Source organism: Micromonospora sp. NBC_01740, assembly GCF_035920365.1.
In the GTDB taxonomy this organism is placed as follows: domain Bacteria; phylum Actinomycetota; class Actinomycetes; order Mycobacteriales; family Micromonosporaceae; genus Micromonospora; species Micromonospora reichwaldensis.
Map to the genome: position 1 here is coordinate 6,052,169 of NZ_CP109150.1, position 115,343 is coordinate 6,167,511.

At 73.6% G+C, this 115,343-nt stretch carries 75 protein-coding genes and 2 pseudogenes (2 of these 77 running past the window's edge); 33 read left to right on the forward strand and 44 right to left on the reverse strand.

All coding sequences use genetic code 11. From position 1 onward, the window contains the following. The 6 genes in view from OG989_RS26505 to OG989_RS26530 are tightly spaced (at most 22 nt apart) and all read left to right on the forward strand, a layout consistent with a single transcriptional unit that may run on beyond the window. On the forward strand, positions 1 to 3,996 hold the 3' end of the coding sequence (locus OG989_RS26505; protein ID WP_327028825.1) for a non-ribosomal peptide synthetase. The gene continues 9,597 nt to the left of window position 1, outside the view; the window shows 3,996 of its 13,593 coding nt (coding positions 9,598-13,593); the start codon falls outside the window, past its left edge; it ends in the stop codon at positions 3,994 to 3,996. Beyond that, positions 3,993 to 8,051, forward strand: a complete 4,059-nt coding sequence (locus OG989_RS26510; protein WP_327028826.1) for a non-ribosomal peptide synthetase — start codon at positions 3,993 to 3,995, stop codon at positions 8,049 to 8,051. Before OG989_RS26505 ends, OG989_RS26510 begins: the two co-directional genes overlap by 4 nt. Further along, positions 8,051 to 17,557 (forward strand): non-ribosomal peptide synthetase, encoded by a 9,507-nt coding sequence (locus tag OG989_RS26515; RefSeq protein WP_327028827.1) that lies wholly within the window; start codon positions 8,051 to 8,053, stop codon positions 17,555 to 17,557. Before OG989_RS26510 ends, OG989_RS26515 begins: the two co-directional genes overlap by 1 nt. Continuing rightward, the gene (locus OG989_RS26520) at positions 17,554 to 18,609 is read left to right on the forward strand and encodes a GSCFA domain-containing protein (RefSeq protein ID WP_327028828.1); all 1,056 of its coding nucleotides are present in this window, start codon (positions 17,554 to 17,556) and stop codon (positions 18,607 to 18,609) included. Before OG989_RS26515 ends, OG989_RS26520 begins: the two co-directional genes overlap by 4 nt. Positions 18,610 to 18,616: 7 nt before the next feature. Next, complete coding sequence (locus OG989_RS26525) at positions 18,617 to 19,267, forward strand: hypothetical protein (protein ID WP_327028829.1); 651 nt, start codon at positions 18,617 to 18,619, stop codon at positions 19,265 to 19,267. A gap of 22 nt (positions 19,268 to 19,289) precedes the next feature. Continuing rightward, positions 19,290 to 20,165, forward strand: coding sequence for a TauD/TfdA dioxygenase family protein (locus OG989_RS26530; protein WP_151455464.1), 876 nt, complete (start codon positions 19,290 to 19,292; stop codon positions 20,163 to 20,165). Between the two features lie 132 nt (positions 20,166 to 20,297). Here OG989_RS26530 and OG989_RS26535 read toward each other — a convergent pair whose 3' ends face one another. Then, positions 20,298 to 21,353 (reverse strand): FAD-dependent oxidoreductase, encoded by a 1,056-nt coding sequence (locus OG989_RS26535; RefSeq protein ID WP_151455465.1) that lies wholly within the window; start codon positions 21,351 to 21,353, stop codon positions 20,298 to 20,300. Between the two features lie 272 nt (positions 21,354 to 21,625). Here OG989_RS26535 and OG989_RS26540 point away from each other — a divergent pair, with 272 nt between their 5' ends. The 8 genes from OG989_RS26540 (at position 21,626) to OG989_RS26575 (ending at position 30,319) form a co-directional block, all read left to right on the forward strand. After that, the gene (locus tag OG989_RS26540) at positions 21,626 to 22,267 is read left to right on the forward strand and encodes a hypothetical protein (RefSeq protein ID WP_151455466.1); all 642 of its coding nucleotides are present in this window, start codon (positions 21,626 to 21,628) and stop codon (positions 22,265 to 22,267) included. Continuing rightward, complete coding sequence (locus tag OG989_RS26545) at positions 22,264 to 23,283, forward strand: hypothetical protein (protein ID WP_151455467.1); 1,020 nt, start codon at positions 22,264 to 22,266, stop codon at positions 23,281 to 23,283. The genes OG989_RS26540 and OG989_RS26545 overlap by 4 nt, the downstream gene beginning before the upstream one ends. After that, positions 23,280 to 23,552, forward strand: a complete 273-nt coding sequence (locus tag OG989_RS26550) for an acyl carrier protein (RefSeq protein ID WP_132240601.1) — start codon at positions 23,280 to 23,282, stop codon at positions 23,550 to 23,552. Before OG989_RS26545 ends, OG989_RS26550 begins: the two co-directional genes overlap by 4 nt. 2 nt (positions 23,553 to 23,554) lie before the next feature. Beyond that, positions 23,555 to 23,806 (forward strand): acyl carrier protein, encoded by a 252-nt coding sequence (locus OG989_RS26555; protein ID WP_151455468.1) that lies wholly within the window; start codon positions 23,555 to 23,557, stop codon positions 23,804 to 23,806. Next, positions 23,803 to 25,356: a long-chain-fatty-acid--CoA ligase gene (locus OG989_RS26560; RefSeq protein ID WP_151455469.1), complete on the forward strand. Its 1,554-nt coding sequence runs from the start codon at positions 23,803 to 23,805 to the stop codon at positions 25,354 to 25,356. The genes OG989_RS26555 and OG989_RS26560 overlap by 4 nt, the downstream gene beginning before the upstream one ends. 58 nt (positions 25,357 to 25,414) lie before the next feature. Next, positions 25,415 to 26,713 carry an SDR family oxidoreductase gene (locus tag OG989_RS26565; RefSeq protein WP_151455470.1) on the forward strand — a complete coding sequence of 433 codons (1,299 nt, stop codon included), beginning with the start codon at positions 25,415 to 25,417 and terminating at the stop codon, positions 26,711 to 26,713. A 1,043-nt stretch (positions 26,714 to 27,756) separates the two neighbouring features. Continuing rightward, positions 27,757 to 28,908: a SagB/ThcOx family dehydrogenase gene (locus tag OG989_RS26570; RefSeq protein WP_327028830.1), complete on the forward strand. Its 1,152-nt coding sequence runs from the start codon at positions 27,757 to 27,759 to the stop codon at positions 28,906 to 28,908. A 136-nt stretch (positions 28,909 to 29,044) separates the two neighbouring features. After that, entirely contained in the window at positions 29,045 to 30,319 is a 1,275-nt protein-coding gene (locus OG989_RS26575) for an MFS transporter (protein ID WP_192581455.1), read from the forward strand. Between the two features lie 74 nt (positions 30,320 to 30,393). Here OG989_RS26575 and OG989_RS26580 read toward each other — a convergent pair whose 3' ends face one another. The 3 genes from OG989_RS26580 to OG989_RS26590 form a co-directional block, all read right to left on the reverse strand. Further along, positions 30,394 to 32,544, reverse strand: coding sequence for a cellulase family glycosylhydrolase (locus OG989_RS26580; RefSeq protein WP_327028831.1), 2,151 nt, complete (start codon positions 32,542 to 32,544; stop codon positions 30,394 to 30,396). Between the two features lie 179 nt (positions 32,545 to 32,723). Next, positions 32,724 to 33,230, reverse strand: coding sequence for a hypothetical protein (locus OG989_RS26585; RefSeq protein ID WP_151453872.1), 507 nt, complete (start codon positions 33,228 to 33,230; stop codon positions 32,724 to 32,726). Between the two features lie 171 nt (positions 33,231 to 33,401). Continuing rightward, positions 33,402 to 33,824, reverse strand: a complete 423-nt coding sequence (locus OG989_RS26590) for an ATP-binding protein (RefSeq protein ID WP_151453871.1) — start codon at positions 33,822 to 33,824, stop codon at positions 33,402 to 33,404. Between the two features lie 202 nt (positions 33,825 to 34,026). Between OG989_RS26590 and OG989_RS26595 the strand changes: the two genes are divergently transcribed. Further along, positions 34,027 to 34,392 carry an STAS domain-containing protein gene (locus tag OG989_RS26595; RefSeq protein ID WP_151453870.1) on the forward strand — a complete coding sequence of 122 codons (366 nt, stop codon included), beginning with the start codon at positions 34,027 to 34,029 and terminating at the stop codon, positions 34,390 to 34,392. Here OG989_RS26595 and OG989_RS26600 read toward each other — a convergent pair whose 3' ends face one another. The 17 genes from OG989_RS26600 to OG989_RS26680 all read right to left on the reverse strand — a co-directional run bounded on the left by OG989_RS26600 (position 34,393) and on the right by OG989_RS26680 (position 68,105). Next, positions 34,393 to 35,619, reverse strand: a complete 1,227-nt coding sequence (locus OG989_RS26600) for a PP2C family protein-serine/threonine phosphatase (RefSeq protein ID WP_151453869.1) — start codon at positions 35,617 to 35,619, stop codon at positions 34,393 to 34,395. Positions 35,620 to 35,714: 95 nt separating this feature from the next. Further along, positions 35,715 to 36,182 (reverse strand): SRPBCC family protein, encoded by a 468-nt coding sequence (locus OG989_RS26605; protein ID WP_327028832.1) that lies wholly within the window; start codon positions 36,180 to 36,182, stop codon positions 35,715 to 35,717. A gap of 55 nt (positions 36,183 to 36,237) precedes the next feature. Then, positions 36,238 to 37,437, reverse strand: a complete 1,200-nt coding sequence (locus OG989_RS26610; RefSeq protein WP_442791967.1) for a hypothetical protein — start codon at positions 37,435 to 37,437, stop codon at positions 36,238 to 36,240. Positions 37,438 to 37,586: 149 nt separating this feature from the next. Further along, positions 37,587 to 39,863 carry a catalase/peroxidase HPI gene (gene katG, locus OG989_RS26615; protein WP_327028834.1) on the reverse strand — a complete coding sequence of 759 codons (2,277 nt, stop codon included), beginning with the start codon at positions 39,861 to 39,863 and terminating at the stop codon, positions 37,587 to 37,589. Between the two features lie 23 nt (positions 39,864 to 39,886). Next, complete coding sequence (locus tag OG989_RS26620) at positions 39,887 to 40,315, reverse strand: Fur family transcriptional regulator (protein WP_132240588.1); 429 nt, start codon at positions 40,313 to 40,315, stop codon at positions 39,887 to 39,889. A 108-nt stretch (positions 40,316 to 40,423) separates the two neighbouring features. Further along, positions 40,424 to 43,363, reverse strand: a complete 2,940-nt coding sequence (locus OG989_RS26625; RefSeq protein ID WP_327028835.1) for an AAA family ATPase — start codon at positions 43,361 to 43,363, stop codon at positions 40,424 to 40,426. A gap of 98 nt (positions 43,364 to 43,461) precedes the next feature. Continuing rightward, complete coding sequence (locus tag OG989_RS26630; protein WP_132240586.1) at positions 43,462 to 43,668, reverse strand: hypothetical protein; 207 nt, start codon at positions 43,666 to 43,668, stop codon at positions 43,462 to 43,464. Between the two features lie 9 nt (positions 43,669 to 43,677). After that, positions 43,678 to 46,839, reverse strand: a complete 3,162-nt coding sequence (locus OG989_RS26635; protein ID WP_327028836.1) for a type 2 lanthipeptide synthetase LanM family protein — start codon at positions 46,837 to 46,839, stop codon at positions 43,678 to 43,680. 259 nt (positions 46,840 to 47,098) lie between these two features. Beyond that, entirely contained in the window at positions 47,099 to 48,025 is a 927-nt protein-coding gene (locus OG989_RS26640; RefSeq protein WP_151453863.1) for an ornithine carbamoyltransferase, read from the reverse strand. A gap of 38 nt (positions 48,026 to 48,063) precedes the next feature. Continuing rightward, on the reverse strand, positions 48,064 to 49,359 hold the full coding sequence (locus tag OG989_RS26645; RefSeq protein WP_327028837.1) for an aspartate aminotransferase family protein: 1,296 nt from the start codon (positions 49,357 to 49,359) through the stop codon (positions 48,064 to 48,066). Positions 49,360 to 49,469: 110 nt separating this feature from the next. Then, a complete protein-coding gene (locus OG989_RS26650; protein WP_151453861.1) occupies positions 49,470 to 50,255 on the reverse strand; it encodes a 2-keto-4-pentenoate hydratase in 786 nt (261 codons plus the stop codon). After that, positions 50,255 to 51,241 (reverse strand): class I SAM-dependent methyltransferase, encoded by a 987-nt coding sequence (locus OG989_RS26655; protein WP_327028838.1) that lies wholly within the window; start codon positions 51,239 to 51,241, stop codon positions 50,255 to 50,257. The genes OG989_RS26650 and OG989_RS26655 overlap by 1 nt, the downstream gene beginning before the upstream one ends. Before the next feature lie 113 nt (positions 51,242 to 51,354). Continuing rightward, positions 51,355 to 52,374: a 4-hydroxy-2-oxovalerate aldolase gene (gene dmpG, locus OG989_RS26660; RefSeq protein ID WP_132240580.1), complete on the reverse strand. Its 1,020-nt coding sequence runs from the start codon at positions 52,372 to 52,374 to the stop codon at positions 51,355 to 51,357. Next, positions 52,371 to 53,261, reverse strand: a complete 891-nt coding sequence (locus OG989_RS26665; RefSeq protein WP_327028839.1) for an acetaldehyde dehydrogenase (acetylating) — start codon at positions 53,259 to 53,261, stop codon at positions 52,371 to 52,373. Before OG989_RS26665 ends, dmpG begins: the two co-directional genes overlap by 4 nt. A 60-nt stretch (positions 53,262 to 53,321) precedes the next feature. Beyond that, the gene (locus OG989_RS26670) at positions 53,322 to 60,446 is read right to left on the reverse strand and encodes a non-ribosomal peptide synthetase (RefSeq protein WP_327028840.1); all 7,125 of its coding nucleotides are present in this window, start codon (positions 60,444 to 60,446) and stop codon (positions 53,322 to 53,324) included. Then, a complete protein-coding gene (locus OG989_RS26675) occupies positions 60,443 to 66,961 on the reverse strand; it encodes a non-ribosomal peptide synthetase (RefSeq protein ID WP_327031240.1) in 6,519 nt (2,172 codons plus the stop codon). Before OG989_RS26675 ends, OG989_RS26670 begins: the two co-directional genes overlap by 4 nt. A 139-nt stretch (positions 66,962 to 67,100) precedes the next feature. Then, entirely contained in the window at positions 67,101 to 68,105 is a 1,005-nt protein-coding gene (locus tag OG989_RS26680) for a TauD/TfdA family dioxygenase (RefSeq protein ID WP_327028841.1), read from the reverse strand. Positions 68,106 to 68,323: 218 nt separating this feature from the next. Here OG989_RS26680 and OG989_RS26685 point away from each other — a divergent pair, with 218 nt between their 5' ends. From OG989_RS26685 to OG989_RS26725, 9 genes and pseudogenes are all read left to right on the forward strand, one after another. Beyond that, on the forward strand, positions 68,324 to 68,542 hold the full coding sequence (locus OG989_RS26685) for an MbtH family protein (RefSeq protein WP_091630286.1): 219 nt from the start codon (positions 68,324 to 68,326) through the stop codon (positions 68,540 to 68,542). 77 nt (positions 68,543 to 68,619) lie between these two features. Next, positions 68,620 to 70,362, forward strand: a pseudogene (locus OG989_RS26690) (non-ribosomal peptide synthetase); the annotation flags it as partial. A gap of 80 nt (positions 70,363 to 70,442) precedes the next feature. Further along, positions 70,443 to 76,910: a non-ribosomal peptide synthetase gene (locus OG989_RS26695; RefSeq protein ID WP_327028842.1), complete on the forward strand. Its 6,468-nt coding sequence runs from the start codon at positions 70,443 to 70,445 to the stop codon at positions 76,908 to 76,910. Positions 76,911 to 76,956: 46 nt separating this feature from the next. After that, positions 76,957 to 78,234 carry an MFS transporter gene (locus OG989_RS26700; RefSeq protein ID WP_151456349.1) on the forward strand — a complete coding sequence of 426 codons (1,278 nt, stop codon included), beginning with the start codon at positions 76,957 to 76,959 and terminating at the stop codon, positions 78,232 to 78,234. Positions 78,235 to 78,236: 2 nt separating this feature from the next. Then, positions 78,237 to 78,692, forward strand: a complete 456-nt coding sequence (gene panD / locus OG989_RS26705; protein ID WP_327028843.1) for an aspartate 1-decarboxylase — start codon at positions 78,237 to 78,239, stop codon at positions 78,690 to 78,692. After that, positions 78,679 to 79,695, forward strand: coding sequence for a 2,3-diaminopropionate biosynthesis protein SbnA (gene sbnA / locus OG989_RS26710; RefSeq protein WP_151456348.1), 1,017 nt, complete (start codon positions 78,679 to 78,681; stop codon positions 79,693 to 79,695). Before panD ends, sbnA begins: the two co-directional genes overlap by 14 nt. After that, complete coding sequence (gene sbnB / locus OG989_RS26715) at positions 79,689 to 80,690, forward strand: 2,3-diaminopropionate biosynthesis protein SbnB (RefSeq protein WP_327028844.1); 1,002 nt, start codon at positions 79,689 to 79,691, stop codon at positions 80,688 to 80,690. Before sbnA ends, sbnB begins: the two co-directional genes overlap by 7 nt. After that, positions 80,680 to 83,847, forward strand: a complete 3,168-nt coding sequence (locus OG989_RS26720) for an amino acid adenylation domain-containing protein (protein WP_327028845.1) — start codon at positions 80,680 to 80,682, stop codon at positions 83,845 to 83,847. The genes sbnB and OG989_RS26720 overlap by 11 nt, the downstream gene beginning before the upstream one ends. 64 nt (positions 83,848 to 83,911) lie before the next feature. Next, positions 83,912 to 84,121: a response regulator transcription factor gene (locus OG989_RS26725; protein ID WP_121401277.1), complete on the forward strand. Its 210-nt coding sequence runs from the start codon at positions 83,912 to 83,914 to the stop codon at positions 84,119 to 84,121. Positions 84,122 to 84,136: 15 nt separating this feature from the next. On the opposite strand, the gene OG989_RS26730 is transcribed toward OG989_RS26725, so the two are convergent. The 16 genes and pseudogenes from OG989_RS26730 to OG989_RS26805 all read right to left on the reverse strand — a co-directional run bounded on the left by OG989_RS26730 (position 84,137) and on the right by OG989_RS26805 (position 98,380). Then, complete coding sequence (locus OG989_RS26730) at positions 84,137 to 84,733, reverse strand: response regulator transcription factor (RefSeq protein WP_327028846.1); 597 nt, start codon at positions 84,731 to 84,733, stop codon at positions 84,137 to 84,139. Between the two features lie 213 nt (positions 84,734 to 84,946). Next, entirely contained in the window at positions 84,947 to 85,906 is a 960-nt protein-coding gene (locus OG989_RS26735) for an electron transfer flavoprotein subunit alpha/FixB family protein (protein WP_327028847.1), read from the reverse strand. A 12-nt stretch (positions 85,907 to 85,918) separates the two neighbouring features. Then, positions 85,919 to 86,698 (reverse strand): electron transfer flavoprotein subunit beta/FixA family protein, encoded by a 780-nt coding sequence (locus tag OG989_RS26740; protein WP_327028848.1) that lies wholly within the window; start codon positions 86,696 to 86,698, stop codon positions 85,919 to 85,921. Positions 86,699 to 86,701: 3 nt separating this feature from the next. Next, positions 86,702 to 87,568: an enoyl-CoA hydratase gene (locus OG989_RS26745; RefSeq protein ID WP_327028849.1), complete on the reverse strand. Its 867-nt coding sequence runs from the start codon at positions 87,566 to 87,568 to the stop codon at positions 86,702 to 86,704. A 79-nt stretch (positions 87,569 to 87,647) separates the two neighbouring features. Beyond that, positions 87,648 to 88,664, reverse strand: a complete 1,017-nt coding sequence (locus OG989_RS26750; RefSeq protein WP_327028850.1) for an acyl-CoA dehydrogenase — start codon at positions 88,662 to 88,664, stop codon at positions 87,648 to 87,650. A 6-nt stretch (positions 88,665 to 88,670) separates the two neighbouring features. Next, complete coding sequence (locus OG989_RS26755; RefSeq protein ID WP_327028851.1) at positions 88,671 to 89,810, reverse strand: acyl-CoA dehydrogenase family protein; 1,140 nt, start codon at positions 89,808 to 89,810, stop codon at positions 88,671 to 88,673. Position 89,811: 1 nt separating this feature from the next. Beyond that, positions 89,812 to 91,062, reverse strand: a complete 1,251-nt coding sequence (locus tag OG989_RS26760) for an acyl-CoA dehydrogenase family protein (protein ID WP_151454530.1) — start codon at positions 91,060 to 91,062, stop codon at positions 89,812 to 89,814. A 29-nt stretch (positions 91,063 to 91,091) separates the two neighbouring features. After that, positions 91,092 to 92,036: an NADPH:quinone oxidoreductase family protein gene (locus tag OG989_RS26765; RefSeq protein ID WP_327028852.1), complete on the reverse strand. Its 945-nt coding sequence runs from the start codon at positions 92,034 to 92,036 to the stop codon at positions 91,092 to 91,094. Between the two features lie 42 nt (positions 92,037 to 92,078). Beyond that, positions 92,079 to 92,867, reverse strand: a complete 789-nt coding sequence (locus OG989_RS26770; RefSeq protein ID WP_327028853.1) for an enoyl-CoA hydratase family protein — start codon at positions 92,865 to 92,867, stop codon at positions 92,079 to 92,081. Beyond that, a complete protein-coding gene (locus tag OG989_RS26775; protein WP_327028854.1) occupies positions 92,864 to 93,385 on the reverse strand; it encodes a MaoC/PaaZ C-terminal domain-containing protein in 522 nt (173 codons plus the stop codon). Before OG989_RS26775 ends, OG989_RS26770 begins: the two co-directional genes overlap by 4 nt. Beyond that, positions 93,382 to 93,855 carry an FAS1-like dehydratase domain-containing protein gene (locus tag OG989_RS26780; protein ID WP_151454522.1) on the reverse strand — a complete coding sequence of 158 codons (474 nt, stop codon included), beginning with the start codon at positions 93,853 to 93,855 and terminating at the stop codon, positions 93,382 to 93,384. The genes OG989_RS26775 and OG989_RS26780 overlap by 4 nt, the downstream gene beginning before the upstream one ends. A gap of 60 nt (positions 93,856 to 93,915) precedes the next feature. Further along, positions 93,916 to 94,709 (reverse strand): annotated as a pseudogene (locus tag OG989_RS26785) (SDR family oxidoreductase). Then, positions 94,706 to 95,581 (reverse strand): SDR family NAD(P)-dependent oxidoreductase, encoded by an 876-nt coding sequence (locus OG989_RS26790; RefSeq protein WP_151454520.1) that lies wholly within the window; start codon positions 95,579 to 95,581, stop codon positions 94,706 to 94,708. The pseudogene OG989_RS26785 and the gene OG989_RS26790 overlap by 4 nt, the downstream one beginning before the upstream one ends. A gap of 2 nt (positions 95,582 to 95,583) precedes the next feature. After that, the gene (locus tag OG989_RS26795) at positions 95,584 to 96,699 is read right to left on the reverse strand and encodes an NAD(P)H-dependent flavin oxidoreductase (RefSeq protein WP_151454519.1); all 1,116 of its coding nucleotides are present in this window, start codon (positions 96,697 to 96,699) and stop codon (positions 95,584 to 95,586) included. Next, the gene (locus tag OG989_RS26800) at positions 96,696 to 97,523 is read right to left on the reverse strand and encodes a CoA-transferase subunit beta (RefSeq protein ID WP_151454518.1); all 828 of its coding nucleotides are present in this window, start codon (positions 97,521 to 97,523) and stop codon (positions 96,696 to 96,698) included. The genes OG989_RS26795 and OG989_RS26800 overlap by 4 nt, the downstream gene beginning before the upstream one ends. Further along, positions 97,520 to 98,380: a CoA transferase subunit A gene (locus OG989_RS26805; RefSeq protein WP_327028855.1), complete on the reverse strand. Its 861-nt coding sequence runs from the start codon at positions 98,378 to 98,380 to the stop codon at positions 97,520 to 97,522. Before OG989_RS26805 ends, OG989_RS26800 begins: the two co-directional genes overlap by 4 nt. A 174-nt stretch (positions 98,381 to 98,554) precedes the next feature. On the opposite strand from OG989_RS26805, the gene OG989_RS26810 reads away from it, so the two are divergent. Beyond that, positions 98,555 to 99,316: an enoyl-CoA hydratase/isomerase family protein gene (locus OG989_RS26810; RefSeq protein ID WP_151454516.1), complete on the forward strand. Its 762-nt coding sequence runs from the start codon at positions 98,555 to 98,557 to the stop codon at positions 99,314 to 99,316. Positions 99,317 to 99,368: 52 nt separating this feature from the next. On the opposite strand, the gene OG989_RS26815 is transcribed toward OG989_RS26810, so the two are convergent. Beyond that, a complete protein-coding gene (locus OG989_RS26815; protein WP_151454515.1) occupies positions 99,369 to 100,184 on the reverse strand; it encodes a sugar phosphate isomerase/epimerase family protein in 816 nt (271 codons plus the stop codon). 44 nt (positions 100,185 to 100,228) lie between these two features. Next, positions 100,229 to 101,173, reverse strand: coding sequence for an SDR family NAD(P)-dependent oxidoreductase (locus tag OG989_RS26820; RefSeq protein WP_151454514.1), 945 nt, complete (start codon positions 101,171 to 101,173; stop codon positions 100,229 to 100,231). 195 nt (positions 101,174 to 101,368) lie between these two features. On the opposite strand from OG989_RS26820, the gene OG989_RS26825 reads away from it, so the two are divergent. From OG989_RS26825 to OG989_RS26845, 5 genes are all read left to right on the forward strand, one after another. Then, positions 101,369 to 101,956, forward strand: a complete 588-nt coding sequence (locus OG989_RS26825; protein WP_151454513.1) for a TetR/AcrR family transcriptional regulator — start codon at positions 101,369 to 101,371, stop codon at positions 101,954 to 101,956. Positions 101,957 to 101,967: 11 nt separating this feature from the next. Further along, positions 101,968 to 103,044: a phosphotransferase family protein gene (locus OG989_RS26830; protein WP_327028856.1), complete on the forward strand. Its 1,077-nt coding sequence runs from the start codon at positions 101,968 to 101,970 to the stop codon at positions 103,042 to 103,044. Positions 103,045 to 103,362: 318 nt separating this feature from the next. Continuing rightward, positions 103,363 to 104,016 carry a Type 1 glutamine amidotransferase-like domain-containing protein gene (locus OG989_RS26835; protein WP_151454511.1) on the forward strand — a complete coding sequence of 218 codons (654 nt, stop codon included), beginning with the start codon at positions 103,363 to 103,365 and terminating at the stop codon, positions 104,014 to 104,016. A gap of 127 nt (positions 104,017 to 104,143) precedes the next feature. Beyond that, positions 104,144 to 104,710 (forward strand): RNA polymerase sigma factor, encoded by a 567-nt coding sequence (locus tag OG989_RS26840; RefSeq protein WP_311410307.1) that lies wholly within the window; start codon positions 104,144 to 104,146, stop codon positions 104,708 to 104,710. Beyond that, on the forward strand, positions 104,707 to 105,474 hold the full coding sequence (locus OG989_RS26845; protein WP_327028857.1) for a hypothetical protein: 768 nt from the start codon (positions 104,707 to 104,709) through the stop codon (positions 105,472 to 105,474). The genes OG989_RS26840 and OG989_RS26845 overlap by 4 nt, the downstream gene beginning before the upstream one ends. A 678-nt stretch (positions 105,475 to 106,152) precedes the next feature. Here OG989_RS26845 and OG989_RS26850 read toward each other — a convergent pair. Further along, on the reverse strand, positions 106,153 to 107,373 hold the full coding sequence (locus OG989_RS26850; RefSeq protein ID WP_327028858.1) for an acetyl-CoA C-acetyltransferase: 1,221 nt from the start codon (positions 107,371 to 107,373) through the stop codon (positions 106,153 to 106,155). 71 nt (positions 107,374 to 107,444) lie between these two features. After that, entirely contained in the window at positions 107,445 to 109,061 is a 1,617-nt protein-coding gene (locus OG989_RS26855) for a FadD3 family acyl-CoA ligase (protein ID WP_442791886.1), read from the reverse strand. 173 nt (positions 109,062 to 109,234) lie between these two features. On the opposite strand from OG989_RS26855, the gene OG989_RS26860 reads away from it, so the two are divergent. Both OG989_RS26860 and OG989_RS26865 read left to right on the forward strand, forming a co-directional pair. After that, a complete protein-coding gene (locus OG989_RS26860; protein WP_151454507.1) occupies positions 109,235 to 110,389 on the forward strand; it encodes an acetyl-CoA C-acetyltransferase in 1,155 nt (384 codons plus the stop codon). Next, the gene (locus OG989_RS26865; protein ID WP_151454506.1) at positions 110,386 to 111,192 is read left to right on the forward strand and encodes an SDR family oxidoreductase; all 807 of its coding nucleotides are present in this window, start codon (positions 110,386 to 110,388) and stop codon (positions 111,190 to 111,192) included. Before OG989_RS26860 ends, OG989_RS26865 begins: the two co-directional genes overlap by 4 nt. A gap of 78 nt (positions 111,193 to 111,270) precedes the next feature. Here the strand turns inward: OG989_RS26865 and OG989_RS26870 are convergent, their stop codons facing one another. From OG989_RS26870 to OG989_RS26880, 3 genes are read right to left on the reverse strand one after another with little or no spacing between them, the layout of a single operon-like run. Beyond that, on the reverse strand, positions 111,271 to 112,416 hold the full coding sequence (locus tag OG989_RS26870) for an acyl-CoA dehydrogenase family protein (RefSeq protein WP_327028859.1): 1,146 nt from the start codon (positions 112,414 to 112,416) through the stop codon (positions 111,271 to 111,273). 10 nt (positions 112,417 to 112,426) lie between these two features. Continuing rightward, entirely contained in the window at positions 112,427 to 113,575 is a 1,149-nt protein-coding gene (locus tag OG989_RS26875; protein ID WP_225852178.1) for an acyl-CoA dehydrogenase family protein, read from the reverse strand. Between the two features lie 37 nt (positions 113,576 to 113,612). Then, the gene (locus OG989_RS26880; protein ID WP_327028860.1) at positions 113,613 to 114,512 is read right to left on the reverse strand and encodes an SDR family oxidoreductase; all 900 of its coding nucleotides are present in this window, start codon (positions 114,510 to 114,512) and stop codon (positions 113,613 to 113,615) included. Between the two features lie 97 nt (positions 114,513 to 114,609). Here OG989_RS26880 and OG989_RS26885 point away from each other — a divergent pair, with 97 nt between their 5' ends. Then, positions 114,610 to 115,343, forward strand: the 5' portion of a protein-coding gene (locus OG989_RS26885) for an MFS transporter (RefSeq protein WP_327031242.1). 481 nt of this gene lie beyond the right edge of the window; only the first 734 of its 1,215 coding nucleotides appear in the window; its start codon is at positions 114,610 to 114,612; the stop codon falls past the right edge of the window.

The window sequence follows — 115,343 nt, forward strand, 5'->3', positions numbered from 1 at the left end:
TCGGCGCGGCTGTCGCTGCGTACCCTCTTCCGGAAGCCGGTCCTGGCCGACCTGGCGGCCGAGCTGGCGGGGCCCGGCTCCCCCGCCGTCGACGCCCTCCCGTCGCTCGTCGCAGATCCCGCCGGCCGGCACGAGCCGTTCCCGCTCACCGACATCCAGGAGGCCTACTGGGTGGGCCGCGGGTCCACCATCGAACTCGGCGGCGTCGGCGCGCACGGCTACAGCGAGCTGCGGCTGCGCGACTTCGACGAGGAGCGCTTCACCCGGGCGCTGCACCGGCTGGTCGACCGCCACGACATGCTCCGCGCGGTCTTCCACGACGGCGTCCAGCGGGTCCTGCCGAGCGTGCCGCGCTACGCGATGGCCCGGCGGGACCTGCGCGGGCTCGACCCGCAGACCGCCGACCGCCGGCTGGGCGAGACCCGGGAGCGGATGTCCCACCAGGTGTTCGACGCCGGCCGCTGGCCGCTGTTCGAGTTCGCGGTGACGCTGCTCGACGGCGAGGCGCGGCTGCACGTCAGCCTCGACGCGCTGATCCTCGACGCGGCCAGCGGGCAGATCCTGGAACACGAGCTGGCGCTGCTCTACGCCGACCCGGACGTCGACCTGCCGCCGCTCGCGGTGACCTTCCGCGACTACGTCCTGGCCGAACGGGCCCTGCGGCGCACGCCGCGCTACGAGCGGGCCCTCGACTACTGGCGGGAGCGGGTCGGCACGCTGGCCCCCGCGCCGCAGCTCCCGCTGGAACGGCAGCCGGAGAGCGTCGAACGGCCGCGCTTCACCCGCTACGACGAGGTGCTGCCGGCGGAGCGTTGGAGCCGGCTGAAGGCGCTCGCCGGCCGGCACCAGGTGACCCCGTCGGTGCTGCTGGTGACCGCGTTCGCGCAGGTGCTGGCCCGGTGGAGCCGCCAGTCGCGGTTCACGCTGAGCCTGCCGCTGTTCAACCGGCTGCCGCTGCATCCCGGCATCAACGCGGTGATCGGCGACTTCACGTCGCTGGTGCTGCTGGAGGTCGACGTGGCGGCCGGGGTCGACTTCGTGACCCGGGCCCGGGCGGTGCAGGAGCAGCTCTGGCAGGACATCGACCACTCGGCGGTCAGCGGCGTACGGGTCAACCGCGAACTCGCCCGCGCCCGGGGCACCCGCCACGCGGCCCTGCCGGTCGTCTTCAACAGCACGCTCACCGAGGCGGCGCCCGACGTCGGCGACAGCGGCCTCGCGGCGGCGCTCGGCGGTGAGGTGCTGCACGGCATCACCCAGACCCCGCAGGTGTGGATCGACCACACGGTCCTGGAGGCCGGCGGGCGGCTGCACGTCAACTGGGACAGCATCGACGAGCTCTTCCCCGCCGGCCTGGTCGCCGAGATGTTCGCGGCGTACCGGGAGCTGCTCGGGCGGCTGGCGGAGCCGGACGCCTGGCACGGCACGCTGGACGGGCCGCTCGCCCCGCCGGTGGCGGTGGCCCCGCCGGCCAATCGCGGGCTCCTGCACGAGCTGGTCGACCGGCAGGCGCTGGCGACCCCCGCCGCGCCCGCCGTGCTCGCCCCGGACCGGCGGCTGGACCACGCCACCGTACGCGTCGAGGCACGGCGGCTGGCCGGGCGGCTCCAGGACCACGGCGTCGGGCCCGGCCAGCTCGTCGCGGTGCTGCTCGACCGGGGCTGGAAGCAGGTCGTCGCCACCCTCGCGGTCCTGCACGCCGGGGGCGCGTACCTGCCGCTCGACCCCGACTGGCCGGCCGAGCGGGTGGCCCGGGTGCTCCAGCGGGCCGGGGCGGGGCTGGTCCTGACCGGGTCGGACCGGGTGGCCCTGCCCGAGGGCGTCGCGCGCCTGGTGGTGGACGCGGACGCCGTCGGTGCGGGCGGGCCGGCGCTGCGGCCGGTCGACCTGGCGGAGACCGACGTCGCGTACGTGATCTACACGTCCGGATCCACCGGCACGCCGAAGGGCGTGACGATCGACCATCGCGGTGCGGTGAACACGCTCCTCGACGTCAACGCGCGCTTTGCCGTGGGGCCCGCCGACCGGGTCCTGGCCGTCAGCGCGCTCAGCTTCGACCTCTCCGTCTTCGACATCTTCGGCACCCTCGCGGCCGGCGCGGCGGTCGTGACGCTCGACCCGGAACTGGCCCGCGATCCGGCCCACTGGCGGGAGGTGGCCCACGCCCACCGGGTCAGCGTCTGGAACTCGGTGCCGGCGCTGGCCGGCATGCTGCTCGACGACGCCGACGCCGGCCATCCGCTGCCGGCGTCGCTGCGGCTGGCCATGCTCTCCGGGGACTGGATCCCGCTCACCCTCCCCGACCGGCTGCGCAAGGCGCTGCCCGGGATCCGGGTCGAGAGCCTCGGTGGCGCCACCGAGGCGTCGATCTGGTCCATCCACCACCCGGTCGACGAGGTCGATCCGGCCTGGCGCAGCATCCCCTACGGCCGGGCGCTGGCCCACCAGGGGGTCCACGTGCTGGACGAGGCCCTGCGCCCCCGGCCCACCTGGGCCACCGGCGACCTCTGGATCAGCGGCGCCGGGCTGGCGCGGGGCTACTGGCGCGACGAGGCGGCGACGGCGGCCAGCTTCGTCGTCCACCCGGTCAGCGGCGAGCGGCTCTACCGCACCGGCGACCTGGGCCGGCTGCGCCCGGACGGCACGATCGAGTTCCTCGGTCGCGAGGACGGCCAGGTCAAGGTGCACGGCTACCGCATCGAGCTGGGTGAGATCGAGGCGGCGTTGGAGGGCCACCCGGGCGTACGCGCCGCCGCGCTGCGGCTACTCGGTCAGGCGCAGGGCGAGAAGCGGCTGGCCGCGTACGTGGTGCCGGACGGTCCCGCGCCCGAGCCGGTCGCCCTCGTGGCGTACCTGGAGGAGCGGCTGCCGGCGTACATGGTGCCGTCGTCGTTCACCGTCCTCGACGCGCTGCCGCTGTCGGCCAACGGGAAGGTCGACCGGGGCCAACTCCCCGACCCGAAGCCGTCGCCGGAGACCGTCGCCGAGGCGCCGGTGCTCACCGACCCGGCCGAGAACCGGCTGGTGGAGATCGTCACCGAGATCCTCGACCTGCCCGTCGTCGCGCCCGACGCCAACCTGCTGATGCTCGGCGCCACGTCGATCGACGTCGTCCGGATCGCGAACGCACTCTCCGGCGAGTTGGGCTTCCGGCCGAAGCTGGCCCGGCTGATGCGCCAGCCGACCCTGGCCGACCTGCTGCGGATGTTCCGCGAACACACCGCCGAGCGGGCCGTCGTCGCGGCCGCGCAGCGGGCCGCCACGGTGGTCGAGGACCCGGCCGCGCGCGCCGCGTTCACCTCGGACGGGCGGGGCCGTCGCGGTTTCGCGCCCGACACCCCGGCGGTCGCGCTGACCGCGCCGGCCGACCCGGCGTACGACCGGCGTTACACCGGCTACCGCACGGTGCGCCGCTTCGCCGCGGATCCGCTGCCGGCGGGGGCGCTCGGCGGGTTGCTGGCCACCCTCGCTCAGCGGGAGGTCGACGGTCGGGCCAAGTTCCAGTACGGCTCGGCCGGCGGCACCTACGCCGTGCAGACGTACGTCCTGGTCAAGGCGGGACGCATCGACGGGGTGCCGGGCGGGGCGTACTACCACGACCCGGCGGCGCACCGGCTGCTGGCGCTCGGCCGCGACCGCGAGTTGAGCCCGGACTCCTTCGACTACTTCGTCAACCGGCCGGTCTTCGAGGCCGCCGCGTTCGCGCTGTTCCTGGTGGCGCAGCGCGCGGCCATCGAGCCTCTCTATCAGGAGCAGAGTGCGACCTTCACCGCGATCGAGGCGGGCGCCATGGCCCAGCTGCTGACGATGGCCGCCCCCGAGCACGGTCTCGGCCTGTGCGGCGTCGGCGCCCTGGACACGGCGGAGCTGACCGCCCTGTTCGACCTGGAACCCTCGCACCGGCTGGTCTACGCGCTGCTCGGCGGCGGCCGTCCCGGGGCGGAGCCGGCCGGGCCCGACGCCGCCGCCACCGACACGATCACGGTCGAGCTGTGAACGCCTACGAGCTGCTCGACACGCTCAACCGGCACGCGGTCGGGTTGCGGGTCGACGGCGACCGGCTGCGCCTCACGGGATCCCGCGAGGTCCTCACGCCCGACCTGCTGGCCGACCTCAAGCTGCACAAGGAGGAGCTGGTCGCGATCCTGACCGGCGCCGACGCGGACACGATCCCCCGCCGGCCGCGACCGGACGCGCCGGTGCCGGTCGCGTTCGCCCAACGGCAGCTCTGGTTCCTCGACCAGCTCTCCCCCGGCAACCCGTTCTACAACAACCCGGTCGCGTTCGACGTGGTGGGCGCCCTGGACGTGCCGGCGCTGGCCCGCGCCCTGACCGAGGTGGTGCGCCGGCACGAGGCGCTGCGTACCGTCTTCGCGCTGGTCGACGAGGAGCCCTGCCAGGTGGTGCGGCCGGTCGGGCCGGTCGCCCTGCCGGTCGCGGACCTCACCGCGCTCCCCCGCCCGGAGCGCTCCCGCCGGGCCGACGAGGCCGCCGAGGCTGAGGCGCGGGCGCCGTTCGACCTGGCCGCCGGCCCGCTGCTCCGCACCGCCCTGCTGCGGCTGGCCCCCGACGAGCACCGCTGGCTGCTCACCGTGCACCACATGGTGGCCGACGGCTGGTCCGTCGGCATCCTGATCGGCGAGGTCACCGCCCTCTACGCCGCGTACGCGCGGGGCGAGGCCGCTCCGCTGGCCGAGCTGCCCGTGCAGTACCCGGACTACACGCTGTGGCAGCGCCGGCACCTCGGCGGCGGCGAGTTGGAGCGCCAGCTCGGCTACTGGACGCAGACGCTGGCCGGTGCGCCCGCGCTGCTGGCCCTGCCGACCGACCGGCCCCGCCCGGCGGTGCAGCGCTACCGGGGCGAGACCCACGGCACGACTGTGGACGCCGCGGTGCTGCGGGGCCTGCGGGAGGTGGGCCGGGCCGGCGACGCGACGCTCTTCATGACGCTCATGGCCACCCTGTCGGTGCTGATGTGGCGCTACAGCGGGCAGGACGACGTCTGCGTCGGCACCCCGTTCGCCAACCGCAACCACCGGGACGTGGAGGGCCTGATCGGCCACTTCGTGAACACGGTGGTGATCCGCAACCGGCTGGACCCGGAGCAGTCCTTCGCGGCACTGCTGGCCGACGTCCGCCGGCACCTGCTCGACGCGTACGCCCATCCCGACCTGCCGTTCGAGCAGCTCGTGGACGCGCTCAACCCGGAGCGGCACACCAGCTACTCGCCGCTGTTCCAGGTGATGCTGGTGCTGCAGAACATCCCGCGCGGCCGGCTGGAGCTGCCCGGCCTGGTGCTGCGGCCCCTGTCGAGCAGCACCGGCGCGGCGAAGTTCGACCTGTCGGTCGAGGTGCTGGAGCACGCCGACGAGCTGCACGTCATCTTCGAGTACAACACCGACCTCTTCGACGCCGCGACGATCGCCCGGCTGGCCGGGCACTTCGTTCGCCTGCTCGCCCAGGTGGCGGCCGATCCGTCGGCCCCGGTCGGCGCGCTGCGGCTGCTCGGTGCGGACGAGCGGCACCGCCTGCTGGTCGAGTGGAACCGCACCGCGCGACCGTTCACCGACCCGGCGGACGTGGTGCGGCGGATCGCGGCGCAGGCGCGGCGGCACCGCGGCTCACTCGCCGTGGCCGACGACGACGAGCGGCTGGACTACGCCACGCTGGAGCGGCGGGCCAACCGCCTGGCGCACGCGCTGATCGCCCGGGGCGTACGCCGCGACCAGGTGGTGGGCCTGCACGCGCGGCGCTCGGCCGGGCTGATCGTGGCCATCCTGGGCGTACTCAAGGCCGGGGCCGCCTACCTGCCGCTGGACCCGGCCCTGCCGCCGGAGCGGCTCGCCGGCATGGTCGCTGACGCGGCGCCGGCCCTGGTCCTCGGCGAGGACGACCTGGCCGCCGTCGAGGCCGAGGGGCGCCACGACGGTCCGCCCGGCGTCGTCGTGCACCCCGCCAACCTGGCGTACGTGATCTACACGTCGGGCTCGACGGGCCGCCCCAAGGGCGTCGCGGTCGCCCACGGCGGCGTCGTGAACCTGCTCGACCACTGGGTGTCGCGGCTCGGCGCCGCCGAGGGGGAGGCGGCGGCGCTCTGGTCGAGCGTCGGCTTCGACGTCTCGGTGCAGGAGATATTCCTGCCGCTGACCACGGGCGGGGCCCTGCACCTCGTACCGGAGAAGTTGCGCGGCGACCCGGCGGCGCTGATGGGCTGGCTGCGCGAGCACCACGTCGTGCAGGCCTACCTGCCGCCGGCCTTCGTCCGGTGGATCGACGAGGATCCGGCGGCCCGCCTGGCCGGGTCGGCGCTGCGCCAACTGCTGGTCGGGGTCGAACCGCTGCCGGAGCAGGGCCTGCACCGGATGCAGGAGGCCCTGCCCGGGCTGCGGGTCCTCAACGGGTACGGGCCGACGGAGACCACCGTCTACAGCACCGCCTACCTCGACCCGCAGCCGTCCGCCCGGCAGTGCCCGATCGGCCGGCCGATCGCCAACACCCGCGTCCACCTGCTCGACGAGCTGATGGAGCCGGTGCCCGTCGGGGTCACCGGCGAGATCCACATCGGTGGCGCCGGTGTCGCCCGCGGCTACCTGGGCCGGCCGGGGGCGACCGCCGAGCGGTTCGTTCCCGACCCGTTCGTGCCCGGGGAACGGCTCTACCGCACCGGCGACCTGGCCCGGCTGCTGCCCGACGGGAACATCGAGTACCTGGGCCGCCGCGACGGCCAGGTCAAGATCCGGGGCTTCCGCATCGAGCTGGGCGAGATCGAGGCCGCGCTGCGGGACCGGGGGGACGTACGCGAGGCGGCGGTGCTGGTCGACTCGGACGCGGCCGGCGAGCCGAGGCTGGTCGCCGGGGTGGCCCGGGGCGGGGCGGCGCCGTTGCTGGTCAGCGAGTGGCGCGAGGCGCTGTCGCGACGGTTGCCCGGCTACATGATCCCGTCGCTCTTCGTGGAGCTGCCGCGGCTGCCGCTGACCGCCAACGGCAAGCTCGACCGCGACGAGGTGCTGCGGCTGGCCCGTACCAACGCGCCCTGGCAGGTCAACCTGGCCAGCCCGCGCGACCAGATCGAGCTGACCCTCTACCAGATCTGGAAGCGCCTGCTGCTGCACCCGGAGATCGGCATCGGCGACCGGTTCTTCGACGTGGGCGGCACCTCGATCTCGGCGATCAAGCTGGCCCACGCGATCGGCGAGGCGTTCGGCGAACCGCTGCCGGTGCACGAGATCATGCTGCACCCGACGATCGAGGCGCTCGGCGGCCGGCTGCGGCGGGGCGCGTCGGGCCGGCCGCCGAGCAACCTGATCAAGTTCCGGGCGGGCGACGGCGCCGGCCGGGTCATCTGCGTGCACCCGGCCGGCGGCACCGCGTTCTGCTACCTGTCGCTGGCCAAGGCGCTGCCGGAGTCCCTCGGCGTGTACGGGATCCAGTCCCCGGGGGTGAACCCGGGCGAGGAGTTCCTGCCCACTGTGGAGGCGATGGCCGAGGCGTACCTGGGGCAGGTCGCGCACCTGCTGGACGGGCCGGTGGTGCTCACCGGGCTCTCCTACGGCGGGCTGGTCGCGTACGAGATGGGACGCCGGCTGGCGCTCGCCGGGCATCCCGGGCTGAGCGTGGTCCTGCTGGACACCCTGGGCACCGACGACCCGGCCCACCGGGGCGCGATCGAGCCGGTGGACATGGCCGAGTTCCGCGACAAGCTCATCAAGTTCAACGGGATGTACCCGGGCATCGACGACGAGCAGATCGACCAGTACCACCGCGTCTACAACCACAACCGGTCCACCATGCGCGACTATCCGACCCCCGCGTCGCCGGCCCGGCTGGTGCTGTTGCAGGCCACCGCCGGGCGCGACGAGGCCTTCCTGCACGAGGTACGCGCCTTCTGGCGGCGGCGCGGCAACGCCGACTTCCTGCTGGAGCGGGTGCACTGCGACCACTGGGACATCCTGGAGAGCGCGGTGGTGCTGCGGGTCGCCGCGCTGCTGCGCGGCGAGGTGGACCGGCTCTCCGACGCCCGTCCGACGACGCCGGCCGTACGGGAGGCGTGATGGTCCAGGATCCCGGTCTCGCCCACGCCGTGCTCGCCCAGGCCAGCCGTACCCCCGAGGCGGTCGCGGTGGCCGACGGCGACCGGCGCCTCAGCTACGCCGACCTGGACGCCGCCAGCGCCGCAGTCGCCCGGTCCCTGCGCCGGGCCGGGACCCGCCCGGGTCAGGCGGTCGCGGTGCACCTGCCGCGCGGCTGGCGGCTGGTCTGCGTCATGCTCGGCATCCTGCGGCTCGGCGCGACCGTGGTGCCGCTGGACCGGCAGAGCCCGCCCGCCCGGCGGGACCACATGCTGCGCGACTCGGGCGCCGTGGCGGTGGTCCACGGCCCGGAGGCGCCCGGCGACCTGCCCGACGGGGTGCGGCCGCTGCCGGCGGAGGCCCTGCTCGCGGTGGACGCCCCGCCGGCCGGGGACGCGGAGCCGGAGGCCGCGCCCGCGCCGGTCGCGTTCGTCTTCTACACCTCGGGCACCACCGGCCGCCCCAAGGGCGTGGAGGTGCGCGACGCGGGCGTCCTGCGGCTGGCCCGCCCCGGCTACGTCGCGCTGACCCCGGCGGCCCGCTACGCGAGCCTCGCCAACCCGGCGTTCGACGCGATCAGCTTCGAGGTCTGGGTGCCGCTGCTGACCGGCGGCTGCTGCGTCGTGCTCGACGACGAGACGGTGGCGACGCCGCACCTGCTCGACGCCGCGCTGCGCCGGGAGCGGATAGACACGCTCTTCATCACCGTGGCGCTGTTCAACGCGGTGGTCGACGAACGGCCGCACTGCTTCGCCGACGCCGGCCAGGTGCTCGTCGGCGGCGAGCAACTCAACGCCCGGCTGATCCGCCGCTGGTACCGCGACAACCCCGCCAGCCGCACCCGGCTGCACAACGTCTACGGGCCCACCGAGGCGACCACGTTCGCCCTGTGCCATCCGATCCCGCGCGACTTCGACGCCGAGGTGGTCCCGATCGGCCGGGTGCTGCCGGGCACCGACGCGCACCTGGTGGTCGACGGCGAGCGTGTCGCCGCGCCGGGCGAGGTCGCCGAGCTGTACCTGGGCGGCGCGGCGCTGGCGGCCGGCTACCGCAACCTGCCCGAGGAGACCACCGCGCGCTTCGTCCGGCTGCCCTGGCTGGACGGCTCCGCCGGCCGCCACTACCGCACCGGCGACCTGGTGCGCGCCGACGCCGCCGGCCGCGTCGAGTACGTCGGCCGGGTCGACCGGCAGGTCAAGGTCCGGGGCTTCCGGGTCGAGCCCGGCGAGGTGGAGCGGCAGGTCCTCGCCCACCCGGGGGTCCGGCAGGCGTACGTCTGCACCCGGCGCGACCCGGTGCACGGCACGAACGAGCTGCTGGCGTACCTGGTGACGGCTGGCGACCTGTCGTACGCGGAGTTCGACCGGCACCTGACCGCGACCCTGCCGCCGTACCTGCGCCCGCACCGGGTCCACCGGGTCGGGGCGCTGCCGCTGACGGCGAACGGCAAGGTGGACGCCGACGCGCTGCTGCGGCGCGACGACCCGCCCTGGCGCGCTGGCCGCGACGACCCGCCTGGGTGTGGTGGGCGCGACGACCCGCCTAGGCGTGGTGGGCGCGACGACCCGCACCCACACGACGGGCGCGAGGAACGCCACGACCCGCACCCACACGACGGGCGCGACGGCGAGCCCGCCGAGGTGGCCGGCACGGCGTGGCAGCGGGCGGTGCTCGGGCTGGCCGGCGAGGTGCTGGGCGTGCCCGACCTGCGACCGGACGACCGGTGGATCGCCAGCGGCGGGGATTCGCTGAAGGCGCTGCGGCTGCGCTTCGAGATCCAGCGGCGCTGGGGCGCCGAGGTGCCGCAGGCGGTGGTGCTGGGCGGCGACCTCGCCGAGCTGGCCACGGCGGTCGCGACGGCCCGCACCGCGACCGGCTCGCCGTACCCGGTGCCGGCTCCCCCGTCCGGCGCCCGGTCCGCGCCGGCCACCTCGGAGCAGCAGCGGCTCTGGCTGTTGCAGCAACGGTCCCCGGCGTCCACCGCCTACCACGTGGGGCTCGCCTTCGAGCTGCGCGGCCGGGTCGACGTCGACGCGCTGCGGCACGCGCTGCGCCGGGTGGTGGCACGTCATCCGGCGCTACGGACCGCCTTCCGGGCCACGCCGGAGGGGCTGCGCCAGGAGGTCGGCGACCCCTACGACCCGTGGCGCGAGCCAACTCCCACTCCCGCGTCCGCTTCCGACGCTGACGGAGCCGGGGCCGGGGCCAGGGCTGACGACTGGGCTGGGGCCGGCGACAGGGCCGGCGACGGCGACTGGGCTGGGGCCGGTGACGGGGCTGGCGGCGGGGTTGGCGACGGCGACTGGGCCGGGTGGCGCGAGCGCGCCCGCGCCCTCTTCGCCGCCTCCTTCGACCTCGGGCAGCCGCGCATGCTGCGGGCGTACTGGCTGGCCCGCGACGGCGGCGGGGTGCTCCTGCTGCACCTGCACCACATCGCGGTCGACGGCTGGTCGCTCGACGTCCTGTTCCGCGGGCTGTCGGCCGCGTACGCGGCGGCGCTGGCCGGCACGACCGAGGACGAGGACGAGCCCGCCCCGACGCCGCTGGACTACGCCCGGTGGCAGGCCGAGTGGTTCGCCCGGCCGGCCTACCGGGCACAACGCGACGCCCTGCGCGGCCACTACGCCGACGTGACGGAGGTCGCCGCGCCGCTGCGGCCGATCCGGAAGCACGGCGGCACCGGGGACCACCTGCTCCACACCACGATCGGCCCGGAACGCCGTGCCGCCCTCGACCGGCTCGGCGCCGAGCTGGGACTGACCCGCTTCCCGCTGCTGCTGACGCTCTTCGGCTGGGCCGTGCACGGGGTGACCGGCCGCACCCATCCGCGCGTCGCCAGCCCGGTGGCGAACCGGCCCGTACGCGACTTCGAGGCGAGTGTCGGCATGTTCGCCAACACGGTGCTGCTGCCCCTGGCGCTGGCACCCGCCGAGGAACTGCGGGCGCAGCTGCGCCGACAGGCCGACGCCGTACGCGCGGTGCTCGACGCGCAGGACGTGGCGCTCGCGCACGCCGTCGCCGACCACGACTTCGGCGCCGACGCGCCGCTGTTCGACTTCCTCTTCGTCCTCGACAACACGGACTTCTCCGCGCTGGCGCTGCCCGGCTGCGCGTCCCGGCCGGTCTGGCTGGCCCCGACCGAGGCCAAGTGCCCGCTCACCCTCTCGGTCGTCGCGCACGAGTCCGGCTTCGACTGCCTCTGGGAGTACGCCGACGAGCACTTCGACGCCGCCGACGTGGCCGCGGCGGCCGAGTTGTTCCGGCGCGGCCTGGACGCGTTGACCGGCACCGACCCGAGCACGCTGGCCGAGCTGGTGCGCCCCTACCGCCGCGGCCTGCCCGAGCCCGGCCGGGGTTCGCGTACCCCGTCGGCCTTCCCCACCGTGGCCGAGGCCTTCGCCCGGCGGGTGCGGGCGGAGCCGACCGCAACCGCGCTGGTGGCCGGCGACCGTCGCCTCAGCTACGCCGACCTCGACGCGTACGCCTCGGCGCTCGCCGCCGAACTGCTGCGGGACCATCCGGTCTCCACCGACGACCGGCATTGCGTCGCCCTGTTCTTCGAGCCGTCGGTGGAACACGTGGTGGCGCTGCTCTCGGCGGCCCGGCTCAACCTGACCGTCGTGCCGCTCGACCGGGCCTACCCGCCGGCGCTGCTGCGCCAGGTGCTGGGCCAGGTCGACCCGCTCTGCGTGCTGCTGGCGCCCGGCGACGAGCCCGCCCTCGACGTGATCGACGAGGGCGCTCATCCCCGGCACCCGGTGGTGCTGTCCCGGTCGGCCACGCCTGTCGCGCCGTCGTACGCCGGCCGCCCGCTCTACACGCTCTTCACCTCGGGCTCGACCGGCACGCCCAAGGGGGTGCAGGTCGGCGACGCCCTGCTGGTCAACCTCCTGCGCTGGCAGAGCGAGGCCGGCGGCCTGGCGGGCGCGGCGGCGACCCTGCAGTTCTCCATGCTCTCCTTCGACGTGTCCTTCCAGGAGATCTTCGGCACGCTCTGCGGCGGCGGCACCCTGCACCTTCCCCGCCCCGGGCTCAGGCAGGACATGCCGGCCCTGCTGGCGCACCTCGACGCCGCCGGCATCGAGCGGATCTTCCTGCCGTACGTCGCCCTGCAACTCCTCGCCGAGCACGGGGTCCGCCTCGGCCGGTACCCGTCCCGGCTGCGGGAGGTCGTCACCGCCGGCGAGCAGCTGATCTGCACCGACAGCATCCGCCGCTGGTTCGCCGGCCTGCCCGGTGCGCGCCTGTTCAACCATTACGGCCCGACCGAGACCCACGTGGTCAGCAGCCTCTGCCTCGACGGCGACCCGGCCACCTGGCCGACCCGCCCCGCCATCGGCCGCCCGGTCGCCAACACGTGGCTGCGGGTGGTGGACTCCGCCGACGAGGTGGTGCCGCCGGACTGCCCCGGGCAGCTGCTGATCGGCGGGGAACTGGTGGCGCCCTGCTACCTGGACGATCCGGCGCTCGACCGGGCCCGCTTCGTCGAGCTGCCCGGTGACGGCTGGTTCTTCCGCAGCGGCGACCAGGCCCGGTTCGACCGCGACGGTCTGCTGCACTACCTGGGCCGCGACGACCAGCAGGTGAAGGTGAGCGGGCACCGGCTGGAGCTGGGCCAGGTGGAGGCGGCCCTGCTGGCGCACCCGGCGGTCGTCAACGCCGTGGTGGTCCGCGACGATCCGCACCTGGTCGCCTGTCTGGAGCTGCGGGCGGATCCACCGTCGCCGGAGGAGCTGACCGGTCACCTGGCGGGGCTCCTGCCCGGGTACGTGCGGGTGGACCGGTTCCGGCGGCTGCCGGAGCTGCCGCGTACCGCCAGCGGGAAGCTGGACCGCCGCCGCGCGTTGACGGCACCGGGCGAGGAGCTGCGGCCGGGCGCCGCCGCGCCGGCGCCGGTCATGTCGGTCCTGGAGTCTCGGCTGGCCAAGCTCTTCGAGGAGGTCGTCGGGACGCCGATCGCACCCGACCGGCGCTTCTTCGACCAGGGCGCGGGCAGCCTCGACCTGATGCGCTTCCACCTGCGCTGCGCCGCCGAGGGGCTGCCGCTGAGCATCCCCGACCTCTTCGAGCACGTCACCATCCGCCGCCTCGCCCGGTTCCTCACCGAGCAACGGGCCACGGAGGCGGCGGTGGGCGCGCGGGACGGGGCCGTCGCTGGCCCGGCGGACGAGCCGGTCGCCGTGGTCGGGATGGCCGTCCGGCTGCCCGGCGCGGCCGACCTGGCCGCCTTCTGGGCGATGGTGGAGGCCGGCGACCGGGGCATCGAGCACTTCGACGCCGCCGACGGCCTGGTCGGCGCCCGCAGCCAGCTGGCCGGGGTGCTCGGCTTCGACCCGGGGCACTTCGGCATCAGCCGCCAGGAGGCGCGGCTGATGGATCCGCAGCAGCGGCACCTGCTGATGAGCTGCGTCGAGGCGTTGGCGCACGCCGGCATCGCCGATCCCGCCGGGCAGCGGGTCGGCCTGCTCGCCAGCTGCGGCGAGAACACGTACTTCCAGACGATGCTGCGCGAAGCCGATCCGGCGCGGCTGCCGGACTCCTTCCAGTTGGCGCTGCACCACGAGAAGGACTTCCTGGCCACGAAGGTCGCCTACCACCTGCGGCTGACCGGTCCGGCCTTCACCGTGCAGGCGGCCTGCGCCAGCTCGCTGGTGGCGGTCCACGTCGCGGCCGGGCTGCTGCGCCAGGGCGACAGCGACGTGATGCTGGTCGGCGGCGTGCTGGTGGACCCGCTGCTGACGGCCGGCTACCGCTACCAGCCGCAGCACATCTTCTCCCCGGACGGGCACTGCCGGCCGTTCAGCGACGACGCCGGCGGCACCGTCGGCGCCAGCGGGGTGGGCGTGGTCGTGCTCAAGCCCCTGCGGCTGGCCCGGCGCGACGGCGACACCGTCTACGCCGTGATCACCGGGTCGGCCGTCAACAACGACGGCGCGGAGAAGATCGGCTACGCCGCGCCGTCGGTCGCCGGCCAGCGTGAGGTGATCCGTACCGCGCTGCGCCGCAGCGGGCGTACCAGCGGCGACGTGGGCTACGTGGAGGCGCACGGCACCGGCACGGAGCTGGGCGATCCGGTGGAGGTGGCGGCGCTACGCCAGGCGTTCGACCTGGCCGGGTCCGGTCGCGTCGCGCTGGCCTCGGTGAAGAGCCAGATCGGTCATCTCGGCGCGGCGGCCGGGGTGGTCGGTCTGGTCCGCGCCGTGCTGGCCGTGCACCACGGGCTGATCCCGCCGAACGTCGACTTCCGTCGCCTCAATCCACGGCTGGGCCCCGACCCGGCCCCGTTCCACGTCCCCACGAAGGCCCGGCCCTGGCCCGTCGACCGGCCACGCGTGGCGGCGGTGAGCAGCTTCGGCATCGGCGGCACCAACGCCCACCTGGTCTGCGAGGCGGTCGCGCAGGTCGGCGCCGGCCCGGAGACTCCGCCGGTCCCCGGCGTACCGGTGGTGCTGCTCGCCAGCGGCAGCGCGGCCGGCCTGCGCGCCGACGCCGACCGCATCGCCGACTACCTGGCGGCCCGGCCCGAGGCCTACCACCGGGTGCTGCGCCACCTCCAGGCGGGCCGCACGCCGGGCAGGTGGCGGGCGGCGGCCGTCTGCGCCGACGCGGCCGCCGCCGTGGCCTGGCTGCGCACCGCGACCGCCGTCGAGGTCACCCCCGTCGAGGCGGCGCCCGTCGCGGTCACCGGCCCGGCCGGTACGCCACCGGCGGCCGACCTCGTCGCCGCCTGGCTGGCCGGTCGGCCGGTCCGGTGGCCGGCCGGTCCAGCGCAGCCGCCCTGGGACTTCCCCCCGCCGGCGTTCGTTCTCGTCGACCACGAGTTCGCCCGCGCCGCCCCGCCGGCCGGGTCGGCACCGCCGGCCGGGATGGCACCGCCCGCCGGGGCGGCGTCAGCCGGGGTGGCGTCGCCCGGGGCGGCGTCGCCCGGGGTGCCGGCGGCTGCCGGGGCGGCGCCGGCCGATCAGCCGTGGCCGGCGCGGCTGTCCGAGGCCGAGTGGTTGCACCAGCCGCACTGGGTGCGCTGGCGGCACGCGGGGGCCGACCCCGGTGCCCGCCGCCCGGAGACGCTCGTGGTCATGGCCGCGGAACCACCGCCGCCGGCCGCGCTCCGCGCCTTCGCGGCGTCCCACGCCCGGGTGGTCGCCGTCACCGCCGCGGACGGCTTCGCCCGGCTCGGACCGGACAGCTACCAGGCCGACCCGGCCGATCCCGAGTCGCTGGGCCGGCTGCTCGACGCGCTGACCGGTGCCGACGCCGGCTCGCCGGCCGCGCCCGGGCACGGCGGTGTCGACTGGCTCCACGCGCTGCCGCTGGCCGTCGACGGGCCGGTCGGCGCGGACGCGCTCGCCCACGCGTACCGGGCCTGCGTCGACACCCCGGCGGCGCTGCTGGCAGCCGTCGCCGCGCTGCCCCGCCGGCCCCGGCTGCGGGCCTGGTGGCTGTCGCAGCAGGCGCAACCCGTGCACGACGACGTACGCCGGCCGGAGCTGGGCCTGCTCGCCGGGGTCTGCGAGGTCGCACCCCAGGAGGGCGACGTCGCGAGCCACTGGGTGGACCTGCCGGGCCCCGATCCGGCCGACTGGGCGCCGGCGCTCGCGGCGCTGCTGGCGGAGGAGACACCACCCCGCCGACTCGCGCTGCGCGGGAGTTACTGGTGGGAGCAGGCGCTGCTGCCGGTCCGCCCGCCGGCCGCGCCGGCCACGCATCCGCTGCCGGCGGTGCCCGCCACGCGCGCGCTGCCGGCCGGACCGGCCGTGTACGTGGTCCTCGGCGGCACCGGCGGCATCGGGCGGAGCATCGCCGCCTGGCTGCTGGAGCAGGGCGACTGCCGGGTGGTCCTGCTGGCGCGGCGCGGGCCGCTGCCGGCCGGGTTGGCGCGCTGGGCCGACCGCGTCGACCTCGTCGAGGGCGACCTGGCCGAGGCCGGACCCGACGAACTGCTGGCCCGGCTCGACGCCCGGACCCGACGGGTCGACGGGGTGGTCCACGCCGCGGGGATCGCGGCCGGCGGGCTGATCGGCCGGCGGGACGCGGCCGCGATGCGGCGGGCCACGGCCGGCAGGGCGTACGGCGCGCTGCTCGTGGAGCGGTTGGTCGCGCGCCACCGGCCGTCGTTCGTCGTCTACTGCTCGTCGATGTCGGCGCAGCTCGGCGGCGTCGGCCAGCTCGACTACGCCGCCACCAACGGACTGCTCGACGGCTTCGCCCGGCACCGGGCGGACGGGGCCGACACCACGCTGCGGATCTCCGTGGGCTGGGACGTCTGGAGCGAGGTGGGCCTGGCCCGGGACGCCCTGCCCACCGACGCCCGGCACCGGGCGCACCTGGCGGTCGGCCTCTCCGTGGACGAGGGGCGCCGGCTCTTCGCGCAGGCCCTGCGGCTGCGGCTGCCGCAGCTGCTCGTCTGCACCACCGCGCTGGACCGGGCGCGGGAGTTCTACGCGCCACTGGCCGGCCCGGCGGACGCGACACCCGCCGTACTGCCCCGGTCGGCCGCCGAGCAGGTCGGCGAGTGGCTCTGCGACTGGCTGGGCGTCGACGCGCTCGACCCGGCCGCGTCCCTCTACGACCTGGGGGCCGACTCGCTGCTGCTGCTGGACCTGATCGACCGGGTCAAGGAGCGCTTCGGCGTCAGCCTCGGCCTGTCCCAGCTGAGCCACCGGGTGAGCCTGGCCGAGGTGCTGGGGCTCCTCGGCGAGCCGGTCCGCGCCGCCGACCCCGCCGACCCCGCCGTGGCGGTGGAGGTCTGGCAGGCGGGCCGGGGGCGTGCGGTGCTCTGCCTGGTCCATCCGGTCGGCGGCGACGTCCAGGCGTACCGGCCGCTGGTGTCGGCGCTCGATCCGGAGCTCACGGTCTGCGTCATCGCCGATCCTGCGCTGGTGAGCCCCGGGCAGCCGGCCTGGTCGCTGGCGGAGCGGGCCGCGCGCTACCACGCCGCGCTACGGGACCGCTTCCCCCGCGACGAGTGGCGCTGGCGGCTCGCCGGGTGGTCGTTCGGCGCCTGGGTGGCGCTCGGGATGGCGGCGGAGGCCGAGGCGGCCGGCCAGCCGGCGGACGAGCTGTACCTGCTCGACCCGCCGCCGCCGGACGCCGCGCCGGCCTTCGAGGCGTACGACGAGGAGCGGCTCGCCGCGCTCTTCGCCCACGAGCTGGGGGCGGCGACCGGCGCGAACACCGCGGCGACGGCGTACGCGAACGCGCTGGCGCGCTGCTGCCGGGCCAACCTGGCGAGCATGGCCCAGCACACCCTGCCCCGGCTGGCGGGGACGCCCGGGCGGCTCTGGCTCGCGGGCCGCCCGACGGCCGGGCTGCCGGCGCTCGGCGCGCCGCAGGAGCAGGCCCGCACGTGGCGGGGGCACCTGACCGGGCTCGCCTGGCACCTCGTCGACACCACCCACTACGGCATCGTCGAGGCGCCGCACGTGGACATGGTGGCCGGGGCCATCAACGAGGCGGAGTTGGCCACCGACCCGAGGGCGGCGCGATGAATCCGTACCAGTCGTTGCCGTCGCGGTCGTTCTGGCGCACCGCCGTGGCCGAGCCGGAGATGCGGGACATCGGCGAGGTGTGGACGCCGAAGTTCGGCCTCGACCCGGACGATCCGGTCCTCACCGCCGGTTCCTGCTTCGCCCGCCACCTCGGTCCCGCCCTGCGCGACGAGGGGATGAACTGGCGTGAGGTCGAGCTGCCCCCGCCGGGGCTGACCGAGGCCGAGCGCCGGGCCCGCCACTACGGCGCGTTCTCCTTCCGCACCGGCACCATCTACACCGCCGCCACCCTGCGGCAGTGGCTGACCTGGGCGCTGACGGACGACCCCGGGCCCGACGAGGTCTGGTGCGAGGGCGACCGGTTCTTCGACCCGTACCGCCCGTCGGTCGAACCCGACGGGTACGACTCGGCGGAGGCGACCCTGGCCGCCCGCCGGTCCACCCTGGCGGCGATGCGGGGGGCGGTCGCCGAGGCGGGCTGTCTCATCTTCACCCTCGGCCTGACCGAGGCCTGGCGCGACGTGCCGACCGGCACCGTCCACCCGGTCTGCCCCGGCACCGTCCGGGGCACCTTCGACGCCGGGCGGCACGTCTTCCACAACTTCACCGTGGCCGAGGTGCACCGGGACCTCGCCGCCGTCGTCGCGCTGCTGCGCGCCGCCAACCCCCGGCTGACCGTCCTGCTGACCGTGTCGCCGGTGCCGCTCACCGCGACGGCGACCGGGGCGCACGCGTTGACCGCCACCACGTACTCCAAGTCGGTGCTGCGGGCCGCGGCGGGCCAGCTGGCCCAGGAGCACGAGCACGTCGACTACTTCCCCTCGTACGAGCTGATCACCAGTTTCCCGTTCCGGGGGGTCTTCTTCGCGCCGAACCTGCGCGCCGTGACGCCGACGGGGGTCGCCTTCGTCATGCGCCACTTCTTCGACGCCCTCGAACGCGACAGGTCGGCGGGTCCGACCGCCACGGCGTCCGACGCTCGCGCCGACGCCGCCGACGGAGGTGACCTCTACTGTGACGACGCCGTCCTCGACCACTACCGCGCCGGCTAGGTTCCTGTTGCTGGGCGACTCGCACGCCGGGCCGATCGCCCGCGCGGCCACGGCGGCCGGGGTGCCCTTCGTCGGCGGGCCGGTCGGCTCGGGGCGCGACTTCAACGTCGGCTTCTTCGACGTCCGCGACGACGGCCTGGTGTTCCGGGACGCCGCCGTGCAGGAACGCCACCGCGGCTTCCTGGCCGAGCTGGGCGTGGCCGACGTCGGGCAGCTCGCCGTCCCGCTGGTCTCGACGTTCGGGCTCAGCGCCCACTTCTTCGCCACCACCGAGAACTGGCGGATCTACCGGGCGGGCGACGGCGCCTTCCCGGCGGGCTTCCTCGCCGGCGGGCTCTTCGACGACATCGTGCGCGCCATGGCCCGCGACGCGCTGGCCTTCTACCGCCACGCCCTCGACCTGGGGCTGCGCGTCCTCGCGGTGCTGCCGCCACAGCGGGTGCCGGGAATGTCCGACCCGCTGGTGTTCATGGCGGCCCAGGAGACGGTCCGCCGCGCGCTCGTCGCGCTCGGCGTGGAGATCGTGGACCTGCGGGCCCGGGTCACCGACGGCGCGGGCCGGCAGCGGGCCGCGTTCTGCGAGCCGGACGACCCGATCCACGGCAACCTCGCCTTCGGCCGGCTGATCGTGGCCGACCTGCTGGCCCGGGGGCTGTGACACCGAACCCAGGAGGGAACGAATGGAAGAGCACGTCCTTGCCGCCGTCGAGCGGGCGACGACCCGCCCGCCGGAGCGCTACGACACCATCACCGTCCGACCGATCTCTCCGGTCATCGGCGCGGAGGTCTCCGGCCTCGACCTCGCCACCGAGCTGTCGGACGGGCAACTGGCCGAGGTCAGGCGCGCCTTCCTCGCCCACCATGTGCTGGTCTTCCGCGACCAGGTGCTCTCCGCCGAGGACCACAAGCGCTTCGCCGGCCTGTTCGGCGAGTTGCGCCGGCAGCCCCTCGCCGACCTCGACGGCGGCGACCCCGCCGTCCTCGAGATCAGCGCCGGCCGGGACTCGCGGTTCGTGGCCGGCGAGGACTGGCACACCGACGGCACCGCCGAGGCCGAGCCGTCGCTGGGCTCGATGCTCTACGTCACCAGGACGCCGGAGATCGGCGTCGGCGGCGACACCCTCTGGGCGAACATGCACCTGGCGTACGAGATGCTCTCCCCGCCGATGCGGGCCTTCCTCGACGGGCTGACCGCGATCCACGACGGCCTGATCCCGTGGCAGGGCCACACCCCGCCGCCGGAGTACGTCGTGCCGAAGAGCGAGCACCCGGTCGTCGTACGCCACCCGGAGACCGGCCGCAAGCTGCTCTTCGTCAACGCCGGCTTCACCTCGCACATCGTGCAGCTCTCCCGCCACGAGAGCCGGGCGCTGCTGGACATGCTCTTCGGCTGGGTCGCTCAGCAGCCGATCCTGAACTGCCGGGTGCGCTGGACGCCGAACACGCTGGTGTTCTGGGACAACCGCTGCACCCAGCACCACGCCGTCTGGGACTACTACCCGCACTCCCGCTACGGCCAGCGGGTGACCATCAACGGCAGCCGGCCGGTGGCGTAGCCGGTCGGGCCGACCCCGCGCTGACTCGGCGGCGGATCCGCTCGCCGGCCGGTGGAGGGCGCGTCGACCGGTGGAGGGCGTCGGCCGGTGGCGGCGCGGCCGGTGGTGGGCGTGGGCCGGTGGTGGCGTCGGTCAGCCGCGCACGATCTGCTCCGTGTAGTCCCAGTCGTCGTCGAGGGCGGCGTCGCGTTCGCCGGTCAGGCCGGTCAGGTCCGCGCCCGCGACGCGGCCGGCGCCCGCGACGCGGTCCCGCAGGATCCGGGCCGTGACCACGGCGGCCCGGGTGCCCTGGGCGGTGACCGGGTCCAGGTGGTAGCCGGCGTCGCCGACCAGGCACCAGCCGGGCCCGCTCATCGGCCGGCGCAGCATGCGCATCCGCCCGGCGCCGCCGATCGAGGTGGTGCGGCGCCCGACGGCGACGGCCGGGCCGAGATACGGGTCGTCGCGCACCATCCGCTCGTACGAGCGCGCCGGGTGCCGGCCGGTCTCGTCGATCAGGCTCTGGTGCAGGTCCACCGCGACGCACCACTGCTTGTCGCCGCAGGGCGTCGAGATGAGGACGCTGCGGTCCTGCAACGAGAAGTAGGAGCGGTCGGTGGGCAGCGGCAGGTTCTCGTAGTAGGCCAGCAGCGCGAACCACGGTGACTCGACCACCCGGTAGGCGTCCGCCCCCACGCGCTCCGCGTTGCGCGACAGCCGGCCGTCCGCCAGCACCAGCAGGTCGCAGGTGACCTCGCTGTCGACGGCACCGTGCCGGACGGTCACGCCGCGCACCCTGCCCGCGTCGACTGTGAGGTCCCGCACCCGGGCCGGGCGCCGCACGGTGACGTTGCCCCGGCCGCGCGCCGCGGCCAGCAGCGCCGGGTCCAGCACCTCGCGGGGCACGCTCATCCGGAACGAGTGGGCGTCCTCGCGCGGGTAGACCCGCTCGACCACGTCCTCGCCGATGCGCTGGGTGTCGCCGTAAGTGCGCGGGGCGCCGCAGGCCAGGACCGTCTCCAGTAGACCGAGCTCGGCCCAGGCGAGGTTGCCGGAGCGGTCCCAGGTGGACTGCTGCGGCCAGAACGCGGTGGGCCGCGAGGCGTCGAGGACGAGGACCCGCTCCGCGTACGGCGCGAGGGCCCAGGCGGTGCACGCTCCGGCGATCCGGCCGCCGACCACGACGACCTCCCAGTGGCCGCTGATCACGCCGGCACCGGCTCGGCGCGGTGGTGCTCCGGCGGGCTCCCGAGGTCGTCACGCGACACGACTCAGTCTCGCATCCGGACCCGACCCGGGGAAGGGAGCAGCCCGGCGAGGCGCGCGGTCCTCGTGGGCGACGAGGCCGGCGTCGCGCGACGGCCCCCGAGGTCGCCGCAACGGCGCACACCGTCGGAGGGATCTTGTTATTACTGGCCGATTACCCAAGACCATTAAATTCACCCAGGTCAGCGGGCTCCCGTCTGGACGTGGGGTGAAATGTGAACAGTCGAACAATCGCGCGCCCGGAGCCCAGGCTCGAGGTCCGGGACCTCGGGTGGCGACAGCTGTGGGCGGGCTCCCGGCTGCTCGCCCAGGCGTACGAGAACGGCGCCATCTGGGCCGCCGCCGGCTCGCTCCCCCGGTGGCAGCGCATGTCCGCGCTGACCGCGCTGTACCTGGCCGAGCTGGTGATCGCCCAGCTGATGAGCTCGGGCATCACCCTCGCCGCGTACCGGGCCGACCGGCTCGACGGGATCCTCGTCCTCTACGGCGACGAGCGCACGACGCCGTGGTGGGGGTGGGCGCTGCGCTCGGTGGCGTGCCTGCTGGCCGGGCCGCGGGCCGTGATGGAGGCGGTGCGGATCTCCAACGCGCTCGACCGGATGCGCCCCAGCAGCCCGCACGTGTGGTTCGCGGTGCTCGGCCGGCGGGTCGACTCCGTCGGCGTCGGCTACGTCCTGATGCGCGCCGGCCAGGCGCGGGCCGAGGCCCTCGGCCTGCCGGGCTACCTGGAGACCTCGGCCGGCCCGGAGCAGGTGCAGATCAACGAGATGCTCGGCTGGACGTCCGTGGACGAGTACGTGCTGAGCACCGGAAGCGTCATCAAGACGATGTGGCGCGACAACCCGGGGCGGTCATGACGGCCCCCGGACTGGCCCGGGGGCTGGACACGCTCTTCGCGGTCCCGCCGGAGCACCGGCTCGGCGACGTCGACCGCGCCTCGGCGAGACAGGTCCTCGGCTGCGACGACCACACGCTCTCCACGTTGCTCGACCGCGGGCTGCCCGCCAGTGGTGACCCGGGCGAGGAGCGTTTCGACTCGCGCGACCTGTTCAACCTGGCGCTGTACTCGGGCACCGGCACGACCGTGCCGGAGCAGGCCTTCGCCTACTCGCTGCGGTGGATGCGCTCGTCGACCGAGGAGCTGCTCGCGCCCCGCGCCTCCCGGTTCGCGCTGCGGATCGCGTGTGCCGCCGACGCGTGCGGCCCGCAGCCGACCAGCACGCTGGCGTTGCCGCGCCCCGAACGCTGCGGCGGCGCGGTGCACGACCTGACGGTCGAACCCGCCGACGGCGGCGCCGGACCGAGCGCCGAGCGCGGCGACACCGTCACCCGTACGGCGTCGCAGCTCGCCGTCACCGCCACCGTCCACACGACGGGCGAGCGGGCCGAGCTGCGCTCCCCGGAGCTGCGGGCGATCGCCGCCGAGTTCGCCGCCATGGACCTGCGCTGGGTCAAGCTGCCCGAGGCCCTGCAGAACGACGTGGACCTGGTGACCACGCACGGCGTGGCGAGCTGCGACTCGGCGAGCCGGTACCTGGCCCAGCTCTGCCACCGGGCCGGCATCCCGGCGGTCACCCGGATCGGCTGGGTCGTCGGCATGCTCGACCTGGTCCACGCCTGGGTCGAGGTCGAGGACGCCGACGGGGCGACCAAGGTCATCGACCCGGTCTTCGCGCTGTTCTCCGCCACCGTGCGCGACACCAACCCGCTGCTGCGCGATCCGGCCGTCGCGCTGCGCACCAACCGGCTCATCCCGACGGGCCTCTCCACGGGACGGGCCGTGGCCGAACACCGGTGCGCCGACGAACCGTCGGCTGCCCGGCTCACCACGAAGATCCTCCCCGCACCGACACGCCCCCAGGAGGGGTCATGAGTACGACCGAGACCGTTCCGGAGTTCCTCACCACGTTCCTGCGCGCCAGATGTCCGGACATCGACTCGGTCGGGCTCGACGACGACCTCGTGGACACGGGCGTCCTGAACTCGATGCACTTCGTCGAGCTGCTCTACCTGATCGAGGCGGAGCTGGGCACGGAGATCTCCCTCGACGAGGTGAGCACGGACGACTTCCGCACCATCTCCCGGATCACGCGACGTTTCTTCACCCCGGGGCAGGGCCCCGGCGCGACACCCAAGGAGTAGCAATGTTGGAGACCCGCGTCCGCGAGGTCGTCGGCTCGGTGTTCGGTGTCGCACCGGACGAGCTGCCCGAGCGCCTGGACCCGGACACCGTCCCGGGCTGGACCTCGCTGCGCCAGATCCAGCTCATGATGGCGCTCGAGAACGCGTTCGGCATCGAGATCGACCCGAACCTGCTGCCGGCCCTCGCGTCCGGCCCGGCGATCGTGCAGTACCTCGAGGAGACGCTGGCGGTCCCGGACGGGACGGCCCGATGACGGCGTACCACCCGCAGTTGCGCACGGTGCACGACGTCGTCGCCTTCCACGCCGGGCAGCGGCCCGACCATCCGGCGGTGCACTGCGAGGACCGTACGGTCAGCTACGCGCAGCTGCACCGGTCGAGCAACCGGACGGCGCACGCCCTGCGGCGCGCCGGGGTCACGGCCGGGCACCGCGTCGCCTACCTGGGCAAGGAGTCCGAGCACTACTACGACGTCCTGTTCGCCTGTGCCAAGACCGGCACCGTGCTGGTCCCCATCAACTGGCGGCTGCGCGCCGGCGAGATCCGGCACATCATGCGCGACTCCGGCAGCACGGTCCTCTTCTGCGACGAGGATCTCCTGGACACCGTCGACGCGCTGCGGCCGGACCTGCCCGAGCTGCGCGAGGTCGTGTCGCTGGCCGGCTTCACCGGTTGGCAGGCCGACGAGGACGCCGACCTGGACCCGTCCTGGACCGAGGAGCAACCCCTGGCCCAGGTGTACACCAGCGGCACGACCGGCAACCCCAAGGGTGTCGTGCTGGCCCACCGCAGCTTCTTCGCGGTGCGGGACGCGCTCGCCTCCGAGGGCCTGGACTGGATCGACTGGCGGCCGGACGACGTGAGCCTGATCGGCATCCCGGGGTTTCACATCGGTGGACTCTGGTGGTCGATCCAGGGGTTCAGCGCCGGCATCACCAACGTGTCGGTCCGGGTGTTCGCCGGGCACGAGGCGGTCCGCCTCATCCGCCGCCACGGCGTCACCACGGCGTGTGTCGTGCCGGCCCAGTTGCAGATGATGCTCGCGCCGCCCCGGCCGAAGCGGGAGGACTTCGTCTCGCTGCGGAAGATCGTCTACGGCGGGTCGCCGATCTCCGAGGCGTTGCTCGGCCGCAGCATCGAGATGTTCGACTGCGAGTTCGCGCAGATCTACGGCCTGTCCGAGAGCGGCAACACCGCCGTCTGCCTGCCGCCGTCGGAGCACGTCGTCGGCGGGCCGCGCATGCAGGCGGCCGGCCGGCCGTACCCGGGCTTCGCCGTGAAGATCATCGATGGTACGGGCCGCGTGCTGCCGCCGTTCGAGGTCGGCGAGATCTGCCTGTCGACCCCGGCGCGGATGATCGAGTACCGGGGCCTGCCCGAAGCCACCGCCGCGACCCTGGTCGACGGCTGGCTGCACACCGGCGACGCTGGCTACCTCGACGACGAGGGCTTCCTCTTCGTACGCGACCGGATCAAGGACACGATCATCGTGGCCGGCGAGAACGTCTACCCGGCGGAGATCGAGAACGCGGTCTGCGCGTACCCGGGGGTGGTCGAGGCCGCCGCCGTCGCCGTGCCGCACGAGCACTGGGGCGAGGTCGTGCACTGCTTCGTGGTGACCCACCCCGACCAGCCCGCGACCGCCCGCGATCTCACCCCGTTCCTGCGGGGGCGGATCGCCGACTTCAAGATCCCGGCGAGCTTCGAGTTCGTCGACCAGTTGCCCCGCAACCCCAGCGGAAAACTCCTCCGGCGGGAGCTGCGCGAGAGGTTCTGGCAGCACCTCGACCGGCGCGTGGCCTGACAGCCGACGCGGTCCCCGTCCGGCCCCCAACACCCACCCTTCGTGCAAAGGCGGATCGATGCACATTTTCCTGCGCCACAACAGCGACCGGATCGCGCTGTCGACAGGCAGCCCCAACCGGATCTCGCTCGGCTACTCGGAGGACCCGCGAGCGGTAGCGGGCCGTCTTCCCCGACGCGGCGCCGACGAGCCGAAGAACGTGCTCCTGCTGGGCGCGAACGGATACGTCGGCATGCACATGCTGCGTGAGCTCCTCGGCGACGCCCGGGTGGCGACGGTCTACGCCCTGGTGCGCCGCAAGGGCGACAAGTCCGGCGAGGACCGCATCGCCCGGCAGCTGCGCAAGTACAAGATGGAGCTGCCCGACACCGGGAAGCTGTCGGTCCTGGAGGGCAGCTACCTGGAGCCGGCGATGGGGCTCGACCCCGCCGCCCACCACGAGCTGCTCACCGAGGTCGACGTGGTCATCGACGCCGCGGGGGCGACGACCCACGACTACCCCTACGCCCGGTACCGCGAGGAGAAGGTCCTGCCGACGCTCCGGCTCGCGGAGTTCTGCCTGCAGGAGCGGTTCAAGACGCTGCACGTCATCGGCTCGGTCGGCAGCGAGGTCTACCAGCAGCGGCGCGACTTCTACCGCAACAGCTTCTTCTACACCGGCTACAGCAGGATGAAGTGGGTCGTCAAGCACCTCAGCCTGCGGGCGAACCGTGACGGCGTGCCCATCCACATCTACCAGGCGCCGTTCGCGTTGGGCGGCGCGCCCACCGGGTTCAAGGACCCCGGCATGGAGTACTCGTTCTGGAACATGATCTCGCACATGCTCCAGCTGGGCCTGATCTGGGACTCGGAGGTCACCAGCCCGATCGTCGCCGGCGACGTGCTGGCCCGGTCGGTCGTGGACAACGCGTTGTCGGAAACGCCGCGGCCGATCAGCTACCCGGTGACTCCGGCGACCACCCGCGAGATCGCCGAGCGGTTCGACCTGAAGCTGGTGTCGTGGCAGGAGTTCCGGCGCGAACTGATGCGGCAGCACCGGTTCCGGCCCAGTCAGATCGACTGGTCGAAGCCGATCACCAGCATCAAGCGCGGCCGGCAGCAGTCCAAGTTCGTACGCTCGCTGTTCCCGCGGTCGTTCCACACGCTGCTGAGCAACATCCACCACGCCGCCGCCAACCCGACGGCCGTACGGCTCGACACCGACCTGCCGCCGATCGACGTCCTGGTCAACAACGCCAGGCGGATCCGCAAGCTCGGCAGGTACCTGCCCGAGGAGGCGGTGGCTCCCGTCGCCGTTGCCGCGCCGGTTCCCCCTCCGGCCCCCGCCGCCGAGCCGGTGGCCGTCGGGGCCGTCTGACCCTCCTCTCCTCGCGCGACAGCGACGCCGGCCGACCTGGTACCCGTGCCAGGTCGGCCGGCGTCGGCGCGTCGGCGGGCTGGCGGGCCGGCTAATCGGCCGCCCCTGAGGCTTTGACGCATCCGAATGCGTTGACCGGCCGCAGAGTCGCGGGCAGGAATGCCTGGAGACCAATGGCCAAGGCCCGCCGAGGCGATACACCAGCACGCGCACGAATTCCCCACCCGCGACCCATCGGGAGGGAATTCCTCACCGCCCGACGACATTGCCTGTCCGGGGACACCCGATTAGCCCCAACGCCGCTGAGGAGCACCGGACCACCCGTCTGCGCGGTGGCGCGCCGAACCCGGCCAAGGGCCGGCCACCACCACCCGGGACGCCCGGCGAGCGCTCGCCAGCGGGTGCGGGGTCGGCCGATACAAGGGCTCCACCTGCGCGAACGCCCGCGCCGAGCCGCTGGCCGGCACGCCAGCTCCCGGCACCCTGACCGCCGACTCAGCCGCCCCGTCGTGGCGGCGACCAGGCACCCGGCGCCCCGGCCGTCGCCGGCCCTGGCGGTCGCCTCGCATCTCCATTGACTCTCGCTGTAAGACGGCCCGAGAAAGACCGCCGACCCCTTGGCAGGGGGTCGACGCATTCGCTACCTTCTCTATTGCCGCAAGCGGGAACGGATGAGGGGAGTTGTCATGACGGCGTACCGCTCGGGAAATGTCTCCGAATTTCTCTTTCGGGGTCCCGAACGCTCGCCGCAGTCGACTTTCCCGCCTCGTCCGCCCGACCGATCCGCATCCTGACTGCGTATCCGCGGCACCCAGGTTCCCCCGAACGCCCGTCCCGGATGCAGCGGGGACGGTCCCGTCCAGGGGTGCACCGAGCCCATCGCGCCGGAGAGGAGGTACAAGCCATGGCCTTCGACATCGTGATCGTCGAGACGAACGAAGTTGTGCTGAACCACGGCGCCGTCTGACGCGCCCGGTGCCGGACCCGCGTGCGGGTCCGGCACCACTCCGTCCGTCGTGCTTCGTCGTGGAAAGGGCACCGGAATGCGGGTACGTCGCCGCGACCAGCTCGTCTGCCGCTGGGACAGCGATGCGCTGATGGTCGCCCTGCCCGGTCAACGCCGGTGGTTGCGGGTCACCCCCGACCTGCTGAGCCTGTTGCAGCGGCTCGACGACTTCACCGACGTCGACGAGGTCGCCGCCCAGTTCGGGGGCGAGGCCGCCGACGCCGCCGTCCAGGCGGTCCACAAGCTCCGCGAGGCCGGCATCCTCGTCGCCGACACCGACGACGCCTGCACCCCGCCCGTCTGGCAGCACTGGGGGCCGATCGCGTCGCGCATGCACACCGAGGCCCGCGACGCCAACTACCTCGTGGATTCGCCGCAACGCGACGCCACCGCCGCGCAGATCGCCGCCGACGGCGCACCTCCGGCGCCGTTCAAGCGGTACCCGGACGCCCCGGCCGTGCACCTTCCCCGACGCGCCCTGCCGCTGCGTACGCCCGTGGAGGAGGTCTTCGCCGCCCGGCGCACCCACCGCGCGTTCGCCGGCACCCCGGTCGGCATCGACGCGCTCGCCACCGTCCTGTCCTGCACGTTCGCGCCCCAGCGATTCCTCGACGGCGGCGCGTTCGGCCCGCAGCAGGGACGCATCAGCGCCTCCGCCGGTGGCCGGCACGAGGTCGAGTGCTACGTGGCCGTTTACGACGTCACCGGCGTCCCGGCCGGCCTCTACCACTACGCGCCCGAGGTGCACCGCCTCGAACTCCTCGACGCCACCGTCGACCGCGAGCGCATCGCCGCCCTGGCGTACGAGCAGGAACCCTCCTACCAGGGGGCCTTCACCTGCCTCACCACCACCGTCGCCGCCCGCCTGTCCTGGAAGTACCGCCACCCCCGGGCCTACCGGCTGTGGATGTTCGACGCCGGCCACTACGGTCAGACCTTCGCGCTGACCTGCACGGCGCTCGGCCTGGCGCCGTTCCAGACCGTGGCGTTCCACGACAGCGGCGTCGAGGCGATGCTCGGCGTGGATGCCGACCACGAGTTCGCCACCTACCTGCTCTCCGCCGGCAATCCCGCACCCGACGACGGCACCGGTCCCACCGGGCCGGGGTATCCACCGCCGTTCCGCCTGGCCGCCAGCTCCCACCGGTCACCGGCCGACCCCGCCGCCGGCCCGGAGCAGCTCGGATGAGCCCGACCGGCCGCACCGGCGTCCCCATCGTGGCGCCCGGCACCGGCAGCCGCGGGGCCCCGCCCGGCCACGCAGCCGGCCCGGCGTCCGTCGTCGGCGTGCCGGCCACCGGCCACCGCCGGGCGCGCCGCACGCCATGAGCGCGCCCACCAGCCCCGCCACCGCCGCCGCGCAGAAGCTGAGTCAGCACCCGCGGTTCCTGCGGGTATGGGCCAGCCAGTCCGCCGGGGCCGTCGCCGACCAGATCCTGCCGGTCGCGTTCGCGCTGTACGCCGTACAGCGCGGGGCCGGTGCCGGCACCATCGCCGTCATCCTCGCCGGCCGGGCGATCGCCCTGGTGGTCTGCCTGCTCGCCGGGGGTATCCTCGCCGACCGCGTCTCCCGGCCCCGGATCCTGTTCACCGCCGATCTGATGCGCACCGCCATCGTCCTCGGCACGCTGCTCGCCCTCGACGACCTGCCCCTGGCCGCGCTCGGCATCGTCACCGCGCTCTCCGGCGTGGCCGAGTCCCTGTCCCGGCCGGCCATGCGGTCGTTGATCCCGGCGCTGCTCCCCGCCGGCCTGCTGGAGCGCGGCAACGCCCTGATGTCCGCCGTGCAGCGCTCCGCGACCCTCCTCGGGGCGCTCGCCGGCGCCGCGATCGTGACCGCCATCGGCATCCACGCCGCGCTGGGCCTGGCGGCCCTGCTGTTCGCGACCGGCGCCCTCGCGGTGCTGGGCGTACGCGACGTCGCCGCCGGTGACCGGCCCCGGACCAGCGTCCTTGCCGACGCCGCGGCCGGCATCGCCACCGTCCGGCGCCGTCCCTGGGTCGCCGCCGTCATGGCTGCCGTCGCGGTCCAACTCTTCGCCGGCACCGCGCCCAGCCTGACGCTGCTCCCGCTGATCGCCGCGGACCGCCTCGGCGGCGAACTCGCCTACGGGCTCGTCCTCGCCGCTGCCGCCGCCGGCGCTCTCCCGGCCATCGCGCTGGCCGGCCGGTGGCGGCCCCGGCGGCCCGGCACGGTCAGCATGCTCGCCCTCACCACCTACGCCGCCCTGCCCGCCAGCCTCGCCTTCGCCCTGCCGCTACCGGTCACGGCGCTCTGCTTCGCCCTCGGCGGATTCGTCGTGGAGATCTACTTCATCTCCTGGCTCTCCGCCCTGCAACGCGAGATCCCCGCCGAGGTACTGGGCAAGACCCTTGCCCTGGATCAGCTCAGCGCGTTCGCCCTGCTGCCGGTCGGGTACGCCCTCACCGGGCCGGCGGTCGCGGCGTTCGGGATCCAGCCCACCCTCGTCGCGGCGGCCGCCCTGACCGCCGCGGCCAGCGCCGTCACGCTGCTGGTCCCCGGCGTCAGCACCTTCAGCGACCCCGCCCGGGCCCACGCCGCCGGTGCGCCGGCGGGCGGCGCGGACCGCAGCGGATGATCCCTTCGGGTACGCGGAACGGGCCGTGACCGCCTGGCGGCCACGGCCCGCTGCGCGTGGAGACCGCTGCCGGGTCAGCCCACCCGGGCCGCGGCGGCGGTGACGCCCGTGACGCCGCTGCCCGACTTCGTGACGTGGTAGGTGACGGTCGTGCCGCTCCAGAAGTGGAACGTCAGGGTCACCCGGGCGCCGTCGTTGACCTCCGCGAAGAAGGCCTCGGTCAGCGTGATGCGGTTGCCGGCGTAGTCGGGGGCGAAGGCCACGTCGAACTCCTTGAACGGCGTCCAGTTGTGCGGGCCGGCGTTGCTGCCGTCGGCGTACTTCGCCTCCATGGTGGCGAGCTGGTCACCCCGGAACTGGGTCGGCACGGCGAACGAGGTGGTGCTCCCGGTCGCGTTCGACAGCACCGGCGGGTCGTACGTGATCACGTTGATCCGCCACGGGACCCCGGCGGAGAACCGCGCGTGCAGGGTGGCGTTCACGCCGTACGCCCGGCTGCCGACCAGCCTGGTCAGCGCGCTCGCGGTGAGCGTGAGCTGGCTGCCCGACACGGTGTAGTCGGTGCCCTGCGCCAGGGCGGTGCTGCCCTGGTACAGCCCCTGGAAGGTGGTGCCGTTCAGGTTCAGCGCGAGCGTTTTGGCAGTGATCGAGCCGGTACGCGGCACGTACACCTGGTCGGCGTAGGCCGTGCCGGAGCGGGTGGTCCAGCTCGACTTGATCTGCGCGAACAGCTCCGCGTCCTTCCACTGGAACGTGAGCCGGTTGAAGTGCTGCCCGTTGTCCCAGAGCTGGGTGGTGATCTTCCTGGTCTTCGCGTACCAGCCGAGGAACTCGAAGAACTTCAGCTTCTCGCCCTGCTGGATGGTGCCGGTGTGCCGGTCGAAGCCGAGCAGGCCGTACTCGCCGATCACCACCGGGATGCCCTTGGCGACGAAGGCGTTGTGCACCCGGTCGAAGGCGTCGGTCAGGTCCTTCTGGGTGGTGGCGTCGAACCGGGTGCCCCCGGCGACGTTCACGCTGAACGGCCAGTAGCCGTAGAAGTGCACGGTGGCGATCAGGTTGCGGTCGCCCAGCTGGGTGAAGGTGCTGGTCAGCTCGTCGATGCGGGCCTGGTCCGACGAGGTGTGCAGGGTGGGCAGGACGAGCATCCGGGTGGCGTTGTTGCCGCCGGAGGCCCGCACGATCCGGTGGAAGGACGTGTTCAGCTCGTGCAGCAGCTGGGCGTTCTGGGGGTCGCCGGAGCTGTTGGCGAACTGCGGCTCGTTGACGCTCTCGAAGTGCAGCTTCGGCGAGGCGTCCCGGAACGCGGCCGCGATCTGGGTCCACAGCGCGTTGTAGCGGTTGAGGACGGTGGTCCGGTCGGTCGGCATCGCGTTGATCCACTGCCACGAGTCGTGGTGGATGTTGATCATTACGTAGAAGCCGTCATCCAGGGCCCAGCCGACGACCTCCTTGATCCGGTTGAGCCACGCCGCGTCGATCGTGTACGCCGGCGCGGCCCCGTGGTGGTTGCTCCAGGTGACCGGGATCCGGATGCTGTTGAAGCCCTGCGCCCGGACGGCGTCCAGCTGCGCCTGGGTGACCCGCGGGTTGCCCCAGGCCGTCTCGTCGCTGCCGACCGCGTCGAAGGTGTTGCCGAGGTTCCAGCCGGGCTGCATCGCGGCCACGTAGGCCATCGGGTCACCGGTCGGCGGCGGGGTGGTGGGTGGCGGGGTGGTGGGTGGCGGGGTCGTCGGCGGGGCGGTGGTCGGCGGGGCGGAGGTGGGGCCGACGCCGCCGGTGCAGGTGACGCCGTTGAGGGCGAACGACGTGGGGGCGGTGTTCGCGCCCGACCAGGAGCCGTTGAAGCCGAAGGACACCGTGGCGTTGGTGCCGATGGCGGCGTTGTAGCCGACGTCGGTGGCGGTGACGTTGGCGCCGGCGGCGGTGACGTTGGCGCCGGCGGCGGTGACGTTGGCGTTCCACGCCGAGGTCACCTGCTGCCCGGAGGGGAACGTCCAGGTCAACCGCCAACCGTTGATCGGGTCACCGAGGTTGGTCACGGCCACGTTCGCGGTGAAGCCGCCGGGCCACTGGTTGGCCGAGTACGCCACCCGGCAGCCGGCCGCCGCGTGCGCGCTCACCGCGAACGTCAGGCCGAGGCTCACCAACAGCAGGGTGAGGGCGCCGGTGAACAGGCTCAGCCGCCATCGGGTTCTTCTCGTCGTGCCTCGCATCTCGGCCATGACGCTCCTCGCCTGGGGTGCCGCTGGGACGGGCTCGCGGCAGGCGCCACCACGAACGCGGCCGCACCCGATCGCGAACCGCAGATTAAGTTTGGATTCCAAACTTTGTCAATCGGCGTACCTCTATCTGGGCAAGGAGGCGCGGGACGGCCGGAGGTCCGACCGCCCCGCGCCGCGCCTCACTGGTTGCGGCGGTACACCTCGATGTACGCCGCGGAGCGGTACTGCTGCTTCACGTCCTCGGCCAACACACCGATCCACAGCGGGCCGGTGCCGGTCTTCGAGCTGACCCTGGTGTGCGCCGGGTCCAGGGCGCCGGTGGGCAGGAACGCCGGCTGCTCCACCACCGCGGAGTGGTACGCGTCCGTGCCCCCCAGCCACCAGACCAGCACGTCCCTGGCCGCGACGTTGCGCGCGTTGTCGATCCGCCCGAGTGTCTGGTACTCGTCGGCCAGCACCTGCGGCAGGAAGTCGCCCCAGACGGTGTACCTGTGCGTCCCGAAGGTGCCCAGCGAGTAGCCGTGGCAGAAGAACCTCTGGTCACCGGTGACGGTGGGCGCCGCCCGCCACGCCTCCACGCGGGTGCCGAGATCGGTGCGTACGGAGAGGTTCATCCCGCTGACGTTGTTCGCCAGCGCGGGCTGGAGGAGGATCTGGTCGCCACTGGTCAGGTCGAACGGCTGCATGGGACTCCTCGGCACATGTGCGACGGATGTGAGCAGGGTTCGACCCTCGACCATCCGGTCACGCACGGCAAGCATGAGGTCACCAACCCGACCGGGGACGGGACGATCCGCGCGTGCCGGTCGGCGATGTCCCGGACGATCCGGCGGGCCGTGGCCGGCCGTCGACGGCGGTCAGGCGACCGGCGACGTCCGTACGCCGGTGAGGTGTTTGGTGACGCGTAGCAGCACCTGGTCCGATGGCCCGGCGACGAAGGCGGCCGTGTCGGCCAGCGCGGTGATCAGGGGCAGTCCGCGACCGCCGACGGTGAGCGGGGCGGGCAGTGCGGCGTCGAGCCCGGCGCCGTCGGGGATGCTGCCGCGGTTGCCGACCTCGAGCAGGCAGACGTCGTCGTCGATCACGATGGTGATGTCGACGCTGCTGTCGGCGTCCGCGTGCAGCACCGCGTTGGTGCACGCCTCGGTGATCAGCACGGCGAGGTGACCACGGGAGTCCTCGGCGGTGTCGGTGAGGCTCAGCAGGGTGGCGAGTACGTGCCGGGCGCGGGTCACCGAGGACGGTCGACGCGGGAGTGAGAACGTCGTGGTTACGCGCATCGCGCCGTTCCTCCTCCCCGCTGGGTGACCGCGCCGGACTACTGTGCCACAACTCGGGGCGGGACGCTTCCGCGGTGATCAGCACTACCCGGAGTTGCCGCGGTCAAACGGCCGGGCGTGTCGGCGCGACGCACGCCGGCCGGCGGCGGTCCGCACCCGGCAGCATAGGGTGAGCGGGGATCATCGGCGTGGGGAGGCTGTCATGGCACTGCTGTTGTCGGTCCGGCCGGGCCGTGGTTGCACCGTGCTCGAGGTGCGCGGCGAGCTGGACCTGGCGACGTCCCCGCAGTTGCGTGAGGGTCTGCAACGGTTGGTCGACGCCGGTGACCGCCAGGTGGTGGTGGACCTGGCCGAGGTGGGGTTCATGGACTCCAGCGGGCTGGGCGCGCTGGTGGTGATGTTCAAGGCGTTGCGTGACGCCGGCGGTCGGCTCTGCCTCGCCGCGGTGCAGCCCGCCGTGCGGAGCGTCCTGACGGTCACGTCGGTGGACCGCGTGATCGACATCTACGACAGCGTGCAGGCGGCCGAGGCCGATCTGCCGTCCGGGCACGACGCGACGGGCCGGTAGTCAGTCGGGCAGCGCGCCGCTGGCACGTGCCTGGTCGGCGCCGGCGCTGGTGCTCCGGTCCTCGCTGTGCCCGCCGTGCCAGTCGAGGATGAACAGCGTGGCATCGTCGGCCAGAGTCGGCCCGCTGACCTCGAGCACGGCATCCGCCAACGCCCGGGCGGCCTCGCGCGGATGCAGCCCGGCGATCGACCGCAAGTGGGCCGGAAGGTCCAGGCTGGCGGCGTTGCGCTCCCGCATCCCGTCGGTGATCACCACCAGACGGTCGCCCGGTCGCAGCGTGACCTCGCCTGCGCCGTAACTGGCTTCGGCGAACATGCCGAGGGGGAAGTTGGCCGGTAGCGACAGCGCCCGGGTGTCCCCGTCGCGCACCAGCAGCGGCGGCACGTGCCCGGCGTTGAGCAGCGCGCACACCCCCGCGCGCAGGTCCAGACGGCCGAGGACCGCCGTGACGTAACTGCCGGGCACGCTGGCGTGAGCGGCCACGTCGGCGTTCGCAGCGTCGGCCTGCTCCACCAGGCCAGCCCCGCGGCGGCGGCTGTTGCGCAGGCTGCCCACGCCCAGCGTGGCCGTCAGCGCACTGGCCACCCCGTGGCCCATCGCGTCGGTGACGCTGAAGTGCAGCACGTCGCGGGCGAGGCTGTAGTCGAAGGTGTCCCCGCCGATGCTGGCGGCGGGTTCGAGCCAGCCGGACAGGGTGAACGCGCTGGCCTCACACGTGAACGAGGCGGGCAGCAGGCGGCGCTGGATCTCCCCGGAGAGAGTGAACGGGGTCGTCCGTTGCCCCCACTCGAACAGGTCGGTGTACCGCCGGTTGGCGATCACCACGAACGCCAACACGTGCGCCGTGCGGGCGATCTCCTCCAGTGTTCGCGCATCGGGCTCGTCCGGCAGGACCATCTCGAGCAGGCCCATCGCCTCGCCGCGCTCGGTCACGGGCGCCAACACCGTCCACCCGTCCGGCTGCGCGAGAACCTGCACCGCCTGGGTGCGCAGCGCCTGCTCGGCGGGGCCACCGTCGAACGGCATCACCGTGGCGGCCTCGTCGCCGTCCCGGCGTCCCGCACCGGCGCCGTCGAGCGGCACGTGGGCCAACCGGACCAGCGCCCGGCCGCTGAGGTCCGCGATGAGGAACGCGATCGTACGTGCCCCCAGCGCCGCGCCGAGCCCTCGCGTGACCGCCTCCACCGCCTCGACCGGCGAGGCGTTCTCCGCAGCATCCAACAACATCTGAACCACGATCCGCCCTCGACTGCTCTCCACTGTCGGAGCCTACCGACCCGGCCGGTGAGCACCGAGTACGGCGATCCTCCCCCGCGACGACCTCAGTCAGCCGCTTCCACGTACGACGCCAGGTTGGCCAGCGAGGAGGCGATCCCGGCCTCGTGGTCCGCCTGGTCGATACCGTGTGGTACGTCCGTGGCGGTGACGGTCACCTCGGTCCCCGCGCCGGTGGCCGCGAGGTGCCAGGTCATCGTCATGGTGCCCGCGTACGCCGGGTCGTCGGCCTCGAACACCGCCCGCTGCACCACGCGCTCGGGTGGCACCAGGGCGGCGAACCCGACGTCGACGACATCCGTCGCATCCGACGTCTTGCCGGGGCTGTCGGCGGCGTCGAGGTAGGTCAGGACCATCCGGAACCCGCCTCCGGGCCGGGGATCCCACCGCTCGATCCGCCCGCGCATGCCGTCGGGCGGCAGCCACGCCTCGAGCGCCTCCCGGTCGAGCAGGGCGCCGTAGACGGTCGCCGGTGGTGCCGCGATCACCCGGCTGGCGCGGTCGGTCCGTCCCATGACCCGATCCTAGGACCAGGCTCGCGCCGTGCCCATCCGCGTCGACCGCCCTGGGTCAGCTCAGCCTGGAACCGGTCAGCGTCGGGTTGCGGGCGCCGAGGAAGAAGATGCCGGGGTAGCCGCGCGTCTCGAAGCCGTTGCTCGGGTTGCGGCGCAGGGTCGAGTTCTCGATCCGCATGGTGCCGGTGCGGTCGTTGCTGACGAAGAAGACGGCCCCGCCACCCTCGTTCGCCTCGTTGCCCTCGATGATGGTGCCGGCGATCCGGACGGTGAACTCGTTGCCGTCGCAGTAGATCGCCCCGCCGCTGCCGCCGCCCGGTGTGCCGGGCCTGGCCGGGTTGGCCCCGGTGCCGACCGCCCGGTTGCCGCGCAGGACGCTGTTCAGCACCGCCCAGGTGACGCCGATGCTGCTCAGGGCGCCGCCGTTGGCGCAGACGCCGCCGTCGAACGTGCTGCCGACCACGTACACGGGCTTGTTCTCGTGCTGGCTGAGTACCCGGATGGCCGCGCCGCCCAGGTCGGGGCCGGTCCGGTCGCAGCGGTTGCGGACGAAGCGCGAGTTGACCACCTTGAACCGGCCGCCCCGGACGAAGATCGCCCCACCGCCGCCGCCCTCGGTGCGCTCGCCGATGGAGTTGCCGTCGGCGAAGGTCAGGTTCTGCACGGTGAGCTGGGGGTGGTCCTGGTTCTGGCAGTGCGAGGTGGTCCAGCCCTGCGCGCTGTCGCAGGTGTTCATGTAGAGGATCCGCCGCTGCCCCTGGCCGCTGAGGGTGACCTTGCCGCCGCCGTCCAGCACCACCCTGGGACCGTTGGCGTTGCGGACCTTGGCGGTGGCCGTCATCTTGATCGTCACCGGTTGCGGCCCGCAGTCGAACGTGATGACGCCGCCGGCCGCGACCGCCTTCACCACCGCGGCCGAGGTGCAACTGGCGGCGGTGCCACTGCCGATCGTCCGGGTCGGCCTCGACGTGTCGACGGCGCGCGCCTCCGCCGGCACGGCCGCGCCGCCGTCCGGGTTGCCGGCCTTCAGGGTCCCCGCCTTCGTCGCGCGCCCCGGGCTGGCGCTCGCGGAAGGTCCGCCGAGTCCGGAACGGGCCGTCGGGGCGGCCCCGGGGCTGCTCGCCTCGGCCCCACCGGCCGGCGTCGCCGCGGCCGGCGGGGCCGGCGGCGGGTCGCCGTCGGCGGCGGAGTTGCCGCAGGCGGGCAGGCCCGCCCCGGCGACGGACAGGACGAGTAGGGCGGCAAGCGACTTCACACGCACCCCGTGATGCTAGGGGCCGCCCGGCCTCCGCCGTCGACGGGACAGGGACCAGCGGTGTCGCCCGCCCGGTCACCGGACCCGACGGCGGACGAGCCCCGGTCGATCCACCAGCGATCGACCGGGGCTCGTCGTCCGGAGCCGGGTCAGACGAGGTCGAACCGGTCGAGTTCCATGACCTTGGTCCAGGCCGCGACGAAGTCGGCGACGAACTTGTCGCGCGCGTCCTGACTGGCGTAGACCTCGGCGAGGGCCCGCAGCTGGGAGTTGGAGCCGAAGATCAGGTCGACCGCGGTGGCGGTCCACTTCACCTCGTCGCTGGCCAGGTCCCGGATCTCGTAGACGTGCTCGGCGGACTCCGACGCCTTCCACCGGGTGCCCGGGGAGAGCAGGTTGGCGAAGAAGTCGTTGGTGAGCAGGCCGGGCCGGTCGGTGAGGACGCCGTGCCGAGTGCCGCCGGCGTTCGCCCCGAGGGAGCGCAGGCCGCCGACGAGGACGGTCATCTCGGGCGCGGTCAGGTTGAGCATGTAGGCGCGGTCGAGGAGCAGCACCTCCGGCTGGGTCTTCTCGCCGGCACGCAGGTAGTTGCGGAACCCGTCGGCGCGCGGCTCCAGCACCCGGAAGGACTCGACGTCGGTCTGCTCCTGGGTGGCGTCGGTGCGGCCCGGCCGGAACGGCACGGTCACCTCGACGCCGGCGTCGCGCGCCGCCTTCTCGACGGCCGCCGAGCCGGCCAGCACGATCAGGTCCGCGAGCGAGATCTTCGCGCCGCCGGCGGAGTTGAACTCCTGCCGGATGCCCTCGAGGGCCTCCAGGACCGTCGCGAGCTGCTCGGGCTGGTTGACCTCCCAGCCGCGCTGCGGCTCGAGACGGATCCGCGCGCCGTTGGCGCCGCCGCGCTTGTCGGTGGACCGGAAACTGGCGGCCGAGGCCCAGGCGGTGGAGACCAGCTGCGCGGTCGTCAGACCGGACTCGAGGACCTTCGCCTTGAGCGCGGCGACGTCGGCGTCGCCCACGAGCTCGTGGTCGACGGCCGGCACCGGGTCCTGCCACAGCTGGGCTTCCGGGACCCACGGCCCGAGGAAGCGCTCGACCGGCCCCATGTCGCGGTGCAGCAGCTTGTACCAGGCCTTGGCGAACGCCAGCGCGAACTCGTCGGGGTTCTCCAGGAAACGGCGCGAGATCTTCTCGTACGCCGGGTCGACGCGCAGCGACAGGTCGGTCGTGAGCATCGTCGGCTTGTGCTTCTTCGACGGGTCGTGGGCGTCCGGGATGATCGCCTCGGCGTCCTTGGCGACCCACTGCTTCGCGCCGCCGGGGCTCGTGGTCAGCTCCCACTCGTAGCCGAAGAGGATCTCGAAGAACCGGTTGCTCCACTGCGTCGGCACGTCGGTCCACGTCACCTCCAGGCCGCTGGTGATCGTGTCACCGCCCTTGCCGCTGCCGTAGGTGCTCAGCCAGCCCAGGCCCTGCGACTCCAGCGGGGCGCCCTCGGGCTCGGGGCCCACGTGGTCGTCGGCGACGCCGGCGCCGTGGGTCTTGCCGAAGGTGTGGCCGCCGGCGATGAGGGCGACGGTCTCCTCGTCGTTCATCGCCATCCGGGCGAAGGTCTCGCGGATGAAGTGCGCCGCGGCGAGCGGGTCCGCGTTGCCGCGGGGGCCCTCCGGGTTGACGTAGATGAGCCCCATCTCGGTGGCCCCGACGCCGGTCACCATCTCCTTCTCGGAGGCGTAGCGCTCGTCACCGAGCCAGGTGTCCTCCGGGCCCCAGAAGATCTCCTCGGGCTCCCAGACGTCCTCCCGGCCGAAGGCGAAGCCGAAGGTCTTGAAGCCCATCGACTCCAGGGCGACGTTGCCGGCGAGCACGAGCAGGTCGGCCCACGAGATCTTCTGGCCGTACTTCTGCTTCACCGGCCACAGCAGCCGGCGGGCCTTGTCGAGGTTGGCGTTGTCCGGCCAGCTGTTGAGCGGGGCGAACCGCTGGCCACCGTCGCCGGCGCCGCCGCGGCCGTCCTCGATGCGGTAGGTGCCCGCGGCGTGCCAGCTCATCCGGATCATCAGGCCGCCGTAGTGGCCGAAGTCGGCCGGCCACCAGTCCTGCGAGGTGGTGAGGACCTTGACGATGTCCTGCTTGAGGGCCTCGACGTCGAGCTTGGCGAACTCCCTGGCGTAGCTGAAGTCCTCCCCCAGCGGGTTGCCCTTCGCCGAGTGGGCGTGCAGCACCGAGAGGTCGAGCTGGTTGGGCCACCAGTCCCGGTTGGTGCGCGGACGGCCTCCGGTCTTCGGCGTCGGCGAGTCGATCGCCGGGTTCTCGCTCTCGCTGCCGTGCGCGGTCACGGAGTCGTGCGCGACCGGGCAACCGGCCGCCTCCTTCTTGTCCACGCCCTGCGCGCTGACGGGGCCATTGTCCTGGGTGTCGCTCATCTGCTTCCTTCCGGACTGGCGGTTCACTGAACGGTGCGTTCGGTCGCGCAGTCGGGGCAGGTGCCCCAGTAGACGACCTCCGCCTCGTCGACCACGAAGCCGCGGTCGTCGGAGGCGGTGAGACAGGGTGCATGGCCGACGGCGCACTCGACGTCGGCGATCGCGCCGCAGGAGCGGCACACGACATGGTGGTGGTTGTCGCCCACCCGGGACTCGTAGCGGGCGGTCGCCCCGGCGGGCTGGATGCGCCGCACCAGACCGGCGTCGGTGAGCGCGCGCAGCACGTCGTAGACCGCCTGGTGGGAGACCGTGGGCTGGTCCGCCCGCACCAGGGCGATCACCGTGTCGGTGTCGACGTGCGGGTGGTCACGCAGCGCTCTGAGCACCGCCAACCGGGGCCGCGTCACGCGCAACGAGACCGCCCGCAGCTGGGTCTCGAAGTCGGGCGTCACGTGTCGAACATAGTCCAGTATTTTGGAACGGATCAAGTTTTTCTGAGGTTCAACCCGCGCACCTCCGACCGACGCGGTCCCGGCCGCCCGGCGGGCGGTCGGGGCCGTTCACCGACTGCTCCCGGAGCGGCTGTCGGGCCGCAGCAGCTCGTCCACGCTGTCGCGCAGCGTCCTGCGGTTCGCGTGCCCGGTCTTGAGCAGCAGGCTGGCGACGTGCTTCTCGACCGTACGTGGCGAGAGGTGCAGCAGCGAGGCCAGATCCTGGTTGTCGTGGCCCTTCGCGAGCAGCACGAGCACCTCGTGCTCGCGGACGGTCACCCCGACGGCGCGCAGCCGGGCCGGGATGCGGTCGTGACCGGAGCGCCGCTGCCCGAGCGACGCGCCGGCCTGACGGAGCAGGCCCCGGCAGGCCCCGGCGATCACCGGCGCGTCGACGTTGTGGAAGTGGTCCTCCGCCGCCCTCAGCCAGGCGACGGGCTCGCCCCACCCGTCGGCGAGCGCGGCCTCGGCGACCAGACGCAACCCCAGGTGGTACGACATGCGGTACGGCGCCGCGGCCTCCAGGGCCAACGCGACCTCCGTGGCGGCCCGCTCGCGCTGCCCCGCGCGCCCGTACACCACCGCCTTCGCCAGGTGCAGGAACTGCCGGTTCCAGCGCAGGGTCGCGCCCGGGGCCAGCGCCACCGCCTCCATGCCGGTGCGGTCCAGCGACCCGGCCAGCGCGTCGAGCAGCGGTCGCAGTCCGAAGCGGCCCGTCATGTAGTAGGTGTTCGGGTGGCCGTCCTCCCACGCGCGGGCCAGGTCGAGGGCCCGGATCGCCGCCGGCCGGTCCTCCTCCAGCAGTGCGCAGACGGCCTCGCAGAAGCCGTAGGCGAGGGGAACGTGCCCGGACTCTCCCCCACCGACCGCCCGGAACTCCTCCAGCCGCTGCTCCATCAGTCGCCGTCGTCCCCGGTGGGCGGCGGAGGCGGCGGCCGTCACCAGCGCGAACTGCTGGTCGTCGATGTTGCGCAGCCGGGCGGTCGCCGCGGCGCACCGGGCGGCGAGCTCGTCCCCCGTCGGGTAGTCGCCCTGCATCACGGCCCGGATCGCGTACACGCCCTCGATGCTCTGCCCGATCATGATGGCGCCGGACAGCTGCGCGGCCTGCTCCGCCTGGCGCAGCAGGGTCTGCTCGCCGGTGCGCATGCTCTGGTTGACCCCGAGCCGGAACAGCGCGTTGATGCGCCACAGGGGCAGGCGGTGTTCCTCGGCCATCGCCAGCATCCTGGTCAGGTAGGACTCCGCCTCGTCGAAGCTCCGGCTCCGGGCGATCATGGCCAGGAGTTGCAGCGCCTGGCACGCCGTCTCCGCCATCGGCACCCGTTCGGCCACCGCCAGGGCCTGGAGCACGAGCTGCTCGGCCTGCGTGGTCCGGCCGCAGCCGTCACCGTCGCCGAAGATCAGGTGCGCCTCGACCACGTCCACCCGGGCCGCCGGCCCCGGCGGCGGGTTGCTGCCGAGGACCGCCCGGGCGATGCGCACCTGGGACGCGCCGTCGGCCCACCGCCCGGTCGTGACCGCGACCCAGGCGAGCCGGGTCCGGATGCTGACGTGCTGCTCGACGCCGAGGGTCACGGCGTTCACCCAGGTCGCGTCGTCGACCAGGGCGAACGCCCGGTTCGCGTGGCCGGCTTCGGCCAGGGCGTTGAGCAGCGACTCGAGAATGCCGGCGCGCGCCTCGGGGTCGGGCGGGGCGGACATCAGCTGGTACGCGCGGTCGAGCAGGGTGACGGCCGACGTGGTGGCGCCGTCGCCGAGTGCCCGCCGGCCCGCCTCCGCGAACAACAGGCCCGCGGCGTGGTTGTCCCCGGCGGTCTGCCTGAGTTCGGCCGCGAGCTGGCACCAGTGTCCGGGCAGCCCGGCGTACGCCGACTCCAGCGCGTCGGCGGCGCGTTTGGCCAGCGCGGACCGTTCGGCGGGGGTGAGCGTGGCCAGGATCGCGTCGGCGGTCAGCGCGTGGCGGAAGGAGTACCAGTCGGGCGTCGACCGGTCGGGCATGACGACCTCGACGTCCACGCCGGAGCGCAGATGGCTCAGCATGGCCCGCTCCTCGAGACCGGTCGCCGCCCGCAGCGCGGCCACGGGGAAGCGCCGGCCCAGCACCGCGGCGGTGTGCAGCAGTGTCCGCGCCTGCGGATCGAGGCCGGCCAGCCGGCGGGTCACGCTGAGCGTGACGGTGTTCGGCAACGCGATGGCGGGGTCGTCGGTGAACCGCCAGCCGTCGCCGTCGCGGACCAGTGCGCGCGCGCCGATCATGCTGTTCAGCAGTTCCTCGGCGACGAACGGGTTGCCCTCGCTGTCGCGTACCAGCCGGTCGGTCAGCTCGGCGGGCAGGGCGTCGGTGTTGAGGCAGGCGGCGGCGAGCTCGTGGACCTCCTGGTCGGACAGGGGGTGGAGTTCGACGACGGCCGCGGAGCGACGCACAGCCGCGGCCCAGGCCAGCTCGGTCGCGGGGCCGCTGCCCGGCCGCATGGTGGCCACCATCAGGATGGGCAGGTCGGCGAGGTTGTCGACCAGGTACTCCACGACGGCGTGGGTCTCGGCGTCGGCGTCGTGGATGTCCTCGAGGATGAGGACGCAGCCCCGGCCCCCGGCCACGGCGGTGACGAGCCGCAGGACCGCCTCGGCCAGTTCGACGATCGAGGCCACCCGTTCCGGCACCGCGGGGTCCCGCCACTCGGGGACGAGTCGGGCGAGGGCCGGGCGGTAGGGCGCCAGCTCGGTGTTGTCCGGCAGCCGGCCCGTGCGCGACAGCGCGAAGATCGCCTCGGTCAGCGGGCGGAACGGGACGATGGGGCCGGTGGAGCTGCTACGGCCCCGTAGCAGCTCCATACCGGCCTCCGCCGCCGCGTGCGCGCAGTGTTCCGCGAGCCGGGTCTTGCCGATCCCCGCCTCGCCGATCAGGAAGATCGTGCCGCCGGACGAGGACCGCGTGGCCGTCAGTCGAGCGTTGACGGCGCGGATTTCGGCATCACGTCCGATCACCACCGGCGAGGAGAAGCGCATGCCCGCAGGCTAACGTGAGCGGCACCCGCGTTACCGCGTCGAACACGGGCGCCCGCTGTCGATGAAACGACACGGGAAGGTGCCGCTCCCGGTCGGACTCACTCCGACGAGTGACCACCAGTGCCACCGGTGTCGATGATGGCCGCGATGGCGGGCGCGGCGATCATCAGGCCGGTCAGGATGCCCGACCGCCTCCCGACGTGCCACAGGAAGCTGAACTTGATGTCGCCCGCCGGGTGAGTGTCGGCCGGCTCGGGTTCCTCGGCCGCCCCCGCCGGTCGAGGAACAGTCAGGTCGTTCCGCATATCTTCCCCCTATCTGGTTCTCGACACCGCGTCGGATGTCGTCGGCTCGGCATGCAGCAGCAGTGCCGAGGGCACTCGATCGGCGAAGCCGATACGGAGCAGTCCGTGGCCGATCCCGGCCAGGCCGTCCAGCAGGCCGGGGACGCTCACGCCGCCGGCGGCACCGCATCTCGGGCCGGCCTGGTCCAGCGCGGCGACCAGTTGTCCGGCCTGGTCGGAGCGGACGCTGGCGGCGGCCCGGCGACCGCGCGCGGCGGCGACCGACAGCATCTCCTGCCTGCCCAGCTCCCCGTGGCAGAGGCTGTGGTCGTCGACCAGCCCCGATCTCGACACGGCGGTCGCCGCGCGGTCCACGAAGGCGGCCAGCGCCGGGTCTGCCAGCAGCCGGCCCTGGTCGGCGATGGCGACCGCGATTCCGGGCACGCCGTGGCACCACGAGTGCGCCGACGGGTCCGGGACCGGGCCGGTGGCGGCACGGGCCAGCATCGCGCTGCCGGCCTCGGCGTACCGCTCGTCGCCCTCCGCCTGCGCGAACCGCAGCAGGGCCCAGCCGATCCCGGCCGTACCGGTGGCGAAGCCGGGCTGCGCGGGCAGCGTGGGGACTGCCGCCAGCAGCCGCTTGGCGCAGTCGCGGGCCGTCTCAGCGGCGAGCGGCAGGCCGGTCAGCTCGTTGACGGCGAGCATCGCGGCGAGGCAGCCGGCCAGCCCGTCGAGCACGCCCGGGTTGGGGTCCGTCGCGGCGGCGATCGCCGCGAGGCGTACCGCCGGTTCGACGGAGTCGCCGAGCGCGTCGTCCCGGAGCAGGTCGGCGAGCCGGGCCGCCGCGTAGGCGATCCCCCCGAGGCCGGTGAACCCGCCGCTGCCGACCGTGTCCGCCAGGTGCGGCCGGGCCTGCATCGCGGTGAGCAGCACGGGAAGTTGGCGCACCGCCCTGCGGGCGGCCTCGGCGTAGCGGTCGACGTCCGTCAGCCGGGCCAGTTCGGCCAGGAAGAGGGCGGTGCCCGGGTATCCGTTTCCCAGCCCCGCGCCCAGCGGCATGATCGTGCTGTGCCCGCCGTCCACCGGTTCGAGGCCGAGCCAGTTGGCGAACACGCCGTCGTCGTAGGCGTCCGAGATGATCTTGTCGGCGATGCCGCAGGCGACCGTGAGCAGCCTGCCCGGGTCCGGTGCCGTGGCCTCCCACCGGACGGGGACCGGCTCCGCGCACTCGTGGCGTGCCCCGCCGAGCCGGCCGGCGAGCGCGGCCCGGACGATCCACTCCTGGTCGCGTTGGTCGACCGCGCCCATGGCGGCGATCCTGCGCAGCGCGGTCGTCAGCACCGGCTCGTCGAGCACGTCGACGAATCCGACGCCGTCGCCCCCGGCCAGGTCGCGGTCGTCCGGGCGGCAGGTGAACAGGGGGACGTCGCCGTCCCAGAGCTGTTCGATCTCGCGGGACACCAGTCGGTTGCGTACCGGGTCGTCCACCGAGGCCGCCCAGAGCAGGTCGAAGATCTGGTCTCGGTCGAGCGCGTCGCGCAGCACGTCGGGATGGGTGGACTCGCTCAGCAGCACGGTGTAGGTCCGCGTCGACCGGGCGATGACCCGCAGCTCGTCGGCGGTGAACCGCCGGAGCAGGCCGTCCGGGCCGGTCAGGTCGCCGGCCCGCCGGGCGATGGCGCGGTACCCGGCGCGGAAGCCGGCGAGCAGCTCGCCCGTGTACCCGGCGGCGTCGGCCGGGACGCCGTCCAGCGTCGGGCGGTTCTCGGCCGCCCGCACGGGCGCGGCACCACGTACCAGGTGCATCGTGTCGGTGCCGGCAGCGGCCCACTCGACGACCTCCCGGAGCTGCTGCGCGCCGGGGTCGCCGCCCAGGCCGGAGATGTCCAGCAGGCCGCGTTCGCCGATGAGCGGCTGCGGCAGCAGGGCGGTGCGGTACACCGACGTCCGCAGCGCCCGGGCGGCGGGATCGGGCGCGGCGGTCGGCACGGGCAGGTCGGGGTGCAGCAGCGTCTCGACATCGACGAGGACGGGCTGGTCGGCGCAGGCGATCAGGTTCTCGTGGTGGATGTCCGTCATGCCCAGCAGGTACAGCAGCGCGAGCAGCACCCCCTGCCGGCGGTAGAACGCGCCCACCTGGGCGGCGTCGGAGCAGGCGGCACGATCGACGACCTCGATCCACCCGTAGCCACCGCGGGCGAGCACGGTCAACCTGCGCAGCTCCAGCTCCGGCAGCAACCCGTTGAGCCAGTCCAGGACCTCGTTGAAGTGCACGTGGACGGCGACCGAGCGCGGCCGGTAGACCACCCGGGCGCCGGAGGCGAAGCGCAGGAGCGCCACCGCCCGCCCGTGCCCGTGCGAGTCTCCCGCCACGTCGGCTCCGACCAGCGGGCCCGGATCGTGGCCGTCGAACAACCGCCGGAGGATCTCCGCCCGGTCCGCGACGAACCGGTCGAGCAGCTCGGCCGCCGCCTCGACGGCGTGCCGACAGGCGGTCGCCAGGATCCGCGCCAGCACGGGATAGTCCGTCATCACCCGCGTCAGCCGCTCGCGCTGGGCGAGGTCGGCCACGAAGGCGGCGAACCGGTGCTCGGGCGTGGGACCCGCCAGCCGGCCGGCGGCGCGGGCGACGTTGAGTTCCAGGACGAAGGTACGCGACGCCATCGAGACCAGCCGGGCGCGGAGCGCGTCGGCGAACCCGGCGTACACGGCGGCGAGGTCCACCACCGCGGGCGTACCGGGAGCCCGTACCCGCTGCCGCAGGTCGGCGCAGGCGGCCGCGACGAACGGCGCCAGCACGCCGGCGAACGCGTCGGACCACGGGGTGCCCGGGGTCGGCTGGGAGGCGCCGTCGGGGGCGAGGCCGAGCGCCCGCTCGGTGTACTCGGCCCAGCCCGGCGCCGCCGACCCGGCCGCCAGCGCCGCCGGCGGTCGGTCGAGGAGAGCCAGGAACTGCCCCTCGGTGATCCTCAGGGCCGCCAGGCGGTGCGCGAACTGCCCCGTCGTCCCCAGCTCGTACGCCGAACGCCAGTCCTGCAACCGCCGCACGGCGTGCTCGGACCCGGGGCCGGCGACGACGGACCCGCCGTCGTCGGCTGCCCGTACCCGTTCGGCCAGCGTGAGGCCGGGCGCCCACCAGGCGTCGCCCGCACCGCCCACCGCCGCCGCAATTCGCGTCCCCGATCTCTCCACGCCGATATCGTGCCGGCGGCCCGCAGGGGGTCACATGGGTAACCGGTACCCATATTTCGGCGGCGCCGACGCACCGCCGGTGACCTGGGACGATCCACCACGCGGCACCCTCGGCCATGCCGCCGACGGTCCAGCCGCGCCGCACCCGGCTGTCCAGGTGGCCCACCAGCACCCCGTCCCGAGGGCGACCGGCTCGCCGGGGCTCCCGCCGCCGTCGTCGGGGGCCGTGGTGCGGGTCGGGCGGGTGCCGCGGCCGGGCTCACCCGGCGCACCACTCCAACGCGGCCTGGGCGCTGGACATCTTGTGCCTCGCCTGAGCGAAGGCGATGCTGCGGGGACCGTCCAGCACGCCGGCGGTGACCTCCTCGCCCCGGTGCGCCGGCAGGTCGTGCATGAACACCGCCTCCGGGCTCGCCGCCAGCAGCGCCCCGTCGACCCGGAACGGCGCGAAGACGCGCCGCCAGTCCGGGTCCGGCTTGGTGGTGCCGGTGGTCTGCCAGCGGGTGGTGTAGACGACGTCGACCTCCGGCAGGTCCGCCATGTGGTGCGCCTCGGCGACCGCCGAACCGGTCCGCGCGGCGGCCGCCCGGGCGGCGGCGAGGACGTCCGGGTCCAGCCCGTACCCGGGCGGCGTGCGCAGGTGCAGCCGCGTTCCGGTGAACCGGCTGAGGGCCAGCGCGAGCGCGGCGGCGGTGTTGTTGCCCTCCCCCACGTAGAGCACCCGCAGCCCGTCGACCCGGCCGAACCGCTCGGTCATGGTGCTCAGGTCGGCCAGCGCCTGCGTGGGGTGCTCCTCGGCGCTCATCGCGTTGATCACCCCCATCCGGTCCTGCCCGGCGAACGCCCGCAGCTCGGCGACCGGGTCGGCGGTCCGGGCGACGAACAGGTCGACCATCTCGGACAGCACCCGGGTGGTGTCCTCGACCGTCTCGCCGGTGTTCAGTTGCAGGTCCCCGGGGCCGTAGCTGATCAGCTGGGAGCCGAGCCGCAGGGCTCCGCTGGAGAAGGCGGTACGGGTCCGGGTCGAGGTGCGGCGGAAGTAGACAGCGGTGACCAGTCCGCGCAACTGGTCGGCAGGCCCGACCCGACCGGCGGCGTGGTCGGCGCTGCGGGCCACGAGGTGCCGCAGGTCGGCGTCGCTGAGGTCCTTGATGGACAGCAGGTGACGGCGGGGACGACGGTCCATCGGGATCCTCCAGGAACGGTCGCGGTGGCGGGCGGCGGTCAGCTGGCCCGGATGGCCCGGTGCAGGACGGCGAGGCCCCGCTCCAGCCGGGCGAGGTCGATGGTGAGCGGCGGCATCACCTTGATCACCTCGTCGTCGCGCCCGCAGAGTTCGACGATCAGCCCGGTCTCGAAGCAGCGCCGCTGGATCCGGTCGGCCCGCTCCGCGCCGCCAGCCGCCCGCAGGTCGACGCCGAGGACCATGCCCAGGCCCCGTACGGCGAGCGCCGGTTCGCTGTCGCGCAGGTCGGCGCCGAAGCGCTCCAGTCGCCGGGCGCCGACCGCGGCGGTGGTCCGGAATCCGTCCTGGCCCCAGAGTTCGCAGGCGGCGGCGCCGGCGACGAAGGCGAGCTGGTTGCCCCGGAAGGTGCCCGTGTGTTCCCCCGGCGACCAGACGTCGAGTTCCGGCCGGAACAGCACCAGCGACAGCGGCAGCCCGTACCCGCCGATCGCCTTGGAGACAGTGATGATGTCCGGCACCACGCCGGCGTGTTCGAAGCAGAAGAACGTGCCGGTCCGTCCGCAGCCGGACTGGATCTCGTCGAAGATGAGCAGGACGCCGTACCGGGTGGTCAGGTCGCGCAGCCGGCGCAGCCAGTCGGCCGAGGCCGGGTACACCCCGCCCTCCATCTGCAACGGTTCGACGATCACCGCGGCCGGGAGGTCCAGCCCCGACGACGGGTCGGACAGCATCCGCTCCAGGTAGCCGATCGAGTCGAACGGCCCCGCCGGACCGTCCTCGTACGGCACGAACGTCACGTCCGCCGTGCCCACCTGACCGGCGGCGCGGGCCCGGCGGCCACCGCTGACCGCAAGCGACCCGCGGGACATGCCGTGGTACGCCCCGCTGAAGGAGACCACGCCACGGCGTCCCGTGGCCCGGCGGGCCACCTTCAGCGCCGCCTCCACCGCGTCGGTGCCGGTCGGCCCGCAGAACTGCACCTTGTGGTCCAGCCCTCGCGGGGCCAGCACCTGCTCGCGGAGCCGGCTCAGGAAGGTCCGCTTCGCCACGGTGTACATGTCCAGGCCGTGCATCACGCCGTCCCTGGCGAGGTACTCCGTGATGCGACGCTTCAGGTGGGGATGGTTGTGGCCGTAGTTCAGGGTGCCGGCGCCGCAGAAGAAGTCGGTGAACATCCGACCGTCCTCGGCGTAGAGCTCGGCGCCCCGGGCCCGGTCGAACACCACCGGAAACTTACGGCAGTAGTAACGCACCTCCGACTCCATCGCCTCGAAGAGGGAGAAGTCGTAGGCCGCCTTGTGCGGCGGTACCGTCTCGTCCACCAGCATGGTCATCGGTCCGGGGTCTCCTCGGTCATAGTCGTCTCGTCGTCGAAACAGGTCGGTCGGGTGCGTGCTCCCCGACCGGCGGGCGGTGCCGGGGCCCGGCGGGGCCCCGGAGCACGTCAACCGCGGGTGGTCAGCGCGACCTGACCCAGGGCGCCGAAGGAGGCCCGCACGGTGTCCCCCGGCACGAGGTCCACCGCCGCCGCCCAGGATCCGGAGAGCACGAGCTGCCCGGCCCTGATGCCGGTGCCGAACCCGGACAGGATGCGCACCAGACAGGCCACGGACTCGGCCGGATGGCCCATCACGGCCGAGCCCCGCCCCGCCTGCACGCCGTGGCGGCTACGCAGCTCCATGCGCGCGCCGGCCAGGTCCGTCGTGCCGGGCGGCACGCCGGCGCCGAGGACGGCCAGCGCCGACGAGGCGTTGTCGGCGACGGTGTCCACGAGGCCGATCCGCCAGTCCCGGATCCGGCTGTCGAGCACCTCCAGCGCCGGCAGGACCTCCGCGGTGGCCGCCAGCACGTCGTGCGCGGTCACGGTCGGGCCGGTGACGTCCTGCGCGAACCGGAACGCGATCTCGCCCTCGACCTTCGGCGCGATGAACCGGCCCAGGTCGAGGTCGGCGCCGTCGTCGAGCACCATCCGGTCGGTCAGGTAGCCGAAGTCGGGATGGTCGATGCCGAACATCGACTGGATCGCCTCGCTCGTCGCACCGATCTTGAGCCCGGCCAGGACCGCGCCCTCGGCCAGTTCCATCTCGCGCAGCTCGCTCTGGATGGCGTAGGCGTCCGCCAGGTCGAGCTGCGGATGCCGGGCCGAGATCGGCGGTACGGCGCGAAGGGTCCGCGCCGCCGTCCTGAGTTCCCCCGCGAGCGCGCGGTGCAGCGACAGCGTGGTGGCCACTACCTGGCCGCCACGAAGAGCCGACCGCCGGGCACGCCGAGCAGTACGCACGCGGTCTCGGAGAAGCCGGCGGACCGGAACGTGTCCAGCCACTGCCGCTCGGTCGGCAGGGTCACCCGCATGAAGCTGGCGTGCAGGTAGGTGAAGAGCGCGCTGAACCTCCGCTCCGCGGGGTCGGGCGCATAGGAGACCGCGTCGGCGACCGCCATGAACCCGCCCGGCGCCAGCGCGTCGCGACAGGCGCCCAGCACGTCCTTGGCCACCGACTCGTCCGCCACGATGTCGTGCATGACGAAGCACGCCAGCACGGCGTCCGCGCCCTCGACCGGTCCGGGATCGTCCGCGAGGGACTGGACCGTACGCTCGACGACCCGGAGCCGGTCGGCCACCCCCGCCGCGGCCGCGGCCTCCCGCGCGGCTTCACACGCGGCGCCGCTGCTGTCGAGCGCCACGCCGGTACGCCCCGGGTCCCGCCCCAGGAGCTCGATGAGCAGCCCGCCGGCGCCGGCGCCGAGGTCGGCCACGTGCGAGGCGCCGGCCGAGGCGACCCGGTCGACGATCGGCGGATAGAACGCCCGCTCGCCGATCCACCTCGAACTGACCGCCACCCGGCGTCCGTTCCGCCGGTGGACCCGGGCCGCCGCGTCGCGGTCGGTCAGGAACTCCCGGGCGTTGGCGAGGAACGGCCCGTTGGCGCTCATGGCCCAGGACACGTAACCGGCCGCGTACCGCCGGTCCGGGTAGTCCTCGGCCGCCCGGAAGCGGTCCGGGACGTCCGTGCCGACCACCAGCCCGGCGGCGACCAGCGCGGCGAGGTAGTCCTCCACGCCGGCCTGCGGAAGGTCGGCGGTCCTGGCCAGCTCGGCGGCGTCGAACGTGCCGCCCGAATCCAGCAGCCGGTCCACCCCGATCTCCGCGCCGATCTGCAGCAGCGCGGCGACACCGGCCAGGTCGGCCGCCTCGTCGAGCGAGGAATGGCGTTGCATTGGTCCTCCTACGTCAGGTGATGCGAGCCCTTGGTGAGGTGGTGCCAGCCCTTGGTGAGGTGGTGCCAGCCCTGCGTCGGGTGATGCGGGCCCGGAGGGCCGCGCGTACCGGCTCAATGGCTCTGCTCGGCGGCCAGCGACATGGCGACCTCGATGATGGTGTCCTCCTGACCCGCCACCACCCGGCGGTTGCCCAGCTCCAGCAGGATCCTGCGGGGGTCGACGCCGAAGCGGGCGCTCGCGCGCCGCACCGGCGCGGCGAACCCGGAGAACACGCCGGCGATCCCGCTGGCGATGGTGACGCTGTCGTTGGTGGGCACGTGCTTGACGAACCGCTCCTGTGCCACGTCGGCCGCGTCCAGCGCGCCGAAGAGCTGGATGTCGGTCTCGACCTGCCCGACGTGCAGGTTGGCCGCGACGAGCTCGATCGGTGCGTTGCCCGCGCCCGCGCCGAAGCCGCGCGCCGTGACGTCGACGATGGTGGCGCCTGCCTCGATCGCCGTCATGCTGTTGACGACCGACATGCCGAGGTTGTTGTGCGCGTGGAAACCGACCGCGATGTCGAGGTGCTCGACGAGTTCGCCGACCTTCTCGCGGACCTTCTCCGGCGTGTACGCGCCGGCGGAATCCATCAGGATGACCGCCTCGGCGCCGTAGCCCTGCATGAGCCGGGCCTGTTCCAGCAGCTTCGCCGCGGAGGCCATGTGGCTCATCAACAGCATCCCCTTGACGGCGACGCCCATCGCCCGCAGCATCGTGACCTGCTGCCGGGTGACGTCCGCCTCGGTGCAGTGCGCGCCGACCCGGACCTCGTCCACGCCGTGGTCCAGCGCCGGCTTGAGGTCGCGCTCGACGCTGGCGAACCCGGGGATGGACAGCACGCCGAGGCGGGCGGTACGCAGCTCGGCCTTGGCGGCCCGCAGCATCTCGGCGTCGCTGAGCGCGGCCATGCCGACCTGGATGGAGGAGGCGCCGAGGCCGTTGCCGTGGCCGACCTCGACGACGTCCACCCCGGCGGCCTCGGCCGCCCGCGCGTAGGCGCTGATGTCCGCGCGACCGAGTTGGTGGCCGACCGCGTGGTTGCCGTCGCGCAGGGTCGTGTCGCAGATGCTGAGTTTCGGTGCGCCGCTCATGACCGCCGCCGTTCCGCCCGGGCCTCCGCGACCGCGAGGGCGGCGCAGGTGATGATGTCGAGGTTGCCGGCGTAGCGCGGGAACCAGTCGCCCCGGCCCTCGACCTCCACCGTGATCGTGATCCGGTCCCCGACGGCCACCGGCGGGACGACGACGCGGTAGCCGGGGACGTACGACCTGATCTGCTTCTCCATCATGGCGACGGACGCGCGCAGGGCGTCCATGTCGATCCGTTCGGCGGTCGTCACCGCGATCGAGTTGCGCATGACGATGCCGGGCTCGGCGGGGTTGATGACCAGCACGGTCTTGGTGCGTCGCACGCCGCAGAACTCGATGGTCGCCTGCTCGGTGGTGTGCACGTACTCGTCCAGGTTGGCCCGGGACGCGGGGCCGACGGTGGCCGAGGCGCTGGCCGAGACGATCTCCAGGTAGTCGATGCCCTCCGCGGCCTCCGCCATGCAGTGGGCCATCGGGACCGCCGCCTGTCCCCCGCAGGTGACCATGCTGAGGTACTGCTCGTCGAGGCAGTCGTCCAGGTTGAGCGCCGGTACGCAGAACTTCCCGAGGTGCGCCGGCGTGAGGTCGACGAACGGCAGCCCGGTGGGCGCGACGACCGACCAGTGGCGGGTGGCGTCGTCGGCCGAGGTCGCGTCGCAGACCAGGTCGATGTGCTCGGCCCGGGCGGTGACCGCGTCGATGCCGGCCACGCTGGTCGGCACCCCGTGCCGCTCGGCCAGCTCGATCCCGGGTGATCCGGCGCGGCGCCCGGCGAACAGGACGCACTCCAACAGGGGGGACGCCTCGACCTTCAACAGCAGGTCCGTGCCGATGTTGCCCGTGCCCACGATGGCCACCCGTAGGGGTGGCGGGCTCGTGTGGGTACTCATCCAGTTCTTCCTCTCGTCCGGCCGCGCACGGCGGGCGCGGCCGGCATCCGTGACAGACGGTCAGCCCTCACCCAGCACGTCGGCGATGACGCGGGCGAGCGTGGTGACGTGCGGCGGCTTGATGACGCTGAAGTGGTCACCCGGCACCCGGTGCACCCGCACGCCGCCGGTGCAGAGCTCCTCCCAGCGCGCCAGGTAGTCCGGGTAGCTCTGGCCGGAGGTGACCTCGTGCTGGCCGTCGGCGAGTTCGTCGCTGACGATCAGTTCCAGCCGACCCGGCCAGGGCCGGTGCCGGTACTCGACGTCCACCTCCATGACCTCGCGCCAGATCCGTACCTGCCGCGGCCACGAGTCCCCCACGCCGCGCTCGGGCAGCGCGATGCCGGTCTCCTCGTCGATGTCGTCGACGAGGTGTTCGAGCAGGTCGAGGATCTCCCGGCGGCGTTCCGGCGTGTCGGCCTCGTCGCCACCGGTGCCCACCTCGTGCAGCAGCGACTCCAGGCGGCGGATCAGGGCGAGTTCGTTCCAGGCGTCGGCGCGGGTGTGGATGTCCAGGCCCGGATCGAGCAGGATCAGCGTCACCTCGTGCCCGTCCTCGACCAGCCGGTGGGCCATCTCGCTGGCGATGCCGCTGCCGCCGCACCAGCTGAACAGCCGGTACGGCCCGTGCGGTTGGGCCCGGCGGAGTTCGTCGCCGTAGCGTTCGGCCATCTGCGCCGTGGTGGGCGTGCCCCCCGGGTGCGGGCCCGGCCATTCGAACGCCGCGACCGGCTGGTCCGGGGGCAGGTGCGGGGCGAGGCGCAGGTACCAGTGGGCGCTGCCGCCACCGGGGTGCACGCAGAACAGCGGGGGCCGGCCGTCGCCACCGCGCCGCAGCCACATCATCGCGCCGGCCGTCGCCGCCGGGTCCTGGAGTGTCGCGGCCAGCCCGGCGACGGTGCGGTGTTCGACGAACGAGCCGAACGTCAGCTCGTAGCCATGCCGGCTGCGCAGCGTCGCGGTCAGTCGCATCATCGCCAGCGAGTGGCCGCCGAGGGCGAAGAAGTCGTCGTGCACGCCGATCCGCTCGATGCCGAGCGCCTCGCTCCAGGCGGTGGCGATGTGCCTCTCGACGTCCGAGCGCGGCGCGACGTACTCGACGTCCGTCACCGGCCGCGAGCCGTCCGGCGCCGGGAGGGCGGCCCGGTCGACCTTGCCGTTGCGGGTGTACGGGAAGTCGTCCACGGCCAGGTAGTGGTGCGGGACGAGGTGCTGCGGCAACCGCTCCCGCAGGTGGTCGCGCAGCTCGGCCGGGGACGCCGCGGTCGCGTCCGCGGGGCGGGTGTAGGCGACGAGCGAGGCGTCCGGGGTGCCGGCCCGGTGGACGGCGACCACGGCTGCGGCGACCGCCGGGTGGGCGGCGAGGGCGTGCTCGATCTCGCCGAGCTCGATCCGGAACCCGCGGACCTTGACCTGGTGGTCCCGGCGCCCGTGGAAGTGCAGGGTGCCGTCGGGGTCCCGGGAGACCACGTCGCCGGTGCGGTACATGCGCTCGCCCGGTCGCGACGCGTACGGGTCCGGCACGAACCGCTCGGCGGTGAGCGCCGGCCGGTTGAGGTACCCGCGCACCACTCCCGCCCCGCCGAGGAGCAGTTCCCCGCGTACGCCGGGAGGCAGCAGGCGCATTTCGTCGTCGACGACGTAGGCGCGCACGTTGTCCAGCGGGAGCCCGATCGGCGGCGGTGCTGTGTCCGTGGCCCGCAGCTCGGCGATGGTGGCGACGACGGTGGTCTCGGTGGGCCCGTACGCGTGCAGCACGCGGACCCGGTCGGCCCACCGCGCCGCCTGCTCGGCCGTGCACGCCTCGCCACCGGTGACCAGCACCCGCAGGCGCGGGAAGTCGGCCGGGTCGAGGCGGTCCAGCAGCGGCGGCGGCAGGGTCATGTGGGTGAGTTCGGCCGCGTGGCGGCGGAGGTCGCCGGGGTCGGCGTCCGGCGGGGGCAGCACCAGCGCCGCGCCGTTGGCGAGGGCCAGCAGGATCTCCCAGACCGAGGCGTCGAAGCTGGGCGAGGCGAACTGGAGCACCTCGTCGCCGGGCCGCGCTTGCAGGACCCGCCGCTGGGCGTGGCAGAAGTTGAGCACGGCGCGGTGGGTGACCGCGACGCCCTTGGGCCGCCCGGTGGAGCCCGACGTGTAGATGACGTAGGCGAGGTTGTCCCCGCTGAGCCGTGCCGTCGGCGGGTAGGCCGCCAAGGGCCGGCCGTTCGCGAGGTCGGCGACCAGCACCGTCGCGGTCGTGCACGGCAGGCGCGGGGCCAGGTCGCCGTCGGTCAGCACGACCACGGGCGCCGCGTCGCGGACCATGTCGCCGACCCGCTCGGCGGGATAGGCGGGATCGAGCGGCAGGTACGCCCCGCCGGCCTTGAGGACCGCCAGCATCGCGACGACGAGGTCGATCCCGCGGGGCAGGTGGATGCCGACGACCGTGTCGGCCCGGACGCCCAGCTCTCCCAGGCGCGCGGCGAGCCGGTCGGACCGGTCGTCGAGCTGCCCGTAGGTGAGCGTGGCGTCGCCGTGCCGTACCGCCACCGCGGCGGGCGCGGCGGCCGCGCGCCGGGCGACGAGGTCGTGGACGAACGGGGTCGCCGGGAACGGCTCGACGGGCTGGTGCGCCTCGACCGCCCAGGCCCGGTCGGCGGCGCTCAGGCCGACGTCCGTGTCGCCGTCGGGGTCGGCGGCCATCGCCTCCAGCACGTGCCGGTAGGTCCGGGCCAGCAGTTCGAGGTACGGCCGGTCGATGTCGGCGGGCCGGGCGCCCAGCCGCAGGACCCCCGGGAAGGTCCACACGTCCAGCCCGACGCTGCTCGGGCTGAAGTCGTCGACCATCCCGACCGACTCGGCGGAACCGTCGAGCACGTGGAAGTCCAGGTACGAGAAGCCGACCCGCAGCAGTGGCGAGCCGTTGCCCCACTGGCGTTGCATGGCCGGCAGCGGGTAGCGGCGGTGCGGCCAGAGGCGCGCCTCGCCGGCGAAGACGGCCTGCACCAGGGCCCGCCAGGTGCGGGCGGAGGTATCGGCGGCGAACGGCACGGTGTTGAGGTACATGCCAAAGACCTCGTCGCCGCGCAGCCGCTCGGGCCGGCCGTTGCACAGCAGGCCGGTGAAGAAGCGCTGCCGGCCGGTGACGACGCTCAGCACCTTGAGGTGCGCGGCGTGCAGCACGCTCTTCAGGGAGGTGCCGGCGGCGGCGGAGAGCCGGCGCAGTGCGGGCCGCAGGTCGGCCCACGGCACCTCGACGACGTTCGCCGGGGCGTCCGACCCGGTGCCCCACTCCGGCGGGAGTTCGAGCCGGTCCGACCCGGCCACGGTCGCCGCCCAGAAGCCACGGTCCGTCGCCGAGGCGAGGGACGCGCGTTCGCGGGCGACGAGGTCGGCGAAGCGCACCGCCGGCGGTGGCGGCAGGGCGGGCCGCTCGCCCCGGCGCAGCGTCCGGTACAGCGAGATCAGCATCGCCACCGTGGAGGTGTGGCTCCAGCCGTCGAGGATCGCGTGGCTCTCCGAGTGGGTCAGCCGCCATTCGCAGTCGCCGAGCTGGTGCACGTGGTAGCGCAGCAGCGGCGCCGTGGTGATGTCGAACGGTCGGACGCGCTCGGCCCGCAGGTGTGCGCGTACCGCCTCCTCCTGCTCGTCGGGCCGCAGCCCGCGCAGGTCGTCGTAGCCGATGGGCAGGTCGACCGACGCGTGGACGAGCTGCATCAGCTCGGAGTAGTGGGACAGGTCGAACGACGTACGCAGGATCTCGTGCCGGTCCGTGAGCAGCCGGCCGGCCTCCCGCAGCGCGTCCAGGGAGAAGGGCTGCTGGTCGGTGATCCCGTAGCAGGAGACGTTGCGGTAGACCGGCCGGTCGCCGCCGGAGAGCATCTCGAACAGCATGCCCGCCTGGTTCTGGGTGATCGGATAGGCGTCGACGAGCCCGTCCGGCAGCCGGCTGCGGTCCGCGTCGCCCACCAGCGCGAACCGGCCGACGGTCGACTCGGTCTCCTCGTCCGGCCCGGTCCGCACGGCCACGCCCGCCAGCTCGGCCACGCTCTGGTGCGTGAACAGGTCCTGGACCGACACGGTGAGGCCGGCCGCGCGCAGCAGCCCCACCATCCGGATCGCCCGCATCGAGTCGCCGCCGAGCAGGAAGAAGCTCTCCGTCACGCCGACCGTGTCGAGGCCGAGCGCCACGGCGAACGCGTCGGCGATCCGCTTCTCGGTCTCGTCGCGCGGGGCGACGTGGCCGCCGCCCGCCGCGCCCGACGCCGCCTCGGGTGCAGGCAGGGCGCGGCGGTCCACCTTGCCGTTGGCGGTCAGCGGCAGGGCGGGCAGGATCGTCCAGCGCGCCGGGACCATCGCGTCCGGCAGGCGGTCGACCAGGTACGCGCGCACCCGCTCGACGGTCTCCGGCCCGACGAGGTAGCCGACGAGCTGCTCGTCGTGGACGGCCACCGCCGCCACGGTGACGCCGGGGGCCTCGTACAGCAGGGCCTCGACCTCGCCGAACTCGACGCGCTGGCCGCGGATCTTCACCTGGTGGTCGATCCGGCCCAGGTACTCGATGCTGCCGTCGGGACGGTAGCGGGCCAGGTCACCGGTGCGGTACAGGCGCCGCCCCGGCGCGGCGGCGAACGGGTCGGGGACGAACCGTTCGGCGGTCAGCGCGGCCCGGCCCAGGTAGCCCCGGGCGAGCTGCACGCCACCGATCAGCAGCTCGCCGGGCACGCCGACCGGCACGGGCTGCCCGGCGGCGTCGACGATGTGGGCGGTGGTGTTGGCGATCGGGCGGCCGATGGTGACCGGCTCGCCGGGCTCGCACCGCGCCGCGGTGACGTCGACCGCGGTCTCCGTGGGGCCGTACAGGTTGTGCAGCTCGCAGCCGATCCGCTCGTGCACCCGCTCGGCCAGGTCGGGCGGCAGCGCCTCGCCACTGCAGATCAGCCGCCGCAGGGACGGCAGCGCCCCGACGGGCTCGACCAGGAAGGCCCGCAGCATCGACGGTACGAAGTGGACGGTGGTGATCCCCTCCGTGCGGATCACGTCGGCCAGGTACGCGGGATCGCGGTGCCCGCCGGGGCGGGCGAGGACCAGCGTCGCGCCGGTGATCAACGGCCAGAAGAGCTCCCACACCGACACGTCGAACCCGACCGGCGTCTTCTGCAGCACCCGGTCCGAGGCGTCGAGGCGGTAGGCGTCCTGCATCCACCGCAGGCGGTTGACGATCGCGCCGTGCTCGATCAGGGCGCCCTTGGGCCGGCCGGTCGACCCGGAGGTGTAGATGAGGTAGGCGGCGTGCCCGGGCGTGATCTCCGCCGACGGTTGCGGGTCGCCGTCGGCGGAGTTGTCCTCCTCGGCGGCGGCCAGGAAGTCCTCGTCGACCACGAGCTGGGCGCCCGAGTCGCGCACCATGAAGGCGCGCCGCCGCGCCGGCAGGTCCGGGTCCAGCGGCAGGTAGGCGGCGCCGGCCTTCAGGACCGCCACCAGCGCCCGCATCAGGTCCAGGCCGCGCGGCAGGCAGACGGCCACGACGGACTCCGGCCCGACCCCGGCGTCGCGCAGACGCCGCGCGAGGACGGCGGCCTCGGCGTGCAGCCGGCCGTACGACAGTTCCGCGCCGTCGAAGCGCAGCGCGACCGCGTCGGGCGTACGGGCCGCCTGCGTGTCCAGCAGCCCGGTCAGGGTGTGCCGGGGGTGGTCGACGGCGGTGTCGTTCCACGCCGCGAGTTGGGCGGTCTCGGCGTCGGTGAGCAGGGGCAGCCGGGTGACCGGGGCGTCCGGGTCGGCGACGACGGCGCTCAGCAACCGCTGGTAGTGCCCGGCCAGCCGCCGCACGGTCGCGTCGTCGAACAGCGCCGTCGGGAAGTCCACCCCGCCGGAGAGGGAGCCGTCCGCCTCCTCGGTCAGCCCGAGCGTCAGGTCGAACTTCGCCGTGGTCGGGCCGGCGTCAAGCTCCTCCCCCACCAGGCCACCCGCGTCGAAGCCGGCCGACCCGCCCTCCTGGAAGAGGAACATGGTCTGGAACAGCGGGTTGCGCGACAGGTCGCGTTCCGGGGACAGCGCGTCCACGATCCGCTCGAACGGCACGTCCTGGTGGGACTGCGCGTCCAGCACCGCCTCGCGGACCCGGGCCAGCACCTCGACGAAGGTCGGCTCGCCGGACAGGTCCGTCCGCAGCACCAGCGTGTTGAGGAAGAGCCCGACCAGGCCGTGCGTCTCCAGGCGGTCCCGGCCGGCGGCCGGGGTGCCCACCGCGACGTCGGTCTGCCCGGTGTGGCGGGCCAGCAGGAGCTGGAACGCGGCCAGCAGCACCATGAACGGGGTGGCGTTCGACGCCCGGCCCAGGTCACGCAGCCGGCCGGCGAGGGCGGCCGGCACCGTGAACGTGACCAGCCCGCCGTCCGGGTTCCACACCGCTGGCCGGGGCCGGTCGGTCGGCAGTTCCAACGGCGTCAGCCCGGCCAGCCGGTCCCGCCAGTGGTCGAGCTGCCGGTCCAGCCGGTCCCCGGCGGAGCGGGTCCGCTGCCAGACCGCGAAGTCCGCGTACTGGATGGGCAGCGGGGTCAGCGGGGAGGGCCGGCCGGCGACGAACGCGTCGTACAGGGCGGCCAGTTCGCGCAGGATGATCCCCTCGGACCAGCCGTCGGAGGAGATGTGGTGCATGGTGAGCGCCAGGGCGTGCTCGTCCCCGGCGAGGCGGACCAGCCGGGCCCGCAGCGCCGGGCCGGCGGCCAGGTCGACCGGGTCCGGCGTGCCGAGCAGCGCGGTGAGGCGCTGCCGGGCCGTCTCCCGGTCGGTGTGGCCGAGGTCGGTCGTCGTCAACTCGACCGGGGCGGGCGGGTCGACGACCTGTGCCGGCTCGCCGTCGACGACGACGTACCGGGTCCGCAGGATCTCGTGCCGGGCGACCAGTTCGGTCAACGCCCGGCGCAGCGCGTCGGCGCGCGGCGTCCCGCGCAGCCGCAGGCCGACGGACATCAGGTAACCGGTGCCGCCGGGCTGCAACTGGTCGAGCACCCAGAGCCGGTGCTGCCCGAAGGAGAGCGGCAGCGGGCCGGTGCGGGGCGCCGGGGCGATGGTGTCGGCCCGGCGGGCCCGACCGGCACCACGCAGGCGCCGCTGGAGCAGTTCCTGTCGCGGGGACGCGCTCGGGGTGTGGCTGGCGGTCACAGGTTGCCCTCCTTCAGCAGTTCCGCCACCTCGGCGTCGGAAAGCCGTGAGATCTCGTTTTCGATGGCCGTGTGCACCGCGTCGGCGAGGTCGGCCACGGTGGTCTGCTCGAACAGCAGGCGCAGCGGCAGGTCGAGGTCGAAGCTCTGCCGCAGGTGCGCGAGCACCCGGGTGGCGAGCAGCGAGTGACCGCCGAGGTCGAAGAAGTCGTCGTGGACGCCGACCCGGTCGACCTCCAGCACGGTGGCCCAGATGTCGGCCACGGCCTCCTCCAACGGGGTACGGGGTGCCTCGTACGCCCGGCCGAGGTCGGCGCGCACGGGTGTCGGGGCGGGCAGTGCCCGGCGGTCGACCTTCTTGCTGGTGGTCAACGGCAGTGCGTCCAGCACCATCCACTGGGCCGGCACCATGTAGTCCGGCAGCCGGTCGCGCAGGTGGGCCCGGAGTTCGCCGACCGCCGGCGGGGCGCCGTCCCGGCAGACCAGGTAGGCGACCAGGCCCTTCTCCCCCGGCTGGGTCTCGCGGGCCACCACCGCGACCGCGCGGACCGCCGGGTGCTCGGCCAGGGCCGACTCGATCTCGCCGAGCTCCATCCGGAAACCCCGGATCTTGACCTGCTGGTCGATCCGGCCGAGGAACTCGATCGTCCCGTCCGGCCGGTACCGGACCAGGTCGCCGCTGCGGTAGAGCCGGCCGCCGGGGGCGGCGCCGAACGGGTCGGGCACGAACCTGTCGGCGGTCAGTGCGGGCCGGCCCAGGTAGCCCCGGGCCAGCCGTACCCCGCCGAGCAGCAGCTCACCGGGCACCCCGACCGGGACGGGGTCCAGGTGTTCGTCGACCACGTAGGTCCGGGTGCCGGGGACCGGGCGGCCGATCGGCAGTGCCTCGTTCCGCTCGCCGGGCGGGTCGCCCGCGACCGGGTGCAGCAGGCAGGTGACGGTGGCCTCGGTCGGGCCGTAGTTGACCAGGAACCGGCCGGGCAGTCCGGTGGCCGCCCAGCGCCGGGCGTCGGCGACGGTGACCACGTCGCTGCCGACGTTCATCAGCTTCAGGTGCCGCAGCCGTTCGTCGCCGGCCGGCAGGGCGTCCATCACCTCCCGGTAGTAGGCGGGGGTGATCTCCATGTGGGTGATCCGGTGCCGGGCGAGCCGGTCCGGCAGCTCAGCCGGGCTCCAGAAGACCGGGTCGCTGACCACCAGGGTCGCCCCGGCCAGCAGGGTGGCCATCATGCCGTCCATCGCCACGTCGAAGGTGAGCGCGGAGAGCAGCACCACCCGATCGCCGGGTGCGATGTCGTACGCGCGGGCGATGACCTCGCAGTGGTGGGCGTACGCGCCGTGCGGGATCATCACGCCCTTGGGCCGCCCGGTGGAGCCCGAGGTGTAGATGACGTAGGCGAGGTCGTCCGCTCCGGTCGACGGGTCCGGCGCGGTGCCGTCCCGACCGGCGATCACCGCCCGGTCGGCGTCCACGGCGACCACGGTCACCCCGTCGGCGGCGACCCGGTCGGCGAGGCTTTGCTCGGTGACCACCACCGCGGCCCTCGCGTCGGCGAGCATGAAGCGCAGCCGCTCGGTGGGGTGGTCCGGGTCGACCGGGAGGTACACCCCGCCCGCCTTGAGCACCGCGAGCAGCGTGACCACCACCTCCAGGCCGCGTTCCAGGCAGACCGCGACCGGGACCTCCGGGCGCACCCCGAGCCCGCGCAGGTGGTGGGCGAGCCGGTTGGCCCGGGTGTCCAGCTCGGCGAAGGTCAGCCGCCGGCCGTCGAACTCCACCGCCACGACGTCCGGGTGCTGCCGGACCCGCCGGCCGAACAGCTCCACCACGCCGGCGCCGGCGGCCTCGGCGGCGCGCAACGGCCCGGCGGGCGCGACCGGCTCGCCGGCCAACGGCCCGAGGAGGTGCGCCCGCTCCGCGCCGGTGGGCAGGGTCAGGTCACGCAGGGCGGTTCCCGGCGCGGACGCCACCTGGGCGAGCAGGTGCAGGTAGTGCCCGGCCATCCGCTCGATGCCGGGGCGGTCCCAGAGCGCGGTGGCGTACTCGAACCAGCAGCGCAGCCGGCCGTCCGGGTGCTGCTCCACGGAGAGGGTGAGGTCGAACTTGGCCACCGGGAAGGAGCTGTCGACGTGCTCGATGGTGGTCGGGCCGAGGGTCGCGGTCATCCGCTCCAGGTGTTGCAGTTCGAACATCACCTGGAACAGCGGATTGCGGGACAGGTCCCGGTCCGGCCGCAGCGCGTCGACCAGCCGCTCGAAGGCGACGTCCTGGTTGCGGAACGCGTCCGTCACGGTGCGGCGCACCTGGTCGAGCAGGACCGGGAAGGGCTGGTCGTCGACCAGCTCGGCGCGCATCACCAGGTTGTTGACGAAGAAGCCGAGCAGGTCCTCCGTCTCCTGCCGGGTCCGGCCGGCGACCGGGGTGCCGACGGCCACGTCGTGCTGCCGGGCGTACCGGCCGAGCAGGACCTGGAAGGCCGCCAGCAGCACCATGAACAGGGTGGCGCCCTCCCGGTTGCCCAGCTCGGCCAGCGCCCGCCCGACGTCGGTCGGCACGTCGACGACGACGTTGTCACCGGCCGGGTCGCGCAGCGCCGGGCGGGGCCGGTCGGTGGGCAGCTCCAGCGGGGTCGACCCGGCCAGTTGCCGGGACCAGTAGGCGAGCTGCGCGTCCAGTTCGGGGCTGTCCTGGCGGGCCGTCTCCCAGGCCGCGAAGTCCGCGTACTGCACGGGCAGGTCGGGCAGTGCGGTGGCCCCGCCGCCCCGCGCGTATCTGCGGTAGAGGGTGTCGAGTTCGCGCAGGAGAATGTCCATCGACCAGACGTCGAACGCGATGTGGTGCATGGTCAGCGCGACCAGGTGCTCGTCGCCCGCGACCCGGATCACCTGGGCCCGGATCGGGCGTTCGGTGGCCAGGTTGAAGGGCCGGCCGGCCGCGACCCGCAGCAGCACCTCGGCACCGTCGACGACGTCCGGTGCGCCGCTGAGGTCGACCAGCTCCCACCCGACCGGTCCCGGCGGGTCGACCACCTGCACCGGCTCGCCGTCGACCGAGTGGTAGCGGGTACGCAGGATCTCGTGCCGGTTGACCACCGCGTCCAGCGCCCGCCGGAACACCGCCACGTCCAACGGGCCGGTCAGCCGCATCGAGATCGGGATCAGGTATTCGAGGCTGCCCGGTTCGAGCTGGTCCAGGAACCACAGCCGGCGCTGGCCGAGGGAGAGCGGCAGCTTCCCGTCCCGCGTCACCGGCCGGATCGCCGCGTCGGCCGGCTCGTCGGTGGACCCGGCGCCTGGGCGGGCCTCGTCGACCAGGGCGGCGAGTTGGGCGACGGTGGGGGCGGTGAAGAGCTGCCCGACGGTCAGCTCCACGTCGAGTGCCCGGCGCACCCGGAGCACGCCCCGGATGGCGAGCAGGGAGTGGCCGCCGAGGGTGAAGAAGTTGTCGTCCCGGCCGACCCGCTCGACGCCGAGCAGCTCGGCCCAGATCCCGGCGACGGTCCGCTCGGTGTCGGTGGCCGGCGGCAGGTACCTCCGGTCGGCGCCGGGGCGGGGGCCGTCGGGCGCCGGCAGGGCCGCGCGGTCCAGCTTGCCGTTCGCGGTCAGCGGGAGGGCGTCCAGGCTGATCACGGTGGAGGGGACCAGCGCGGCGGGCAGCCGGTCGGCGAGCGCGTCGCGCAGCCCGTCCGGATCGATCCGGGCACCGGCGGCGGGGACCACGTACGCGACCAGCTCCGCGTCGCCCGACGACGGCCGGTGCAGGGTCACCACCGCCGCGTCGACGGTGGGGTGCCGCCGCAGGGCCGCCTCGACCTCGCCCGGCTCGATGCGTACCCCGTGCAGCTTGACCTGGTGGTCGAGGCGGCCCAGGTACTCCAGGCTGCCGTCGTCGCGCCACCGGGCCAGGTCCCCGGTCCGGTACAGGCGCTCCCCCGGCGTGCGGCCGTACGGGTTGGGGGTGAACTTCTCCCCGGTCAGGGCGGGCCGGCCCAGGTAGCCTCGCGCCAGGCCGACCCCGCCGAGGCAGAGCTGACCGGCCACCCCGACCGGCACCGGCCGGTCGTCGGCGTCGAGGAGCAGGACGCCGCAGCCGGGCAGCGGCCGGCCGATCGGCACGGTCCCGGTCCCCTCGTCACCGCGGTAACGCCAGGCGGTCGCGTCGATGGCGCACTCGGTGGGGCCGTAGGTGTTCCAGACCTCCACGGGCAGCAGGGCTTGAAGCTGCTCGCAGAGCGCCGCCGGCAGCGGCTCCCCCGCGGAGCAGACCAGCCGCAGCGCGGCACAGCCGGACAGGTCGGTCTCGTGCAGCAGCACCCGCAGCACGGACGGCACCAGTTGCAGCACCGTGACGCCGTGGGCCCGCATCGCCCGCAGCATCGCGCCCGGGTCGCGGTGGGCGTCCGGGGCGGCCAGGACGACCGCGCCGCCGCTGACCAGTGGCGCCAGGAACTCCCACATGGAGGCGTCGAAGCCGAGGGCGGTCTTCTGGAGCACCCGGTCGGCGGCGGTGAGCCGGTACTGCTCGACCGACCACAGCACCCGGTTGCGGATGCCGGCGTGGGTGACCACGACGCCCTTGGGCCGGCCGGTCGATCCGGAGGTGTACATGACGTAGGCGGCGGCGTCGGGGTCGGTGGCCGGCAGCGACACCGTCGCGGTGCCGTCGCCGCGACCGGCCCCGGCCCCGGTGTCCGGGCCGGGGCCGGTCCCGGTGTCGCCCTCGGCGTCGGTCCCGGTGTTGTCAGCGGCGTCGACGAGCACCACCGGGGCGTCATTGGCCGACAGCAGGCCCCGCAGGGCCGACTCGGTGACCAGCGCCGACACCCCGGCGTCGGCCGCCATGAACTCCAGCCGGTCGACCGGCTGGTCGGGGGCGAGGGGCACGTAGACGCCGCCGGCGAGCAGCACCCCGAGCAGCGCGGTCACCAGGTCCGGCCCGCGGTGCACCGCGACCCCGACCGGGGCGCCCACGCGAACGCCGACGGCGTGCAGGTGCGCGGCGAGCTTCCGGGCGCGGCCGGCCAGCTCGGCGTAGCCGACCTCGGTGCCGTCGTCGGCGACCAGCGCGGTCGCGTCGGGGGTCGCCGCCGCCTGGGCGAGGAAGAGTTCCGGCAGCCCCGGGCCCGCGGGCCGGTCGGCGCCCCGGCCCCACTCGCCGAGCACCTCGCGGCGCTCCCGGGGGGCCAGCAGGTCCAGCTCGTCCAGGGGGGCCTGGCCGGCGGCGACGACGGCGGCCAGCAGGTGCAGGTAGTTGGCGACCATGCGGTGCACCCGGGGGCCGTCGAACAGCGCGGTGGGGAAGACCACCTCCCCGTGGTACGAGCCGTCCGGTCGCCCGACCAGTTGCAGGGAGAGGTCGAACGCGGCCGAGGTCCACGAGGTGGGCTGCTCGGTGACGGTCAGGCCGGGCAGGGCGAAGGCGGCCCGGTCGGCGTTGTGCAGCCCGAACCCCACCTGGAACAGCGGGTTGCGGGACAGGTCCCGTTCCGGGGACAGCTCGGCGACGATCCGGTCGAACGGCACCTGCTGGTTGTCGTAGGCGTCCAAAGTGGTGCTGCGGACCTGCTCGAGCAGGTCGAGGAAGCACGCTGGGGCGGCCAGGTCGGCCCGGAGCACGACGGTGTTGACGAAGAGGCCGATCAGGTCCTCCAGCTCGACCTCGTGCCGCCCGGCCACGGACACCCCGACCGCCACGTCGGTCTGACCGGCGTACCGGCCGAGCAGGAGCTGGAAGGCGGCGAGGAAGACCATGAAGGGGGTGGCGCCCCGGTCCGCGCCGAGCCGGGTCAGGGCGGTCGCCAGGTCCGCCGGCACGGTGAAGGTGAGGCCGTCGCCGGCGGCCCGCCAGTGCGCGGGCCGGGGCCGGTCGGTCGGCAGGTCGAGCGGGCCGAGCCCGGACAGCCGCTCCCGCCAGTAGCCGACCTGGGCGTCGACGTGCGGCCCCGACAGCCAGTTCTCGCGCTGCCAGGCGGCGAAGTCCGCGTACTGCACGGGCAGCGGCGGCAGCGGGCTGGGCCGGCCGGCGACGAACGCCCCGTAGAGGGTGTGCAGTTCCCTGGCGAGCACGCCCCAGGACCAGCCGTCGAAGGCGATGTGGTGCACCACCAACAGCAGGACGTGGTCGTCGCTCGCGCAGCGGATCAGCCGGGCCCGCAGCGGTGCGTCCTTCCGCAGGTCGAAGGGGGTGTCGAGGGTGGCCTCCAGCACCTCGTCGAGGCGGCCGTCCCGGTCGCCGGCCGGCGAGTCGCCCAGGTCGACGAGGTCGACGTCGACCGGGCCGGGCGGGTCGATCACCTGCACGGCACGTCCGTCCACCGTGTCGTACCGGGTCCGCAGGATCTCGTGTCGCGCGCTGATCCCGCTCAGCGCGGCCCGCAGCGCCGTGGCGTCGAGCGGGCCGCGCACCCGTACCGCCTGGTGCAGGAGATACTCGCTGGCACCGGAGCGTAGCTGGTCGACGAACCAGAGCTGCTCCTGCGCCGACGACACGGCGTGGCCGCCCTCGTGATCGGACAGCACCGCCCCGCCGGTGCCGACGTACCGGCTGTCGCCGTCTGCCATGGGTCTTTCGCCTCCGTGTCCGGGCCGGGCATCGCTGCGATGCCGTGGGGAGTTGGTTCGGTGTGCGCGAGGGTCCCGGGCACACCGCCGACGGTCACCCCGGGGCCGCGCCGGCCGCCGCGAGCGCCGCGCGGTACGGCTCGGCCATCGCCACGGCGATCCTGCGGTCGCCGGTGAACGGTTCCCGGGCGTGCGCGGCGAGCATGTTGTCCACCACCAGGACGTCGTCGCGCTGCCAGTCGAAGCGTCGTTGGGCCGCCCGGTAGCAGTCCCGCAGGTGGGCCACCACGTCGTCGGGGATGCGCCCGCCGTCGCCGTAGTAGGTGTTCGTGGGCAGCTCGGTCTCGTCGAACAGTTCCCGCAGCCCGGCGCAGACCTCCTCGGCCAGCGTGGTCACGTGGAAGAAGGTCACGTGGTTGAACCAGAGCAGCTCACCGGTGCCGGGGTGCCGGTGCACGGCGTCGCGTCGGGCGCGGGTACGCAGCCCCGAGCCGGTCCACTCCACCTCGATGCCGCTGCGGGCGCAGTAGCGCGACACCTCGTCCCGGTCGTCGGTGTTGAACGCCCGCTGCCAGGGCACGCCGAAGCCCTCGTGGAAGTTGCGCACCACCAGCCAGCCCCGGGCGACGAACTCGGCACACACCGCCGGGTCGATGCGCTGGCGCACCAGGCGGGTGTCGGCGAGCGGGGTGGCGCCCAGGGTGGCCGGCGTACGCAGGCAGTAGAAGTACAGCGCCATGGGCCAGTCGGCCTGGTAGGAGTTCTCGTTGTGCAGGAAGATCTCCTCGGCTGGCGGGAAGTCCGTCGAGGTGTAGACCCGCCCCTGGATGGTGCTGCGGGGCGACGAGCGCTCGGCGTAGTCCAGCGGCTCACCGGAGAGCGCCCGGACCACCCCCTCGAAGCCGGCCACCCCGCCGACGTCGAACCCGCGCAGCAGGACGGCCCCGTGCTCACGCAGCCGGGCCCGGATCGCGGCCCGGTCGGCGGTCAGCCGCCCGTCGATCGGCTCCCCCGGCGCACCGGCGGTCAGGACGAACGGAAGCGGTTTCTCGGCCGGCCCGCGCGGCAGCGGCGGCACCGTCATCCGGGGCGTACTCATCGCTTCTCCTGTCGGCCTCTGGGCTGCCGGTCACGCGGCACGGCTCAGCCTCTCCGCTGAGGCACGGGTCAGAAAGAGAATCCCCGGCAAGGCTCGTACGCGTTTTTCTGCCAGTTCTTCTCTACGTACGGCGATCGGCGTCCCGGCAGGGTGTGACCGGCAGTGGGATCAGTGTCGTGTCGTACGACACGGCTGCCCTTTCCCGAGGAGGAGCCGGCATGTCCGACGAGAACACCGATGAGCGCGCGTACCGGGTCGTGGTGAACGACGAGGAGCAGTACTCGATCTGGCTGGGCGATCGGGAGCTGCCGCTGGGGTGGCGCGCGGAGGGCACCGAGGGCACCCGCGAGGAGTGCCTGAAGCGGATCGACGAGGTGTGGACCGACATGCGCCCGCTCAGCCTGCGCCGGCGCATGGAGCAGGCGGCGGGCCGGTAGTCGTGACCGCCATGGCGAAGCTGACCGCGGCCGACGGGCACCGGGTCCCGACAGGGTGGAACGACACCGAGGTCGCGTACCCGACCGACCCGTGCCTGCACGAGCTGTTCGAGGAGCAGGTACGGCGTACCCCGGACGCGATCGCCGTGGTGTCCGACGAGCGGACCGTCCGCTACGCGGAGCTGGACCGCGAGGCCGGCCGGCTCGCGCGCCGGCTGCGGGCGGCCGGGGTGCGCGCGGAGTCGGTGGTGGGGGTGTGTCTGCACCGGGGGGTCGACCTGGTGGTGGCGCTGCTGGGGGTGCTCAAGGCGGGCGGCGCCTACCTCCCGGTGGAACCGGACCAGCCGGCCGACCGGATCCGCTACCTGCTGACCGACTCGAAGGCGACGACCGTCGTCACCGGCCCGGGCGTCGACCACGAGCCGCTGGCCGCCGCCACCGGCGCCCCGATCCGGGTCGACGACGACCACCGGGGGCTGCCGGACGGCGCCCCGGAGCCGGTCGTGGGTCCGGCCAACGCCGCCTACGTCATCTACACCTCCGGCTCCACCGGCCGCCCGAAGGGCGTGGTCGTGGAGCACCGCGCGATCGTCAACCGGGTGCGCTGGATGCCGGACGCCCTCGGCGCCGACGGCGGCGTGGTGCTCCAGAAGACGCCGTACGGCTTCGACGTCTCGGTGTGTGAGCTCTTCTCCCCGCTGACCACCGGGGCGACGCTGGTGACGGCCCGGCCCGGCGGGCACCGCGATCCGGCGTACCTGGCCCGGGTGGTGGCCGAACGGCAGGTCACCTCGATCAGGTTCGTGCCGTCGATGCTGCGCGCGTTCCTGGACGTGCTGCCCGCCGGCCGGACCAGCCTGCCGTCGATCCGGCGGGTGCTGTGCAGCGGCGAGGCGCTCCCCGCCGACCTGGTGGCCGCGGCGCACGACCGGCTCGACTGCGAGGTGGTCAACCTCTACGGGCCGACCGAGGCGGCGGTCGAGGTGACCAGCACCCGCTGCCTGCCCGGCGAGGCGGTGACCATCGGCCGGCCGGTGGCCAACACCCGCACGTACATCGTGGACGACGAGCTGCGGCCGGTGCCGGTCGGTGAGCCCGGGGAGCTGGTGCTCGCCGGGATCCAGCTCGCCCGGGGCTATCTCGGCCGGCCGGGACTGACCGCCGCCTGCTTCGTCCCCGACCCGTTCGCCGACCGGCCCGGACAGCGCATGTACCGCACCGGCGACCGGGCCCGGTACCTGCCGGACGGCAGCATCGAGTACCTGGGCCGGCGGGACCACCAGGTGAAGATCAGGGGCTTCCGGATCGAGCTGGGCGAGATCGAGGCGGTGCTCGGCCAGCATCCCGCCGTCCGCGCCGCCGTGGTGGACGTGCACCACGGCGCGGTCGGCGGCCCGCAGCTCGTCGCGTACCTGCTGCCGGCCGGAGCCGGGCCGGCCGACCACCGGGCGGTTCGCGCGTACCTGGCCGAGCGGGTGCCGGAGCACATGGTCCCGCAGAGCTGGGTGACGCTCGACGAACTGCCCCTGACCGGCAGCGGGAAGGTCGACCGTCGGCGGCTGCCGGAGCCCGCCCCGCCCGGCCCGGTCACCGACGGACCGGCGGTGGCGCCGCGTACCCCCACGGAACGGGCGGTCGCCGAGGTGTGGGCCGAGGTGCTGGGCGTCGACCGCTGCGGGATTCACGACGACTTCTTCGACCTCGGCGGTCACTCCCTGCTGGCCACCCAGGTCGTCGCGCTGCTGCACGAACGGTTCCCGGTCGACCTGCCGGTCAGCGCGGTCTTCGAGGCACCGACCGTGGCGGAGCTGGCGACGGTGCTCCAGCGGGCCGTCGAGGAACGGGTGGCGGGGATGTCCGAGTCCGAATTGGAGACGATGTTGGCGCAGGTGGGCAAGGAATGACGACTCCCGAGGACCCGTCCCCGACCTCGACCGACGCCCGTCGTCGGGCGCTGGTGGAGGCGCTGCTGGCCGGGCGGGCCCCGGACCGGTCGCCGGCCACCCCGAGTTCACCGCGGCGGCCGACCGGCCCGCTGCCGCTGTCCTACCCGCAGCAGGGGGTGTGGCTGCTCGACCAGATCCGGCCCGGCGGCGCGGAGTACGTCGTGCCGTTCAGCTGGCGGTTGACCGGCCCGCTGGACCCGGTGGCCCTCCGCGACGCCTGGTGGGAGGTCGTCCGGCGGCACGAGGTGCTGCGGACCCGCTACCGGGTCGTGGACGGCCGGCCGAGCCAGGTGGTCGGCCCGCCCGAGCCGGTCGAGCTGCCGGTGGTCGACCTGACCGGCTGCGCCCCGGCGCAGCGGCGCGAGCGGCTGGATTCGCTGATCCGGAACGAGGCGAACACCCCGTTCGACCTGGGTCGGGACGCGCCGCTGCGGGTCCGGCTGGTCCGGCTCGCCGAGGACGAGCACGTCATGGTGCTGGTCGCCCACCACATCGCGTTCGACGGCTGGTCGGTCGGCGTGCTGGCCCGGGAACTCGGCGCGCTCTACCCCGCGCTCGTCGCCGGCGAGCCGTCCCCGCTCGCCCCGCCGCCAATCCAGTACGCGGACTTCGCGGTGCGGCAGCGGGACCGGGCGGCCGGCCTGACCGGGCAGCTCGACCACTGGCGCGACCGGCTGGCCGGCCTCGTGCCGCTGGAGCTGCCGACCGACCGGCCGCGCCCGGCCGTGCAGGACCCCCGGGGCGCGACGCTGCCGTTCACCGTGCCGGCCGACCTCGGTCGCACCCTCGCCTCGATCGGGCGGCGGCACCGGGCGACCCCGTTCATGGTGCTGCTGGCGGCGTTCCAGGTGCTGCTGGCCCGCTACACCGGGCAGACCGACGTCGCGGTGGGCACCCCGGTCGCCGGGCGTACCCGCCCCGAGGTCCAGGACCTGATCGGGTACTTCGTCAACACGCTGGTGCTGCGGACCGACCTGTCCGGCGAGCCGACCTTCGTCGAGGTGCTGGCCCGGGTCCGGGAGACGGTGCTGGACGCGCAGTCGCACCAGGACGTGCCGTTCGAGCGGATCGTGGACGCGCTGTCCCCGGAACGGGACCTGTCGCGCAACCCGCTGTTCCAGACCATGTTCGTGATGCAGAACGCCACGGCGGCCGACTTCGCCGGGGCGGGGCTGCGCGCGCGGCAGGTGCCGACGCTCTGGCACACCGCCAAGTTCGACCTGACCGTGCAGGTGACCGAGGAGGCGGACGGCTCCTTCTCCGCCGTCGTCGAGTACGCGACGGCGTTGTTCGACGACGCGACCGCGCGGCGGCTGGCCGGGCACTACCAGCGGTTGCTGAGCGCCGTCGCCACCGACCCGGACGCCCCGGTCACCCGGCTGCCCCTGCTCACCGACCCCGAGACCGCCCAGCTCGCGGCCTGGAACGACACCGCCGTCGAGCACCCCCGCCACACGCTGCTGCACCGGCTGATCGAGGCGCAGGCCGACGCCACCCCGGACGCGGTCGCCGTGCTCGACGACGACGAGGAGCTGACGTACGCCCAGCTCGACGCCCGCGCCAACCAGCTCGCCCACCGGCTGATCGCCCTCGGCGCCGGACCCGAACGGATCGTCGCCGTCAGCGCGCGACGCCGCGTCGCCCTCGCCGTGGCCCTCGTCGCCGTGCTCAAGACCGGCGCCGCCTACCTCCCGCTCGACCCCGGCCACCCCGTCGAGCGGCTGCGCTGGATGCTCGCCGACGCCGGCGACCCCGTCACCCTGGTCGACGTCCCGGACCAGCACGACTGGTCCCCCGGCCCACGGGTCCACCTCGACGACCCGACGCTCGCCGACGAACCCGCCGGACGACCCGGCGTCACCACCGACGACCGCAGCCCCGCCTACCTGATCTACACTTCGGGCTCCACCGGCCGCCCCAAGGGCGTCCTCGTCGACCACCGCGCCATCGTCAACCGGCTCCGCTGGATGCAGGACACCTACCGGCTCGACCACACCGACCGGATCCTGCAGAAGACCCCGCACACCTTCGACGTCAGCGTGTGGGAGTTCTTCTGGCCCCTGACCACCGGCGCCGCCCTCGTCATGGCCCGCCCCGACGGGCACCGCGACCCCGCCTACCTCGCCGAGACCATCGTCCGGCGGCGCATCACCACCGTCCACTTCGTGCCCTCGATGCTGCGCGCCTTCACCGGCCACCTCGCCGCCACCCGCACCGCCCTGCCCCACCTGCGCCGCGTCGTCTGCTCCGGCGAGGCGCTGCCCGACGACCTCGCCGCCGCCGTGCACGCCCACCTCGACGTGGAGCTGCACAACCTCTACGGACCCACCGAGGCCGCCGTCGACGTGACGGCCGCCCGCGTCCACCCCGGGCAGACCGTCACCATCGGCAGCCCCATCGCCAACACGGGCGCCCACATCCACGACCCCTGGGGCAACCCGGTCCCCGTCGGCGTACCCGGAGAGCTCCTGCTCACCGGCGTGCAGCTGGCCCGCGGCTACCACCGCCGGCCGGCGCTCACCGCCGCACGCTTCATCCCCGCCGACGACGGGGCACGCGCCTACCGCACCGGCGACCAGGCCCGCTGGCGCCCGGACGGCACGATCGAGTACCTCGGCCGCCTCGACCACCAGGTCAAGATCCGGGGCAACCGCATCGAACTCGGCGAGATCGAAACCGCCCTCGCCGACCACCCCGGCGTCCGCACCGCCGTCGTGCACCCGCACGGCCCCGGCGACGACCGGCAGCTCGTCGCCTACCTCGTCGCCGCCGACGGCCACCCCGTCGACGCCGACACCCTGCGCGCCCACCTGCGCGCGCGGCTGCCGGAGTACATGGTCCCCACCCACTGGGTCACGCTCACCGTACTCCCCCTGACCAGCAGCGGGAAGATCGACCGCAACGCGCTCCCCCCGCCCGGCACGCACGCCGCGCGCAGCGGCGGGCACACCCCACCGGGCACCCCCACCCAGCACCTGATCGTGGCCGCCTACGCCCGGGCCCTCGCCGGGAACGGCGGACCGATCGGCATCCACGACCGCTTCTTCGACATCGGCGGCGACAGCATCCGCGCCATCCGGGTCGTCGGGAACCTCCGCGACCAGGGGCTCGATCTCACCGTCACGGACCTCTTCCGGTACCGGACGGTCGCCGAGCTCGCCGCGGCCGTCGACGCCCGGGAGGGCGGGCTGCCGGCCGAGGCCACCCGCCTGGTGGACCGGTTCGCGCTCATCGGCGAGGAGGACCGGGCCCGACTGCCCGAGGGCGTCGTCGACGCGTACCCGCTGTCGATGGCGCAGGCCGGCATGGCGTACGAGATGCTCGCCGACCCGACCGGCGAGCTGTACCTGAACAGCCTCTGCTACCCGGTCGAGGGCGACGCGCTCTCGCTGCCCGCCCTGCGCGCCGCCGCCCAACTGCTCGCCGCCCGGCACGAGATCCTGCGGGCCTCGATCGACCTGACCTCCTACCGCGAACCGCTCCAGCTCATCCACCCGAACGCGGAGATCCGGGTCGGCCACACCGACCTGCGGGACCTGCCGGCCGCCGAGGTGGAGGGCACGGTGGCCCGGCTGGTCGCCGAGGAGCGCCGGGACCGCTTCGACCTGGGCACGCCGTCGCTGCTGCGGCTGCACGCCTACCAGCTGGCCGACGACCGGTGGCGGCTGCTGGTCAGCTACAGCCACGCCATCCTGGACGGCTGGAGCCAGAACTCGCTGGTCCCGGAGCTGCTGGCGTACCACCGGCGGATCCGCGACGGGCAGGATCCCCGGCCCGCCCCGGTGCCGGCCGTCCGGTTCGCCGACGCGGTGGCGCTGGAGCGCCGCGCGGTGGCCGCCGGGGTGGACCGCGAGTTCTGGGCGTCGCGGGTACGGACCCACGAGCGGCTCAGCGTCCCGGCGGCGTGGGCGGGTGCGGGTGCCCGGTACCGGGCGGTGCGGCTGCCCTTCGCCGACCTGATGCCGGGGCTGCGGGAGCTGGCCCGCACGGCTGACGTACCCCTGAAGAGCCTGTTGTTCACCGCGCACCTGGCCGTGCTGGGCGTCGTGACCGGGCAGCGGCGCTTCCACAGCGGGCTGGTCTGCAACGGGCGGCCCGAGCTGACCGACGGCGACCAGGTGCGGGGCATGTTCCTCAACACCGTGCCGTTCACGGTGGAGCTGACCGCGTCGACCTGGGCCGAGCAGGCCCGCCGGGTCTTCGCCGGGGAGGTCGCGCTCTGGCCGCACCGGCACTACCCGCTGCCGGCGATGCAACGCGAGTGGGGCGAGCAGAAGCCGCTGGTGGACGTCTTCTTCAACTACACCGACATGCACGTGCTCGACCTCGACGGCATCGACCGGTCGGCGATCACCGACACCACCCCGAACGAGTTCGGCCTCTCGGTGTCCAGCGAGCCCGGTCAGCTGATCATCGAGGCCGGCACCGACCGGATCTCCGACGGCCACCTGGACCTGCTCACCCGGACCTACCGCCGGGTGCTGGAGGCGATGGTCGCCGACCCGGCGGGCGATCCGCGCCGGTGCGGGCTGCCGGAGCCCGACCGGCGCGCCCTGCTCGGCCTCGGCGCCGGCGGACCACGGCCGGTCCCGGACGGGACGCTGCCCGAGTGGGTCGCCCGGCAGGCGGCGGCCACCCCGGACGCGGACGCGGTGGTCTTCGGCGCCGACGTGCTCAGCTACGCCGAGCTGGACCGCCGGACCAACCGCCTCGCCCACCACCTGCGGGAGCTGGGCGTCGGGCCGGGGACGCTGGTCGGGGTGCACCTGAACCGCAGCGCGGACCTGGTGGTGGCGTTCCTCGCGGTGCTGGCCGCCGGTAGCGCATACCTGCCGCTGGACCCGGACTACCCGGCGCAGCGGACCGCCTTCATGCTGGCCGACGCCGGCGCGCAGGTGATGGTGACCGAGACCGCGCTGGCCGGGCGGCTGGACACCGCCGGAATCCGGACGGTGCTGCTGGACGCGGAGCGGGCGGCCATCGCCGCCCGTCCCGAGCGCCGGCTGCCCGACCGGCCGGCCGCCGACGACCTGGCGTACGTCATCTACACCTCCGGTTCGACCGGCACCCCGAAGGGGGTGATGATCAGCCACCGGGGGCTGGGCAACTTCCTCGCCGCGATGCGGCACCGGCCGGGGCTGCCGGCGGGGGCCACCGTGGTCGGCCTGACCACCGTGTCGTTCGACCCCTCGGTGCTGGAGCTGTACCTGCCGCTGCTGGTCGGCGGCCGGGTGGTGATCGCCGACGCGGAGCAGACCCGGGACCCGCAGCGGATGGCCGAGCTGATCGACAGCGCCGAGCCGGCGGTGCTCCAGGCCACCCCGGTGACGTACCGGATGCTGCTGGACTCCGGCTGGTCCGCACCGCCGGGTGCGACCGTGCTCTGCGGCGGCGAGAAGCTGCCGACCGGGCTGGCGGTCCGGCTCGCCTCGACCGGGGCCACCGTGTGGGACATCTACGGGCCGACCGAGACCACGGTCTGGTCGACCACGACCCGGCTGGCCCCCGACGGCCGACCCGTCAACTTCGGCATGGCCCCGAACGCCGGGCTCCACATCCTGGACGAGCGGCTGGAGCCGGTACCGGTCGGCGTCCCCGGTGAGATCCACATCGGCGGGGACGGGGTGGCCTGGGGCTACCGGGGCCGGCCCGCCCTCACGGCGGAGAAGTTCGTTCCCGACCCGCACTCCACGGCGCCGGGCGCGCGCATGTACCGCACCGGCGACCTGGCCCGCTGGCACGCCGACGGGCACCTGGAGATCCTCGGCCGCGTCGACCATCAGGTGAAGATCCGGGGACACCGGATCGAACCGGCCGAGGTCGAGGCGGCGCTGCTGGCCCACGAGCACGTCCGAGCCGCCGTGGTGCACCCGCAGCGGTACGGCGGGGAGCAGGAGCTGGTCGCGTACCTGGTCGGCGGGGGGCGGCACCCGGTACCGACCGGCGAGCAGCTGCGCGAGTTCCTGCTCCGTACGCTGCCGGACTATCTGTGCCCGGCCGCCTACGTGGCGCTGGACGCCTTCCCGCTCACCCCGACCGGCAAGGTCGACCGCAACGCCCTGCCGGTGCCGCGACCCGGTGCCGGCGGGCGGAGGGAACCCGTGCGGGTCGCGCCGCGTACCGCCGACGAGCGGACGGTCGCGCAGGTGTGGGGCGAGGTGCTCGGCACCGGCGAGGTGAGCGTGCACGAGAACTTCTTCCAGGTCGGCGGGCATTCGCTGCTGGCCACCCGGGTCGCGGTCCGGCTGCGGGACCTGCTCCGCGTCGACGTGCCGGTCCGGGCCCTGTTCGACCACCCGACCGTCGCCCGGCTGGTCGGGGCGCTGCCCGGCTATCCGAAGCTGGGCGACCGGCCGGCGGTGCCCAGGCTGACCGCCCGGAGCCGGCTGGCCGACGTGGCCGCCCGCCGGGGTGCCCGGTGACCGCGCGCGGGGGCACCGCTGGTCGCCGCCGGATCGGTGGCGACCGGTGAGCCGGGTCGACGCTCCGGTCGTCGGGGAGCGGATCCCGCCGCTGCACCGCAACCGGGACTTCCTGCTGCTGTGGAGCGGGTCGGCGGTCTCCATGCTCGGCTCGACCGCGTCGCTGGTGGCGTACCCGCTGCTGGTGCTGGCGCTGACCGGCTCGCCGGGGGCCGCCGGGCTGGCCGGTTTCGTGGCGCTGCTGCCGACGCTGCTGTTCCAGCTGCCGGCCGGGGCGCTGGTGGACCGGTGGGACCGCAGGCGGGTGATGATCTGGTGCGACGTGCTGCGGGCCCTGGGGGTGGGCAGCATCGTGGCGGCGATCGCCGTCGACGAGCTGCACCTGTGGCACGTGCTGGCCGTCGGTTTCGTCGAGGGGACGCTGTCGGTCGGGTACGAGCTGGCGGCCGGCGCGGCGATCCCGAACGTGGTGCACCCGAGCCAGGTGACCACGGCGCTGTCGCGCAACGAGGCCCGGGAGCGGGCCGCGGTGATGGCCGGCACCCCGCTCGGCGGGGCGCTGTTCGGGCTGGGGCGGATCTGGCCGTTCGTACTGGACACCGTCTCCTACCTGGTCTCCCTGCTGACGCTGCTGTTCATCCGCCGCGACTTCCAGGCCGCGCCGGCCGACGCTACCGCCCCCGACACCCGTCCCGGGAAGCTGGCCGCCGAACTCACGCACGGGCTGCGGTGGTTGTGGGGGCAGCCGTTCCTGCGCACGGCCACCCTGCTGGTCGCCGGCAGCAACCTGCTGTTCCGCGTCCTGTTTCTGATCATCATCGTGGCGTTCGAGGCCGCCGGTGCGGCCCCGGCCGCCATCGGCCTGCTGCTCGGTGTGGCCGGCACCAGCGGGGTGCTCGGCTCACTGGTGGCGACGTGGTGCGCCGGGCGGTTCCCGATGCGCGCGATCGTCATCGCCGCGAACTGGGTGTGGGCGCTGATGACCTGCGTCATCGCCCTCACCGACGACCGCTACCTGATCGGCGCCGCGTACGCCCTGATGTGGTTCGTGGGGCCGATCTGGAACGTGGCGGTCGCCGGGTACCAGATGGCCATCACCCCCGACCGCATCCAGGGCCGGGTGCTCAGCGCGGTCAGCCTGCTGGCCAACGGCGCGGTCGCGCTCGGTTCCCTGGTCGGCGGCTTCCTGCTGGAGTCGCTCGGGCCGGCACCCGCCGCGTGGTCGATGGCCGTCTGGATGGTCCTGCTCGCCGCCCTGGCGACGCTCAGCCGCTCGATACGTCGAGCGGGCTTTCTGCCGATCGAGCCCTCAAGGAGGAGCTGAAGGTGTTGCGCACCATACTCAAGTCGAAGATCCACCGCGCGGTGGTCACCCAGGCCGACCTGCACTACGTCGGCTCGCTGACCATCGACGAGGATCTGATGGACGCCGCCGACCTGCTCGCCGGCGAGCAGGTGCACGTGGTGGACATCAACAACGGCGCCCGCCTGGAGACGTACGTCATCGCCGGCAGGCGCGGCAGCGGGGTCATCGGGATCAACGGGGCCGCCGCCCGGCTGATCCACCCCGGCGACCTGGTCATCATCATCAGCTACGCGGCGATGGCCGACCCGGACGCCAAGGGGTACTCGCCCCGGGTGGTGATGGTGGACGAGGCCAACCGGATGCTCGGCACCACCGACGACCCGGCCGAGGCGATCCCCGGCACCGCGACCGTTTCCGGTAACACCCTGCGGGCCGCTACGGATCCCCGTAGCGGGAGTGAACATGCGGGCCGATGAGACCGACGTCGGCGGGGTGCTGACCACGATCGGCGGCTCCCCACTGGTCCGGCTCGACAAGCTCATGCCGGACGCCGCGTTCACCCTGTGGGCGAAGCTGGAGGCGCACAACCCGGGCGGCAGCATCAAGGACCGCTCGGCCTTGGGCATGCTCATCGACCGGCTGCGGACCGGGCAGCTGCAACCCGGCCGGTCGGTGGTGGTCGAGTCCAGTTCGGGCAATCTCGGCATCGGGCTGGCCCAGGTGTGCCGCTACTTCGGCATCCGGTTCATCTGCGTGGTGGACCCCCGCACGAACGCGCAGAACATCGCGGTCATGCGCGCGTTCGACGCCGAGGTGGAGGTGGTGACCCGCACCGACCCGGCCACGGGCGAGTACCTGCCGCAGCGCATCCGCCGGGTCCAGGAGCTGGTCGCGACCATCCCGAACGCCTGGTGGCCGGACCAGTACGGCAACCCGTTGAACCCCCGCGCCCACGAGACCACCATGCGGGAGATCGTCGAGGGGGTGCCCGCCCCGCTGGACTTCCTGTTCTGCGCGACCAGTTCCTGCGGCACACTGCGCGGCTGCGCCGACTACGCGCGCCGGCACGAGCTGGCGCTGACCATCGTCGCGGTGGACGCCGCGGGCAGCGCGATCTTCGGTGACCACCCCCCACGCAAGCGGCTCATCCCCGGCCACGGCGCGGGGGTCCGACCGAAGCTCTACCGGGACGGGCTGGCCGACAAGGTGATGCACGTCGACGACCTGGACTGTGTGGTCGGCTGCCGCCGGCTGGCCCGCCGGGAGGCCATCCTCGCCGGTGGCTCGTCCGGGGCGGTGGTGGCCGCCCTGGAGCAGTTGCGCGACCTGATCCCGGCCGGCGCGACCTGCGCGCTGATCTTTCCCGACCGGGGTGAGCGCTACCTGAACACGATCTACGACGACGACTGGGTGACCGGGCACTTCGGCGACGTCACCCACCTGTGGAGGGACCAAACCATGGACGTGCCGTCATGCTGATCGTGTCCGCCGGCGAGGTCCGGCAGATCCTGGCCGACCGGGAGGACGCCGTCCTGGACGCGGTCCGCCGCGCCTACGTCCTGCACGCGCGGGGGCGTACGGTGCTGCCGCACTCGGTGTTCCTGCGGTTCCCGGAGGACGCCCGCAACCGGATCATCGGGCTGCCCGCGTACCTGGGCGATGATTCCCCGGTCGCCGGCATGAAGTGGATCTCGTCGTTCCCCGGCAACGTCGACCGGGGGCTGGCCCGCGCCTCCGCCGCGATCGTCGTGAACTCGATGACCGACGGCCACCCGGTCGCGCTGATCGAGGGCTCCACGATCTCCGCCCGGCGGACGGCCGCCAGCGCCGCCCTGGCCGCCGGCGCCCTCGCCCCGCCCGCCGGCGGCGTCTCCCTGATCGGCTGCGGCGTGATCAACTTCGAGGTGCTGCGGTTCCTCCGCGCGGCGCTGCCCGGCCTGACGGAGGTGACCGTCTTCGACCTGGACGCCGGGCGGGCCGCCGCGTTCGCCCGGCGCTGCGCGCGGTGGGACCTGAAGGTGCGCGTCGCGGGCGGCGTCGAGGAGGCGCTCGGCGCCCACCCGCTGGTCTGCCTGGCCACGACGGCGGGCGTTCCGCACCTGGGGCTGGCGCACTGCCGGCCCGGGACACTCGTGCTGCACCTGTCGCTGCGGGACATCTTCCCGGCGGACGTCCGCCGCGCGGTCAACGTCGTCGACGACGCCGACCACGTCTGCCGGGCGGCCACCTCGCTGCACCTGGCGGAGCAGGAGACCGGCAACCGCGACTTCATCGCCGCCGGCATCGGCGAGATCCTGGACCGGGCCGGCTGGCGGCACGACCCGGAACGGGTCACCGTCTACTCGCCGTTCGGCCTGGGCGTGCTCGACCTCGCCGTGGCCGAGCTGGTGCGGCGGGCCGCGGAACGCGACGGCGTCGGCACCCGCCTGCCCGACTTCCTGACCATCGCGCCGGAGGACCCGGATGCCGACTGAGCCGGGCGTCGCACCGTGGAACGACACGGCCAGGAGCTACCCGGGACAGCCGGCCCTGCACGAGCTGGTGCACGGGCAGGCGGCGCACACCCCGGCCGCCGTCGCGGTGGTCACCGAACGGGAGCAGCTCAGCTACGCCGAACTGGTGCGGCGGGCCGACCAGCTCGCCGACCTGCTGGTCTCGCGGGGCGTCGGCCCCGAGTCCCGGGTCGGGGTGTGCCTGCACCGGAGCGGCGACCTGGTGGTGGCCCTGCTCGGCGTCCTCACCGCCGGAGCCGCCTACGTGCCGCTGGACCCGGAGCACCCGGCCCGGCGGATCTCCCTGCTGGTGGCCGACGCCGGGCTGGACACCGTGGTGACCGACCCGGGCCTGCCGGCCCTCGCCGAGGCGGGCCGGAGCGTCGCCACCGTGTCGGTGGGCCGGGAGACCCCCGGTCGGCCGGCCCGGGCGCCGCGGGTCACCGTCGACGCGGATCATCCGGCGTACGTCATCTACACCTCCGGGTCCACCGGCCGGCCCAAGGGCGTGGTGATCCCGCACCGGGCCATCGTCAACCGGGTCCGCTGGGGGCTGGACGCGCATCCGCTGGGCCCCGACGACCGGGTGCTCCAGAAGACCCCGTACGGCTTCGACGTCTCGGTGCCGGAGATCTTCGGCACCCTGGCCGCCGGCGCGCGGCTGGTGATGGCCCGCCCCGGCGGACACCGCGACCCGGCCTACCTGATCGACACGATCCGCCGGTACGGGATAACCGCGGTCCACTTCGTACCGTCGATGCTGCGGGCGTTCCTCGCCGAGGTCCGCGACGCCGGCGCCCGCCTGCCCACCCTGCGCCGGATCGTCTGCAGCGGTGAGGAGCTCACCGGTGACCTAGTCACCGAGGCCGACGAGCTGATCGGCTGCGAGCTGCTCAACCTCTACGGCCCGACCGAGGCGGCGGTGGAGGTGACCGCTTCGCGCTGCCGGGCGGGTGAGCCGGTCAGCATCGGCCACGCGGTGGCGAACACCCGCACCCACATCCTCGACGAGCGCGGCGAAGCGGCGGAGGTCGGCGAGCTCTGCCTGGCCGGGGTCCAGCTCGCCCGGGGCTACCTGGGCCGGCCCGGGCTGACCGCCGAGAGGTTCGTCCCCGACCCGTTCGGCCCGCCCGGCTCCCGGCTGTACCGCACCGGGGACCTGGCCCGGCGGCTGCCCGACGGGGCGGTGGACTACCTGGGCCGGATCGACCACCAGGTCAAGATCCGGGGCCACCGGGTCGAGCTGGGTGAGATCGACGCGGCGCTGCGTACCGTGCCGGGGGTACGGGCCGCCGCCACGGCCGTGCACGCCGGGCAGCTCGTCGGGTACGTGGTGGCCGGCGCCGTCCCCGGCGTCCGGGTGCTCCGGGCCCACCTCGCCGAGCGGCTGCCCGGGCACATGGTGCCGTCGGCGTTCGTGGCCGTGCCGGCGTTGCCGGTCGGGCCGAGCGGCAAACTGGACCGGGCGGCCCTGCCGGCGCCCGACGGGCACCGGCTCGCCGACGGCGAGCGGGTCGACCCGCGTACCGACGACGAGCGCCGGCTCGCCGGTATCTGGGCCGAGGTGCTCGGCGCCGGGCCGGTCGGGGTGCACGACACCTTCGTGGAGCTGGGCGGCGACTCGCTGGCGGCCACCCGGGTCTGCTCCCGCCTGCGCCACCTGTGGGGCCGGTCGCTCTCCCCCGCCGACGTGCTCACCGCCACCGTGGCCGACCTCGTCGGGGCCGGCCGGGCGGCGGCCGGCACCGGTGCCGCAACCGGCGCGACCGTGCCGCCGGGCGCACCGGACGTCGACGCCGACCGGTCGGCCACCGGGGCCCTCAGCGCCGCCCAGCACCGGATCTGGTTCGCCGACCAGCTCGATCCGGGATCGACCACCTACACGATCACCGAGTCCTACCGGCTGCGCGGACCGGTCGACGTCGACGCGCTGCGCGCCGCCCTGGCGGACACGGTGCGCCGGCATCCGGCCCTGCGGACCACCTTCCGGTCCCGGCGCGGCGTGCCGTACGCGGAGATCGGGCCGGACGCCCGGGTGCCGGTCGAGGTGCGCACCGTCGCCGACCTCACCGAGGCGCGGGCGGCCGTCGATCGGCTCGCCGCCGTGCCGTTCGCGCTCGCCGAGGGGCCGCTGCTGCGGGTCACCCTGCTGCGGCTGGCCCCCGAGGAGCACGTCCTGGCCGCCACCGTCCACCACGTCGTCGCCGACGACTGGTCGATGGACGTGCTGTGGCGCGACCTCTGCCAGGCGTACGCGCGCCGCCGCCGGGGCGACACGGCGGCCGTCGACCCGCTGCCGCCGGCCCCACTGCCGGCGACCGACCCGGCCGACCTCGACTACTGGCGCCGGCACCTCGCCGGCGCGCCGCCCACCCTGGACCTCCCGACCGACCTGCCCCGACCGGCGCGACTGCGGCAGAGCGGGGCCACCGTCCGGTTCGGCCTGTCGGCGGAGACCACCGCCGCGGTGCGGACGCTGGCCCGGGCCACCGGCTCGACCCCGTTCATGGTGCTGCTCACCGCGTTCACCGTGCTGATCGGACAGCTCGCCGGCCGCGACGACCTGGTGGTCGGCACGTTCGCCGCGAACCGCGACACGGAGGCGGCCGAGAACGGGATCGGGATGTTCGCCAACACCCTCGCCCTGCGGGTGCCCTGCCCGCCCGAGGCGGCCTTCACCGACCTGCTGCTGCGGGTACGTGACGTGGCGCTGGCCGGGTACCGGCACCAGGGCTTCCCCTTCGACCGGCTGGTGACGGCGCTGCGTCCGAAGCGCGACCTGGGCCACAACCCGCTGGTCCAGGTCGCCTTCCAGACCCTCGGCGACCTGACCGGTCGGCTCCGGCTGCCCGGGGTGACCGCCGAGCCGTTCCGGCACGGTCAGGACGGTTCCCCCTTCGACCTGCTGCTCACCGTACGAGGGGAAGGAACGCGGCTGACCGGGTGCCTGCAGTACCACGACGACCTGTTCACCGCCGACCGGGCCGCTTCGTTCGCCGCCGGCTTCAGCGGGATCCTCGCCGCGGCGGTGCGCCGTCCGGAGGAGGCGGTCGGGCGGTTGGCCCGGCAGTGGGTCGTGGGCACCGGTGCGGAAAATGCGGGGGCGGCGGCCGGCAATCTGGGTGCGGCGGCCCGATGAGCGAGCGACGAGCCGTTCCTAGCCTGGGTCGGTAGGTCACCACCACACGGCCCAGGAGACGATCATGAGGAACGCGTCGAAGCCCGTACTCACCGCCCAGCAGCTCCGGGTGCTCGAACTCGTCGCCGAGGGGTACGACAACGCGGGGATCGCGCGGGAACTGCGCTGCTCACCACACAGCGTGAAGAACATGATCTACGACCTCATGGCCCGGTTGCAGGTCTCCAACCGGGTCCACGCGACCGCGTACGCCATCCGGCACGGGCTGATCTGACCCGGCGCGTCCGGCTCAGATGAGCCCCTCGCGCAGGGCGCACGCCACGGCGTGCGCCCTGTTGCGCACCTGCCACCGGTGGGTGATCGTGTGCACGATGCCCGTCACGGTGCGGACCGAGTAGGCCAGCGAGCGGGCGATCTCCTCGGTCTCGTGCCCGTCGGCGAGCATGAGCAGCACCGCCCGCTCCCGCTTGGTGAGCTGCCGGGCCGCCGGCCGTTCCGGGGCCCGCTCGTCGGCCCGGGTCAGCAGGTCCCCCAGCAGGTCCGACGGCACGGTGAAGCTGCCTCCGGCCGTCGCCCGGATCGCCGGACGCAGCCGGTCCGGGCGGACCTCACAACGGCGCAGCAGCCCGCCGGCACCCGCCGCCACGGCCTCGACCACGTCCGACTCCCGCAACGTGTCGGCCACCAGCAGCACCCGCCGGCCGGCGCGGGACAGCGAGCGCAGCAGGACCAGCACCGCGTCGCCGACCTCGTCGGTCACCACCAGCACCACGTCCGGCCGGTCGACCACCACGGTCAGCTCCGGGCACACCCGCACCATCTCGTCGACACCGACCCGTACCGCCGGGTCGGCGGCGATGACCTGCACCCGTACCTGCTCGTCCATGCGCACCACTCCAGGAAACTCGTCGCTGACGGACGGCAACGAGAATGTCACCGCGCCTGCGGCGACCGGTACGGGGAACGGCCCCCATATTCTCGGCATCCCCGGACAGCTTCCGCACCCGGCCGCGCGCTACGTCGCGATCAGGCTCTTTCCCGATGCCCTATGACGAGCAGGTGGGAGGGATCCGCCGTAGGCATCATCGACACTGCCGTGTCACGTGCGCTTGCGGATCTCGTCCGCGGCCTGCGGGACGATCTTGAACAGGTCGCCCACCACACCGAAGTCGGCCAGCTCGAAGATCGGCGCCTCGCCGTCCTTGTTGACCGCGACGATCGTCTTCGAGGTCTGCATACCCGCCCGGTGCTGAATCGCACCCGAGATACCGAGCGCCACGTAGAGCTGCGGGGACACCGTCTTGCCGGTCTGACCCACCTGGAACTGGTGCGGGTAGTAACCGGAGTCCACAGCCGCGCGCGACGCCCCCACGGCGCCGCCGAGCAGGTCGGCCAACTCCTCGACCAGCTTGAAGTTGTCGGCGTTACCCACACCACGACCACCGGAGACCACCACACCGGCCTCGGTCAGCTCCGGACGCGAACCCTTCTGCTCGGCCACCCGCTCGACGACCCTGGCCAGCTTGTCGGTGTCCGTCACCGCGACGGTGAGCTGCTCGACGGCCGGGGTGGCCGCCGCCGGGACCGGGTTCACCGAGTTCGGCCGGACCGTCACCAGCGGCAGACCACGGGTCACCTTCGACTTCACGATCGTGGAACCGGCGAACGCCACCTGCGTCGCGGTGCCGTCCGCGGCCAGGGCGACCACGTCGGTCAGGATGCCGTTGCCCAACTTCACCGCCAGCCGGGCAGCGATCTCCTTGCCCTCCTGCGACGACGCCAACAGCACCGCCGCCGGCTGCACGCGCGAGACCAGCTCGGCCACCACGGTCGCCTTCGGGGCCACCAGGTAGCCGTCGATCTCCTCGCTCTCGGCCGCGTAGATCTTCTCCGCGCCGTACTCACCCAACTTGGCGCTCAACGCCTCAGCAGCACCGGGGCCACCGAGCACGACCGCGCTCGCCGTGCCCAACTCGCGGGCCAGGGTGAGCATCTCCAGGGTGACCTTCTTGACGCCGAACTCCCGAGTGGCTTCGACGACGACCAGAACCTCAGACATGACCCCAACCCCTCACACGAACTTCTCGGTGGCGAGGAACTCGACCAGCTTCACGCCGCCGTCGCCCTCGTCGGTGACCTTCGCCCCACCGGAACGCGGCGGACGCTTCGAATGCTCCAACACCGCGCTGGTCGCACCCTCGAAACCCACCTCCGCCGCAGCCACCCCGAGATCGGCCAGGGAGAGCGTCTGCACCGGCTTCTTCTTCGCCGCCATGATGCCCTTGAAGGACGGGTAGCGCGGCTCGTTGATGGTGTCCCACACGGACACCACGGCGGGCGCGGTGGCGGTGACCACCTCGTAGCCCTCCTCGGTCTGCCGCTCCACCGTCAACGTCGCACCGTCCACGGTGAGCTTGCGGGCGCCGGTCAACGCCGCGATGCCCAACCGCTCGGCGAGCATGTGCGGCAGGACCTGCACCCGGCCGTCGGTCGACTCGCTGCCACACAACACCAGATCGGCGTTCAACTGACCGAGCGCGGCAGCGAGGACCTTCGACGTCGCCACGGCGCAGGACCCGTGCAGGGCGTCGTCCACCACGTGCACCGCCTTGTCCGGACCCATGGACAGCGCCTTACGGATCGACTCGGTCGCCCGGTCCGGACCCATCGTCAGAACCGTCACCTCGCCCCCGTGCGCCTCCTTGATCTTCAACGCCTCCTCGATGGCGTACTCGTCCATCTCGTTGATCACGTTGTTCGCCGAACCGCGGTCGACGGTGTTGTCGTCAGCACGCAGGCTGCGGTCCGCGCCCGAATCGGGCACCTGCTTGACGAGTACGACGATGTTCATCGCTCACCCTTCCCTTCTCGCGGCGTCACGCATGCTCCGGGCGTCCTGGCCGCCGAGGGAGTCGGTGCCCACCTCGGCGTTGTGCGCGTGGGCCGCGTGGTGCAGCCCGAACACCGCATCCATCCCGTCCCGCAGGCCCATGAGGTCCTCGGCCTGGTTGACCGCCTTCTTGGTCAGCGCGAGACCCAGCCGCGGCATCTGTGCGATCCGCGCGGCGAGCCCCATGACCTCCGCCTCGAGGTCGTCCCTGGCGACGACCCGGTTGACCATGCCGAGCTCGGCCGCGCGCGCCGCCGGCATCCGGTCGCCGGTGAAGAGGAACTCCTTGGCGAACCGCGGACCCAGCACCCACGGGTGGGCGAAGTACTCGACCCCGGGGATCCCCATGCGCACGACCGGATCGGCGAAGAACGCGTCGTCCGACGCGACGATCAGGTCGCACGCCCAGGCGAGCATGAGGCCACCGGCGACACACGCTCCCTGCACCATGGCGATCGTCGGCTTGGGCAGCTCACGCCAGCGGCGGCACATCCCGAGGTACACCTCGGACTCGCGGGCGAGCCGGCTGTCCACCCCGGCCTTTCCGACGTGGTCCCACCACAGGCCCGCCCGCCGGTCGAACGACGAGTCGACGTCCCGACCCGGCGTGCCGATGTCGTGGCCGGCCGAGAAGTGCTTCCCCGCACCCGCCAGGACGATGACCTTCACCTCGTCGTCGGCGGCCGCGCGGTAGAACGCGTCGTCGAGGGCATAGGTCATCGCGGAGTTCTGCGCGTTGCGGTACTCCGGTCGGTTCATCGTCACGACGGCCACCGGCCCCCGCGTCTCGTACCGGACGACCTCCACCGCCGCGTCGCTGGTCTCGCTCATCTGGATCTCCTTCTCGCCCCGGGGTCGGATGTACGTCGTGAGGGTCGGGGCCGCCGGTGAGTGCCTACGGGGCCAGCGGTCAGGACGCGGGGCGCGCGCCGGTCAGGCCGACACCGAGGTCCTCCAGCAGCGCCGCCCGATGCCAGGAGGCGCTGCCCCACGACGCCTCCAGAGCCCACGACCGTTTGAGGAACAGCTGCAGGTCGTACTCGGTCGTGTAACCGATCGCGCCGTGGCACTGCAGGGCAGCCCGGCCCACGACGTGCGCCGCCTCGGACGCCAACGCCTTGGCCGTCGCCAGTGAGCGCAGCCGGCCCGGGACGCCCGCGGCCAGCTCGAACCCGGCCGTCGCCACCACCGGCGCGGCGAACTCCAGTTGCAGCAGCGCCGTGGCGAGGTGGTGCTTGACCGCCTGGAAGCTGCCGATCGGCACCCCGAACTGCTCCCTGGCGCGCACGTGCTCGACTGTGAGTTCGAGCATCCGTCGGGACAGCCCGACAAGCTCGGCCGAGGCCGCCAGCACTCCCCGCTCCCAGGCCAGCCGCACCACCCGCGGGTCGTCCACGGTCGCCACGAGCCGCGCGCCCGCGTACCCGGTCAGGTCCAGCGCGAAGTCCACCGACGGCGACGCCGAGGCCGCCGCCTCGGACACGTCGAGAACCTCGATGCGCCCGGTCCCGCCGAAGCCGCCGCTCAGCACCAGGTCGACACCGGAACCTAACGCGACCCGCCCGGTCGCCGCAGGGTCGGCACCGACCGTGAGCGACCCCTCGACGAGGCTCGCCAGCAGGTCCGGGGCGCCCGAGGCGAGCACCGCCGGAGCGACCGCGAGGGTCGCCGCGAGCGGCAGCGGGGCGGCGGAGTATCCGATCTGCGCGAAGACCGACACGAGGTGGTTCTCGTCCAGACCCAGCCCGCCGTCGTCCTCGGCCACGAGCAGCCCCGCCACGCCGAGGCCGGCCAGGCTCTCGGCCAGCGAGGCCACCTGCGCCGACCCGGCTCCGGCGCGCACCGTCGCCGGCGGGCACCGTTCGGTGAGCACCTGACGGACGACCGCCTCAAGGTCACGCTGCTCGTCACTCGGAGCGAACCGCACGCCTGGTCACCTCCTCGGCAGACCGAGCAGGCGCTCGGCGATGATGTTGCGCTGGATCTCGTTGGTGCCCGCGTAGATCGGACCCGACAGCGAGAACTGGTAGCCGCGGGTCCAGGGGCCGTCAACGAGCGCGTCCGGACCGAGCAGTTCCAGCGCCGTCTCGTGCAACGCGATGTCCAGCTCGGACCAGAAGACCTTGTTGAGGCTCGACCGCGCACCGGCCGGGCGACCCTCGACGATGTCGGTGACCTGCGCGAGCGTGAACTGCTGGTAGGCGTGCGCCTGCATCCACGAGCGCGCCACCCGGTCGCGGAGCAGATCGGTCGCCGCCTCGGCCCGCTCGCCCGCGAGCGCCACGAGCGCGTCGGCCGCCTTGCGGAAACGCCCCGGTGAGCGCAGCGTCAGGCCCCGCTCCGACCCGGTCGTCGACATCGCGACCGACCAGCCCTGGTCGACGCCGCCGAGAACCGCCGAGTCCGGTACGAACGCGTCCTCGAAGAACACGTCGGCGAAGCCCTCGTCACCGTCGAGCCGGTCGAACCCGCGCACCGTCACGCCCGGGGTGTCCAGCGGCACGAGGAAGTACGTCAGTCCCCGATGCCGCTGGGCCTGCGGGTCGGTGCGGAACAAACCGAACAGGTGGGTGCAGAACGCGCCCCGGGTCGACCACGTCTTCTGCCCGCTCAGGCGCCACCCGCCGGCCTGCTCGTCCCGTACCGCCCGGGACCGGATCCCCGCCAGGTCGCTGCCCGCGTTCGGCTCCGACCAGCCCTGGGCCCACAGGTCCCGCGCCGCCGCCATCCGCGGCAGCAACTCGTCCTGCTGCTCCTTCGTGCCGAACTCGAAGATCGTCGGGGCCAGCAGGAAGATGCCGTTCTGCGTCACCCGCTGCGGCGCACCGGCCCGGTAGTACTCCTCCTCGAAGATGAGCCACTGCCAGATCGAGGCATCGCGGCCGCCGTACTCCCTGGGCCACGACACGACCGACCACCGGTCGGCGTGCAGCGTCCGCTCCCACCCCAGGTGCGCGGCGAAGCCCTCCGCGGTGTCCCCGGAGGGCAGCGGCTGCCGCGGCACGTTCGCCGCGAGCCAGTCGCGGGCCTCCGCCCGGAACTGCTCGTCCTGCGCCGACCAGGTCAGGTCCATCTCAGCCCCTCCTCGTCTCGGCGGCGCCCGTCGGCGCCGCGTCCCGGTAGCGGCGCAGTTGCGTGCGCGCCACCGTGCGCAGGTGCACCTCGTCCGGGCCGTCGGCGATGCCGAGGATCCGGGCGCTGGCCCACATCCGGGCCATCGGGAAGTCGTCGGTGACCCCACCACCGCCGTGCGCCTGGATCGAACGGTCCAGCACGTTGCGGGCGACCCGCGGCGCGACGACCTTGATCGCGGCGATCTCGGTCGCCGCACCCTCGGGCCCGACCCGGTCGATGAGCCAGGCCGTCTTGAGCACGAGCAGGCGGGCCTGCTCGATCTCCAGGCGGGACTCGGCGATCCAGGTGCGCACCACGCCCTGCTCGGAGAGCGGGCCGCCGAACGCCTCGCGGGCCATCGTCCGGCGCACCAAGAGTTCGAGGCCGCGCTCGGCCATGCCGATGCAGCGCATCGCGTGATGGATGCGGCCCGGGCCGAGGCGGGCCTGGGCGATCGCGAAACCGTCGCCCTCGGCGCCGAGCAGGTTCGTCACCGGCACGCGTACGTCGTCGAACCGGATCTCGCAGTGGCCGTGCTGGTCGTGGTAGCCGAAGATCGGCAGCGAGCGCACGATCGTCACCCCGGGGGTGTCGACCGGCACGAGGACCATGGACTGCTGCCGGTAGACGGCCGCCTCCGGGTCCGTCTTGCCCATCAGCACGAGGATGTCGCAGCGCGGGTCCGCCGCGCCGGTCGTCCACCACTTGCGGCCGTTGACGACGTACGCGTCGCCGTCGCGCACGATCGAGGTGGCGATGTTGCGCGCGTCGGAGGAGGCGACGTCCGGCTCGGTCATCGCGAAGCCGGAACGCATGGTGCCCTCGAGCAACGGGGTGAGCCACTGTCGCTTCTGCTCGCGCGTGCCGAACAGGTGCAGCAGCTCCATGTTGCCCGTGTCCGGCGCGGCACAGTTGAGCGCCTCGGGAGCGAGGTAGGGCGAGCGTCCGGTCTCCTCGGCCAGGTAGGCGTACTCGAGGTTGGTGAGGCCCGACAGGTCAGGCAGGAAGAGGTTCCACAGACCCAGCTCGCGCGCCGTGACCTTCAGCTCTTCGACGACCGGCGGCAGGACGTGGGACACTCCCCCGTTCTCGCGGGCCGCGGCGCCGAGCTCGGCGGCGTACACCTTCTCGGCGGGGTAGACGTGCTCGGCCATGAACGTGCGCAACGTCGCGAGCAGTTCCCGCGAGCGCGGGCCGGGGCCGAGGTCCATCTGGGTCAGCTCGGTCGGGTCAGCCACCTTCATTCCTTGCCTGCTTTCATCCGGAGGGCGATCTTGCCGCGGGCGCCACGGTTCAGCACGGTGCCGAGCGCGCGGGCGGCCTCCTCCAGCGGGAAGACCTCGCTGACGTGTGGCCTCAGCCGGCCGGCGGCGATCCACCCGAGCAGCGTCGTCATGTTCGCGGCGTTGGCCTCCGGGTTGCGCTTGGCCCAGGCGCCCCAGAGGACCCCCAGCACCGCGCCCTCGGTGAGCAGCAGCCGGTTGAGCTTGACCTGCGGGATCTCGCCCGTCGCGTAGCCGACGGTGAGGAACCGCCCGGCCCACGCGAGGGTACGCAGCGCCGCGGTGGCGGCGTCGCCGCCGACGGGGTCGTAGACGACGTCGGCACCGGCGCCGCCGGTCAGCTCGTGCACCGTCGCCGTCAGGTCGTCGTAGCCGATGGCGTGGTCGGCCCCGTGCGCCAGGCACAGCTCGCGCTTGTCCTCGCTCGAGGCGGCCGCGATCACGGTCGCGCCGAGGGCCCTGCCGATCTGCACGGCGGTGAGGCCGACGCCACCGGAGGCGCCGAGCACGAGCAGCGTCTCGCCGGCGGCGAGACCGGCCCGGTCGACGAGCCCGTGGTACGACGTGCCGTAGACGACGGGAATCGTGCTGGCCTCGACGAGGTCGATGCCCTCGGGCAACGGGTGGACCAGGCGGGCGTCGACGAGCACCTGGGTGGCGTAGCCGCCGATGCCGCAGAAGCCGATGACGCGGGTGCCGACGGGCGGGCCGGTCACCCCGTCGCCGTGCGCCGCGACCGTGCCGGCGACCTCGCAGCCGGGCACGAACGGCAGCTCCGGCCTGGTCTGGTAGGTGCCGGCGACGATGAGGCCGTCGGGAAAGTTCACCCCGGCGCCGACGACGTCGACGAGCACCTGCCCGGGGCCGGGCTGCGGCTGCGGCCCGTCCGTGAGCGTGAGCACCTCGGGACCCCCGAGCTCACGGACCACCATCGCACGCACGGCTCAGCCCTCGCTGCCCGGGCGCGCCGCCTTGTCGGTGCCGGCGAACTCGTCGCGGATCCGGTCGGCGACCCCGGTGAGGTTGAGCTCGAAGGTGAAGCCCTGCTCGAAGCGGTAGCTGCGGTTGACGTCCCACAGGTCGATGCCGTTGAGGGAGGCCTTCGCGGCCCGGATGACGATGGGGTCCTTCGCGGCGATCTGCGTCGCGACGGCGAACGCCGCCTCGCGCAGCCGCTCGCGGGGTACGACGCTGTGGACCGAGCCGTACGCGTGCAGCTCCTGGGCGGTGGCCGTGGCCGAGGTGTAGACCATGGCGCGCATCCGGTGCTGGGGCACCATCCGGGACAGGTGGGTCGCGGCACCGAGGGCGCCGCGGTCGACCTCGGGCAGGCCGAAGGTGGCGTCGTCGGAGGCGACGATGACGTCGGAGTTGCCGACCAGGCCGATGCCGCCCCCGAGGCAGAAGCCGTTGACGGCGGTGACGACCGGGACGGGGCACTCGTAGACGGCCTTGAACGCGGCGTAGCAGCCGCGGTTGGCGCCGAGCAGCGCGGTGAAGCCGTCGGTGTGCTGCATCTCCTTGATGTCGACGCCGGCGTTGAAGCCGCGGCCCTCGGCGCGCAGCACGACGACCCGCACCGACTCGTCGGCGCCGGCGGCGTCGAGGGCGGAGGCGAGGGCGAACCAGCCGGCCACGGGCAGCGCGTTGACCGGCGGGTTGTCCACGACGACCTCGGCGATCCCGTCGGGGTGCACGGTCGTCGTCACGGATGCGTGGGTCGTGGGGCTCATCCCTGCTCCTCGGTGGTCTCGGGCCGCTCGCCGGTCCCGGGTGTCGCGGCGTCGAGGGCCGCCTCGGGCAGCACGAACGTCGCCCAGGCGGTGACGGCCGTGTCGCCGGTCTGACGCCGGCAGGTCAGCTCGACGTCGACGCGGCCCTCACGTCCGTCCGCACCCTCGATCACGTAGGTGCGCAGCGGAACGCCCTCGAGCGTGAGGGTGTCGCCCGGCCACACCTGGGCCAGGAACCGGATGCGGAAGTCACGCACGTTCCGGCCGCCGAGCCAGTCGGTGGCGTACGTGCCGAGCAGGCTGGCCTGCCACATGCCCACCGAGAAGGGGCTCGGGAACCCGGCGGCCCTGGCGAAGACCTCGTCGTGGTGGATCGGGTTCATGTCACCCGAGGCGCCCTGGTAGCGGACGAAGTCGGTGCGGGTCACCGGGCCGTGGACACGCGCCGGCGGGGCCGCCGGTACGGGCAGGCCGACCTCGGTCGTGCCGGGCCGGGTGGTGACGGTCGTGTCGCTCATGCGGAGGCTCCGTCCTGCGTCGCGGCCCCGGTGTCCGGCGGCCGGGCCGTCTCGACCCCGGTGAGCTTGGCCTGGGCGACGAGACGCCCGGTCTCGTCGCGGAAGTCGGTGTACATCACCGCGAAGGTCATCTCACCGCCGCGGCGCCCCACCTTGGTGTAGATCTCGCCGATGCGCGACTGGCAGGTGAGCCTGGTCCCGGCGCGCGGCGGCTCGCCGAAGAAGGTGTACTGCTGCTCGGCGTGCAGGCCGCGCTGCTGGTCGAGCTCGACCGCCGGCCACGGGTTGGCGTCCTCGCCCTGCCAGAAGAAGGTCGTCGTGAGGAACGTCGGCTGTACGACCGGGTCTTCCTCCCGCAGGTAGGCCGCGTCGGCCGCTCCGGTGGCCAGCGCGAACTCGCGGATCTTGCCGCGCTCGACGTCGAGCCGGAAGGGGGCGCCGGTGACGCCCTGCGCGTCGGGGTTGGCCACGACGAGCTCCTTTCGTTCATCGGTACGCGCCGGCGCGGGTCGCCGGCACGCACCGGACGGTCACGGGTGCTGGCTCGAGACGGACACGACCTCGCCGGTCATGTACGACGAGTAGTCGCTGGCGAGGAAGACGATGACGTTGGCGATCTCCCACGGCGTCGCGGCCCGGCCGAAGGCCTCCTGGGCCGAGAGCTGGGCGAGCAGCTCGTCACTTGTCACCTTGGCCAGGTGGGCGTGCACCGCGATGCTCGGGGACACCGCGTTGACCCGGACGCCGTGCTCGGCGACGTCGAGGGCCGCGCACCGGGTCAGCGCCATGACGCCGGCCTTGGCCGCGGCGTAGTGCGCCTGCCCCTTCTGCGCGCGCCAGCCGATGACGGAGGCGTTGTTGACGATGACCCCCTTACCGGCCGGGATCATGTGCCGCAGCACCGACCGGGTCGCCTTGAACGTCGAGGTCAGGGTCACCGACAGGACGGAGTCCCACTGGTCGTCGGTCATGTCCTGCACGGCCGCGGTGCCGCCGAGGCCTGCGTTGTTCACGAGCACGTCGATGCCGCCGAGTTCGGCGGCGACGGTGTCCATGAGGTGGTCGAGCTGGGCCTGGTCGGTGACGTCGCAGGGCACCCCGAGGGGCCGGGTCCCGGTGAGCCGCTCGATTTCGTCGACCGACTCGGCGAGGCGGCGCTCGTGCCGGTCGCTGATGGCGACACGCGCGCCTTCCTCGGCGGCGCGGCGCGCCGTCGCGAAGCCGATGCCGGTGCCGGCCGCGGCGGTGACGAGCACCGAGCGCCCGGAGAGCAGCCCGTGGGCGGGGCCGGCCCAGTCGGCGGCGTTGGTGTGACCGGTGTCAGGCACGGGCGGCCATCTCCTTCGCGATCTCCCCGACGCTCCAGCGGGCGCCCTTGTCGATGGTCCAGTCGTAGCTCCACGGCGCGAAGCGACGGATCTCGCCACCCTTGGCGTAGTACACCTCGCCGGTCACCGGCGCGTCGGCGGTGAGCAGCCAGGCGACGAGCGGGGAGACGTTGCCCGGGTGGTAGACGTCGAACGCGGCGGGGTCGGCCGGGGCGGCGACCAGTTCGCCGATGCCGGGCAGGTCCTGGGTCATCCGGGTGCGCGCGACCGGGACGATCGCGTTGACGCGTACGCCGTAGCGGCCGATCTCCTGGGCGAGGATGACGGTGAGGGCCGCGATGGCGGCCTTGCCCGCGCCGTAGTTCGTCTGCCCGACGGCGCCGATGAGGCCTGAGGTGGAGGAGACGTTGACGATCGAGGCGACCGGCTGGTTGCCGGCCTTGGACTCGGTGCGCCAGTGGTCGGCGAACACCCGGCACGGCGCGAACGTCGCGCGCAGCTGGCCGCGGATGACCGCGTCCCAGTCGTCCTCGCTCATGTTCACGAACATCCGGTCCCGCAGGATGCCGGCGTTGTTGACGAGGCCGTCAACGCGCCCGTAGGTGTCGCGGGCGAGCGCGAGCAGCTCGCGGGCGCCCTCGGTGGTGGCGGCGTCCGCGGTGCTGGCCACGGCCTGCCCGCCGGCGGTAGTGATCTCGGCGGCGACGGCCTCGACGACCGAGGGGTCGCTGCCGGTGCCGTCGGCGGCGGCGCCGGTGTCGGCGACGACGACCGAGGCGCCTTCGGCGGCGGCGAGCAGCGCGTGCTCTCGGCCGAGGCCGCGGCCGGCGCCGGTGACGACGACGACCCGTCCCTGCAGTGCTCCCATGACTAGTCCTCCTCGGGCAGGGCCGGGGCCGACGCGACCGGCGCGGGCACGCCGAGCCGGTCGAGGGTCCGGGTGGCCTCGTCGATGATGCGGTCGATGAGCTCGGCGACGCTCGGAACGTCGTCGATGAGTCCGACGACCTGGCCGGTGGCCATGACGCCGACGTCGGTCCTGCCCTCGATCAGGGCCGACCGGTAGAGCATCGGGGCGTTGGCCGCCATGACGACCTGGCTCCACGTCAGGTCGTGTGCCTTGCGCATGGCCAGGCCCTCGCGGACCATGTCGCCCCACGGCGTGCGGGACAGCTTCTGGAAGGCGACGGCGTTGCGCACGGCCCGCAGCAGTCGGCCGGGGGCGGAGGTGCGCTCCAGCTCCTCGATCGTGCCGGCGCGCAGCACGCGCTGCGGGACGCCGTCGACCTGGAGGGTCAGGACGGTGTCGTTGACCGTCTTGGCCAGGTAGACGTCCTTGACCGACGACTCGACGGGCGAGTCGCTGGTGAGCAGGAAGCGGGTGCCCATGGCGATGCCCTCGGCACCGTAGGCGAGCGCGGCGACGAGGCCGCGGCCGTCGAAGAAGCCACCGGCGCCGATGACCGGGATGTCGACGGCGTCGACGACCTGGGGCAGCAGCAGGCTGGTGGGCACCCCGCCGGTGTGGCCGCCGCCCTCGCCGCCCTGCACGATGACGGCGTCGGCGCCCCACGCGGCGACCTTCTCGGCGTGGCGGCGCGCGCCGATCGACGGGACGACGACGAGGCCGGCGTCCTTGCACCTGGCGATGAGCTCCTGCTTGGGGGCCAGGGCGAAGGAGGCGACCTTGACGCCGGCCGAGATGAGCAGGTCGATGCGCTTGACGACGTCGGGCTGGTCGGCGCGGATGTTGACGCCGAACGGCGCGTCGGTGCCGGCCTGGATCTGCTCGACGGCCACGACGAGTTCGTCGTAGGAGAGCAGGCCGGCCGCGAGGATGCCCAGCCCGCCGGCGTTGGCCGTCGCGGTGGTCAGGCGCACGTCGGAGACGTAGCCCATGCCGGTCTGGACGATCGGGTACCGCACCCCGAACAGGTCGGTCGCCCGGGTGCGCAGCGTCGGGTGCGGCTCCTGGGCCCGGCTCATGCGGGGATCTCGCGGTCGCGCAGCGAGCGGGGGTCGATGACCTCGCGGATGAGGCGCAGCTCCTCGGCGGTCGGCTCGCGGGTGGCCGGGACCTCGCCCTCGACGTGCAGGTCGCAGCCGGTGGCCGCGCGGACCTCCTCGAGCGTGACGCCGGGGTGCAGGCTGAGCAGGCGCAGCGCGCCGTCGGGACCGCCGAAGTCGAGGACCGCGAGGTTGGTGACGACCCGGCGCAGATCGTGGTACGCGATCGCGGCCGGCCCGGCGGCGCGGGCGCTGTCGGTGCCGACGCCGGAGATCATGTCGACGGTACGGACGAAGCTGCGCGTGGAGTGGTTGGGCACCCAGTAGCTGGTCGGGTGGTAGACGCTGTTGCCGGGGGCGCCGCGCACGCCGAGCAGTTGGACCTTCGGCTGGGCGTAGTCGCCGATGGCCGAGATGTTGGTGTTGCCGTGCCCGTCGATCTGGACCGGGATCATCATGACGTGCCGCTTGCCGTGCCAGACGAGGTCGAAGATCGTGCGAAACGGGCTCCAGCCCTCGACGACGACGCCCTCGGTGGCGTGCGGGTCCGCGCCGATCGGCCAGGTGCCGGAGACGAAGTGGGCCTCGCCGTCGGTGAGCAGCAGGTCGGGGGCGACGGTGAGCCGGGCGAGGCGGACGCCGATGGCCGGGATCGTGCCGAAGGCGCTGGCGATGGACTCGCCGTCGCCGGCGAACGCGTCCGCCACGGCGACCGCGCAGTACTCGGCGCGGGTCACCGGCGCGTCGGCAGTACTGGCGCTGCCCGTGGGCTGGTCCGCGGACTCGGTGACGGCGCTGCTCATGCGACCTCCTCGGCTCGGGCGGCGACGGCCGCCTGGTAGTCATCTTCCGTACCGGACAGGTACCGCTTCTCGAACTTGGCCCAGGCCTGCGGGTCGCCGGCGGCCTTGACGTACTCGCGCTGGAAGGCCTCGTCGCGCTCGTAGTCGGGGGCGCAGGAGGTGAAGTGCGCGCCGTTCGGGGTCTCGACGACGCCCGCGACGAGCTGACGGTTGATCTTGATCGTCGCCGAGTGCCCGGCGGCGCTGAGCTCGGCCGTGGGCACGATCCGCTCGCAGGACATGAAGGCCTGGTCGGCGGCGAGGCAGTAGAGGTCGTCGAAGTACGGGTCGGGCCCGAGGAACTGGCCGTTGCCCTGGGCGTCGGCGCGGTTCATGTGCACGAGGGCCGCGTCGAGGCGCAGCGGCGGCATGGCCACGAGCTGCTCGGTGCCGTACGGGTCCTGGACGAGCTTGAGGTCGGGATTGTGCTTCAGGACGTCCGACCCGAGCCCGGCGCGGGTCGGCAGGAAGGGCAGGCGGATGCCGGCGGCGTACAGCCCCCACTGGAGCATGCCCTCGTCGTACTCGGCGACCTCGACGGCGCCCCTCTGCCGCGCGGCACGGAAGTGCGGGTCGAGGGCGATGCTGTCGAGCGAGACGAAACCGAAGACGACCTTCCTGACCTTGCCCGCGGCACAGAGCAGGCCGACGTCCGGCCCGCCGTAGCTGACGACGGTCAGGTCCCTGAGGTCGGAGCGCAGGATCTCGCGTACGAGGGCCATGGGCTTGCGCCGTGAGCCCCATCCCCCGATGCCGATGGTCATTCCGGATCGGAGCCGCGACACGACGTCGCGCGTTGTCAGAGTCTTGTCGGCCATGTGTCCCTCATCGTTTCGTCTCGGGGCACTGCTCCAGCGCGGTGGCGAGCGGTGCGGAAAGGCGAGTCGCGTGCCGGGCATCCGTGGCCGGGCCACCATGTAGCAAGCGCTTGGTTGGTAGACTAACAGCCATCGGGAGTGGGTCAAGACCCTGATGCGAAGGAGGGCGGGACGATGGGCACAGTGGTGTGCGAGCGCGTCGGCGCGGTGGGCGTCGTCAGGATCAACCGCCCTCAGGTGCGTAACGCCCTCGACCCCGACACCCTCCTGGCGATGACCGACGCCCTGCTCGGGTACGACGCGGACCCGGGCGTGCGCGCGGTCGTGCTGACCGGCACCGGCGAGTTGTCCTTCAGCGCCGGGATGGACCTGCGCGCCGCGGCCGAGGGACGCCTGGTCGACGTGGCCCGCAGCCCTCTCACGCTACTGCGCGGCGGCTACCGCAAGCCGGTCATCGCCGCGGTCAACGGGCCCGCCGTCGGCGGCGGCTTCGAGCTCGCCCTCGCCTGCGACCTCGTGGTCGCGGCCGAGCACGCCTACTTCGCACTGCCCGAGGTGGGGCGCGGCATCGCCGCCTCCGAGGGCGGCACCGACCTGCCCCGTCGCCTGCCGATCGCCGTCGCCCTCGAGCTCGGGCTGACGGCCGAGCCACTTCCGGCGGCCCGGGCCCACGAGCTGGGCCTGGTCAACGCCGTGGTACCCGCCGACGAGGTCCTCCCGCGCGCGCTCGCGCTCGGCGCCCGGATCGCGACCCACTCTCCGGCGGCGGTGCTGGCGACCAAGCGGCTCATGCACCTGAGCCTCGACCCCCGCGAACGCGACCTCGCCGCGGCCAACCGGCTCGCGACCCTCGAACTGCTGGCTGGGCCCGATGCCGCCGAGGGCGCGGCCGCGTTCGTCGCCAGGCGCGCGCCGCGGTGGGCGGACGTGCCCTGAAGCTCAGGGGCGCGCTGTTGTGATCTGCTCACGGCGGACGTGCCCTGAGCGCTCAGGGACGCACCGCCGCGATCTGCTCGCGCAGCCAGGTGATCGAGCGGGTCACCGCCGACTCGGCCCCCTCAGCCTCGATGGCCGGGCCGAGCAGCTCGACGTCGACGATGCCGGTGTAGCCGGCCCGCAGCACGCTCCCCAGCAGGCCGGCCATCGGCAGGTCGGCGTCCCCGGGCACCCACCGGTTCGGGAAGGTCGAGGTGCCGACCCGGAAGTCGGACACCTGCAGGATCTCGATCCGCGCGACCCGCTCGCGGACCAGGTCGGTCAGTCCCCGCTCCTGCCAGCAGCAGTAGAGGTCGAGGCAGATGCCGATGCCGCAGAGGTCGGCCAGGGCGAGGGCGTCCCGCGCGGTGTGCGTGAAGCTCAGGTCGCACCTGACCGGCAGGGTGTTCTCCACGCCGAGGCGCACCCCGTGCTCACGGGCGGTGGCCACGACCGGGGCGATCCGCTCGGCGAACCGGTCGGCCGCCGCCTCCCACGTCAGGTGCGCCGAGGGGCCCGACGTGAGATAGACGAGGTCGGCTCCGAGCGTACGGGCGTCGACGACGCCGGTCCGCAGCGCCGCGACCTGCTGCGCCCAGCCCGACTCGTCGTCCGGATGGGCGGTGAAGCCGTGCACGAGGTAGCCGAGCCGTACGTCGTGCTCGGCGAGCAGGTCGCCGAGGGCCGGCACGCCGAAGGCGGCGACCTTGCCGCACTGCAGGCCGACGAGGTCGGTGCCGGTACGCCGGTACATCGCGATCTCCTCGGGCAGGGCCCAGGACATCGCGGCCATGCCGCTGACGCAGAGCGGGTTGATCGTGGCGGACATCGGGCCCCTGTCGGGTTCGGGGTCGTCCGGGTGTCGGACGTCGGTCAGTCGAGGTATTCGACGCGCACCCGGCGCACCCCGAGGGGCGCCAGGTGCGGCCGCAGCCGCGCCGTGACGGCCTCGGCGATCCGCTCCGGGGTCCACGCGGCGTGCCGCAGCACGGGGTCGGCGAGCGCCGGGTGGGTCGTCAGCATGAGCTCGGGACCGTTGGCGCGCAGCACCTGGCCGGTGAGCTCGGCGCTGAGGTCCGAGAGCAGGTAGATCAGCAGCGGCACGTTGGCCTCGGGGGCGATCCCCGCGTTCTGCCCGCTCGGGGCACCCCGGAACTGCGCGAGCACCTCGGCCATCCGGGTCTGCGCGTTCGGGGAGATGGCGTTGACGCGGATCCCGGCCTCGGCGAGCTCGGCTGCCCACGCGTAGGTGAGCGTGGCGATCGCGGCCTTCGTCGCCCCGTACACGGCCGTCTCGGCGCGGCCCATCTGCTCGCCCGAGGTGACGTTGACCAGGACCCCGTGGCCCTGGGCGCGCATCGCCGCGATCGCGGCGTCGCCCCAGGCGATGGTGCCGAGCACGTTGACCTCGAGCATCCGGCGCACCGTGGCCTCGGACTCGGTGCCGGCGTGGGCCATGGCGAAGACGCCGGCGTTGTTGACGAGGCCGTCGAGCTGGCCGTGCTCGGCGAGGCAGTCACGCACGAGGTCGTGCGCGGTCGCCCAGTCCGCGACGTCGGCGACCCTGATCGAGCCACGGCCACCGGCCGCGGCGAGCTGCCCGCCGAGCCGATCGAGGCCCTGCTCGTCGACGTCGACGGCGACCACGTGGGCCCCGGCCGCGGCGATGCCGCGCGCGTACGCCGCCCCCAACCCGTTGGCGGCGCCGGTGACGATGACGACGCGGCCGGCGAGCAGGCCGGCCCCCTCGTCCGGGCTGGCGGCGGGTGGACGACCGGGCCCGTTGCCGGGCGGCACGGTGGGGATCGGGTCGGGCATGCGGGCAGCCCCTCTCGGCGATCGAAGCCGGAGCGCGAACCTCCGCACAACCTAACGAGCGCTTGGTTGGTTGTACGCTAGGCGACGCGATCTCCCCGGTCAAGGAAGATCCTTGCCTCCACGCGCACAGGGGGTGTCGAGTGGTATAAACAAGCGCTTGACCGACAACGTTCGAGGAAACCGGGAGCATCCCAGATGTCGACGACCCAGGACCGCCGCTCGGTCATCCTCGACAACGCCGCGCACCTGTTCGCCGCCAAGGGGATCGGCGCCACGACCGTCCGCGAGATCGCCGACTCGGTCGGCATCCTCTCGGGCAGCCTCTACCACCACTTCAAGTCCAAGGACGAGATGGTCGACGCGATCATCTCGGACTACCTGACCGACCTGACCGACCGCTACGCCAAGGTACTGGCGTCCGAGGAAAGGCCGGCGACCCAGCTACGCGAGCTCGTGACGAGCTCGCTGGCCAACATCGAGGCACACCCGCACGCGACCGAGATCTACCAGAACTCGAGCACCTACCTGCCCACGATCGAGGGCTACGAGCACATCCGCGAGTCGGCCGCCTCGATCCAGCGGGCCTGGATCCAGGTGCTCGAGGCCGGCATCGCCAGCGGCGACTTCCGCAACGACATCCCGGTACGTGTGCTGCACGGCATGCTGCGTGACTCGCTGTGGCTCTCGGTCCGCTGGTTCAAGCCGACCCCGTCGTACTCCATGGCGACCTTCGCCGACGACCTCGTCTCGGTGTACCTCGACGGGATTCTCGCCCGCGACTGAGGAGGCGCTCCATGACGGCAGCGGGTCATGCCCGGACCGGTCCGGCCCCGAGCGGCACCACCCGACACCCCGGGCTCCCGGCGGGGGTCGACGCCTGGCTCGGCCGCGCCGTGCCCGAGCTGCGGGGGAACCTGCGACACGAGCTCATCGCCGGGGGACGCTCCAACCTCACCTACCGGACCACCGACGCGGCCGGCCACGTCGTCGTGCTGCGACGTCCACCGCTCGGGGACCACCCCGCCACCGCGCACGACGTGCTGCGCGAGGCGCGGATCCTGCGTGGGCTGCACGGCCACCTCCCGGCGCCGCGAGTGCTCGCCGTCGAGGAGACGGGCGAGGTGGCCGGCGCCCCTCTCGTCGTGCTCGAGCACCTCGACGGCACGATCCTGCGCAGCCCCGCCGACGTTGAGCGGCTCACCACCGAGGCCGACCGCGCGCTCATCGGCCCCACGATCGTCGACGCCCTCGTGGCCCTGCACGGGCTCGGGCCGGAGCTCATCGGGCTCGGGGGTCTGGCCCACCGCCGCGACTACATCACCCGCCAGCTCGGGCGCTGGCACGACAACTGGCACCGGACCAGGATCCGTGACCTGCCCGATCTGCAGACCGCGCACGAGCATCTCGTGGCCGCGGCTCCCGAGCAGTCCCGCTCGGGGATCGTGCACGGGGACTTCCGCCTCGACAACTGCATGCTCGACTCCCGGTGGCGGGTGCAGGGCGTGCTCGACTGGGAGCTGACCACGGTCGGCGACCCCCTGGCCGACGTCGGCCAACTGCTCGTCTACTGGGCGCAGGCCGACGACGAGGCCCGTGCGCTGCACGATCCGGCCACGGTCCTGCCCGGCTTCTCGACCCGGGACGAACTGCTCGCCAGGTACTGCCTCGCCACCGGCACCGACACGGCCCGGATCGACTACTTCGTCGCGTACAACTGGTGGAAGACCGCGTGCATCGTCGAGGGCGTGCACACCAGGGTCGCGCAGGGCGCGATGAGCGGTGGCGACCGCACCGCGGCCTCGTTCGCCGAGCAGTCGGCCGCCGTCGCGGGCCGGGCCGCGACCCTCGCGGCGGCGCTGCGCCGGCACTGACCCCGGCCCGGCCGCAGACCCACGCACCCCGACACCTCCGACCCGGCACAGGAACCCCGGTCGCGTTCGCACCGGGCCCCTACCGAGGGTCAGCAGCAGGCTGACCGCCGAGTCGCCGCCAGCACACAGAAATCATCGACTATCCACAGTGACATTTGCCAAGCCCCGGTGGTGTGCGGAACTGCCGATGTGCGTGCGGGAGGCTTGAGGGGTCGCAACGGCGATGAGTTTCGTTATGGTGTCCAGTCTGTACTCCCATGCAACCGATCTCCCGACTCTCGGGGAGAGCGTCATGACCGCTACGTACAGGAGGCAAGCGTGAAACTCCTTCTCACGTCCGCGGGCGTCATGAACCCGAGCATCCGCGATGCGCTGGTCGACCTGCTGGGCAAGCCGATCGCCGACTCCAGCGCCCTCTGCATCCCTACGGCGGTCCACCCCATGGGCGGGCCAGCCTCGGCCTGGCGCTTCATCACCGGGCAGACGCCGCTACCCATGTGCGACCTGGGCTGGAAGTCGCTGGGCGTCCTCGAGCTGACAGCGCTGCCCAGCATCGGCGAGGAGCGGTGGGTCCCCTGGGTCCGGGAGGCTGACGTCATGCTCGTGGCCGGCGGCGATGCGACGTACCTGTGCCACTGGATGCGGCAGTCCGGGCTGGCGGATCTCCTGCCGTCGCTGCGGGACACCGTCTGGGTGGGGTTGAGTGCTGGGAGCATGGTGCTGACCCCCCGGATCGGTGCGGACTTCGTCGAGTGGCAGTCCGCGCCCGACGACCGCACACTGGGGGTCGTCGACTTCTCGATCTTCCCGCACCTGGGTCTCGAGCCGGACAACACCATGGCTGGTGCCGAGAGGTGGGCGGCCGAGATCGCCGGTCCGGCGTACGCAATCGACGACCAGACGGCCATCAAGGTGACCGACGGCACCGTCGAGGTCGTTTCCGAGGGGCACTGGAGGCTGTTCCCCTCGTAGCCGCGAACAGCGCTGGGGTCGCCGAGGCGCGAAGGGCGCATGACCACCGTCCCGGGGTGAACTGCACCTGCTCACTCTCTGGCAGCTGTCGCCGTAAGTTCCGAAGTGTGGCCGGACACTACGTGGTGTGAGAGAAGAGCACGCAGCCGAGCGGCATGAACAACGGTTCGTGGAGCTGTGGACTGAACACGGACCTCGGGTGATGGCGTACGCGTTGCGACACCTTGACTCCGATTCCGCACAGGATGTGGTGTCGGAGACGTTCCTGGTGGCCTGGCGGAAGCTCGCCAGTGTTCCGGACGACCCCTTGCCCTGGCTGCTCGTGGTCGCCCGCAACACCATCTCCAACCTGCGTCGATCGGGACATCGGCAGGCACGAGTGGCCGTCGAGTTGGAACGGTTCCGGCAGGTCGCGGAGCCGGCGGCTGCCGCCGATGTTCTCGCCACGGAGCGCGCTACCGTGCTGACCCAACTGGCGACGCTGACCCCGAAGGAGCGGGAGGCGCTGCTGCTGATCGCTTGGGACGGCTTGACCCCGGAGCAGGCGGCGCGGGTGGCGGGCTGCTCACTACCGGCCTTCCATGTACGGGTGTTCAGGGCGCGGCGGCGACTACGCGCCAGCGGCGAGCCGGACGCGCCGCCTCACGTCGACGCTGCCCAACGTCCACTGCCATCTGCAGGAGGCACCGCATGACCAAGGATCGCGACATGATGATCGTTGTCGAGAAGCTCAGGCCGGTTACCGCAGTCGATGACCGCTGGCCTGCCTCGACTCGGGAAGCAGCGCTGGCACACCTGTTGGTCAACATCGTCGGCGACCTCCCGGAGGCCCCTCCACGGTCGCACAGACGGCGGGTCGTGTTTACCGCCGCATTGGCTGCCGGGCTTGTCGCTTCGGGTGCGAGCATCGCCGTCGCCGGAGGGCTGCTGCCCGAGTCATTCACTAAGCCGTTGTCGTTCTGGGCGACCGAAACCGGGGGCGCGGTGGACGTCCAGACAGCACGACGAGTGGCCCAGGCACCGGGCCCGGACGGCACCGTACTGTCCGTCTGGTCCGCCAAGGGCCAGGACGGCACCACCTGCATAGCCCCCCTGTTCGAGCCGCCCGGTGACCTCGACCGGCCGGCCCCGACAAGCTTCAAACTTGCCGGGGGACAGTGCACGGGCGCGGCGGACCGGGGCACGGAGCCGCTCAGCACCATGGGCGGATCCGAGGACGGCAGAGGAATACACACGATGTGGGCTGCCGCCGGGGATGCGGTACGGGCGGAACTGCGACTGCCCGACGGGTCCGTGCGGTCAGCCGTACGCGCCGAAGACGTGTTCTTTTTCTGGTACCTCGCCAACGAGAGCGTCGACCCGCCGGTCTTGGTCGGGTACGACGCCGCCGGAAAGGTGGTGGCGGAACGGTCGCCACCCAACCTGAGAAAGCGGGTGCACCCCGGGACCGGCGGTTGATCTTCAACGGCGTACACCGACCCCGACTTCCCGGTAACGCCATCGCGTCCGGATCGGCCCCGCAGTATTCATGGCCGTCGCGGCAATGAACGTGTGCCGCCAGCGCGTCACCCAACACCGTCAACGCCTATGGTCTCGGCGACCGAAGCCCTGTCATGCCGCGAGCCGGGCGCCAGCGGGTGCCAGCTCACGTCCACGGATCTACTCATCGTGAGTAGCGGACGTGGGTCGTCGGGTCGGCCGCCCTCGTAGCGTCCCGAATGCTTCGCGCCCCACCTCTGCACGTCTGGTACCCGACCTGCACGGAACCCGTACGCCGACACCGGGTCAGGCGCGCTGTCGAGCTGCCCCCACGGACGGGCAGGGGTTTGGCGCCGGTTGATCGCATGCGTGGGGCAGCTCGACACCGTCGTTCCGGCCCCACGGACGCTGGTCCCGTCACCCGCAGCGGACCGACGACCTGGGCATCCTGCCGCCTGACCCGGCAGCCGCATTCTGCTCGGCGGGCAACTGCCGGCGAGGCGGTCCTTCCCGTATCTGGGGCAAGGCCGGCAGCAGGCGGTCAGAGAGTGGGCTCGCGCCGGTCCGGGTTGACATCGACCGGACCGCAAATGGCCTGCCGGTCAAACGATCGACCGGGCACTGGTCAGGGCCCCTGTGGCCGATGGGCGCGGCGCCCTAGGAGAGCCGTTCGACGACCATCGCCATGCCCTGGCCGCCGGCCGTGCACATCGTCTCGAGACCGAACTGGCCGTCGCGGGCCCGCAACCCGTTGATGAGGGTCGTCGTCATCCGCGCTCCGGTCTGGCCGAACGGGTGGCCCAGGGCGATCGCGCCGCCGTGGACGTTGACCCGCTCGGGAGCGACCTTGAGGTCCCAGATGGAGGGGACGACCTGCGCGGCGAACGCCTCGTTGAGCTCGACGAGATCGATGTCGGCCATCGAGAGCCCGGCCAGCGCGAGGGCCCGCTTCGAGGCCTCGACCGGGCCGAGACCCATGATCTCCGGCGAGATCGCCGAGACGCCCGTGGACAGGATCCGGGCCAGCGGCGTGATGCCGAGCTCGGCGGCCCTGCGGGCGGACATGACGACGAGGGCGGCCGCGCCGTCGTTGAGCGCGCAGCAGTTGCCCGCGGTCACCGTACCGTCGGGCCGGAAGACCGGCTTGAGGCCGGAGAGCGACTCGACGGTCACCCCGGCGCGGGGCCCGTCGTCGGTGGCCACGACGGTGCCGTCGGCGAGGGTCACGGGCGTGATGTCGGTGGCGAAGAAGCCCGACTCGATCGCGGCCCGGGCCCGCTGCTGGCTCGTGGCGGCCCACTCGTCCTGCTCAGCGCGGCTCACCCCGCGGTGGCTCGCGACGTTCTCGGCGGTCTCGCCCATCGCGATGTAGACGTCGGGCAGCTCGCCCGCGTCGCGCGGGTCGGTCCACGGGCCGGCGCCACCCTGGGCGCGGGCGGCGGTGCGCTCCCCCGCCGCGGCGAAGATCGGGTTCTTCGTGTCCGGCATGCCGTCGGACTTGCCGGCGGCGAAGTGCGAGACCACCTCGACCCCGGCGGAGACGAGCACGTCCGCCTCACCGGCGCGGATGGCGTGCAGCGCCATCCGGGTCGTCTGCAGGCTCGAGGCGCAGTAGCGCTGCACCGTCGTCCCGGGGACCCGGTCGAGCCCGAGCTCGACGGCGACGACGCGCCCGAGGCCCCAGCCCTGCTCGCCGGCCGGCTGCGCGCAGCCGAGCATGAGGTCGTCGATCCGGGTCGGGTCGAGCGACGGCACCTGGGCCAGGGCCGCCTGGACCATCTGGGTCGCCAGGTCGTCGGCCCGCATCGAGGCCAACGACCCCTTGAAGGCCCGGCCGATCGGCGAGCGCGCCGCGGCGACGATGACTACGTCCTGCATGGTGTCCTCCGATTTCGGGCTGGTGCCCGTGACGGCGGTGCCGTCGGTGTCAGGTCTGGTCGGGTTCGCGCTCACCCGGTGAGCTTGAACTTCTGGATCTTTCCGCTCGGGGTCCGTGGCAGGGCCGGAACGACGCTGAAGCTGCGGGGGCGCTTGAAGTTGGCCAGCCGGTCCCGGCACCACGCCTCGAGCTCGTCGACGAGCACCGACTCGTCGCCACTCCAGTCGGGAACGGTCTGCACGAAGGCGCTGCCGACCTCGCCCATCCGCGCGTCGGGCACCCCGACGACGGCGGCGTCGGAGACCGCGGGGTGCTCGCACAGCACGCGCTCGACCTCGGCGGGGTAGACGTTGAAGCCCCCGACCATGTAGACGTCCTTGATCCGGTCGGTGATGCGCAGGTAGCCGTCCTCGTCGACCCAGCCGACGTCGCCGGTGTGCAGCCAGCCGTCCTCGTCGATGGCCTGTGCGGTGGCGACCGGGTCCTCGAAGTAGCCCAGCATGACGTTGTAGCCACGCACGAGGATCTCGCCGGACTCACCGGCCGGCAGCGCCTGCCCGTCGATGCCGGCGATCCGCAGCTCGGTGCCCGGGATCGCCCGTCCGCAACTGGTCGAGATCCGCTCGATGTCGGCGTCGGGCGGACACACGGTCGCGGTGCCGCACGTCTCGGTCAGGCCGTAGGCGGTGATGACGTCGCGGAAGCCGAGTTCCTCGCGCATCCGGCGCAGCAGCGGCACCGGCACGATCGTGGCCCCGGTGACGGCCAGGCGCACCGAGCTGACGTCGTAGGCGCCGAAGTCGGGGTGCTCGAGCAGGGAGGTGTAGACGGTGGGCGCGCCGGGGAAGACGGTGACGCGTTCCCGCTCGACGAGACGCAGCACGGTCGCGACGTCGAACACGGCGACCGGGATGATCGTGGCGCGCATGAGCAGGCAGGCCAGGATGCCGGCCCGGTAGCCGAAGCTGTGGAAGAACGGGTTGACCATGAGGTAGCGGTCGCCGCGCCGCAGCCCGACGAGCCGGGCCCACTGCAGGTCGACGCGCAGGTTCGAGGCGTGCGAGACCATCGCACCCTTGGGGTAGCCGGTGGTGCCCGAGGTGAACAGGATGTCGGCCATGCCCTCGGGGTCGAGGGCGGCGATCCGTCCGTCGACGATGGCGGGGTCGACCTGGTCGGCCAGCGCGGTGAAGCCGGCCAGGGACCACACGCCGGCGCCGGCCTGCTCGCGGTCCGCGGCGGCGGACAGGTCGACGACGGTACGCACCGAGGGCAGCAGCGGCACGGGGCACCCGATGGCCGGTGGTGGCCCGTCGCCGCGCAGCGCGGCCAGGTAGTCGGCACCCAGGAAGGTATCGTCGAGGATGACCATCGTGGCCCGGACCTTGGCGATGGCGTACCGCGCCTCCTCCCCGCGGAAGCGGGTGTTGACGGGGCAGAGCACGCCCCCGGCGGCCAGCACGCCGAGGGCGCTGACGACCCAGTCCGCGCTGTTCGGTGCCCAGACGACGACGCGGTCCCCCGGCTCGAGACCGTGCGCGACCGCGGCCCGGGCGAACCGGGTGACGGCCGCGTCGAGCTCGGCGAAGGTCATCCGTACGTCACCGTCGACCAGGGCCTCGATTTCGGCGGCGTCCTGCGCGGCCTGCCGCAGCAGGGCGGGGATCGTGGTCAGCACGTCACTCACGCACATCTCCTCACGCGGAGCCGGTCACTTGTCTGGCGCGGACCACAGACTACCAACCAAGCGCTTGCTAGACTAGCTGCGGCGACGCCGGCCACGCCGTCAGCGAGCCACGCAGACTCAACCGATCCGACGTCCGGCACCGACCGGCGAGGAATCCGCAGGAAGGGACCCCGGTGGCAGAGGCATACATCGTGGACGCCGTCCGCACCCCCGTCACGCGACGCGGCGGCGCGCTCGCGGGCATCCACTCCGCTGACCTGGGCGCCGCCGCGCTCACCAGCCTCATGAGCTCCTCGGGGATCGACCCCGACGCCGTCGAGGACGTCGTGTTCGGCTGCGTCGACACCATCGGTTCGCAGGCCGGTGACATCGCCCGCACCGCCTGGCTCGCCGGCGGCCTCCCGCAGCACGTACCCGGGGTCACCGTCGACCGGCAGTGCGGCTCGAGCCAGCAGGCGGTGCACTTCGCGGCCCAGGCCGTCATGGCCGGGGTCAACGACGTCGTCGTGGCCGGAGGCGTGCAGAACATGAGCGCCATCCCCATCTCGGCCGCGATGCTCACCGGCCAGCAGTACGGCTTCGACGACCCCTTCTCCGGGTCCAAAGGCTGGCGCGAACGCTACGGCGACGAGGAGATCTCGCAGTTCCGCTCGGCCGAGATGATCGCCGAGAAGTGGGACATCAGCCGGGAGGACATGGAACGCTTCGCCCTGCGCAGCCACGAGCGGGCCCTGCGGGCCATCGCCGAGGGTCGCTTCACCCGCGAGATCCGCGCCGTCGGCGACGTCGACACCGACACCTGTCCACGCGCCGACACGAGCCTGGAGAAGATGGCCGGTCTCAATCCGCTCACCCCGGGCGGCCGGGTCACCGCCGCCGCGGCGAGCCAGATCTGCGACGGCGCGGCTGCCCTGCTCGTCATGAGCGAGCGGGCCGTGGCCGAGCACGGGGTGACCCCGCGCGCCCGGATCCACCACCTGTCGGTACGCGCCGACGACCCGGTGTGGATGCTCACCGCCCCGATCCCGGCCACCGCCCACGCCCTCGGGCGCACCGGGCTGTCGATCGAGGACATCGACCTGTTCGAGGTCAACGAGGCGTTCGCCTCGGTCGTGCTCGCCTGGATCAGGGAGACGGGGGCCGACCCGGAGCGGGTCAACGTCAACGGCGGCGCGATCGCCCTGGGCCACCCCCTCGGCGCCACCGGCGCCCGGCTCATGACCACCCTGCTGCACGAGCTCGAGCGCACCGGTGGCCGCTACGGCCTGCAGACGATGTGTGAGGGCGGCGGCCAGGCCAACGTGACGATCATCGAGAGGCTCGGATGACCCAGTCCCCCGCCACGCCCGACGGCGTCGACCTGACCGACCAGGTCGCCATCGTCACCGGCGGCACCCGTGGCATCGGCGCCGAGATCACCCGTACCTTCCTCAGGGCCGGGGCACGGGTGCTCGTGTGCGGCCGCAGCGAGCCCGAGCAACTGCCCGAGGTCGACGGACGCACGCCCGTCTTCGTCCGGTCGGACGTGCGCGACCCGGAGCAGGCCAAGGCCCTCGTCGCCGCGGCGGTGGACCGGTTCGGCCGGCTCGACATCCTGGTCAACAACGCCGGTGGCGCGCCGAACGCCGACACCGCGACGGTCTCCCCCCGCTTCGTCTCGGCGATCGTCACGCTCAACCTGCTCGCTCCGTTCTACGTCGCCCAGCAGGCCAACGAGGTCATGCAGCGTCAGGGCAGCGGGACGATCATCAACATCGGCTCGGTCGCCGGGGCCAACCCGGCCCCGGACACCGCCGCGTACGCCGCGGCCAAGGCGGGCCTGACGATGCTGACCCGGTGCCTCGGGCTCGACTTCGCGCCGGCCGTGCGGGTCAACCAGGTGACGGTGGGCCTCGTGCGGACCGAACTGTCGCACCTCTACTACGGCGACGAGGCGGGACAGGACCGCGTGGCCCGGACGATCCCCATGCGGCGGATGGCCACCCCGGCCGACGTCGCCGCGGCCTGCCTGTTGCTCGCCTCGCCGCTGGCCGGCTACGTCACCGGCACGGAGATCGTCGTCGCCGGGGGCGGTGAGATCCCGTCGCGGCACCTGGCCGCCCAGCCGCCCGGCACCGGTCCGCTCGGCTGAGCCCAAGCCGGGCACGTACGACAGCGGGGGCCGCACCGGTCGGTGCGCCCCCGCTGTCGTGCGCTGTCGCCTGCCGGCTCAGAGACCGGCGAGCGCTGCCACCTCGGCGCGGACCGTCGCCGGGGAGCCGGCCAGCAGCTGGGCCGACTTGCCGCGCTTGAAGAACAGGTGCGCGTCGTGCTCGAAGGTGAACCCGATGCCGCCGTGCAGCTGGATCGCCTCGGCGGCGACGGCCATCAGCGTGTCGGTACACACGAGCTTGGCCAGTGCCGCGTCGTGCGAGCGGGTGGCGGACCCGGTGCGCAGCGTCGTGACGAGGTGGTCGGCCGTGGCCCGCGCCCCGGCGACCGCGACGGCGAGGTCGGCGCAGCGGTGCTTGAGGGCCTGGAACGAACCGATCGGGCGGCCGAACTGCTCGCGGACCTTGAGGTACTCGACGGTGCGGTCGAGGCAGGCGCGGGCGGCGGCGGCCGACTCCAGCGCGAGCATGGCGCGCACGTGGTCGAGCAGCACCCGGGGGCCCTCGCCGCCGGGGGCGTCGACCCGGGTGGCGGCGGCCTCGCGGAGGTGCACCGTGCTCAGTCGCCGGGTCTGGTCGAGCGTCATGTGCGTCCGCACGTCCACCCCGGCGTCGGTCGGGTCCACGGCGTAGACGCCGAGCCCACCGCCGGCGTCCCGGGCGGTGACCAGGACGACGCGGGCGGCCTCGACTCCGGCGACGAGGGTCTTGGTCCCGGTCAGCGCCCACTCGTCCCCGGTGCCGGTGGCCCGGGTGGCGGTCCGCTCGAGGTCCCAGCCCGCGCCGTCCTCGGCGAGGGCACTGGCGAGGGTGAGCTGCTCGTCCACGACGCGCGCCAGCAGGGGCTCGGCGCTCGGGCCGAGGGCGCGGGCGGCGAGGACCGCGGCGAGGCTCGTCGCGAGCGCGCCGGGCACGAGCCGGGCCCCGAGCTCCTCGATGACGGCGGTCGCGGCGGACACGTCGAGGCCGAGCCCGCCGAGGTGCTCCGGCACGACGAGGCCGAGCAGGCCCAGCTCAGCCGTGAGCAGCTCGTGCAGCCGCGGGTCGTGGCCCTGCGCCCCGACCATGAGCTCGTGGGTGCGGCGCAGGTCGGCCTGCTCGTCGAGCACCTCGACGATGGAGGCGCGGATCTGGGCCACCTCCTCGGCCGCCTCGGGACGCAACGTCCCGGCCACCGGCTGGGGGTCGGCGCTCGCGTGGGTCATCGTCCTCACCTCATCGGGGCAGACCGAGCAGGCGCTCGGCGATGATGTTGCGCTGGATCTCGTTGGAGCCGCCGTAGATCGTGTTGGCGCGGCTGAAGAGGAAGTGGGTCTGGGCGTCGTCCAGCTCGTACCCGGGCCCGGTGAGCAGCGCCCCGGCCCCCTCGACGTCGACCGCGAGCTCGCCGAGCGAACGGTTCCACGTGGCCCACTGGAGCTTGGAGATCGACGCCTCCAGGCCGGACAGCCCCGCACCCGCGGACGCGAGCAGCCGCACCGCCGAGTGCCGCATCACCTCGAGCCCGATGTACGCCTCGACGAGGCGGTCACGCAGCGCCGGCTCCTGCCAGGCGCCGTTCTCGTGGGCCCGGGCGATGACGGCGTCGAGGCGCCGACGGAAACCGATCTGCTGGCCGAGGGTGGACACGCCGCGCTCGAAGCCCAGGGTGCCCATGGCGACCTTCCAGCCCTCGCCCTCGGCGCCGACGCGGTGCTCGACGGCGGCGACGGCCCCGTCGAAGAAGACCTCGTTGAACTCGCTCGTGCCGGTCAGCTGGGTGATCGGGCGCACCGTGATGCCGGGCTGGTGCATCGGCACGAGCAGGTAGGACAGGCCCGCGTGCCGGGTCGAGCCGGGGTCGGTGCGGCACAGCACGAAGCACCAGTCGGCCAGGTGCGCGAGCGAGGTCCACACCTTCTGCCCGGTGATGACGTAGCTGTCGCCCCGGCGCTCGGCGCGGGTACGCACCCCGGCGAGGTCCGAGCCGGCGTCGGGCTCGGAGTAGCCCTGGCACCAGATGTCCTCGCCGCTGGTGATGCCGGGCAGGAACCGCGCCTTCTGCTCCGGCGTGCCGAAGGCGAGCAGGGTCGGGCCGAGCAGTTGCTCGGACATGTGCCCGAGCCGGCCGGGGGCGGCCGCGCGGGCGTACTCCTCGTGGTAGATGACCTGCTGGGCCAGGGTGGCGGGGCGACCGCCGTACTCGCTGGGCCAGCCGAGGCCGATCCAGCCGGCCCGGCCCAGGTGGCGCTCCCACTCGCGGCGCAGCTCGTGCGCCTCGTGCTCGCGTCCCTCGCCGCCGGTGCCGACGGCCCCGGCGAACGGCCCGCTGAGGGCCTCGTGGAGCCAGCCGCGGATCTCGGCCCGGAACTGCTCGTCGCTCACCGGCGCGCCGGTGGCCTGCGCCGCGTCCGTACCCATGTCAGGCGCCGTAGACGGGGGTCGGCGGCTCGGCGCGGGCGATGAGGTCGGCGATCGCGTCGGTGAGTTCCTCCGGCTTCCACCGCTCGCCCCTGGTGGCGGTTGGCCCGTGGCGCCAGCCGTCGGCGAGCGAGACCTCGCCGCCGGCGACCTCGAAGACGGCTCCGGTGACGGCCTGCGCGGCGTCGGACCCGAGCCAGACCACGAGGGGGGAGACGTTGGCCGGGTCCATCGCGTCGAAGCCCGTCTCGGGGGCGGCCATCGCCTCGGCGAAGACGGCCTCGGTCATCGGCGTACGGGCCGAGGGGGCGATCGCGTTGACGACGATGCCGTAGCGGGCCCACTCGACGGCCGCGATCCGGGTCAGGGCGGCGATCCCGGCCTTGGCGGCGCCGTAGTTGCCCTGCCCGACGCTGCCCATGAGCCCCGCGCCGGAAGACGTGTTGACGACGCGCGCGGCGACCTGTCGGCCGGCCTTGGCCTCGTCCCGCCAGTACACGGCGGCGTGGCGCATCGGGACGAAGTGGCCCTTGAGGTCGACCCGCAGGACGAGGTCCCACTCCTGCTCGCTCATGTTGACCAGCATCCGGTCGCGGTTGATGCCGGCGTTGTTGACGAGGGTGTGCAGCCCGCCGAAGGTCTCGACGGTCTCGCGCACGAGGCGCTCACCGTAGGCCCAGTCGCTGACGTCGCCGGCGCTGACGACCGCGCGACCGCCCGCTGCGCGGATCTCGTCGACGACGGCCTGGGCCGCCTCCCGGCTGCTCTCGACGTCGTTGACGACGACGTCGGCGCCCTGCCGGGCGTACTCGAGGGCGTGCACCCGGCCCAGCCCCTGTCCCGCACCGGTCACGATCACCGTTCGTCCTACGCAGAAGCCGCTCACGACACGCCCTTTCACTCGTGGTGCGGCCAGAAAACCACACCCGACGCTAGCTATGCAAGCAAGCGCTTGGTAGGGTCCGCGAAACGACAGAAGGACGGCGGACCACGTGACGATGTTCTCGGCCCTGCGATTCCGAGACTTCCGCTTCGTACTCCTGACCCTGGTGCTGTCCCAGGCCGGCTACTGGGGCTGCAACATCGCCTTCCAGTCGGTGCTCACCGAGGTCGACGGCACCCCGGCGACGATGGGCGCGCTCTTCTTCTGCCTGCTCGTGCCGTTCACGCTCTTCTCCATCCCGGCCGGGGTGCTGGCCGACGCCTTCGACCGGCGACGGCTGCAGATCGGCGTGCTCCTGGCGACGAGCGCCCTGGCCGGGATCTGCGCGGCGACGGTCGCGGCCAGGGTCGTCGACCTGCCCGTGCTGCTCGTGCTCGCCTTCCTCGCCGGCACCGGGATCAGCTTCCTGTCCCCGGTGACCCAGGCACTCGTGGCCAACACCGTCCCGGCCGAGGCGCTCGGCAACGCCGTCCCGATCCAGGCCGCCGGGCTCAACCTCGCCCGCTCGATCGGCCCCGCGGTCGCCGGGCTGATCCTCGTGGCCTGGGGACCGCTGGGCACGTTCGTGATGTACGCGACGCTCAGCCTCGCCGCGGTCGCCGCCGCGGTCGCGGTGCGCACCCGTCGCGTCCCGCCGGTCACCCCGGTGGTCCGCGAGGGCCTGGCCGCGCAGGTCCGCGCCGGCATCCGGCACGCCCGGGAGCGGCCCCCGGCCGCGCTCTGCCTGGTCATCGTAGGGGTCAACGCCTTCTTCGGGTGCACCTTCACGACCCAGCTCGCCGTCCGGGC

Bases quoted from the DNA above. Each gene is read 5' to 3' on its own strand.
- OG989_RS26795 (WP_151454519.1), bottom strand. From the start codon at position 96,699: ATGAGCCGGGCCCAGGAGCCGCACCCGACGCTGCGCACCCGGGCGACC.
- dmpG (WP_132240580.1), bottom strand. From the start codon at position 52,374: ATGAGCGGCGCACCGAAACTCAGCATCTGCGACACGACCCTGCGCGAC.
- OG989_RS26560 (WP_151455469.1), top strand. From the start codon at position 23,803: ATGACGGCGTACCACCCGCAGTTGCGCACGGTGCACGACGTCGTCGCC.
- OG989_RS26760 (WP_151454530.1), bottom strand. From the start codon at position 91,062: ATGGACCTCGGCCCCGGCCCGCGCTCGCGGGAACTGCTCGCGACGTTG.
- OG989_RS26740 (WP_327028848.1), bottom strand. From the start codon at position 86,698: ATGAACATCGTCGTACTCGTCAAGCAGGTGCCCGATTCGGGCGCGGAC.
- OG989_RS26625 (WP_327028835.1), bottom strand. From the start codon at position 43,363: ATGCGCTTCTCCTCGCCGGTGGTGATCGGACGTGATGCCGAAATCCGC.
- OG989_RS26520 (WP_327028828.1), top strand. From the start codon at position 17,554: ATGAATCCGTACCAGTCGTTGCCGTCGCGGTCGTTCTGGCGCACCGCC.
- OG989_RS26600 (WP_151453869.1), bottom strand. From the start codon at position 35,619: ATGTTGTTGGATGCTGCGGAGAACGCCTCGCCGGTCGAGGCGGTGGAG.
- OG989_RS26805 (WP_327028855.1), bottom strand. From the start codon at position 98,380: ATGGCCGACAAGACTCTGACAACGCGCGACGTCGTGTCGCGGCTCCGA.
- OG989_RS26845 (WP_327028857.1), top strand. From the start codon at position 104,707: ATGACCAAGGATCGCGACATGATGATCGTTGTCGAGAAGCTCAGGCCG.
- katG (WP_327028834.1), bottom strand. From the start codon at position 39,863: ATGAGCGACACCCAGGACAATGGCCCCGTCAGCGCGCAGGGCGTGGAC.
- sbnB (WP_327028844.1), top strand. From the start codon at position 79,689: ATGCTGATCGTGTCCGCCGGCGAGGTCCGGCAGATCCTGGCCGACCGG.
- OG989_RS26680 (WP_327028841.1), bottom strand. From the start codon at position 68,105: ATGAGTACGCCCCGGATGACGGTGCCGCCGCTGCCGCGCGGGCCGGCC.
- OG989_RS26630 (WP_132240586.1), bottom strand. From the start codon at position 43,668: ATGCGGAACGACCTGACTGTTCCTCGACCGGCGGGGGCGGCCGAGGAA.
- OG989_RS26725 (WP_121401277.1), top strand. From the start codon at position 83,912: ATGAGGAACGCGTCGAAGCCCGTACTCACCGCCCAGCAGCTCCGGGTG.
- OG989_RS26810 (WP_151454516.1), top strand. From the start codon at position 98,555: ATGGGCACAGTGGTGTGCGAGCGCGTCGGCGCGGTGGGCGTCGTCAGG.
- OG989_RS26640 (WP_151453863.1), bottom strand. From the start codon at position 48,025: ATGGACCGTCGTCCCCGCCGTCACCTGCTGTCCATCAAGGACCTCAGC.
- OG989_RS26730 (WP_327028846.1), bottom strand. From the start codon at position 84,733: ATGGACGAGCAGGTACGGGTGCAGGTCATCGCCGCCGACCCGGCGGTA.
- OG989_RS26850 (WP_327028858.1), bottom strand. From the start codon at position 107,373: ATGCAGGACGTAGTCATCGTCGCCGCGGCGCGCTCGCCGATCGGCCGG.
- OG989_RS26745 (WP_327028849.1), bottom strand. From the start codon at position 87,568: ATGAGCGAGACCAGCGACGCGGCGGTGGAGGTCGTCCGGTACGAGACG.
- OG989_RS26720 (WP_327028845.1), top strand. From the start codon at position 80,680: ATGCCGACTGAGCCGGGCGTCGCACCGTGGAACGACACGGCCAGGAGC.
- OG989_RS26585 (WP_151453872.1), bottom strand. From the start codon at position 33,230: ATGCAGCCGTTCGACCTGACCAGTGGCGACCAGATCCTCCTCCAGCCC.
- OG989_RS26580 (WP_327028831.1), bottom strand. From the start codon at position 32,544: ATGGCCGAGATGCGAGGCACGACGAGAAGAACCCGATGGCGGCTGAGC.
- OG989_RS26595 (WP_151453870.1), top strand. From the start codon at position 34,027: ATGGCACTGCTGTTGTCGGTCCGGCCGGGCCGTGGTTGCACCGTGCTC.
- OG989_RS26695 (WP_327028842.1), top strand. From the start codon at position 70,443: ATGACGACTCCCGAGGACCCGTCCCCGACCTCGACCGACGCCCGTCGT.
- OG989_RS26550 (WP_132240601.1), top strand. From the start codon at position 23,280: ATGAGTACGACCGAGACCGTTCCGGAGTTCCTCACCACGTTCCTGCGC.
- OG989_RS26590 (WP_151453871.1), bottom strand. From the start codon at position 33,824: ATGCGCGTAACCACGACGTTCTCACTCCCGCGTCGACCGTCCTCGGTG.
- OG989_RS26605 (WP_327028832.1), bottom strand. From the start codon at position 36,182: ATGGGACGGACCGACCGCGCCAGCCGGGTGATCGCGGCACCACCGGCG.
- OG989_RS26515 (WP_327028827.1), top strand. From the start codon at position 8,051: ATGGTCCAGGATCCCGGTCTCGCCCACGCCGTGCTCGCCCAGGCCAGC.
- OG989_RS26800 (WP_151454518.1), bottom strand. From the start codon at position 97,523: ATGAGCAGCGCCGTCACCGAGTCCGCGGACCAGCCCACGGGCAGCGCC.
- OG989_RS26665 (WP_327028839.1), bottom strand. From the start codon at position 53,261: ATGAGTACCCACACGAGCCCGCCACCCCTACGGGTGGCCATCGTGGGC.
- OG989_RS26815 (WP_151454515.1), bottom strand. From the start codon at position 100,184: ATGTCCGCCACGATCAACCCGCTCTGCGTCAGCGGCATGGCCGCGATG.
- sbnA (WP_151456348.1), top strand. From the start codon at position 78,679: ATGCGGGCCGATGAGACCGACGTCGGCGGGGTGCTGACCACGATCGGC.
- OG989_RS26770 (WP_327028853.1), bottom strand. From the start codon at position 92,867: ATGAGCCCCACGACCCACGCATCCGTGACGACGACCGTGCACCCCGAC.
- OG989_RS26570 (WP_327028830.1), top strand. From the start codon at position 27,757: ATGCGGGTACGTCGCCGCGACCAGCTCGTCTGCCGCTGGGACAGCGAT.
- OG989_RS26790 (WP_151454520.1), bottom strand. From the start codon at position 95,581: ATGGGAGCACTGCAGGGACGGGTCGTCGTCGTCACCGGCGCCGGCCGC.
- OG989_RS26565 (WP_151455470.1), top strand. From the start codon at position 25,415: ATGCACATTTTCCTGCGCCACAACAGCGACCGGATCGCGCTGTCGACA.
- OG989_RS26830 (WP_327028856.1), top strand. From the start codon at position 101,968: ATGACGGCAGCGGGTCATGCCCGGACCGGTCCGGCCCCGAGCGGCACC.
- OG989_RS26825 (WP_151454513.1), top strand. From the start codon at position 101,369: ATGTCGACGACCCAGGACCGCCGCTCGGTCATCCTCGACAACGCCGCG.
- OG989_RS26775 (WP_327028854.1), bottom strand. From the start codon at position 93,385: ATGAGCGACACGACCGTCACCACCCGGCCCGGCACGACCGAGGTCGGC.
- OG989_RS26865 (WP_151454506.1), top strand. From the start codon at position 110,386: ATGACCCAGTCCCCCGCCACGCCCGACGGCGTCGACCTGACCGACCAG.
- OG989_RS26870 (WP_327028859.1), bottom strand. From the start codon at position 112,416: ATGACCCACGCGAGCGCCGACCCCCAGCCGGTGGCCGGGACGTTGCGT.
- OG989_RS26685 (WP_091630286.1), top strand. From the start codon at position 68,324: ATGTCCGACGAGAACACCGATGAGCGCGCGTACCGGGTCGTGGTGAAC.
- OG989_RS26545 (WP_151455467.1), top strand. From the start codon at position 22,264: ATGACGGCCCCCGGACTGGCCCGGGGGCTGGACACGCTCTTCGCGGTC.
- OG989_RS26555 (WP_151455468.1), top strand. From the start codon at position 23,555: ATGTTGGAGACCCGCGTCCGCGAGGTCGTCGGCTCGGTGTTCGGTGTC.
- OG989_RS26820 (WP_151454514.1), bottom strand. From the start codon at position 101,173: ATGCCCGACCCGATCCCCACCGTGCCGCCCGGCAACGGGCCCGGTCGT.
- OG989_RS26645 (WP_327028837.1), bottom strand. From the start codon at position 49,359: ATGACCATGCTGGTGGACGAGACGGTACCGCCGCACAAGGCGGCCTAC.
- OG989_RS26655 (WP_327028838.1), bottom strand. From the start codon at position 51,241: ATGCAACGCCATTCCTCGCTCGACGAGGCGGCCGACCTGGCCGGTGTC.
- OG989_RS26575 (WP_192581455.1), top strand. From the start codon at position 29,045: ATGAGCGCGCCCACCAGCCCCGCCACCGCCGCCGCGCAGAAGCTGAGT.
- OG989_RS26735 (WP_327028847.1), bottom strand. From the start codon at position 85,906: ATGTCTGAGGTTCTGGTCGTCGTCGAAGCCACTCGGGAGTTCGGCGTC.
- OG989_RS26530 (WP_151455464.1), top strand. From the start codon at position 19,290: ATGGAAGAGCACGTCCTTGCCGCCGTCGAGCGGGCGACGACCCGCCCG.
- OG989_RS26755 (WP_327028851.1), bottom strand. From the start codon at position 89,810: ATGGACCTGACCTGGTCGGCGCAGGACGAGCAGTTCCGGGCGGAGGCC.